General features: G+C 67.6%; 107 protein-coding genes, 3 tRNA genes and 1 pseudogene (2 of these 111 only partly in view). 32 read left to right on the forward strand and 79 right to left on the reverse strand.

Annotated elements, in window-relative coordinates; translation table 11 throughout:
* From F6W70_RS09610 to F6W70_RS09625, 4 genes are all read left to right on the forward strand, one after another.
* On the forward strand, positions 1–840 hold the 3' portion of the coding sequence (locus F6W70_RS09610) for an ABC transporter permease (protein ID WP_055867651.1). The gene continues 90 nt to the left of window position 1, outside the view; only the last 840 of its 930 coding nucleotides appear in the window; the start codon falls outside the window, past its left edge; its stop codon occupies positions 838–840.
* A complete protein-coding gene (locus F6W70_RS09615; RefSeq protein ID WP_127482259.1) occupies positions 837–2,765 on the forward strand; it encodes an ABC transporter ATP-binding protein in 1,929 nt (642 codons plus the stop codon). The genes F6W70_RS09610 and F6W70_RS09615 overlap by 4 nt, the downstream gene beginning before the upstream one ends.
* 116 nt (positions 2,766–2,881) lie before the next feature.
* Positions 2,882–4,591, forward strand: coding sequence for an ABC transporter family substrate-binding protein (locus tag F6W70_RS09620; protein WP_055867645.1), 1,710 nt, complete (start codon positions 2,882–2,884; stop codon positions 4,589–4,591).
* 75 nt (positions 4,592–4,666) lie between these two features.
* Positions 4,667–5,422 carry an alpha/beta fold hydrolase gene (locus tag F6W70_RS09625; protein ID WP_151486481.1) on the forward strand — a complete coding sequence of 252 codons (756 nt, stop codon included), beginning with the start codon at positions 4,667–4,669 and terminating at the stop codon, positions 5,420–5,422.
* Here the strand turns inward: F6W70_RS09625 and F6W70_RS09630 are convergent.
* Together F6W70_RS09630 and F6W70_RS09635 are read right to left on the reverse strand one after the other, a co-directional pair.
* Positions 5,417–6,655, reverse strand: coding sequence for an MFS transporter (locus F6W70_RS09630; protein ID WP_151486482.1), 1,239 nt, complete (start codon positions 6,653–6,655; stop codon positions 5,417–5,419). The genes F6W70_RS09625 and F6W70_RS09630 overlap by 6 nt on opposite strands.
* Positions 6,652–8,034 (reverse strand): glycoside hydrolase family 1 protein, encoded by a 1,383-nt coding sequence (locus F6W70_RS09635; RefSeq protein WP_151486483.1) that lies wholly within the window; start codon positions 8,032–8,034, stop codon positions 6,652–6,654. Before F6W70_RS09635 ends, F6W70_RS09630 begins: the two co-directional genes overlap by 4 nt.
* Before the next feature lie 223 nt (positions 8,035–8,257).
* Here F6W70_RS09635 and rpsT point away from each other — a divergent pair, with 223 nt between their 5' ends.
* The gene (rpsT, locus tag F6W70_RS09640; protein ID WP_017830351.1) at positions 8,258–8,518 is read left to right on the forward strand and encodes a 30S ribosomal protein S20; all 261 of its coding nucleotides are present in this window, start codon (positions 8,258–8,260) and stop codon (positions 8,516–8,518) included.
* 105 nt (positions 8,519–8,623) lie between these two features.
* Here rpsT and holA read toward each other — a convergent pair whose 3' ends face one another.
* From holA to F6W70_RS17970, 3 genes are all read right to left on the reverse strand, one after another.
* The gene (gene holA, locus F6W70_RS09645; protein WP_055867635.1) at positions 8,624–9,661 is read right to left on the reverse strand and encodes a DNA polymerase III subunit delta; all 1,038 of its coding nucleotides are present in this window, start codon (positions 9,659–9,661) and stop codon (positions 8,624–8,626) included.
* Positions 9,662–9,701: 40 nt separating this feature from the next.
* Entirely contained in the window at positions 9,702–12,005 is a 2,304-nt protein-coding gene (locus F6W70_RS09650; RefSeq protein ID WP_151486484.1) for a ComEC/Rec2 family competence protein, read from the reverse strand.
* A gap of 421 nt (positions 12,006–12,426) precedes the next feature.
* Positions 12,427–13,671 carry a hypothetical protein gene (locus F6W70_RS17970; RefSeq protein WP_318278849.1) on the reverse strand — a complete coding sequence of 415 codons (1,245 nt, stop codon included), beginning with the start codon at positions 13,669–13,671 and terminating at the stop codon, positions 12,427–12,429.
* A gap of 503 nt (positions 13,672–14,174) precedes the next feature.
* Between F6W70_RS17970 and F6W70_RS09660 the strand changes: the two genes are divergently transcribed.
* On the forward strand, positions 14,175–14,396 hold the full coding sequence (locus F6W70_RS09660; protein ID WP_151486485.1) for a hypothetical protein: 222 nt from the start codon (positions 14,175–14,177) through the stop codon (positions 14,394–14,396).
* Positions 14,397–14,429: 33 nt separating this feature from the next.
* On the opposite strand, the gene F6W70_RS09665 is transcribed toward F6W70_RS09660, so the two are convergent.
* The 4 genes from F6W70_RS09665 to F6W70_RS09680 form a co-directional block, all read right to left on the reverse strand.
* Positions 14,430–15,008 carry a hypothetical protein gene (locus F6W70_RS09665; protein WP_151486486.1) on the reverse strand — a complete coding sequence of 193 codons (579 nt, stop codon included), beginning with the start codon at positions 15,006–15,008 and terminating at the stop codon, positions 14,430–14,432.
* Between the two features lie 59 nt (positions 15,009–15,067).
* Positions 15,068–15,859 carry a DUF6650 family protein gene (locus F6W70_RS09670; protein WP_151486487.1) on the reverse strand — a complete coding sequence of 264 codons (792 nt, stop codon included), beginning with the start codon at positions 15,857–15,859 and terminating at the stop codon, positions 15,068–15,070.
* Positions 15,860–16,358: 499 nt separating this feature from the next.
* A complete protein-coding gene (locus F6W70_RS09675; protein ID WP_151486488.1) occupies positions 16,359–16,982 on the reverse strand; it encodes a hypothetical protein in 624 nt (207 codons plus the stop codon).
* 9 nt (positions 16,983–16,991) lie between these two features.
* Positions 16,992–18,197: a DUF262 domain-containing protein gene (locus F6W70_RS09680; RefSeq protein WP_151486489.1), complete on the reverse strand. Its 1,206-nt coding sequence runs from the start codon at positions 18,195–18,197 to the stop codon at positions 16,992–16,994.
* 500 nt (positions 18,198–18,697) lie between these two features.
* Between F6W70_RS09680 and F6W70_RS09685 the strand changes: the two genes are divergently transcribed.
* Positions 18,698–19,753: an HNH endonuclease gene (locus F6W70_RS09685; RefSeq protein WP_151486490.1), complete on the forward strand. Its 1,056-nt coding sequence runs from the start codon at positions 18,698–18,700 to the stop codon at positions 19,751–19,753.
* Between the two features lie 71 nt (positions 19,754–19,824).
* Here F6W70_RS09685 and F6W70_RS09690 read toward each other — a convergent pair.
* A pseudogene (locus tag F6W70_RS09690) lies at positions 19,825–20,976 on the reverse strand (IS3 family transposase).
* Between the two features lie 366 nt (positions 20,977–21,342).
* On the opposite strand from F6W70_RS09690, the gene F6W70_RS17795 reads away from it, so the two are divergent.
* On the forward strand, positions 21,343–21,711 hold the full coding sequence (locus F6W70_RS17795) for a hypothetical protein (protein ID WP_170287876.1): 369 nt from the start codon (positions 21,343–21,345) through the stop codon (positions 21,709–21,711).
* A gap of 163 nt (positions 21,712–21,874) precedes the next feature.
* Here the strand turns inward: F6W70_RS17795 and F6W70_RS09700 are convergent, their stop codons facing one another.
* Positions 21,875–22,489, reverse strand: a complete 615-nt coding sequence (locus F6W70_RS09700) for a ComEA family DNA-binding protein (protein WP_151486491.1) — start codon at positions 22,487–22,489, stop codon at positions 21,875–21,877.
* A 185-nt stretch (positions 22,490–22,674) separates the two neighbouring features.
* Between F6W70_RS09700 and F6W70_RS09705 the strand changes: the two genes are divergently transcribed.
* Positions 22,675–23,313, forward strand: a complete 639-nt coding sequence (locus F6W70_RS09705; RefSeq protein ID WP_170287877.1) for a phosphatase PAP2 family protein — start codon at positions 22,675–22,677, stop codon at positions 23,311–23,313.
* A 69-nt stretch (positions 23,314–23,382) separates the two neighbouring features.
* On the opposite strand, the gene leuS is transcribed toward F6W70_RS09705, so the two are convergent.
* Both leuS and F6W70_RS09715 read right to left on the reverse strand, forming a co-directional pair.
* Entirely contained in the window at positions 23,383–25,959 is a 2,577-nt protein-coding gene (gene leuS / locus F6W70_RS09710; protein WP_151486691.1) for a leucine--tRNA ligase, read from the reverse strand.
* 34 nt (positions 25,960–25,993) lie between these two features.
* On the reverse strand, positions 25,994–27,313 hold the full coding sequence (locus tag F6W70_RS09715) for an anthranilate synthase component I family protein (protein WP_151486493.1): 1,320 nt from the start codon (positions 27,311–27,313) through the stop codon (positions 25,994–25,996).
* Between the two features lie 41 nt (positions 27,314–27,354).
* Between F6W70_RS09715 and F6W70_RS09720 the strand changes: the two genes are divergently transcribed.
* From F6W70_RS09720 to F6W70_RS09730, 3 genes are read left to right on the forward strand one after another with little or no spacing between them, the layout of a single operon-like run.
* Positions 27,355–28,026 (forward strand): DedA family protein, encoded by a 672-nt coding sequence (locus tag F6W70_RS09720; protein WP_055867623.1) that lies wholly within the window; start codon positions 27,355–27,357, stop codon positions 28,024–28,026.
* Positions 28,027–28,030: 4 nt separating this feature from the next.
* A complete protein-coding gene (locus F6W70_RS09725; RefSeq protein ID WP_055867622.1) occupies positions 28,031–29,056 on the forward strand; it encodes an App1 family protein phosphatidate phosphatase in 1,026 nt (341 codons plus the stop codon).
* Between the two features lies 1 nt (position 29,057).
* Entirely contained in the window at positions 29,058–29,921 is an 864-nt protein-coding gene (locus F6W70_RS09730) for a 3-methyladenine DNA glycosylase (RefSeq protein ID WP_151486494.1), read from the forward strand.
* A gap of 4 nt (positions 29,922–29,925) precedes the next feature.
* On the opposite strand, the gene F6W70_RS09735 is transcribed toward F6W70_RS09730, so the two are convergent.
* Together F6W70_RS09735 and F6W70_RS09740 are read right to left on the reverse strand one after the other, a co-directional pair.
* Complete coding sequence (locus tag F6W70_RS09735) at positions 29,926–31,137, reverse strand: glycoside hydrolase family 3 N-terminal domain-containing protein (RefSeq protein WP_151486495.1); 1,212 nt, start codon at positions 31,135–31,137, stop codon at positions 29,926–29,928.
* 19 nt (positions 31,138–31,156) lie between these two features.
* Entirely contained in the window at positions 31,157–31,813 is a 657-nt protein-coding gene (locus tag F6W70_RS09740; protein WP_151486496.1) for an SDR family oxidoreductase, read from the reverse strand.
* A 136-nt stretch (positions 31,814–31,949) separates the two neighbouring features.
* Between F6W70_RS09740 and F6W70_RS09745 the strand changes: the two genes are divergently transcribed.
* Positions 31,950–32,972 carry a DUF2804 domain-containing protein gene (locus F6W70_RS09745; protein WP_151486497.1) on the forward strand — a complete coding sequence of 341 codons (1,023 nt, stop codon included), beginning with the start codon at positions 31,950–31,952 and terminating at the stop codon, positions 32,970–32,972.
* Here the strand turns inward: F6W70_RS09745 and F6W70_RS09750 are convergent.
* Positions 32,959–34,029: an NAD(P)-binding domain-containing protein gene (locus F6W70_RS09750; protein WP_055867609.1), complete on the reverse strand. Its 1,071-nt coding sequence runs from the start codon at positions 34,027–34,029 to the stop codon at positions 32,959–32,961. The genes F6W70_RS09745 and F6W70_RS09750 overlap by 14 nt on opposite strands.
* Positions 34,030–34,177: 148 nt before the next feature.
* Here F6W70_RS09750 and F6W70_RS09755 point away from each other — a divergent pair.
* The 6 genes from F6W70_RS09755 to F6W70_RS09780 all read left to right on the forward strand — a co-directional run bounded on the left by F6W70_RS09755 (position 34,178) and on the right by F6W70_RS09780 (position 37,651).
* Positions 34,178–34,250, forward strand: a tRNA-Ala gene (locus F6W70_RS09755).
* Positions 34,251–34,333: 83 nt separating this feature from the next.
* The gene (locus tag F6W70_RS09760) at positions 34,334–34,957 is read left to right on the forward strand and encodes an LbetaH domain-containing protein (protein WP_151486498.1); all 624 of its coding nucleotides are present in this window, start codon (positions 34,334–34,336) and stop codon (positions 34,955–34,957) included.
* 70 nt (positions 34,958–35,027) lie between these two features.
* Positions 35,028–35,612 (forward strand): helix-turn-helix domain-containing protein, encoded by a 585-nt coding sequence (locus F6W70_RS09765; protein WP_151486499.1) that lies wholly within the window; start codon positions 35,028–35,030, stop codon positions 35,610–35,612.
* Positions 35,613–35,745: 133 nt separating this feature from the next.
* A complete protein-coding gene (locus F6W70_RS09770; RefSeq protein WP_318278850.1) occupies positions 35,746–35,979 on the forward strand; it encodes a PLD nuclease N-terminal domain-containing protein in 234 nt (77 codons plus the stop codon).
* Entirely contained in the window at positions 35,976–36,893 is a 918-nt protein-coding gene (locus F6W70_RS09775) for an ABC transporter ATP-binding protein (RefSeq protein ID WP_151486500.1), read from the forward strand. Before F6W70_RS09770 ends, F6W70_RS09775 begins: the two co-directional genes overlap by 4 nt.
* Positions 36,890–37,651: an ABC transporter gene (locus F6W70_RS09780; RefSeq protein WP_151486501.1), complete on the forward strand. Its 762-nt coding sequence runs from the start codon at positions 36,890–36,892 to the stop codon at positions 37,649–37,651. The genes F6W70_RS09775 and F6W70_RS09780 overlap by 4 nt, the downstream gene beginning before the upstream one ends.
* Before the next feature lie 150 nt (positions 37,652–37,801).
* Here F6W70_RS09780 and F6W70_RS09785 read toward each other — a convergent pair whose 3' ends face one another.
* The 11 genes from F6W70_RS09785 to rplU form a co-directional block, all read right to left on the reverse strand.
* Positions 37,802–38,086 (reverse strand): hypothetical protein, encoded by a 285-nt coding sequence (locus tag F6W70_RS09785; RefSeq protein WP_055867594.1) that lies wholly within the window; start codon positions 38,084–38,086, stop codon positions 37,802–37,804.
* Positions 38,087–38,220: 134 nt separating this feature from the next.
* Entirely contained in the window at positions 38,221–38,910 is a 690-nt protein-coding gene (locus F6W70_RS09790) for an SDR family oxidoreductase (protein ID WP_055872381.1), read from the reverse strand.
* A gap of 1 nt (position 38,911) precedes the next feature.
* The gene (rsfS, locus tag F6W70_RS09795; protein ID WP_017830333.1) at positions 38,912–39,292 is read right to left on the reverse strand and encodes a ribosome silencing factor; all 381 of its coding nucleotides are present in this window, start codon (positions 39,290–39,292) and stop codon (positions 38,912–38,914) included.
* Positions 39,292–40,491, reverse strand: coding sequence for a hypothetical protein (locus tag F6W70_RS09800; protein WP_151486502.1), 1,200 nt, complete (start codon positions 40,489–40,491; stop codon positions 39,292–39,294). Before F6W70_RS09800 ends, rsfS begins: the two co-directional genes overlap by 1 nt.
* The gene (nadD, locus tag F6W70_RS09805; protein WP_055867584.1) at positions 40,488–41,093 is read right to left on the reverse strand and encodes a nicotinate-nucleotide adenylyltransferase; all 606 of its coding nucleotides are present in this window, start codon (positions 41,091–41,093) and stop codon (positions 40,488–40,490) included. Before nadD ends, F6W70_RS09800 begins: the two co-directional genes overlap by 4 nt.
* Positions 41,094–41,099: 6 nt before the next feature.
* The gene (locus F6W70_RS09810; RefSeq protein WP_021198522.1) at positions 41,100–41,324 is read right to left on the reverse strand and encodes a hypothetical protein; all 225 of its coding nucleotides are present in this window, start codon (positions 41,322–41,324) and stop codon (positions 41,100–41,102) included.
* A 65-nt stretch (positions 41,325–41,389) separates the two neighbouring features.
* Entirely contained in the window at positions 41,390–42,643 is a 1,254-nt protein-coding gene (locus F6W70_RS09815) for a glutamate-5-semialdehyde dehydrogenase (protein ID WP_151486503.1), read from the reverse strand.
* 9 nt (positions 42,644–42,652) lie between these two features.
* Positions 42,653–43,438, reverse strand: a complete 786-nt coding sequence (gene proB, locus F6W70_RS09820; protein WP_055867577.1) for a glutamate 5-kinase — start codon at positions 43,436–43,438, stop codon at positions 42,653–42,655.
* Positions 43,435–44,934 carry a GTPase ObgE gene (obgE, locus tag F6W70_RS09825; protein ID WP_055867574.1) on the reverse strand — a complete coding sequence of 500 codons (1,500 nt, stop codon included), beginning with the start codon at positions 44,932–44,934 and terminating at the stop codon, positions 43,435–43,437. The genes proB and obgE overlap by 4 nt, the downstream gene beginning before the upstream one ends.
* A gap of 100 nt (positions 44,935–45,034) precedes the next feature.
* Positions 45,035–45,292: a 50S ribosomal protein L27 gene (gene rpmA / locus F6W70_RS09830; RefSeq protein WP_028501603.1), complete on the reverse strand. Its 258-nt coding sequence runs from the start codon at positions 45,290–45,292 to the stop codon at positions 45,035–45,037.
* 18 nt (positions 45,293–45,310) lie between these two features.
* Positions 45,311–45,619 carry a 50S ribosomal protein L21 gene (rplU, locus tag F6W70_RS09835; protein WP_028501602.1) on the reverse strand — a complete coding sequence of 103 codons (309 nt, stop codon included), beginning with the start codon at positions 45,617–45,619 and terminating at the stop codon, positions 45,311–45,313.
* Positions 45,620–45,864: 245 nt separating this feature from the next.
* Between rplU and F6W70_RS09840 the strand changes: the two genes are divergently transcribed.
* Positions 45,865–46,131 (forward strand): DUF4031 domain-containing protein, encoded by a 267-nt coding sequence (locus tag F6W70_RS09840; RefSeq protein WP_055867569.1) that lies wholly within the window; start codon positions 45,865–45,867, stop codon positions 46,129–46,131.
* Here the strand turns inward: F6W70_RS09840 and F6W70_RS09845 are convergent.
* Positions 46,096–48,690, reverse strand: coding sequence for an Rne/Rng family ribonuclease (locus F6W70_RS09845; protein WP_151486504.1), 2,595 nt, complete (start codon positions 48,688–48,690; stop codon positions 46,096–46,098). The two genes, F6W70_RS09840 and F6W70_RS09845, sit on opposite strands and share 36 nt — an antisense overlap.
* Before the next feature lie 282 nt (positions 48,691–48,972).
* Here F6W70_RS09845 and F6W70_RS09850 point away from each other — a divergent pair, with 282 nt between their 5' ends.
* The gene (locus F6W70_RS09850; RefSeq protein WP_017830322.1) at positions 48,973–49,590 is read left to right on the forward strand and encodes a vitamin K epoxide reductase family protein; all 618 of its coding nucleotides are present in this window, start codon (positions 48,973–48,975) and stop codon (positions 49,588–49,590) included.
* An 86-nt stretch (positions 49,591–49,676) separates the two neighbouring features.
* On the opposite strand, the gene ndk is transcribed toward F6W70_RS09850, so the two are convergent.
* Genes ndk through ileS form a run of 4 tightly spaced genes read right to left on the reverse strand, consistent with a single transcriptional unit; the run spans position 49,677 to position 55,243 of the window.
* A complete protein-coding gene (gene ndk, locus F6W70_RS09855) occupies positions 49,677–50,093 on the reverse strand; it encodes a nucleoside-diphosphate kinase (protein WP_017830321.1) in 417 nt (138 codons plus the stop codon).
* A gap of 1 nt (position 50,094) precedes the next feature.
* Complete coding sequence (locus F6W70_RS09860; protein WP_229778863.1) at positions 50,095–50,508, reverse strand: DUF4233 domain-containing protein; 414 nt, start codon at positions 50,506–50,508, stop codon at positions 50,095–50,097.
* Positions 50,505–51,857, reverse strand: coding sequence for a bifunctional folylpolyglutamate synthase/dihydrofolate synthase (locus F6W70_RS09865; protein WP_055867556.1), 1,353 nt, complete (start codon positions 51,855–51,857; stop codon positions 50,505–50,507). The genes F6W70_RS09860 and F6W70_RS09865 overlap by 4 nt, the downstream gene beginning before the upstream one ends.
* Positions 51,854–55,243, reverse strand: coding sequence for an isoleucine--tRNA ligase (gene ileS, locus F6W70_RS09870; protein WP_151486505.1), 3,390 nt, complete (start codon positions 55,241–55,243; stop codon positions 51,854–51,856). Before ileS ends, F6W70_RS09865 begins: the two co-directional genes overlap by 4 nt.
* 312 nt (positions 55,244–55,555) lie before the next feature.
* On the opposite strand from ileS, the gene F6W70_RS09875 reads away from it, so the two are divergent.
* Entirely contained in the window at positions 55,556–56,206 is a 651-nt protein-coding gene (locus F6W70_RS09875; RefSeq protein ID WP_151486506.1) for a pentapeptide repeat-containing protein, read from the forward strand.
* Positions 56,207–56,231: 25 nt separating this feature from the next.
* Here the strand turns inward: F6W70_RS09875 and F6W70_RS09880 are convergent, their stop codons facing one another.
* Genes F6W70_RS09880 through F6W70_RS09895 form a run of 4 tightly spaced genes read right to left on the reverse strand, consistent with a single transcriptional unit; the run spans position 56,232 to position 61,132 of the window.
* Positions 56,232–57,740 (reverse strand): ATP-binding cassette domain-containing protein, encoded by a 1,509-nt coding sequence (locus F6W70_RS09880; RefSeq protein WP_151486507.1) that lies wholly within the window; start codon positions 57,738–57,740, stop codon positions 56,232–56,234.
* Positions 57,737–58,549, reverse strand: a complete 813-nt coding sequence (locus F6W70_RS09885) for an ABC transporter permease (protein WP_151486508.1) — start codon at positions 58,547–58,549, stop codon at positions 57,737–57,739. Before F6W70_RS09885 ends, F6W70_RS09880 begins: the two co-directional genes overlap by 4 nt.
* Entirely contained in the window at positions 58,546–59,493 is a 948-nt protein-coding gene (locus tag F6W70_RS09890) for an ABC transporter permease (protein WP_151486509.1), read from the reverse strand. The genes F6W70_RS09885 and F6W70_RS09890 overlap by 4 nt, the downstream gene beginning before the upstream one ends.
* Positions 59,494–59,518: 25 nt before the next feature.
* Positions 59,519–61,132, reverse strand: coding sequence for an ABC transporter substrate-binding protein (locus F6W70_RS09895; RefSeq protein WP_151486510.1), 1,614 nt, complete (start codon positions 61,130–61,132; stop codon positions 59,519–59,521).
* A 170-nt stretch (positions 61,133–61,302) separates the two neighbouring features.
* On the opposite strand from F6W70_RS09895, the gene valS reads away from it, so the two are divergent.
* Both valS and F6W70_RS09905 read left to right on the forward strand, forming a co-directional pair.
* Positions 61,303–63,918 (forward strand): valine--tRNA ligase, encoded by a 2,616-nt coding sequence (valS, locus tag F6W70_RS09900; RefSeq protein ID WP_151486511.1) that lies wholly within the window; start codon positions 61,303–61,305, stop codon positions 63,916–63,918.
* Positions 63,918–64,133, forward strand: a complete 216-nt coding sequence (locus tag F6W70_RS09905) for a hypothetical protein (protein WP_055867525.1) — start codon at positions 63,918–63,920, stop codon at positions 64,131–64,133. The genes valS and F6W70_RS09905 overlap by 1 nt, the downstream gene beginning before the upstream one ends.
* A gap of 28 nt (positions 64,134–64,161) precedes the next feature.
* Here F6W70_RS09905 and F6W70_RS09910 read toward each other — a convergent pair whose 3' ends face one another.
* The 4 genes from F6W70_RS09910 to tdh are packed head-to-tail and all read right to left on the reverse strand — an operon-like array spanning position 64,162 to position 67,282.
* Entirely contained in the window at positions 64,162–64,380 is a 219-nt protein-coding gene (locus F6W70_RS09910; RefSeq protein WP_017830310.1) for a hypothetical protein, read from the reverse strand.
* Positions 64,377–65,000 carry an ArsR/SmtB family transcription factor gene (locus F6W70_RS09915; protein WP_055872371.1) on the reverse strand — a complete coding sequence of 208 codons (624 nt, stop codon included), beginning with the start codon at positions 64,998–65,000 and terminating at the stop codon, positions 64,377–64,379. The genes F6W70_RS09910 and F6W70_RS09915 overlap by 4 nt, the downstream gene beginning before the upstream one ends.
* Positions 65,001–65,060: 60 nt before the next feature.
* Positions 65,061–66,239, reverse strand: coding sequence for a glycine C-acetyltransferase (locus tag F6W70_RS09920; protein WP_055867518.1), 1,179 nt, complete (start codon positions 66,237–66,239; stop codon positions 65,061–65,063).
* The gene (gene tdh / locus F6W70_RS09925; protein WP_127482230.1) at positions 66,239–67,282 is read right to left on the reverse strand and encodes an L-threonine 3-dehydrogenase; all 1,044 of its coding nucleotides are present in this window, start codon (positions 67,280–67,282) and stop codon (positions 66,239–66,241) included. Before tdh ends, F6W70_RS09920 begins: the two co-directional genes overlap by 1 nt.
* A gap of 82 nt (positions 67,283–67,364) precedes the next feature.
* On the opposite strand from tdh, the gene F6W70_RS09930 reads away from it, so the two are divergent.
* From F6W70_RS09930 to F6W70_RS09940, 3 genes are read left to right on the forward strand one after another with little or no spacing between them, the layout of a single operon-like run.
* Complete coding sequence (locus F6W70_RS09930) at positions 67,365–68,282, forward strand: LysR family transcriptional regulator (RefSeq protein WP_151486512.1); 918 nt, start codon at positions 67,365–67,367, stop codon at positions 68,280–68,282.
* Between the two features lie 33 nt (positions 68,283–68,315).
* Positions 68,316–70,367 (forward strand): M3 family metallopeptidase, encoded by a 2,052-nt coding sequence (locus F6W70_RS09935; RefSeq protein ID WP_151486513.1) that lies wholly within the window; start codon positions 68,316–68,318, stop codon positions 70,365–70,367.
* 19 nt (positions 70,368–70,386) lie between these two features.
* On the forward strand, positions 70,387–70,884 hold the full coding sequence (locus tag F6W70_RS09940) for a GyrI-like domain-containing protein (RefSeq protein ID WP_151486514.1): 498 nt from the start codon (positions 70,387–70,389) through the stop codon (positions 70,882–70,884).
* A 70-nt stretch (positions 70,885–70,954) separates the two neighbouring features.
* On the opposite strand, the gene F6W70_RS09945 is transcribed toward F6W70_RS09940, so the two are convergent.
* The 12 genes from F6W70_RS09945 to F6W70_RS10000 form a co-directional block, all read right to left on the reverse strand.
* A complete protein-coding gene (locus tag F6W70_RS09945) occupies positions 70,955–71,491 on the reverse strand; it encodes an NUDIX hydrolase (protein ID WP_151486515.1) in 537 nt (178 codons plus the stop codon).
* Entirely contained in the window at positions 71,488–72,756 is a 1,269-nt protein-coding gene (gene clpX, locus F6W70_RS09950) for an ATP-dependent Clp protease ATP-binding subunit ClpX (protein ID WP_017830302.1), read from the reverse strand. The genes F6W70_RS09945 and clpX overlap by 4 nt, the downstream gene beginning before the upstream one ends.
* A 130-nt stretch (positions 72,757–72,886) precedes the next feature.
* Entirely contained in the window at positions 72,887–73,174 is a 288-nt protein-coding gene (locus F6W70_RS09955) for a hypothetical protein (protein WP_151486516.1), read from the reverse strand.
* A 333-nt stretch (positions 73,175–73,507) separates the two neighbouring features.
* Complete coding sequence (locus F6W70_RS09960; RefSeq protein WP_151486517.1) at positions 73,508–74,359, reverse strand: aldehyde dehydrogenase family protein; 852 nt, start codon at positions 74,357–74,359, stop codon at positions 73,508–73,510.
* Positions 74,356–75,798, reverse strand: coding sequence for an aldehyde dehydrogenase family protein (locus F6W70_RS09965; protein ID WP_017830299.1), 1,443 nt, complete (start codon positions 75,796–75,798; stop codon positions 74,356–74,358). The genes F6W70_RS09960 and F6W70_RS09965 overlap by 4 nt, the downstream gene beginning before the upstream one ends.
* A 13-nt stretch (positions 75,799–75,811) precedes the next feature.
* A complete protein-coding gene (deoC, locus tag F6W70_RS09970) occupies positions 75,812–76,813 on the reverse strand; it encodes a deoxyribose-phosphate aldolase (RefSeq protein WP_017830298.1) in 1,002 nt (333 codons plus the stop codon).
* Positions 76,810–77,745: a sugar-binding transcriptional regulator gene (locus F6W70_RS09975; RefSeq protein WP_235563064.1), complete on the reverse strand. Its 936-nt coding sequence runs from the start codon at positions 77,743–77,745 to the stop codon at positions 76,810–76,812. Before F6W70_RS09975 ends, deoC begins: the two co-directional genes overlap by 4 nt.
* A gap of 152 nt (positions 77,746–77,897) precedes the next feature.
* Complete coding sequence (locus F6W70_RS09980) at positions 77,898–78,539, reverse strand: ATP-dependent Clp protease proteolytic subunit (RefSeq protein ID WP_017830296.1); 642 nt, start codon at positions 78,537–78,539, stop codon at positions 77,898–77,900.
* A 20-nt stretch (positions 78,540–78,559) separates the two neighbouring features.
* Complete coding sequence (locus F6W70_RS09985; RefSeq protein ID WP_017830295.1) at positions 78,560–79,156, reverse strand: ATP-dependent Clp protease proteolytic subunit; 597 nt, start codon at positions 79,154–79,156, stop codon at positions 78,560–78,562.
* An 81-nt stretch (positions 79,157–79,237) separates the two neighbouring features.
* The gene (locus F6W70_RS09990) at positions 79,238–79,732 is read right to left on the reverse strand and encodes a tetratricopeptide repeat protein (protein WP_151486693.1); all 495 of its coding nucleotides are present in this window, start codon (positions 79,730–79,732) and stop codon (positions 79,238–79,240) included.
* Between the two features lie 72 nt (positions 79,733–79,804).
* Positions 79,805–81,274 (reverse strand): trigger factor, encoded by a 1,470-nt coding sequence (tig, locus tag F6W70_RS09995; protein ID WP_151486518.1) that lies wholly within the window; start codon positions 81,272–81,274, stop codon positions 79,805–79,807.
* A 63-nt stretch (positions 81,275–81,337) separates the two neighbouring features.
* Positions 81,338–81,411 (reverse strand) — tRNA-Pro (locus F6W70_RS10000).
* Between the two features lie 109 nt (positions 81,412–81,520).
* Here F6W70_RS10000 and F6W70_RS10005 point away from each other — a divergent pair.
* Positions 81,521–81,594, forward strand: a tRNA-Gly gene (locus tag F6W70_RS10005).
* A gap of 109 nt (positions 81,595–81,703) precedes the next feature.
* Positions 81,704–82,906, forward strand: coding sequence for a hypothetical protein (locus tag F6W70_RS10010; RefSeq protein WP_151486519.1), 1,203 nt, complete (start codon positions 81,704–81,706; stop codon positions 82,904–82,906).
* A gap of 69 nt (positions 82,907–82,975) precedes the next feature.
* Here F6W70_RS10010 and F6W70_RS10015 read toward each other — a convergent pair whose 3' ends face one another.
* The 16 genes from F6W70_RS10015 to F6W70_RS10090 all read right to left on the reverse strand — a co-directional run bounded on the left by F6W70_RS10015 (position 82,976) and on the right by F6W70_RS10090 (position 98,960).
* Positions 82,976–83,329, reverse strand: a complete 354-nt coding sequence (locus F6W70_RS10015; protein ID WP_017830291.1) for an RNA polymerase-binding protein RbpA — start codon at positions 83,327–83,329, stop codon at positions 82,976–82,978.
* The gene (gene secG, locus F6W70_RS10020; RefSeq protein WP_017202783.1) at positions 83,329–83,577 is read right to left on the reverse strand and encodes a preprotein translocase subunit SecG; all 249 of its coding nucleotides are present in this window, start codon (positions 83,575–83,577) and stop codon (positions 83,329–83,331) included. Before secG ends, F6W70_RS10015 begins: the two co-directional genes overlap by 1 nt.
* Before the next feature lie 81 nt (positions 83,578–83,658).
* On the reverse strand, positions 83,659–84,450 hold the full coding sequence (tpiA, locus tag F6W70_RS10025; protein ID WP_055872362.1) for a triose-phosphate isomerase: 792 nt from the start codon (positions 84,448–84,450) through the stop codon (positions 83,659–83,661).
* The gene (locus tag F6W70_RS10030) at positions 84,441–85,655 is read right to left on the reverse strand and encodes a phosphoglycerate kinase (protein WP_055867482.1); all 1,215 of its coding nucleotides are present in this window, start codon (positions 85,653–85,655) and stop codon (positions 84,441–84,443) included. Before F6W70_RS10030 ends, tpiA begins: the two co-directional genes overlap by 10 nt.
* Before the next feature lie 10 nt (positions 85,656–85,665).
* Entirely contained in the window at positions 85,666–86,676 is a 1,011-nt protein-coding gene (gene gap / locus F6W70_RS10035; protein WP_017830288.1) for a type I glyceraldehyde-3-phosphate dehydrogenase, read from the reverse strand.
* A 115-nt stretch (positions 86,677–86,791) separates the two neighbouring features.
* Entirely contained in the window at positions 86,792–87,418 is a 627-nt protein-coding gene (locus tag F6W70_RS10040; RefSeq protein ID WP_017830287.1) for a superoxide dismutase, read from the reverse strand.
* A 187-nt stretch (positions 87,419–87,605) separates the two neighbouring features.
* Positions 87,606–88,583, reverse strand: coding sequence for a DNA-binding protein WhiA (gene whiA, locus F6W70_RS10045; protein ID WP_017202788.1), 978 nt, complete (start codon positions 88,581–88,583; stop codon positions 87,606–87,608).
* A gap of 67 nt (positions 88,584–88,650) precedes the next feature.
* Positions 88,651–89,523, reverse strand: a complete 873-nt coding sequence (gene rapZ, locus F6W70_RS10050) for an RNase adapter RapZ (RefSeq protein ID WP_151486520.1) — start codon at positions 89,521–89,523, stop codon at positions 88,651–88,653.
* 34 nt (positions 89,524–89,557) lie between these two features.
* Positions 89,558–91,462 (reverse strand): excinuclease ABC subunit UvrC, encoded by a 1,905-nt coding sequence (uvrC, locus tag F6W70_RS10055; protein ID WP_151486521.1) that lies wholly within the window; start codon positions 91,460–91,462, stop codon positions 89,558–89,560.
* A complete protein-coding gene (gene uvrA / locus F6W70_RS10060) occupies positions 91,462–94,350 on the reverse strand; it encodes an excinuclease ABC subunit UvrA (protein WP_055867475.1) in 2,889 nt (962 codons plus the stop codon). The genes uvrC and uvrA overlap by 1 nt, the downstream gene beginning before the upstream one ends.
* Positions 94,351–94,407: 57 nt before the next feature.
* Positions 94,408–94,953 (reverse strand): hypothetical protein, encoded by a 546-nt coding sequence (locus F6W70_RS10065; protein WP_151486522.1) that lies wholly within the window; start codon positions 94,951–94,953, stop codon positions 94,408–94,410.
* Complete coding sequence (locus tag F6W70_RS10070; protein WP_318278852.1) at positions 94,950–96,263, reverse strand: DUF58 domain-containing protein; 1,314 nt, start codon at positions 96,261–96,263, stop codon at positions 94,950–94,952. Before F6W70_RS10070 ends, F6W70_RS10065 begins: the two co-directional genes overlap by 4 nt.
* Positions 96,260–97,231, reverse strand: coding sequence for an AAA family ATPase (locus F6W70_RS10075; protein ID WP_151486523.1), 972 nt, complete (start codon positions 97,229–97,231; stop codon positions 96,260–96,262). Before F6W70_RS10075 ends, F6W70_RS10070 begins: the two co-directional genes overlap by 4 nt.
* Positions 97,228–97,701, reverse strand: a complete 474-nt coding sequence (locus tag F6W70_RS10080; protein WP_270409062.1) for a hypothetical protein — start codon at positions 97,699–97,701, stop codon at positions 97,228–97,230. The genes F6W70_RS10075 and F6W70_RS10080 overlap by 4 nt, the downstream gene beginning before the upstream one ends.
* Positions 97,698–98,456 (reverse strand): DUF4129 domain-containing protein, encoded by a 759-nt coding sequence (locus F6W70_RS10085; RefSeq protein WP_055872357.1) that lies wholly within the window; start codon positions 98,454–98,456, stop codon positions 97,698–97,700. Before F6W70_RS10085 ends, F6W70_RS10080 begins: the two co-directional genes overlap by 4 nt.
* Positions 98,457–98,516: 60 nt before the next feature.
* Positions 98,517–98,960, reverse strand: a complete 444-nt coding sequence (locus tag F6W70_RS10090; RefSeq protein ID WP_017830276.1) for a MarR family winged helix-turn-helix transcriptional regulator — start codon at positions 98,958–98,960, stop codon at positions 98,517–98,519.
* A 45-nt stretch (positions 98,961–99,005) separates the two neighbouring features.
* On the opposite strand from F6W70_RS10090, the gene F6W70_RS10095 reads away from it, so the two are divergent.
* The gene (locus F6W70_RS10095; RefSeq protein WP_017830275.1) at positions 99,006–99,248 is read left to right on the forward strand and encodes a hypothetical protein; all 243 of its coding nucleotides are present in this window, start codon (positions 99,006–99,008) and stop codon (positions 99,246–99,248) included.
* A gap of 2 nt (positions 99,249–99,250) precedes the next feature.
* On the opposite strand, the gene F6W70_RS10100 is transcribed toward F6W70_RS10095, so the two are convergent.
* The 11 genes from F6W70_RS10100 to rpsA form a co-directional block, all read right to left on the reverse strand.
* The gene (locus tag F6W70_RS10100) at positions 99,251–99,601 is read right to left on the reverse strand and encodes a TfoX/Sxy family protein (RefSeq protein ID WP_235562489.1); all 351 of its coding nucleotides are present in this window, start codon (positions 99,599–99,601) and stop codon (positions 99,251–99,253) included.
* A 14-nt stretch (positions 99,602–99,615) separates the two neighbouring features.
* The gene (uvrB, locus tag F6W70_RS10105) at positions 99,616–101,688 is read right to left on the reverse strand and encodes an excinuclease ABC subunit UvrB (RefSeq protein WP_127482217.1); all 2,073 of its coding nucleotides are present in this window, start codon (positions 101,686–101,688) and stop codon (positions 99,616–99,618) included.
* A 58-nt stretch (positions 101,689–101,746) separates the two neighbouring features.
* Positions 101,747–102,964 carry an MFS transporter gene (locus F6W70_RS10110; RefSeq protein ID WP_082524186.1) on the reverse strand — a complete coding sequence of 406 codons (1,218 nt, stop codon included), beginning with the start codon at positions 102,962–102,964 and terminating at the stop codon, positions 101,747–101,749.
* The gene (gene coaE, locus F6W70_RS10115; protein ID WP_151486525.1) at positions 102,961–103,560 is read right to left on the reverse strand and encodes a dephospho-CoA kinase; all 600 of its coding nucleotides are present in this window, start codon (positions 103,558–103,560) and stop codon (positions 102,961–102,963) included. Before coaE ends, F6W70_RS10110 begins: the two co-directional genes overlap by 4 nt.
* 32 nt (positions 103,561–103,592) lie before the next feature.
* On the reverse strand, positions 103,593–104,084 hold the full coding sequence (locus tag F6W70_RS10120; protein WP_055869131.1) for a CoA-binding protein: 492 nt from the start codon (positions 104,082–104,084) through the stop codon (positions 103,593–103,595).
* Positions 104,085–104,170: 86 nt separating this feature from the next.
* Entirely contained in the window at positions 104,171–105,475 is a 1,305-nt protein-coding gene (locus F6W70_RS10125) for an O-acetylhomoserine aminocarboxypropyltransferase/cysteine synthase family protein (RefSeq protein ID WP_055872354.1), read from the reverse strand.
* Complete coding sequence (gene acs / locus F6W70_RS10130; protein WP_055872353.1) at positions 105,472–107,481, reverse strand: acetate--CoA ligase; 2,010 nt, start codon at positions 107,479–107,481, stop codon at positions 105,472–105,474. The genes F6W70_RS10125 and acs overlap by 4 nt, the downstream gene beginning before the upstream one ends.
* Positions 107,472–108,332 (reverse strand): ABC transporter permease, encoded by an 861-nt coding sequence (locus F6W70_RS10135; protein ID WP_055872352.1) that lies wholly within the window; start codon positions 108,330–108,332, stop codon positions 107,472–107,474. Before F6W70_RS10135 ends, acs begins: the two co-directional genes overlap by 10 nt.
* Positions 108,329–109,369, reverse strand: coding sequence for an aliphatic sulfonate ABC transporter substrate-binding protein (locus F6W70_RS10140; RefSeq protein WP_151486527.1), 1,041 nt, complete (start codon positions 109,367–109,369; stop codon positions 108,329–108,331). The genes F6W70_RS10135 and F6W70_RS10140 overlap by 4 nt, the downstream gene beginning before the upstream one ends.
* Positions 109,366–110,214, reverse strand: coding sequence for an ABC transporter ATP-binding protein (locus tag F6W70_RS10145; protein WP_151486528.1), 849 nt, complete (start codon positions 110,212–110,214; stop codon positions 109,366–109,368). The genes F6W70_RS10140 and F6W70_RS10145 overlap by 4 nt, the downstream gene beginning before the upstream one ends.
* A gap of 142 nt (positions 110,215–110,356) precedes the next feature.
* Positions 110,357–111,811, reverse strand: coding sequence for a 30S ribosomal protein S1 (gene rpsA, locus F6W70_RS10150; protein ID WP_017830264.1), 1,455 nt, complete (start codon positions 111,809–111,811; stop codon positions 110,357–110,359).
* Between the two features lie 239 nt (positions 111,812–112,050).
* Between rpsA and F6W70_RS10155 the strand changes: the two genes are divergently transcribed.
* The gene (locus tag F6W70_RS10155) at positions 112,051–112,602 is read left to right on the forward strand and encodes a hypothetical protein (protein WP_318278853.1); all 552 of its coding nucleotides are present in this window, start codon (positions 112,051–112,053) and stop codon (positions 112,600–112,602) included.
* A gap of 14 nt (positions 112,603–112,616) precedes the next feature.
* Positions 112,617–112,977: the beginning of a hypothetical protein gene (locus tag F6W70_RS10160; protein ID WP_318278854.1), read on the forward strand. Its footprint extends 416 nt past the window's final position; only the first 361 of its 777 coding nucleotides appear in the window; the start codon lies at positions 112,617–112,619; its stop codon lies beyond the right edge, outside the window.

Raw genomic sequence — 112,977 nt, forward strand, 5'->3', positions numbered from 1 at the left:
ACGCTCTACACGCGCCGGTTCATGCGCAACAAGCCGGCCGTCGGCGGCGTCGTCGTCCTGCTCGTGCTGGTTCTCTTCTCCACGCTGGGTCCGCTGCTGTCGCCGTACGCCGTCGACAGCATGGACTTCCTCGCGCTGAGCCAGCCGCCGTCCGCGGCGCACTGGTTCGGCACCAACGGTGCCGGCAACGACACCTACACGCAGACGGCCATCGGCCTGCAGCGATCCCTCATGATCGCGATCACGGTCTCGGTGGGAACGACGATCCTCTCCGCGCTCGTCGGTACCGCCGCCGCGTACTTCGGCGGCTGGTTCGAGCGAATCGCGCTGCTCGTCATCCACTTCATGATGGTCGTGCCGACCTTCCTCCTGCTGTCGATCATCTCGAACGACTCCGGCGGCGTGTGGTGGGTCATCGCGTTCGTGATGATCTTCGTCAGCTGGTTCTTCCCCGCTCGCATCATCTGGACGATGACGCTCTCGCTGCGTGAGCGCGAGTACGTGCAAGCCGCGCGCTACATGGGCGTCCGCGGCCTGCGCATCGTGACGCGTCACCTGATCCCGAACATCGGATCCCTGCTGGTCATCAACTTCACCCTCGGCATCGTCGCGGCGGTGACGACCGAGACCGGCCTGTCCTTCATCGGCTTCGGTGTGAAGATCCCCGATGTCTCGCTCGGCTCGCTGATCGGTGAGGGCAGCTCCTCGATCACCAGCTCGCCGTGGCTGTTCTACTTCCCCGCGTTGGTCCTCACCATGCTGACCGTGTCCATGGCGCTCATCGCCGATGGACTGCGCGATGCCCTCGATCCCACTTCGGCTGCAGGAGGCCGCGCATGAGCCCCGTACTCTCCGTCCGCGACCTCAAGGTCAGCTTCGCTTCCGAGGCGGGCCGCGTCGACGCCGTGCGCGGCGTCTCCTTCGACCTCGAAGCGGGAAAGACCCTCGGCATCGTCGGCGAGTCAGGCTCCGGCAAGTCCGTCACCTCTCTCGCGGTGATGGGCCTGCTCGATGAGAACGCCAAGGTCTCAGGGTCGATCGTGTTCGACGGCCAGGAACTCCTGGGCAAGACCGACGCGCAGCTCTCCACCATCCGCGGCAACGGGATCTCGATGATCTTCCAGGACCCGCTGACCTCTCTCACCCCGGTGTACACGATCGGCGCCCAGCTGATCGAGGCGCTGACGGTGCACCGCAACCTCAGCATCAAGGAGGCGACGGCGCGCTCGATCGATCTCCTCAAGCTGGTCGGCATCACCGAGCCCGAGAAGCGGATGAAGTCCTTCCCGCACGAGTTCTCGGGCGGCATGCGGCAGCGCGTCGTCATCGCCATCGCGATGGCCAACGACCCGAAGCTGATCATCGCCGACGAGCCCACCACGGCTCTCGACGTCACGATCCAGGCGCAGATCCTCGACCTGATCGAGAAGGCCCAGGCCGAGACCGGTGCCGCCGTGATGATGATCACCCACGACATGGGAGTCGTCGCCCGCACGGCCGACGATGTGATGGTCATGTACGCCGGCAAGCCGGTCGAGCAGGCGCCGGTGCGCGAGCTGTTCCACCAGACCCGCATGCCCTACTCGATCGGTCTCCTCGGTGCCATCCCTCGTGTGGACAAGGCGGAGAAGGAGCCTCTCACCCCGATCAAGGGCAACCCTCCCCTGCTGATCAACCTGCCGGATGCCTGCCCGTTCGCTGACCGCTGCCCCATCGTCATGGACGCGTGCCGCACCAGCGAGCCCGAGCTCCTGCCGGTCCTCACCGGCGGCGGCGAGGAGCACCGTGCAGCCTGCATCCGCGCGAACGAGATCACCGACGGCGGCCTGCTCGGAGGTCTGCCCGTGTACCCCGTTCGTGAGGCACCCGAGAGCCCGCTGACCCGGCTCCCCCGGGAACAGCGACCGATCACCCTCGAGGTGAAGAACCTCACCAAGACCTTCCCCCTGCTCAAGGGTGCGTTCCTGAAGCGCAAGGTCGGCGAGGTGCACGCGATCAAGGGCATCAGCTTCGACGTGCGCGAGGGAGAGACCCTGGCCATCGTCGGCGAGTCCGGCAGTGGGAAGACCACGACGCTCCTCCAGATCATGGACATGGTCAAGCAGACCGAGGGCGACATCGTGATCGCGGGAACCAGCGTCAACGACATCCGCAGCCACAAGGTGGAGCGGGCGCTGCGCCGCGACATCCAGATCGTGTTCCAGGATCCGATGGGCGCCCTCGACCCCCGCATGACGGTCGCGGACATCATCTCGGAGCCGCTGTCGGCCATCGGTACGCCGAAGGCCGAGGCGCACAGGCGTGTCAAGGAGCTGATGGACCTCGTCGGGCTCAACCCCGCGCACAGCGACCGCTTCCCGCAGGCGTTCTCCGGTGGACAGCGTCAGCGCATCGGCATCGCCAGGGCGCTGTCGACCAACCCGAAGATCCTGGTGCTCGATGAGCCGGTCTCCGCGCTCGACGTGTCGATCCAGGCCGGCGTCATCAACCTGCTGGACGACCTCAAGGTCAAACTCGGACTGTCGTATCTGTTCGTGGCCCACGACCTGTCCGTCGTCCGACACATCGCCGACCGGGTCGCCGTGATGTATCTCGGCGACTTCGTCGAGCACGGCGACGTGGACGATGTCTTCGACAACCCGCAGCACCCGTACACCAAGGCCCTGCTGTCGGCGATCCCTGTGCCGGACCCCGACATCGAGCGCACCCGCGAGCGGATCGTGTTCGATCCGGCGACCATGTCGGCCCGCCCCGCTGCCTCCTGATGAGGAGCGCATCACCGTCCGGTAACGGTTAGCCCATATTCACTCGCCGCCCGGGCAATCGGGGATTCGGCGAACTATTCTCCCCTTATGACACGCCGCAAGGCGAAAGGAGCACCATGAAGCAGTACAAGCTGATGGGAGCGCTGGCACTCACCGGCGCTTTCGCACTCGCGCTCAGCGGGTGCGCTACCGGCACCACCGGTGGTAGCGACAAGGGCGACAGCGGCGAAGCAGCCGGTGTCGAGATGGCGAACTACAACCCGCAGCCGCGCGAGAACCTCAAGGAGGGTGGCACGGTCAACTTCGCCATCCGCGAGGTCCCGCCGCAGCTGAACTCGTTCAACAGCGACGGCAGCGCCGACACCGCGCGCATCGCCGCGTGGTACATGCCGCAGATCATCCTCATGAAGCCGGATGGCACGCAGTACAAGAACGACAACTACCTCTCCGAGTGGAAGAACGAGGTGAAGGACGGCAAGACGGTCCTGACCTTCACGTTCACCGACGAGGCGCACTGGAACGATGGCACCGACATGGACTGGACGGCCATCGACGCCACGTGGAAGGCCAACCGCTCCTACGACGAGGGCTTCAACCCGAACGCGACCGACGGCTACAAGGACATCGAGTCCGTCGAGCAGGGCGACACGGCCAAGACCGCCATCGTCACCTTCAAGGGCGAGTTCGCCTGGCCGCAGATGCCGTTCAACGGCGGCGTCATGCACCCCGCGCTCGCTGACCCGACCACCTTCAACGAGGCGATGATCGAGAACCCGCACCCCGAGTGGGGCGCAGGTCCGTACACGATCAACGAGTTCGACGCCAACAAGGGCTACGTCTCGTTCAAGCCGAACCCCGAGTGGTGGGGCGATGCACCTCTGCTCGACGAGGTCACGATGACCGGCATGGACGCCCAGGCCGGCGTCAACGCCTTCAAGAACGGCGAGGTCGACATGGTCGAGACGGGCTCCCAGGAGCTCATCGATCAGGTCAAGGACGTCGACGGCGCCGTGGTCTACCGCGCGCAGCAGACCGCCAACACCATCCTGCAGGTCGACTCGACCAAGCCGCAGTTCGAGGACGTCAAGGTTCGCGAGGCGTTCTTCAAGGCGATCAACATCGATCAGCAGAAGCAGATCGCTTGGAACGGCCTCGGATACGAAGAGGACCCGGCCGGCTCGCTGACCCTGTTCTCGTTCCAGCCCGGCTACTCCGACTCGATGAAGGCCGCCGGCTGGAAGTTCGATGTCGAGGGTGCCAAGAAGCTCCTCGACGAGGCCGGCTGGACGGAAGGCTCCGACGGCATCCGCGAGAAGGACGGCGTCAAGCTCTCCGTCGTGTACCCGATCTGGGCTGACTCCGCGACGCAGAAGGCCCTCGCGCAGTCGCTGCAGGCTCAGGAGAAGGCGATCGGCATCGACGTCAAGGTCGAGGTCCGCCCGGCCAGCCAGTTCTCCGAGGACTACACCTCGAAGAACTGGGATGTCTCCGGACTCCGCTTCACCTCCTCCGACCCGTTCGGTGCCGCGTGGTTCTGCCAGCTGTACTGCTCGGACTCTGGTCTCAACCTGTCGGGTGTCGGTGACGCCGAACTCGACGCCGAGATCAAGGACAAGGTCGAGTCGCAGAGCGACCCCGAGGCGCAGACCGCTGCCGCGATGAAGCTCGAGCCCGAGATCTACAAGCGCTGGGGCCTCATCCCGCTGTACAACGGCCCGCAGATCTACACCGTCAAGGAAGGCCTGGCGAACCTCACGCCCGAGCCCTACGTCGGTCTCGACCTGTTCGGCATCACCCCGGTCGAGAACGTCGGCTGGGAGAAGTAACACTCTCTGACACACATCGTGTCGAAGCGGGGTCGGTGGTTCATCCACCGGCCCCGCTTTCTTTATGCTGAACCCGTGAGCGCCCAGATCGTCTTCGTGCACGGCATCCGCACCTCGGCCACCATGTGGCGTTCGCAGGCTGCCCACCTCGAAGAGCGCGGCGCCGCGTTCACCGCCTTGGATCTGCCGGGTCACGGCACCCGCATGCAGGAGGACTTCACCCTTCACGAGGCGCTGCACACGATCGACGTCGCGGTGCGCGCCGCAGCCGAGAGGGGTCCGGTGCTCCTGGTGGGGCATTCCATGGGCGGCCTGCTGTGTCTCGCCTATGCCGGCGGGACAGAGCGTCCGCCGGTCGCCGGGCTCATCGCCGCCGCCTGCACGTCGCTCCCCCGCGGCGCCGGTCTTCGCGCCTATCGCCTGTTCGCCCGGGCCGTCGATTCCCTCCCCGACCGCGGGATGTGGCTCACCAGACGGATGCTCGAGGCCACCATCCCCCTCGAGACCCGATCCGACTTCGCCGCAGGCGGGTACGCGCTGGACACCCAGGACGCCGCGCTTCGCAGCCTGGCGGCACTCGACATCGCCGCTGCGATCCCCCGCATCACGATTCCGCTCTGGTTCGTGAACGGGCAGTACGACCAGCTGCGGCTCAACGAATCGCTGTTCCGACGGCTCGCACCGCACGCCGAGCTCATCATCGTGCCGCGGACGACGCACCTCGTCACCGCGATGCGACCGCAGATCTTCAACGCTGTGCTGCAGCTCGCCATCGCCACAGTGGAGCGGGATGTCGAGGGTGACCTGGAGCGGGACTCCTCGACCTCATGACGTCCTGACCGGCTGGCGCGCGAAGGCCGTGAGCAGCCCGCCGACGAGGGACAGCACTGCGGCCGCGACGAACACCAGCCAGAAGCCGCCCACGAGCGCGACCAGCCCCGCCCCCAGCACCGGTCCGATGAGCTGCCCGAGAGCGGCTGTCACGTTCACGATCCCGAGATCCCTCGCATGGTCCTGCTCGTCCGGCAGCAGGTCGGCGGCGAACGCGAGGCCCACCGTGGAGAACGCTCCGTAGCCGAGCCCCATCAGGGCGGCAGCGACCATCGTCATCTCGAAGGTCGGCACGAGCGCTATCGCCACACCCGAGGCCGCCTGGACGACGGTCGCGGCCACCGTGAGCGTCCGCCGATTCCCGGTGCGGTCGGAGACGATTCCCGTCACCACCGAGGCGATGACCACGAACACCGTGTAGACGACGATGAGCAGCAGCAGGTTGTCCTGCGCCACCGCACTCGGCTGGCCGAGGCCGTGCAGCAGGAAGAACAGGAACAGCGCGGTTCCGAGCGCGTTGCCGACATTCGTCACGAGGCGCCCGGAGAGCATCCAGGCGAAGTCCCGATCTCGCAGCGAGGCCAGACGGCGTCGTCCGATCTGCTTCGGTCGCATCGCCTCCGTGGTCGGGGGATCCGGCAACAGCAGAGCGGTGGTCGTGCCGACCACCGCGATGATCCCCGCGAGCAGGAGATACCCCTCGTGGATCCCGAGGCCGAGAAGGACGACGAGCCCCACCCCGACCACGATGCCGACGGCCTGGCTGGAGCCGACGGCAGCAGAAGCGGCCCCACGCTGTGTCGTCGGCAGCTGGTCGGCGATGAGCGCGGTGAAGGCCGCCGACGACACGGCGACGCCGATCGACACTCCCACCCAGCCGGCGCCCACGGTCCACGGGTTTTCGGCGTAGCCCGTGAGCACGAGACAGGCCGCGGTGAACAGTGCGCCGCCCACGGCCCACGGGCGACGACGGTGGCGTCCGGCCGCCGCACGATCCGAGAGCGCACCGGCGGCGGGGCCCGCGATGATCCCTGCGAGCCCGCCGATGCCGAGAACCAGTCCGGAGGAGACGACACCACGGATCCAATCGTCCTCCGGGGTATCGAGCTGCAGCGGCAGCAGCAGCTGGACGGGCGTGAGCTGCACGGTCCAGATCGCCAGCCACGCCAGCGTGAACAGCGACATCCATCGCGCCCCCGCCCGCACCGTGCGAGCGCCGGCGACCTCGGTCACCGCTTCTCCCCCGTCCCGGCCACCTGTGCAGCCGCTGCACGCGAGCTCGCGATGACCTCTCGATACCAGTCGTACGACGCCTTGGGCGTGCGCTCGCCCGTATCGAAATCGACGTGGACGAGACCGAAGCGCTGAGTGTAGCCGTCGGTCCACTCCCAGTTGTCCAGCAGGGACCACACCGTGTACTCCTCCACCGGCACCCCCGCATCGATCGCATCGCCGACGGCCGCGATGTGCTCGGCGAGGTAAGAGATCCGGTCGGCATCGTCGACGCGGGCGGCACGGTCGGGCTCGGGGAACGAGGCCCCGTTCTCACCGATGATCACGGGCGGCAGCTGCGGATGCCGGGCGTGCAGGTCGATCAAAAGATCGTGCAGAGCGCTCGGCATGATCGGCCATTCCGGACCGAACCCGGTCACCGGCACTCCGGGTGTGGGCACGATGTCGAACGGGATCGGGCTCTCCTCCGCTGCTGCGGTCACCGTGGTCGGGTTGTAGAAGTTGATGCCGTAGAAGTCGATCGAGCGGCCGATGGCTTCGAGGTCACCGTCCTGCACAGGCATCGGAGGCAGGCCGAGTGCTTCCAGGTCGGGGTACGAACCGGCGAGGAGCGGCTCGCTGAAGACGCGGTTGTGGATCAGGTCGTAGATCGCCGCCGCTTGGTGGTCCTCGGCGGTGTCGCGCAGCGGCAGGACCCAGGTGTGGTTGTTGACCAATCCGACCGATGCGGCACCATGCTCGCGCAGAGCGGCCGCCGCCCGAGCGTGGGCGAGCAGCTGATGGTGCGCGGTCGGCAGCGCGCCGAAGAGGAGCTGCTTCCCGGGTGCCAGCGCACCGACCGCATAGCCTTGGAGCGTCGTCATGGCGGGCTCGTTCAGGGTGTACCAGTGCTGCACACGGTCGCCGAGACGATCCGCCACGATCGCTGCGTAGTCGGCGAAGCGCTCCGCCGTGTCCCTCTCGAGCCAGCCGCCGCCCGCTTCGATTCTGCTCGGCATCTCCCAGTGGAACAGGGTGGGAAACGGAACGACTCCCGCGTCGAGGAGAAGATCGACCAGACGGGAGTAGTGATCGAGCGCCACCCCGTCGCCGCATCCGAGGCCGTCCGGCTGTACGCGGGCCCAGGGGATCGAGAACCTGTAGCGATCGAGCCCGAGCCCGGCTGCGAGAGCGACGTCGGCCTCGGGGTGTCGATAGCTGTCACAGGCCGGGTCTGCGACCGAACCGTCGAGGATGGCTCCCGGCCTCTCGAGGAAGTCGTCCCAGATCGATCGTCCTGATATCCCGGTGGGGCGCGACCCCTCGATCTGGAAGGCCGAGGTCGCCGCGGACCAGCGGAGCCCTGAGGGCAGGGACGAACGAGAGGACTCGGGCGTCATGTGGGCTCCTTGACATCAGTGTCGGGATAGTGATGATTCTGCACCCGGTACCATCGAAAGCGCGACGGCGTCTCGTGTTCCCGTCGCCGTTTCGCGTCAACAGCCCGTCTGCTGGTAGACTCGACTCTTGGCTTGCGTGTGGGTTCTTCCCTCACGACCGCTGTGCAGCAGCCCTCTTCTGCTGCCGGCATTCCGAACACTCCTGTACAGAAAGCGTCCACACGTGGCAAACATCAAGTCGCAGATCAAGCGCAACAAGACCAACGAGAAGGCGCGCGAGCGCAACAAGGCCGTGAAGAGCGAGCTCAAGACGGTCATCCGCACCACTCGCACGGCCGTCTCCGCCGGCGACAAGGCAGCAGCAGAGGCTGCCCTGAAGAAGGCCGCCGTCAAGCTCGACAAGGCCGTCAGCAAGGGTGTCCTGCACAAGAACCAGGCGTCGAACCGCAAGTCGGCTCTCGCCAAGCAGGTCGCTTCCCTCTGAGCCGAAGCTTCTGAGAAAGGCCCGTCCCGTCATCGGGGCGGGCCTTCTTCATTGCCTCGGAAAGGTCATCGCCTCGGCGAGCCGGACGGATCCGGAGGCGATCGGCTACTCCCCGAACGGCTGACGCGTGGCGATCACGGTGACCATGCGCTCGAGCGCGAAGATCGGGTCACGAGCGGCACCCTTGACCTCACCGTCGGCCCTCGCCGTGGCCTGGATCGCCATCCCGAGCGAGCGCTCGTTCCAGCCTGCGAGGTCGCGGCGGGCACGATCCACCTGCCAGTCCTTCATGCCCAGGCGCTGAGCGAGCTGGCGGCTCGGCTCGCGGTTGCCGGCGACACGCGCCATGGTGCGCAGCTTCATCGCGAACGCCGCGACCATCGGCACGGGGTCGGCGCCCGATGAGAGCGCATGGCGGAGGGCGATGAGGGCCTCACCGTAGCGACCGGCGATCGCCGTGTCTGCGACGACGAAGGCCGAGACCTCGACACGGCCACCGTAGTACTTGGTGACGATCTCTTCGGAGATATCGCCCTCGACGTCGCCGATGAGCTGCTGACAGGCCGCAGCGAGCTCGGTGAGATCGTCGGCGAATGCAGAGACCAGAGCGCGCAGAGCGGGAGGCGCGATGCGCTTCTTCGCCGCACGGAACTCGCCGGCGGCGAAGTCGACCCGGTCGCTGTCGCGCTTGATGGCTGGGCAGGCGATCTCGATACCGCCGCCGTTCCCGGCGCGAAGCGCGTCGAGAAGCTTCTTGCCGCGCACGCTGGCGCCGGTGTGGCGAAGGATGACCGTCGCCCCCTCTTGCGGGTTGTCGAGGTAGGACACCGCCTCCTGGATGAACGCATCGGAGCATTTCTCCACACCCGAGACACGTACCAGGCGGGGTTCTCCGAAAAGCGACGGCGAGGTGAGAGAGAGCAGCGTTCCAGGAGCGTAGTCATCGGCGCGGACGTCGCTCACTTCGAGTGCAGGGTCTTCGGCCCGGAGGTAGTCGCGGACACCGGCGATCGCTCTCTCGGCACAGACCTCTTCCGGGCCCGACACGAGCACGATCGGGGCGGGGTGCGGCTCGCGCCAGGAGACCTGAGGAATCTTGGTGGGCTTCGCGCCGCCGCGGGAGGGGGTTCGCGAAGCTGCCATGGATCCAGCCTACCGGCGGTGGCCGACATGGCTCGGACTGTCACCGCCCCACCTGTTCCGTCCAGACCTGCAGCTCGCCGTCCCGGAGGCCGAGCAGGACGCGTCCCTGCTCGTCGGTGCGCAGCACATGCGCGCCGGTCGCGGCCAGGAGGTCGAGGGTCTCGGAGCGTGGATGGCCGTAGTCGTTGTCCGCTCCGACGCTGAACAGGGCCACCCGCGGCTGGATCATCTCGTACAGGCCTGGCTCCTGATCCGCGCTGCCGTGATGAGCCACCTTGACCACGGCGTACGGCGTCAGCCTCGCTGAACGCTGCAGCATGCGCTGAGGGGCTGCGGAGAGGTCGCCGAGGAAGATCGAACGCGGCACTCCTCCCCCGTCGAACTCCATCACGACACTCGCGTCGTTGCCTTCGGGGAACGCGACGGACTTCCGCAGCGGCCAGAGCACTCGCCATGCCGCCTCGCCGAGCATGCCGTGCTGGCCCGCCGAGGCCTCATCGACGCGCGCGCCTCCCGCGACGAGGTCTTCGAGAAGACGTCGATCCGACTCTTCGGCGACCGGTCCGTGCAGAGCCGCGGAGACTCGCCCCTGGACAGCGCCTATCCCGCCGACGTGATCGAGGTCGAAGTGGGTGAGCACGAGAAGGTCGATGCGCTCGATGCCGAGCGATCGCAGGCACGCGGAGAGAGGCTCAGGATCGGGCCCTACGTCGATGAGCGCGACCTCGGTCGCCGAGCGCACGAGCACTGCGTCTCCCTGTCCGACATCGCATACCGCGATGGCCCACCCCTCCGGAGCGGTCGCCGTGGCCAAGGGACCGTCGAGGAGCACACGGGATCCGGCCAGCGAAAGAACGACCACGAGGATCGCCGCCGCTCCTCGCCTCACCCACACGCTCGCGCGCGCGATGCTCGGTCCCAGGTCACGGGCGGGTGCCCGAATCAGCACGATGGCGACCGCCGCACTCACCACGGCAACCAGAAGAGCACTGCCGGGCCCGGCAGGCACCAGGACCTGCGCGCCCGGCAGTCGCGCGGTCGTGGCGGCAGTCGTCGCGATCCAGGCCGCCGGCAGCCACGCCGAGGACGCGAGCAGATCAGCGAGCGCGGGCAGTGGCGCCGAGACGCACGCGAGGAGTCCGATCACTGTCGCCAACGGAGCCGCCGGAGCGGCGATCAGGTTCGCGGCGACGCCGATCAGCGACTGCTGCGGGGCGAACAGAGCGATGATCGGCCCACACGCGAGCTGCGCCGCCAGCGGCACAGCGACGGCCAGGGCGACGGGATGGGGCATGCCCCGGCTCATGCCCCGCGCAAGCGGTGGAGCGAGGAGGATCAACGCGCCGGAGGCGACCACCGACAGAGCGAACCCGGGTGTCGCCGCCAGCCATGGATCCGCCAGCAGAATCCCGGTCGCGCACAGGGACAGCATGCCGGCGCCGGCGCTCGGCCTGCCCAGGAGCACCGTGAGCATGCCCACAGCCGCCATCACGCCTGCCCTGATCACGCTCGGCTCAGGAGTGACCAGGACGACGAATCCGGCAAGCCCTGCGAGGGAGAGCCCGACGCGCATCCCCCGCCCGCCGCCGCACACTGCCGTGAGCCAGAAGAGTGCCCCGACGACGATCGCGCAGTTCGCACCGCTGACGGCGGTGAGGTGGCTGAGGCCGCTGATGCGCATGTCGTCGTTGAGTTCGGTCGAGACCGCGCGGGTGTCGCCGACTGCCAGTCCGGGCAGCAGGCCGTCGCCGGGCTCGGGAAGCCTCGACGAGCGCTCGATGAACGTGTGCCTGGCTCCGGCGGCGACGCCGAAGACTCCGGCGGCCGGATGCACGACCTCTGCCTCTGTCGCGTAGAGCATGAGGGCCGACCGCTCCCCCGCATCCGTCGCCGCCGCCTCTCCGACGACCCGTACCTCAGCGCCGAGGTCGAACCCGTCAGCGGGCTCCACACCGACCCGCAAGGGGACCGACAGCGACCGTTCCTCCCCACGCGGGCCGATGCTGCTCGCCTGAGCGTCGAACCACAGACGCCCGTCCTGCCCGACCGCTGCGGAGGACGACACGATCGCGGTGATCTCCACCACCCGCCCGGCCGAATCGACCGCTTGCTCGCGCGCCGGCATCGACAGGCCCACGGTCACCGCCATCGCCGCCATCACCGCGAACACCAGCACCACCAGCCCGAGATGCGATCCCGATCGGCCTCGCCGCCGTCGCACCTCGACGCCCCCGAGTGTGAGGAGCCCGCCGAGCGCACACCCGAGACCCACCCACCATGCCGACGACGGCCACAAGACGCAGACCAGCGCCGACGCCCACGCGCTCGCCGCCAGCGTGAGCATCCGTACATCCCGACCACTCACCGACGCGTCATCCCGCCCGCGGCGGTGGCACTCGGGCTCTGCGACGACGGCATCCGGCCACGCTAAGACGTGCCCGTGACGTCACTGCGCTGAGAAGACGATCAATCGGAACAATCTCGTCATCGTGGCTGCCGTGCAGACCGAGTGGCTGCGAGACAGACCCGCATCGCGCATCCGGCGCCGCACAGTGCGGCCAGCAGGAAGACCGCGCCGACGACGATCGCGCAGTTCGCCCCGACTTTTCCGAGCTAACTAAGTACTAGAGGATTCGTTCGAGATCACGCGCAAGGTCGGGGTGCTCACCCCGACACGTCGGGCGACAGGGTCTGGTGTGCTCGCTCAACCTCAGGCGCGGCCGACCCCGATAGCGTGGTCCGAGCTACGGGGTCAGCGAGAGACTTCAGACTGCGACCGCTTGGATCGGCTGGATGCGCCAGCCGCTGACGGAAAGACCAGGCACAAACTCCCACTCGTCCCGGCAGACGTCGCATCGGATCCACACGTCGTGCTCACGGAAGCCGGGGACGTTGTCGTGCTCTTCGACGATCGTTCCGGCTCCGCAGGGGCAGCGGAACGCGTACCTCTCCGTGTCTCCCCCGCCGGCGCCCCAGCCACCGTGGTCGGAACGGCTTGATTCGGAGAGCTCCGTCCGGATTCCGTTCGACAGCGGTGAGGTTTTCGCCCAGTCGATGATGGCGCTGCGGGCCGCGTCGAAGAAGTCGTCGTCAGCACCGACGCCGTAAAGGATGGCGAGCATCTCCTCCGGCTGTCGGGCGACGCCGTGGTCTCCGTCTCGCACACCGGCCGCATAGTCGCCGGCGAGGCGCTCTCTGGAGTCCTGCGCGCCGCGCGCACCGGCGGGGTCAGCTTGTGCAACGAGCCACTCGTGGAAGGGGCTCGTCAGAGGTTCAGCGTGCACGTCGATGCCGTCCCACCGGCCGGGTGCTTCGCCCGCGTCGCGGTAACGCTGCAGAGCGTCCTGCAGGTACAGGTATCCGGGCGGACGGTGGTGGTGTGCGCGGACGTTGTCGCGTGACGACCCGGAGGTGCGTCGCATGCGTCGCGCGTACTCCACCTGTGCGGGGACGAGCCCGAAGTTCGCGTTGAGGGAGAACTCGCCGGGGCTGCTCTCCGCGACGGGGATCCCGAGCGCGGCTGCTGCCAAGATCGCTTGGCCGTTCGCGACGTAGGAGAAGTCGCCCAGGTGTTCGCCGAGGAACTCTTCCGCTGTGTGCTTCAGGTTGTAGGAGTACGCGTCGCTCTGCGGCTCGGCGGTCTGCGTGAACATCCGCAGCACTTCTGCCGTCAGAACCAGCGCGAGGTAGTCGTCCTCGGTCGTCACGGGGAGCGCTCGCTTCTCCGCCGCGTACAGACCGCTGTCACCCAGGTGAGTGACACGCTCGTCGGTCTCGAGCTCCTGTCCGTCGCTGTCGAAGTCCTCCACGGGCTCGGAGAGCATCCGGTGCTGGGTAAGGACCCGGATCATGTCTCGGGCGCAGATCCGCTCGCCGAGGATGCCTTGGGCGAGCGGGTGCTCCATCAGCCGGAGCGCACGGGTGTACTTCATGCCGGAGTAGGTGCTCCAGGCGCGGGCGTCGCGTTCGATCTCGCGCGAGCGCGCGGAAGTAGCGGTTTTGTTGTTCATCTCGATCTCCATCAGATGCCGTTGCTCGCGTCCCACGTCCGCAGAGCCGGCATCAATGAAGAGAGAACTCAACAAGAAGGGCACTGCATCTGGATCCGCCACGGTTGTCCTTCGAGGCCAGGATCACGTGGGGATCCCGACTCGGAGATGAGCAGTCCAGACCGCTCAGGACATCAACCATACAGTGAAGCGGCGCACACGTCACGCCTTCGGCGCGTGCATTCGCTGGCTTCGGTCGTGCACCGCGTACTGAGCCGTTCCTGCCACTGCGTGCCGTGTGGCGCGATCATGCAGGTATTGGGCTTCGTCACCGCACCGCTGCGCAATGCCGTTGCCGGCCCCCTCCGCGCCGGAGCGCGCTCGATCACCACGGGTCTTCGCCGAGCGACATCCCGCCGCGGCCGCGGCTATCCATAGAGTTTCGACCGATCGTTGGACGTTCGTCTTCCTGGGGCGTATCAGAGTTAAGGGCACTTCAACAGCCCGCCCACAGAGGAGAAGACATGACATCAGAAGAAGAGAACGAGGAGATCCAGAGGCTGGTCGAGGAGTACAAAAAGGAGCAAACGCAGGATCTCCTGAGAGACCTGCGGCGGATCGGCTGGCGCGCTCGCGCGATCATCCGCGTTCTTGGGAACCGCGGGGTGGACGCCGGCGTCCTCGAAACTATGGAAACCCACCTCGACATTGGAGGCGAAGCCATCCGGCCCTTGATTGAGGATTGACCCGTCTGCGCACCCGACGCCGCCGGGCGGGTTCTACGCGTCTGGCGGTTCGTCGTGGCGCAGGTAGGCGTCCACGCACAGTTGCAGAAGCAGCGCACGGCCGGAGTGCACCTGCTCGATATCAACGTCGCCGTGTCCGTCGAACGACCCCAAGTCCTTCTCGACGCCTTTCCAGAATCCGTCGATTGCCGCGGCGATCTGAAGAGCGTCAGTGAGGATGGTCGCGTCTGGTTCACGGTTCACGTCGACGATGAACCCGGCGAGGCCGTGGGTGAGGTGATGACGGTGGGCGTAGATCTCGGTGAGCCGGTGACGTTGTTCGGGTGTGATTGCTTCAGCGTGCTGAAGCCACAGCGCCGACGCGTCGAACGGTTTGCCAGGCGCCAGGGACAGAACGGTTGCCTCGTAATTTCGCTTGCTGGCCGCGTCGATCCACTCGCCCTCGCCGAACAGATCACTGAAACCAAAGAAGCCCTTCACGTCCGCGAGTACCGACTGTTTGATCAGCTCATGCACCAGCTGCAGGAGGGCAGAGAACATGAGGGTGTCCCGGATCCGCGCTGGCGCGAGCTTCCGCGTCAAACGTTCGAGCGAGTCATCGTCCACAGGCATGCGCTCTTTCACTCACACAGCAGTAGTGGCTTCCACCCTCAGAGACGGGCTCGCTCCACTCATCGACCGATCCGTTCGAACGCGAAACCCTCAGCCTCCGCCAACGGCGTGACCGCTTCCAGGATCTCGGCTCTGACTTCGCGGAGAGCATCACGGAACCGCTCGAACTCGGGAATCCCGCTCGTCACGGCGATGTCATCGATTTGGATGTCGCGAAGCTTGTGAAAGAAGGCCAGAACGGCATCCTCGGTAGCGCTGATCGCCGTACCCAGTAGCGACGACGTTCCGTGGATTGTGGCTCGCATCTGGGTCAGCTTGTGTCTAAGAGCATCGAGAGCGAGTCGAGCCTCACGGGGAGACTCGTACATGATGTCGACGTACATCACCCGGTGGGAGTCGAGCCACATCAGGAACTCGCGGGCTGTGTCGTGGGAGCGCCGGATGCCGCCCAGTTTCAGCAGGCTCTGTTCCAGGTCTAGGCCCACGAGGCTGGACACGAGTGTCTCGTGTGCACGCTTCCACTCCAGCAACAGACTGCTCGCGTAGGCATCCGAATCTGCGTCGACACGGATGTGACAGGGGACACAAAGCCAAACGGCGTTGCCCTCCGAACCCCGCTCCAGCCTGGTCCCGTCAGGGAGGATGACCTCGTCTTCACGACGCGGCCCCTTGTCTCCGGCAGCGAGAATGTGAGCGGCTTGAGCGATGGCCCGGGGCTTTCCCTTCTCCGTCACAAAGCCCGTCAGACGAAGGCATTCGGGATTCGAGCACACGTACATGGCTTTTCGAGCGACGACAGCGCGGGTGTCATGCGTGAACTCCACGCGTTGAGTTGCCTTCTTGTCAGCCATAGGTCCTTCGTTCATTCTCGATTGGCCATCGGTTGACACTATCGGGGGCCGGTTCGGCCCGCTCGCCGGCGCCCCGCACATCACGAGGCGCGATTGCCGAATAGTTGAGCGTGGCCGCAGCTGCGGCAACGCCACGACCTCGATGCGAGCGGCGATCGCGTGCACGAGGAGAATACACCCCCCTGCGGTTCGCAGCGGGTGTTACGGCGCACTGTTGGACTTGTGCGCGAACTCGCCGCCGCGCAGGTTCCCGCGTGGCTGTCGTGCGTCTGCCTTCATGACAGTGCTCCTTAACCATGCATGGGTGCGGCGCGGAGTCGCCACACCCACACGAGTGCGGCGGAGGTCGAGTCCGCCACGGTTCATCCGCGTGAATCACGCTGAACCGCTCGAAGTGCGTGTCGAGGGATCAGACTGCAGTAGCGCAATGTGACATCAGACCCGCTGCGGATACACCTCGCCGCCTAACGGCTCAAGTCTCTAATACGAACGTGAAGGGCTAGACGTTTGAAGTTGGGAAGGTGTCGCACATCAACTGAAGGTCGGTATCGAGCTGATGAAGCGGTGCCAGAATCTGTTTTAGTAGAGCCACTTCGGTAGCGGGCTCACTTCGGCTGCGCACAACGGCGTGCGACGCAGGATTCCTTTTGTCGGCCAGATTCTCCAACGAACTCATCAGCACCAAGGGCAACTGGCTTTCTCTGACGCCCAATGGGAGCACTAGTGTTCGTAGGTCGTCACTGCTGATTCCGTGGCTTCTCTTCACAGCTTTTGAGTAGAGCGCGAAGGCCGCCGGTGCCTCCGAAAGATCCTTTACCGCGTCGAGTTCGTGAATGTGCACGGGACGTGGTTGCCGCCGATCCTGGAATCTTGCCCAGATTACGAGTGCCCGGCCGGTAGAGGTCGGCCGGCTCTTCGTCAGACGATCGGCACCTGATGAGGCGATCTCAAGGCATCGCTGCTCAACGTAATGCTCGAGCGCGGCACTCGCTAGAAGTCGGTACGCGACTGCGTTGAGGAAGTCGGCCGGCGTATAGAGGTTGTAGTCAGATCGCGTGACGATGAAGTTGGCCTCGAGCTCCGAGAGTCGCTGCTCAAATGACGTAAGCAGGGGCGAAGACATGGCGCCGACTCAGGGGAGAATCGTCCGCGCGCGGTCAACGATCTCGAGATTGTGGCCGAGTATCTTTTCTACCTCAGCGCCGTACGCGACGATCCTGCCGCCCGTTGCTTCTCGCGTCTTCGTCGTCGTCACGAGACTGTCGTTGAACATCCGGTCGTCGACGCAGAGAGTCTGAAACGCATCACGAATCGCGTCCCGGTTGGTCGCGAACTCATCATCCATTATGGACACATCGCCAAGGACAGCCGTCATTAGGTCGAAGACCGCGATGTTGAACCTGCGGATGTAGCCATCCTCGCCGTAGCGGAGGAAGGAATCCTTCTCCGTAAAGACGTCAAATGTCCGCCTAATCGCCAGTTCGCACCGCTCCGCGACAGTTTCGAAGTACGCCTCTCCGTCAGACGTCCAACGGGTCGCGCCCGCGATGCATGCATCGTCAAGGAAACCGCGAAGATTGCCCCGGTACGCCTCGATGTTTTCAAAGAACGCGGTGAATCGAAGAAGCATCTCGGCATCGCGCATGCGGAAGTCTTCCCGCTTGATTCGTCTGGCCCTTTGGATCTCCGTGCTCGCTGCCGAACGCTCGTTGATCCACTTGGTGAAGTCGCTGGGGTAGAGCGCCTGCCGTAGCTCCTGAGGCGACAGAGACAGGCTTCCCTGGTTGAGACGCAGGAACACTTGATAGAGGACCGCAGGGTTCTTCCAGTTGCGCACCACAATCGTGCGGACCGGCTGCGCGAGGAAGTTCTCTGTCTGTGCCTGATGCAGCAAGGACGATGTCATGTCGTCGAAAGAGAGTCCCTCAAGTTCGGTTGCGAACTCGAGCTTCTTCAGGCGGAAGGGCTTGAATGTGTCGTCCGGTGCCGCGAACTGCTTGAGTGTGACAAGCCGCTGCTTCCCGTCGAGGACGATGAAGCGACCCTTCCGTTCCTTGTCCTCCGCCAGCACGATCTGAGGGACGGGCAAGCCAAGGATCAGAGACTCGATGTAAAGGCTCTTGCGGTCGATCGACCATGCATCGCGTCGCTGGAAAGTTGGATCGATGTCAAACGTCGTACCGATCCGCTCTAGGAGCGATTGAACGCTCCAATCCAGTGTGTAGAGGAGAAGGTCGGACAGATCATTGGTGGACAGCTCGTCGCCACCTCGAATCTCGTCTTCGGGTGACTCGTCCGGGATCTCTTCGACCAGGTCTGCAACCGTGGGATCAGTCATGACCCTAGGCTAGCGGCGGCGCAGCCGCGCTTGACTCGAATCTGCAACATAACTCGGAGACGGGAAGCGCCTCCTGGCGGCAAAGGAATCGCGGAGCGATTCCGCGGCAGCCGCGCCGCGTGGGCTGCGCGTGGGCTGCGATGTCCGACGGATCTCGCTAGATGGTGTTTGGCTCGCGGACGGCACGATCCCAGACCTACCCCGATGGTCAGCCCCGCTCTCGCCTTCGCAACAGGCACGTGGCCGCGGCTGCGGTCCCCACACGATAAGGGGCATTGTTGTGTGGGGACCGAGGGTTCGCTCGGCGCGACGGTCCTGCGGCGCGAACGACTTTCATCTGGGCGCCGCGAGTAGTCCCCCGGCGCGATGCCGCTGAATCATGCGCATTCGAATGCTCCTGCACTTAAATCGACGGATGCGGGGCCTGCTCCGCTCCCGCACGGGCGCACGGTGATCATCAACTCGCCTTCGGCGGTGCATTTGACTCATATCCTGAAGCCATGACGCCCTCCCCTATTGTTCCTCCCGCCGCTGAGCAACCGATCACGCATTATGATCCAGCCTCTCGAGATGCAGCTCTCCTTCGTTGGTCGCTGTACATGGCTGACAACGGTCGGTGCTACCTCTGCAGCAAGACGACTCCGTTCGTGAGTGTTCAGGTGGACCATCTGATCCCGAAACGGTTGAAGCCTGCGGATTTCAATGACATCTGGGAGCGGCTGGGCGGCGACCTCCCGAACTTGGGTCCTCATCACATCTCGAACCTGCGAGCTATCTGCTCCGACTGCAACTCGTCGCGGGTGAAGGGAGCCTCGACGCTCGCGGAGGGTTATCTCGCTGCGCAACTCACCAACTCTGCCCGCATCAGCAAGCTTGCGTTCGCCGTGCAGTCGAGAATGCGGCGTGACCGGGCGGTCGGCGAATCTGCCGTGAAAGTCACCAGCGCGGCAGATGACGAGGACTTCCGCGTGCTTTGGGAGGAGGGTCTCAGCCAAGCCCTGATGGGCACGCTTCACATGGCCGCGCAGGCAATCGAGCCCTCCTCGGGCGCAGAGTCCCTCGTTATGGCGGGTGAGACCGCAGTGATCCTACGCACGAGCATGTCTCCGGACGCGGCTCGGTTGATGGGCGCAGTCCAACTCGTAAGTGGCGTCCCGCTCGTCAGGATCACCGAGAGCCTGATCCCTGACGCAGTCGAAGTTGTTGCCGAGCGCCATCGCGAGTTCGCAGAATCGACGTTCCCAGATCTGCGTGGCGCGAACTCCGGCACCACGGACTGGTCCACAGCCACGTTCATCGTGACGTGGGAGTCCGCAACTATCGACGAGCAGATCTGTGTCTGTCGTGCAAGTGTTGCCCTCGATGGCGAAGTAACTGCCCCAGTCTCACTGCAGTCCGAGAACGGAGACGAGCTGATCGACATAAGTGGGCCCGAATGTGTCGTTGACGGATACGCCTTCTTTGAGGTCACAGTCGGAGTAGGTGATGGCGTGTATAACGTTGCCCTTCAGGACGAGAGTCTTGCTCCGTCGAGGAAGGATTCACAGCCCGCCTAGCGCGCCGTCACGCTACAACAAAAGTACTGGGGACTGCTGACGGTTTGGTTGACTCGTCTTGTTTGGGGTTTTCAGGCCGCGTGAGCGGCTTGTGTGTTGATTATCTCGAACTCGATCGGGGTGCGCCTGCCGAGCCGTCGTTGTCGCCTTCGGCGGTGGTAGGTTCGCTCGATCCAGGTCACGATCTCGAGGCGGAGTTCTTGTCTCGAGTGCCACGTCTTCTTGTTGAGGACGTTCTTCTGCAGCAGCGCGAAAAACAACTTCATCGCGGCGTTGTCTGCGCATGCGCCGACGCGGCCCATCGATCCGGTGATCCCGCTCTGGCGCAGCAGCTCGACGAACTTCCGTGACCGAAATTGCGATCCGCGGTCCGAGTGCAGCGTCGTCCCGACCGGGTCGCGGAGCGCAACGGCATTGCGCAGCGCGGCGACGGCGAGTTCCGCGGTCATTCGAGAGTCGAGCGAGTAACCGACGATCCGGTTCGAGTGGACGTCTTTGATCGCGCAGAGATACAGCTTGCCCTCGTCGGTCCAACGTTCGGTGATGTCGGTCAACCACAACTGATCCACCCGGGGTCGCGGTGAAGTCGCGGATCACGAGATCGTCGTGGACGGGAGGTCACGCTCTCCTGTTCAGGCCGCGTTTCTTCGAGAACACGCTCCAGAGTCGCTGCTCTGAGCGCAGTCTCCACACGCGCCGTTCCGACGCTGCCAGCCCGGCCTCGGCTTCGATCTCGTCAGAGATGAACCGATACCCGAACGCGGGATCGTCGCGGTGAAGATCGACCGCGGCGTTGGTGAGGTGAGCGTTATCCCAGTCCCGTTGCGAGACGGGGTTCGCACGCCATCGGAAGAATGCTTGCTTGCTGAAGCCCAGCACCCGGCAGGTCACCGCGACCGGAATTCGGTCAGCGACCAGTTCGCGGACCAGCGGGAACATCATTTGGGGAGTGATGCCTGCGACAGATAGGCGGCCGCTCGGCGGAGGATCTCGTTCTGCTGCCCGAGCAGTCGGATGCGTTTGCGGGCTTCGCGCAGCTCGGTCGCGTCGGTCTGGGTCACGCCGGGCTTGATGCCGTCTTCGGCGTCCGCGATCTTGAGCCATCGTTGCAGGAACGACTCGGAGACACCGAAGTCTTTCGCGATCCGGCTGATCGGGGCTTCGCCTCGACGCGCGACCGCGATGACGTCGTTCCGGAACTCTTTGGGGAGTACTTTCGGCACGGTGACCATCCTTCCGTGAGAACCGAAATCCTCACAGCGTTGGAGTCAACCAAACCGTCAGCAGTCCCCTTTCCTCTTTTCTGCGACCGTCCGGCAAGCCGAAAAGCCTTGTGAACACGACTTGGGACGACTGTTGGCTCACCCTTGCACCCATCCCTATGAGCAACTGTGTCCCCGCTGACGGCGGTGAGGTGGCTGAGGCCGCTGATGCGCATGTCTTCGTTCAAAGCAGGCGTCACCGCACGGGTGTCGCCCACCGCGAGGCCGGGTAGAAGGCCGGATCCTGGCTCCGGCAGGCGCAGCGAGCGTTCGACGAACGCGTGCTTGAGGGCCGCCGCGACTCCGAAGGCACCGGACGCGGGTGAGATGACCTCCGCGTCACTCGCGAAGACGACCAGCGCCGAATGCTCCCCCGCATCGGTCACCGAAGACTCTCCCACCACCCGGATCCGCGCTCCGAGGTCGAAGCCTTCGGCTGGATCGACGCCGAGGCGCACCGGCGCGCTGGACGCGGCCGGATGCCCCGGCAGACCGAGCGCGGTCGTCGCCGCTTCGAACCACAGCCGCCCGTCTCGTCCGACCGAGGCGGAGGATGTCACCTCGGCAGTGATCTCGACGACCCGCCCGTCCCATCGCATGGCCGCCTCCCGCGCGGGGAGGGCGAACCCGACGCAGGCCGCCGCCGCTGCCATCGTGGCCAGCACCACGACCACGAAGCCCCCGTGGTCGCGCTGACCACGCGCGCCGTGCGACCGGCGGCACACGAAGACCAGCACTCCCACCGCGGCTGTCGTGCACGCGCCGGCACACCCCCACGCGACCGCCGGGAGCAGCACGCACAGCAGCACCACACCCCACACCGCCACCGCGAGCGGCACCAGCCGAAGGTCACGCGCCCTCACACTCTGACCCCGTCGCGGAGTCCCGCGAGCAGCTTCTCGCCGATTCCGGGCACGGCGAGAAGATCATCGACCGACGTGAACCTGCCGTTCTCCTCCCGCCAGGCGATAATCCGCTCCGCGAGTGCCGGTCCGATACGCGGCAGCGTCTCCAACGCGGCCTGATCCGCAGCGTTGAGGTCGATGCGGTCATCGCCCGGTGGCGGTGCTGCGCCGCCGGGCGCACCGCCCGCCGCACCGGCTGCCGGCACCACGACCTGCTCCCCGTCTTCGAGCACACGTGCGAGATTGACCGCAGCCAGGTCGGCATCGGTGGTCGTCCCGCCCGCGGCCGCCAGCGCATCGACGAGTCGCGCGTCGAGATCGAGCACGTAGAGCCCCGGCTTCTCGACGGCGCCCAGAACGTGCACGTAGAGATCGCCGGACGGCTCGGCGCCGGATCCGTTCCCCGATCCGGCATCGGTCAGCGGCACCGATTCGACCGGGGCCGCCTGCCCCCGCATGATGCCGAGCCCGACAGCAGCCGACAGCACGACGAGCGCCAGCACCACCGCCGCGCCTATGCTCAGCCGCAGGCGATGACGGGGCGGAAGGGGTGCCTGCGGGGATGCCATCCGGCCACGTTAGGCGGGTCGCGTGTCCCCGATCGGCGCCTCGGACATCAGCCGTGGACAAGTGTCTGAGATGGCGCCCCGTGCAGGAGATCGCCCAACTGCACGCAGCGTCTCCTCCGTCCGACCGATGCGGCTACTTCTCCGGACGGATGCTCTTCGGATGCCCTTTCCGTACGTTCGTAGGCATGCCTTCGACACGTCTGCCCGCGCGCAGTCTCCTGCCCGCGGTCCTCACGATCTGCACCGCGGCCCTCCTGCTGACGATTCCGATGCCCGGCAGCGTGAGCGTGCTCGGCACGCGGTGGCTCCATTCAACCGCCGCCGGAATGCCCGGACTCGAGCTGATCTCCGACGCGGGACTGATGCTGCTCGCAGCCACGACGGCCGTGTCTCTGGGACGCACCTGGTGGAGTCATCCGGAACACCGACCACGAATCGTGATGGCCGCCGCGGGTGTCGCTCTCGCATACGTCCTGAGTGAGGGCGGGAAGCTCGTCTTCGCCCAGGAGCGCCCGTGCACCGTGTGGCTGATCGCCGCCGAATGCCCGCCTCCGGGAGACTGGTCGCTGCCGTCGAATCACGCGACGCTCGCGTTCGGTGCTGCTGCCGCCATCGCTCTGACGGTCGGGCGTTCCTGGCTCACCTGGTCGGCGATGGCGCTCGCCACGGTGGTCGCGGTCGCACGGGTCGCCCAGGGCGTCCACTACCTCCACGACATCGCGCTCGGTGCACTGCTCGGTGTCGCCGTGCCGATCATCGTCGTCGCGTTGTCGGAGAGACTTCGAGAATCTCTGCGCACCGGATCGTCGGCACGCCCCGAATGAGATCAGGGACCTCGCGGCGTACCGCGGGGCCCCTGACCGGATCATCGTCCTCCGTGGAGGAAGAGGTGATCAGCCCTTGACGACGAAGCTCACGATCTTCGGCGCACGCACGACGACCTTCACGATCTCGCGGTCGCCGATCGACCGGATCACGCGCTCGTCCGCGCGTGCCAAAGCCTCGAGCTCCGACTCGCCGATGCGGGCGGAGACCTCGAGCTGGGCGCGCACCTTGCCACCCACCTGCACGACAGCGGTGATCTTGTCCTCGATCAGCAGCGCCGGGTCGGCGGAACGCCACGTCACCAGGCCGACGGAAGGCTCGTGACCGAGGATCTCCCACATCTCCTCTGCGGTGTGCGGAGCGATGAGGTCGAGCATCACGGCGATCGTCTCAGCGGCCTCGCGCACGGCGGGGTCGGCTGCGCCCGCTGCGCCGTCGATCGTCTTGCGGGTGGTGTTCACGAGCTCCATCAGGCGGGCGACCAAGACGTTGAACTTGGTCTGCTCGACCAGGCCCGGCGCTTCGGACAGGAGCTTGTGCGTCGCACGCCGAAGAGCGGCGTCGCCACCGTCGAACACCACATCGACCGGGCTCGATACCTCGCCGGCGATGCGCATCGCGCGCGCCAGGAACTTCTGAGCGCCGGTCGTCGAGACGTCAGCCCAGTCCTTGTCGTCCTCCACAGGACCGGCGAACGCCAGCCCCACGCGCAGGGCATCGGCGCCGTGGGCGTCGAGCTCCTCCTGGAAGAGAACCAGGTTGCCCTTGCTCTTGGACATCTTCTGCCCGTCGAGCAGCACCATGCCCTGGTTGATGAGGTTCGAGAAGGGCTCGGTGAAGTCGATCAGCCCCATGTCGAACAGCACCTTCGTGATGAAGCGCGCGTACAGCAGGTGCAGGATCGCGTGCTCGACGCCGCCGATGTACGAGTCGACCGGCGCCCAGCGGGAAGCCTGGGCCGGATCGAACGCCACGGTGTCGCTGTTCGGCGAGAGGAAGCGCAGGAAGTACCACGAACTGTCGACGAACGTGTCCATCGTGTCGGGGTCACGCAGCACGGGCTCACCCGTGTGCGGGTCGGTCGTGCGCACCCAGCTCTCGGCGCCACCCAGCGGCGACGTGCCCTTGGGCTTGAGGTCGAGTCCCTCGACGCTCGGCAGCTTGACGGGGAGCTTGTCCTCGGAAACCGGGATGATGCTTCCGTCCTCAGCGTGCAGCATCGGGATCGGCGTGCCCCAGAACCGCTGACGCGAGATGAGCCAGTCGCGCAGACGGTAGTTTTTTGCGGCACGACCGGTACCGGTGGCCTCCAGCTGCTCGATCGCCCGCGCGATGGCATTGCGCTTGGAGAGTCCGTTCAGCGCCCCGGAGTTGATCATGCGACCCTCGCCCGTGAGCGCGATGCCGGTGGTCGCGGGGTTCTGCTCCTCGAGCGCGGCACCGGTGTCGATCGGCACGCCCTCCTCGTCGACCTCGATCACCGGCATGGCACCGGTGACGGGGGCCGTCGTGTCGACGACCACCTTGACGGGCAGGTCGAACGCGCGGGCGAAGTCCAAGTCGCGCTGGTCGTGCGCCGGGACGGCCATGACCGCGCCGTGACCGTAGTCGGCCAGCACGTAGTCGGCTGCCCACACGGGCAGCCTCTCGCCGTTGACGGGGTTGATCGCGTAGCGCTCGAGGAAGACGCCGGTCTTCGGACGGTCCGTGGACTGCCGATCGATGTCGGTCTCCTTCTGCACCTGCTCCAGGTACGTCTGGAAGCGCTGGCGTACCTCGTCCGGAGCGTCGGCTGCGAGCTCCGACGCCAGGTCGGAGTCGGGGGCGACCACGAAGAACGTCGCCCCGTGCAGGGTGTCAGGACGCGTCGAGAACACCGTGACCGGCTCCTCGCGACCCTCGATGAGGAAGTCGACGTCGGCACCCACCGAGCGACCGATCCAGTTGCGCTGCATCTGCAGCACCTTGTGCGGCCAGAAGCCCTCGAGCTGGTTCAGGTCATCCAGCAGACGGTCGGCGTAGTCGGTGATGCGGAAGTACCACTGGGTGAGCTTCTTCTTGATCACCTCGGCGCCGCAACGATCGCAGCGTCCGTCGACGACCTGCTCGTTCGCCAGGACCGTCTGGTCGTTGGGGCACCAGTTGACCGGACTCTTCTTGCGATAGGCCAGACCGCGCTCGTACAGCTTCAGGAACAGCCACTGGTTCCAGCGGTAGTACTCGGGGTCGGAGGTGTGCAGCACCCGGCTCCAGTCGAACGAGACGCCGTACGCCTCGAAACCGACCTTCTGCTGCGCGATGTTCTGGTACGTCCACTCCCGCGGGTCGGCACCCTGACGGATCGCCGCGTTCTCGGCGGGCAGACCGAAGGAGTCCCAGCCGATCGGGTTGAGCACGTTGTGCCCGCGGTGGCGCCAGAAACGGGCCACGATGTCGGAGTAGAGATAGTTCTCGGCGTGCCCCATGTGCAGGTCGCCCGAGGGATAGGGGAACATCGCCAGCACGTACCGCCGCGGGCGCGTGTCGTCGTCGCCGCCCGTGAGGAACGTGCCGTTGTCCGCCCAGTACTTCTGCCACTTGTTCTGGATGGCGTGCGCCGACGGGGCCTCATCGTCGGCAGGAGCGGTGGACAGGTTCTCAGACAACGAACGCACGACCAATCTGAAGGAAAAAGCGGGATCAGTTCAGGATATCGGAACGCCAGAGCACAGGCATTCCGGCGCCGAGCGCGGCGAGCGGTGCGCGCGCCTTGGTCGCCACCTCCGCTACCTCGGACGCGGCGACGGAGCCCCAGGTGATGCCTCCCCCGGCGCCGACGACGGCCAGCTCCCCCTCGATCAGGATGCTGCGGATCACCATGGCCAGATCCAGGGTGCCGTCGGCGCCGATGTAGCCGAAGCAGCCCGCGTACACGCCGCGGGGCCCGCCCTCCAACTCGTGGAGCCTGGTCATCGCCGACAGCTTCGGAGCGCCGGTCATGCTGCCGGCGGGGAAGGCCGCCTCCAGCAGAGCACCGACCGTCGTCCCTGCGGCCGCGACGCCGCTCACCGTGCTCACGAGTTGGTGCACGGCCGGATAGCTCTCCACCACCCACAGCCCCTCGACACGGATGCTCCCCGGCTCGCAGACCCGCGAGAGATCGTTGCGCATCAGGTCGACGATCATGACGTTCTCGGCGCGCTCCTTGCGATCCGTCGCGAGCTCTGCGGCGAGCGCGGCGTCTGCGACGGGATCGGAGCTTCTGGGCCTGGTGCCCTTGATGGGACGCGTGCGGATGATGCCTCCGTCCGCATGGAGGAACTGCTCCGGGCTCGCGCTCAGCAGCGTGCGGTCGCCGATCCGCACGAATCCGCCGTGGTGGGCGGGCGTGGCGGTGCGGAGCCGGTGGTAGACGTCCACGGCGTCATGCGCTCCCCTGACGGTGAAGCGCGTGGTCAGGCACAGCTGGTAGGCGATACCCGCGCGGATGAGATCGCGGCAGCGTTCGATGAGCGCCGCATACTCCTGCGGGTCGTGTCGCGCCTGGGCGACGCGTGTCTCGTCTGCCCGCACGGGCATGGGCACGGGTTCCCGCGCCCCGGCCAACGCGGAGACAGCGGCTGCCCAGGCTTCGGCGTCGTGATCCGCACTGAGGGCCCACGCGCGGCCGAGGGAGTGGTCGAAGGCGACGACACGGGTGGCGCGCAGCCAGGAGCCGCCGCTCTCCTCGACGGCGCCGGCCACGGGCGCCCCGGCGACACGGGCGCCGCTCTCATAGTCGAGCCAGCCGACCCACCCCCCGGTGAACGGCGGCAGCGCGGGATCGGCGGCGCCCCTGTCGAGGCGCACTTCGCGCGGAAGTGTCGAGCGCTCCCCCGTACCGACGAAACTCCACCCCGTCGTGGCGGCTGCCCCGGCATCGAGCCAGAACACATCCGCGGCTTCGGCTTCCAGCATCCCGAACACCGACGACGGCTCCACCCAGGCGGGAAGCGGTCGAGCACTCAGCTGTTCTGGCACCTTTCCAGCCTAGGACCGGGCGGCTCCCGTATCCTCATGGGGTGGACGACCTCCTGATCTGGCTCCTCGACACCGTGCAGTCGATCGATCCGGTCGCCCGCACGCTGATCGCCGGGCTCGCCGTGATGCTGGAGACGAGCATCCTGATCGGTCTCGTCGTTCCCGGTGACACGATCGTGATCATCGCCTCGATGGGGGTCGCCACTCCGCTGGAGGGCGTCGCGATGGGCGTCGCGGTCGTGATCGGGGCCCTGATCGGCGAGAGCATCGGCTTCTGGCTGGGGCGCTGGCTGGGCCCGCACATCCGGGTGTCGTGGTTGGGGCGCAGAATCGGTGAGCACAACTGGGTTCGCGCCGAGAACTATCTCGAGCGCCGCGGCGGCATCGCGATCTTCCTGTCCCGCTTCCTCCCGGTGCTGCATTCCCTCGTGCCGCTCACCGTGGGCATGAGCGAGTACCCGTACCGCAGGTTCCTGGCGTGGACGGCTCCCGCGTGCGTCCTCTGGGCCACCGCCTACGTGAGCGTGACCTCGCTCGCTGCGGGCAGCTTCCGCGAACTGGTCGATCGCGTGCACTTCGCGGGATACATCTTCGTCGGCGTGATCGCGCTCTTCCTGCTCCTGGCGTTCCTCGGCAAGAAGCTCCTTCAGCGCGTCGAGGCCCGTCATCTGGAGGGCCCGGAGGCAGAGGCCGACGCCGACGTGAAAGACTGAGGCAATGGCATCGGCTCCCCCGGCCCCCCGGATCCACTGGTTCGCCCGACTCGAACATCGCCTCCACGTCTGGCGAGAGGGTCGCGCGCGCCGTCGAGGCCGCGTCGCGACGATCCTTCCCTTCCCCGGCTACGGCGGTCCCGGCTGGGTCCGCGTCGTCGGCCGTGTTCTGATCGTGCCGCCGCAGCGTCGTACCCGCGACGGTGAACCCGCGAGCGTTCGTGGCTGGCGCAGCTTCGTCGGCATCCCTGTGGGCTTCGCCGCCGTGAGCGTGCATTTCGGCGGCACCACGCATCAGGTCGCCGCCGACCGCGGCGGTGTGGTCGACGCCATGATCCGCGTCGATCTGGAGCCCGGCTGGCAGACGTTCACGTTCTCCGTCGAGGGACAGCCTCCGGTGGAGGCACGAGCGTTCATCGTCGCTGAGGGCACGTCGTTCGGTGTGGTGTCGGATGTCGACGACACCGTGATGGTCACGGCTCTCCCTCGTCCCTTCATCGCCTTCTGGAACTCCTTCGTGCTCGACGAGCATGCACGTCTTCCCGTACCGGGGATGGCCGTGCTCCTCGACCAGCTGCTGCGGCAGCACCCCGGCGCGCCGATGGTCTACCTCTCCACGGGGGCGTGGAACGTCGCCCCCACCCTGTGGCGCTTCCTCGGCCGTCATCTGTTCCCCGCCGGTTCCATGCTCCTGACCGACTGGGGGCCCACGCATGAGCGCTGGTTCCGCAGCGGGCGCGAGCACAAGCTGACGAACCTGCGGCGACTCGCGACTGAGTTCCCCGATGTGAAGTGGCTGCTGATCGGTGACGACGGCCAGCACGACGAGTCGATCTACAGTCAGTTCATGGAGGAGTACCCCGACTCCGTCGCGGGCGTCGCGATCCGTCGTCTCCTCCCTGCCGAGGCCGTCCTCGCGGGTGGTCGGGCAGGCCATGAGCCGCACTCCGAGGATGTCGCCCCGTGGGTGAGCGCCGAAGACGGTGCCGGCCTTCGCGATCTGCTGGGCGAAGCCGGCATACTGCACTGACATGCCCCTCTCCCGCCAGGACTGGCTGGTCCTCGAAGAAGCGCATCGTGAACGTGCCGATGCTCTCACTGCTGCGCACCGTGACCGGGCGACCCGGGCGGAGAAGCACCCGGTGTGGGATTTCCTCTTCACGTACTACTCGTACAAGCCCGCACAGCTGCGCCGCTGGCACCCGGGCGCCGGCGTCGAGCTCGCCGATGCCGGCGAACGCCTCGACTGGCGCTGGTACCGCGCAGGACGATCCGCTGACAGCGCGGTTCCCGATGCGGCAGCTTTCGGCCGGGAGAAGGCGGAGCTGGCATCGCTCATCGAGAAGATGCTCCGCCGCACGGCATCGCGGCCAGGGCAGTTCGGCTGCTTCGGTCTGCACGAGTGGGCGATGGTGTACCGCGCCGACGAGCACCGACATGCGGTTCCGCTGCGACTGGGGCAGGCGGGCACGGATGCCGTCGTCGAGAATCACGACCTGCGCTGCACTCATTTCGACGCCTTCCGCTTCTTCACCCCCGAGGCGGTCCCCCGCAACCGCACCTCGTTGAGTCGCGACGAGCAGCCGCTGTTCGAGCAGCCGGGGTGCCTGCACGCGGGCATGGACCTGTACAAGTGGGCGACGAAGCTCGGGCCCCTCATCCCGGGCGACCTCCTCCTGGATTCGTTCGAACTCGCTCGCGACATACGCCTTCTCGACATGCAGGCGGCACCGTACGACCTCTCGGCGTGGGACGTGGTTCCCGTGCCCATCGAGACGCCCGAGGGCAAAGCCGAGTACGTGCGTCGGCAGCGAGGGTTCGCGGACCGCGGGGCCGCCCTGCGCACCGCACTGCTGAACGCCTGGCTCGGCGCCGGGGCCCGCGACGCGGCCTGAGCGCTCAGTCCACCCGGTCGCAGTCTTCGCAGACCGCCCAGGAGGCCGTCGCGGCGGAGAGCTGCAACCGCAGCGCGACCACGCGCGTCGCCGCTTCTTCGAGGCGCTCGGGCGACAGCGTGCCCGTCTCGACCGCCGCGGTGATGCCGTGCACCATCGATCCCGCCGTCTGCGCATCGGAGCCCGCGACCATCAGCACCAGGTCGTTCCCCGCGGCGATCGCCGCCACCCCGTTCGCGACCGGGTCCGCATAGGCCGGGTCTCCCGACGAGAGCAGCATCCCGAGGTCGTCGGTGACCGCGACACCCGTGAAGCCGAGCTCGTCCCTGGCGATCTCATGCCAGGTCGGCGAGAGGGATGCCGGCAGGGTGTCGACGGCCGTGTAGGCCAGATGCCCGTACATCAGCAGCGAGGCCCCCGCGTCGATCCCTGCAGCGAACGGAACAGCGGCGGTGGCACGCCACTCCTCGAGCCCCATCGTCGTGCTCGGGATCGCATGATGCGAGTCGCCGGGCGCCGCACCGTGCCCGGGGAAGTGCTTGAGCGTCGAAGCGAGGAACTGCTCCTGCGCACCGGTCGCAGCCGCCACGCGCTCCGCCGCACCGGCCGGATCGGTGCCGAGTGCACGGCCATGGATGAACGAGCCGGGATCGGCCGTGTAGTCGGCCACGGTGCCGAAGTTCACGGTGATCCCCGCGCGTGCCACCAACGAGCCCCGCGCGGCGAACGCCGCGGAAGTCTCAGACACCGGAAGACCCTTCAGCGAGGTGGAAGCGGCATGGTCGTCGCCGTTCAGACGCGAGACCAGACCGCCCTCCTGATCGACGGCGATGAGCGGCGGCAGCGTCGGATCCACCGTGAGCGCGGCGGTGAGCGCCTGCAGCTCGTCTTCGGATGCCGGGATGTTGGCTCCCATCAGGATGAATCCGCCCAGGCCCGATTCCATGTACGCCCGGAGCGCGCCCGGATCGGTCCCCGCCACGTGTCCCATCACCACGGTCGACGCCTGTTCCCCGACAGGCATCGCCTTCACCAGAGCTGTCGCGCGGTCGACGAACTTCTCGGCTCCGGTGCTCGGCACCGTGGCCGCGGGAGTGCGCGGAGCCGCGGTCGCCATGATCGAGGCAGACGCCGCCGACGAGGCGCAGAGCCCCACCGCTGCGGCGAGCGCGAGTGCGGCTGCCGCCCGTCCCCGGTGTCGAGAGTTCACGCGCATCGGTGCGGTGCAGGGATCGTCAGCAGGAGAGGGCCTCGGCGATCGGCACCGCGGCGTCGGTGTCGCCGTTCCCGAAGCGGATCGTCCGGCCGACCGTGCACGGCTCGTGGAGGGTGGCTGCGATCACGGCCGCGACGTCGGCGCGTGATACCGCTCCTCGACCGTCGGGGTCGATCTGGATCCGGCCGGTGGGCTCGTCGAAGGTGAGCGTTCCCGGTGCGAGGATCGTGCCCTCGAGGCCGGTTCCTCGCAGGTGCTCGTCAGCGGCCCACTTCGCGTCCGCGTATGGGAAGAAGGAATCGTCCTGCGGCACGCCATGATCGGCGGTGGAGCCGAGCCAGGACACCATCACGTACCGTCGGACGGCGGCGCGTTCGGCCGCGTCCATGGAGCGCTGCGCCGCGTCGCGGTCGACCGCGTAGGTGCGCTCGGCAGACCCGCCGCCGGCACCTGCCGACCAGACGACGGCGTCGTGACCTCGGATGATCTCGGCGAGCGCCTCGACGTCCATGCTCTCGACGTCGGCGACCAGCGCTTTCGCTCCGCCAGCTTCCACATCGGAGGAATGATCCGGGTTGCGGATCACTCCCGTCACCTCATCCCCTCGAGCGACCAGGAGCGGCGCGAGCAGGAGGGCGATGCGGCCGTGGCCGCCGAAGACGATGATTCGCGACATGTCTTCACCCTACGCTCCCCTCCCCGAGCGCGGCGGGGGTCTGGTCGCTGTCGATCCCGAACCCGGCACTCGGTCCTCTACACTCGGGTCAACGACGCCGACCCGAGACGGTGTCCCTCCCGACAGCAGGACGACGATGCCCACACCGCTGATCGAGCGCGAGATCACCGCGCACGTGTCACTCACCACCCCCGACGGGGCCTTGAACCACGATGCGCTGGGCTGGTCGCGCGTACCGGTGCACGACACCTCGGGGATCCCGGGCCGCGGTCATTGGGGGCGCAACAAGCGCTGGGAGTATTGGAACGTGATGACGGCGTCGCACATCATCGCCTTCACGGTGTCGTGCGTCGACTACATGTCGCTGCATGAGGTGTGGGTGCTCGACCGAGCGACCGGTGACGACATCGGCACGACGGTGATATCGCCGGGAGGCCGCAGCGCGACGCTACCGGCGTCTCTCGGCGCAGGGCCCGTCCGAGCGCGCACCCGTCGCATCACCATCGACGTCGAGGAGACGTTCGACGGGACCCGTCTGCGTGGCACCGCTCCACGGGTGTCCTTCGACCTGCTGGCGGGCCGTCCTCCCGGTCACGAGTCCCTCGGTGTCGTCGTCCCCTGGCGCCGGGGAGAGGATATCTCCCGTTTCCAGTACACGGTGAAGGATGTGGCACGCCCGACGACCGGGACGGTGACGGTGGACGGCGTCACCCACGACGTGTCCGCGAGCAGCTGGGCGGTGCTCGACCACGGACGCGGACGCTGGCCCTACCGCGTGCGTTGGAACTGGGCGGCGGGGAGCGGTACCGTCGACGGCCGCGTCATAGGGCTGCAGCTGGGCTCGAAATGGACCGACGGCTCCGGGGCGACCGAGAACGCGCTGCTGGTCGACGGACGCCTGTCGAAGATCAGCGAGGAGCTCGTCTGGGACTACGACCCCGAGCAGTTCCTGCGCCCGTGGCGTGTGCACGGGACGAGCGCCGACCTCACCTTCACCCCGTTCTATGACAAGCACTCGCGCACGAATGCCCTGGTGATCTCGAGCAGGACGGATCAGCTCTTCGGCGTGTGGTCGGGCTGGGTACGGGACGACACAGGTAGGCAGGTGCACGTCGACGGCATCGAAGGATTCGCGGAAGAGGTGCTCAACCGCTGGTGACGCGCGCGTTCGTGGACTGCAGCGCCCGCTGCACTCCCTTCGCCGCCGAGCGACCGGCACGATTGGCACCGATCGTGCTCGCCGACGGACCGTAGCCGACCAGCTGCACGCGGGGGTCTGCGACAGCCGTCGTACCGCGGCCGTTCCGGTCCAACTGGATGCCCCCGGCCGCACTGCGCAGGTGAAGAGGAGCCAGGTGCGTGACCGCAGGGCGGAACCCGGTGGCCCACAGGATCACGTCGACCTGCTCGAAACTGCCGTCGGCCCAGCGCACCCCGTCGGGTTCGATCCGCTCGAACAGGGGACGCCGGTCGGCGTAGGCGCCCAGACGCTCGGCCTCCCGCTCCTGCGGGCGGAGCATGAGCCCGGTGACGCTGACCACGCTCTCAGGGGGGAGACCGGCGGCGACGCGCTGCTCCACAAGCGCGACGGCTGCAGCTCCTGCCTCCGGTGTGAAGTCGTCGTTGCGCCACACCGGTTCTCGACGGGTGACCCACAGCGTGTCGGTGATCGGCGCGAGTGCGCCGAGGAACTGCACGGCGGACGCTCCCCCGCCCACGACGAGCACCCGCTTGCCGATGAAGTGCTCCGGCCCCGGGTAGTCGACGGTGTGCAGCTGTTCGCCGACGAAGGTCTCCATACCGGGGAAGTGCGGCAGGAAGGGATGCGACCAGGTGCCGGTCGCATTCACGAGGGTGCGGGTCGTCCATTCCCCCTCGCGGGCGCGCACGACGAGCACGCCATCCCGGTCGTCCACCCGCTCCACGTGCACGGGACGGAGCACCGGGAGGGCATGCCTGTGCTCGTAGGCGGCGAAATAGGCGGGCACTGCCTCGTTCGCGCGTGTGCCGTCGCGTGGTGGAGGCGTGTCTCCCGGCAGCTCTGCGACCCCGTGCACGTCACGCATGGTCAGCGCGTCCCACCGGTGCTGCCAGGCACCCCCGGGACGCGTATCCGCGTCGAGGACCACGTGCGAGATGCCCAGCCGCGCGAGGTGGAAGGATGCCGAGAGGCCGGCCTGCCCTGCGCCGATCACCAGACTGTCGAGGATGCTCACGCCGGGTTCAACGCCCCGCTCCACGCGCTTGTTCCTCTCCGCCGTCGTCCACGCCGTGACGCGCCCGGGATACCCACCCCGATTGGTGCTCGTGTCGATTCGTGTAGTACTCTTTTCAAGTTGCTCCGGCTGGTCCGGAACAGCGTCTGGGCCTGTGGCGCAGCTGGTAGCGCACCTGCATGGCATGCAGGGGGTCAGGGGTTCGAGTCCCCTCAGGTCCACAGAAAAAGCCCCCGGTTCTCCGGGGGCTTTCTTCGTCTCATGGGGGTCGCTCCAGTGGACGAGGACGCGATCAAGAGGCGCCATGACGGAGACACCCCTCGCCTACGCGGACCGCGTGCGCACGCTCCTGGGTTATCGGACGGTGAGCGAGCTCATCGCGGACGATCACAACGTCTTCATCGACCCCTACTCCGCCCTCCTCTCCGTGCACGCTCGGATCGGGACAGGAAACGTGTTCTCACCGAACGTCCGTATCGACGCTGAATCCGACGCTCTCCGTATCGGAGACGGCAACAGGTTCTTCGAGGGCACCCGCATCGAGGCGACCGACGGCGGGCGCGTGAGCATCGGTGCCGACAACGAGTTCGGCCCGCACGCCGTTGCCCTCCTCGCGAATCGTCACGATGCCGTGATCACCGTCGGCAGTCGAGTGCGTCTCATCGGGAGGATCGACCTCGCGGGCGCTTCTACGCTGGGCGATGGATCGCAGATCCTCGGCGACGTCACCGCGGTGAACGTCTCGCTCGTCGGCGGCGGGAGCCACCGCGACCCCGACCCTGACCTGCGCGGCGCCGTGCTCAAGGGACGGGGCCGCGCCACCGGACTCACGCTGGCTCGCGGCCACGTCATCAATGCAGACGGTGATTTCGCCACCGCAGCCGTAGAGGCTCAATCGGTCTATCACCCCCGCCCCGCCGTCGACTGACCTGTCGACCGTGAGGCGGCGAGGCCACGCTGTTGACCATTATCACTATCAATACTGATAGCGTTGCGATGTGGCTACTTCTTCGGCACTTCTGCATCCGGTTCGCCTTCGTATCGTCCAGACGCTGCTGGGCGAGGAGGAACTCACGACGCACCAGCTTCATGAGCGCTTGGCCGACATCCCGATCGCCACCCTCTACCGGCACGTCGGCCACTTGGTCACGCACGAGCTGATCGAGGTGGCAGATGAGCAGCAGGTTCGAGGAGCGAGCGAGAGGACCTATCGCCTCTCCCCGAGTTTCGCCAACCCCTCAGCGGAGGAACTGAACTCCCTGAGCAACGAGGAGCTGCTGACGGCGTTCACGGTCTTCACCTCCGGACTGATCCGCGACTTCAGCGACTATCTGCACGCCGGAGACCCGGACCTGCACGCCGATCGGGTCAGTTTCGCTCAGGCGTCCTTCTGGGCCAGCGACGAGGAGGTCGATGAGTTCGGGCGCACCCTCATGACGGCACTCGAAGGCGTGCTGACCAACGAACCGTCCACGGGTCGCCGCCGTCGCACTCTCAGCACGGTTCTGATGCCGCGCGAAACCGCCCCCGGCGGCGATGCGCGTCGGGGCAGCACTCCGAAGAGCGCGGAGCCGAACGGCTGAGCGATATCGACGTCGCGAAGGCGGCGAGTCAGTGGTGGGTTGCCGCCCACCGCTGATTCAGCTCGCCCGGCGTGGCTCGTGCAGCACCCGCGCACCCGGCCACGGCCATCCTCTGAAAGAAAGGGAAGTCCTTGTGAACCCCGTGAACTTCGACACGTCGATGCTCCTCCCCCTCATGCCTGTTCTCGTCCTCGTGGCCGTGCTCATCGGATGGTCACTCGTCGACATCATCCGCAGGCCCGTCGAGCATCTCCCCAAGTGGGCGTGGGTATTGATCGTGCTGTTCGCCGTCCCGGTCGGCGCGGTCATCTACATCATCATCGGCCGAGCCCAGGACGAGAGACTCAGAGACGAGGACCTGCGGTGACCGCGGCGCTGAAGGTCGGAGACCTCACCCGTATCTACCCGGGCGGTGGCGGCATCCGTGGCATCGACTTCACCGCTGACGAACGCGCCGTGACGGCCGTCATCGGGCCCAACGGAGCCGGAAAGACGGTCCTGTTCAGCATCATCGCAGGCCTCGCCCGGCCCGAGTCGGGCACCGTCGAGTTCGCCTCGCCGAACGCACGTGTGGCGTATTGCCCTGACGTGCCCCAGTTCGAGTCCTGGCTCACCGCACTCGAAGTGGTGGAGATCTCCCTCGCGATGTCACGCAGACGCGAAGACCGAGCGCGAATCGTTCGTGAGACCGCACGGGAGGCCCTCGAGGCGTGCGGCCTCGGATCGGTGAAGGATCGTCGTGTCGCAGACTTCTCGCGCGGCATGCTCCAACGCCTCGGCATCGCGGCAGCGCTGGTCACGGATCCGGAGATCCTGATCCTCGATGAGCCGAACAGCGCGCTCGACCCCATCGGCCGCGCCGACGTGCGCGGGATCATCACCGCGCAGAAGCGCCACCGCTGCATCCTGCTCTCCAGCCACATGCTCAGCGAAGTCGAACAGCTTGCCGACCACATCGTCGTCATCGACCAAGGGCGCGTCATCACCCAGGGAACGACGGCGTCGATCCTCACTGAGGGCATCGCGCCCGTCTGGACGATCCGCCTCGGCGCCCCCGCACAGATCAGCGCTGCCGACCTTGCGGTTGCTGTCCCTGAAGCGCGCTTCGAGTTCGACGCGGACATGCTGTGCACGGTCCGCTTCCCCCGCTTCGAATCAGCCGCCGAACACCTGGTGACCGCCCTGCAGACCCTCCGCACGCCCATCATCGAGGTCACTCTGCGCGATCGCGACCTCGACGCGTCATTCGCCCGCATCGTCCAGAACCAGGAACACCGATGACCCTCATCCTCGCCTCGGCCCGCGTCGAGACGCGACGCCTCATCCGTTCCGGAGCGCTGATCGGTCTGCTTGCCGTGTTCGCGTTCTTCGGACTCTCCGGCCCCGCCCTCGCGCTCTACATGCCCGAGTTGCTGGCCGCTGCCGCCGGCACCGAGCAACTCACCATCGAAGCTGCCGACGCCACCCCGGTGGACGGGATCGCATTGTTCAACCAGAGCGCCATGCAACTCGGTCTCATTCTGGCTGTCGCCCTCGCGATCACCTCCATGAGTTGGGACACCCGCCCCGGCTCTTCGATCTTCTACCGCACCCGGGTCAGACACCTCGCCCCGCTGATGCTGCCCCGCCTCGTCATCAACTGGATCGCGGCCGTCGGGAGCTACGCCGGGGCCCTGCTGCTCGCTGCCGCACTCACCACGGTGTTCCTCGGTCCGATCGACAGCGGGCTGATCATCACTGTCGGCGTGGCGTCGGCGCTCTACCTCGTCATGGCGATGAGCATCGGATACCTCATCATGGCGCTGACCAGGCGCACCGCCCCCGCGATCGCCGCCGCGACCCTGCTGATGCTGGTACTGCCGCTGCTGAGCAGCGTCGACGCACTGGCTACCTGGGCTCCGACGACGCTGCTCACTGCATCAGGCGTCGGACTCGCGGACCTCGCGGCGCCGCTGCTCTCGGCGGCAGCCGTCTCCGTCGGATGCGTGATCACTGCCGGTCTCATCTCGAACCGGCAGAGCCTTCGACGCGACGCATAGGTCGCGTGTGAGCGTGTCCGTGCGGCCCGTCGCACGCGGTTTCCCCGAGCGCCTCGGTCGATGGAGCACTCCACAGGCGAACGACGAAGCGCACCCCTCGTTGATCGAGGGGTGCGCTTCTCCGCGGCGGCCAGCGCCTCGTGCGGTCGACTACGTCGCCAGCAGCGGCGGCCGATGGGGAATGGAGATCGGACGTGTGGCCCTGCTCGAACCACGCATCCGCTCGACGTCCTCGAGCACCTCGAAAACGGTCCCGTATCGGGTGGCGAGAGGCAGGTCGCGCAACCAGGTCACTTCGACTTCTGTTTCGGCGAGCTCGTACACGCACGCGACCACGTGGCGTGGATCGTTGGGCGAGTAACGAAGGTCGTTGATCACCCACTCCGATGCCGTGATGCGATTCAGCATGAAACGCGGATCCGGAAGTTCAGACATGTGGGGGCCCTCCAGGACTCTCTCTCCCTAGAGAGTGCGCCACGAACCGTTGCCGGGGAAGCCCCTTGACACCACGCGAGGACGGTGCCGTCGGTGGATTCGGTCGCGGCACGGGCGCGGAGAACCGCGACGATTCAGCGGCCCGGTCGCACCGTGAGGTCGGTGATCTCCGCGTCGCGAGGGAGGTCGAGCGCAGTGAGGATCGTCGTGACGACGGCCTCCGGGGTGATGAAGCGGCCGGCGTCGTACTCCTGCCCCTCCTGCTGATGCACGCGCTCCTGCATCGGAGTGGCGGTGCGCCCGGGGTAGATCGAGGTCACCCGCACGCCGTGCTGGGCCTCTTCCGCCCGCAGCGCATCGGCGAGGGCCCTGAGCCCGTGCTTCGATGCCGCATACGCCGACCATCCGGCGTTGGCACGGAGCCCGGCGCCCGAGTTCACGAACACGACCTGACCCTGAGACACGCGCAACACCGGCAGCAGGAGGCGCGTGAGCTCCGCGGGCGCGATGAGGTTGACCGCGAGCTGCTGCTCCCAGAGTGAGGGGGCGAGGTCGGCGACGTCACCGAGATCGACGACGCCGGCGACGTGCACCAGCGAGTCGATGCGGTCTGGCAGATGCTGCTTCGACAGCGCCCACGACAGACGGCCGGGCTGCGCGAGGTCGCCGACGAGGACGGATGCGCCGGGGAGCTCTTCCGCGATCTGCCGGGCACGCCCAGCGTCACGGACCAGCGCCACCACGCCGTCGCCACGGGACAGCAGTCGACGGGCGAGAACCGCGCCGATGCCGGAGCCCGCACCCGTGATCAGGTGCGTCGACATGTCAGCTGGGGTCTGCGGCGGGCTCGGCCACGTCGATCGGAACGACGGGGCAGTCCTTCCAGAGACGCTCAAGACCGTAGTAGACGCGCTCCTCCTGGTGGAAGACGTGCACGATCAGGTCGCCGAAATCGAGCAGCACCCACCGGGCTTCTGCACGTCCCTCGCGTCGTACCCGCTTGTGGCCCGACTCGATCAGTCGGTCCTCGATCTCATCGGCGATCGCGGCGACGTTGCGCTCGCTGTTTCCGGTGACGAGCAGGAAGATGTCCACGAGCGGAAGCGGCTCGGAGACGTTGAGCGCAACGAGATCCTCTCCACCCTTGTCGATGGCGGCTTGTGCTGCGAGGCGCAGCATCTCTTCGGCGGTTTCAGGTGATTGCATCAGAACACATTCGTGGTGATGGCGATGATGACGACGACACCGACAGCGAGGGCGAGGCCTCCGGCGACGATCGCCAGGGTGATCATCAGCCGGTTGCCCTTCTCAGGCGCCGGCGGACGGATCACCTCGCCGGCGGGCTTGATGGTGCTGACCGCCGAGCTGGCGGCGATCGGCGTGGGGGACGACGCGGGAGGAAGCTCGCCGTCGATGAGAACAGCGTCGACGTCCTTGCCGTCGGTGGTTCCGAGAGCATGGCCCTGCGAGCCCATGCCCTGCGGCAGTTCGTATGACCCGGTGACGAGGATCTCGCCGGTGGAGGCGACGGGGCCGGAGAGCGATCCTTCGCCCGGAGACGGGGTGAAGATCAGGGCGTTCGGCGCGGAGTGCTGCGAACCGGTCGAGTCGCCCACGGTGAGCAGTTCGTCGAACGACGGGCGGAACGGCGCATGCGGGTCCGGAGCATCGGCGAGGAGCCCCTCACCGAAGGCGGGGTTGACCGTGGGGCGAACCTCGGCGTCATCGTCGTCGTCGTCATCGGCATCGTCGACGTCGGCGAGCACGTCGTCGGCATCTTCGTCGGAACCGTCGGCGTCCTCCGTCACGAGGCCGAGAGCCGAAGCCACGTCCTCGTCGTGCGCCGACTCCTCAGCTTGCTCATCAGCGACCTCGAGCGGAACTTCGCCCACCGACTCCGCGGCGACGGATGCGCTCACGGGTGCGATGGCGGCCTCGTCGTCGATGTCGTCGTCGTCGCCGGGCTCTTCGTTCCTGGTGAAGTCCGGGACACCCGACACGATCTCCGCAGGAGCGTCAGCATCGTCCGCGATGGCGGCGGTCGACTCGACGGGGTTCTCCTCCGGCGCGTGGTCGGCAGGCTGCTCCGACTCCGTGTCGTCGGAATCCTCTGCAGCATCGTCGTCGGCGATGACCGGAACCGAGGCGGTGCGGACCTTCTCCAGCTCACGTGCCTGACGACGCGTCAGGGGTGCATCGCCGTTCGCCTCGTCGGCGTTCGACGTCGGTGCCGGCGCGACCTCGACGGGTTCGACAGCACGGGGCAGCGGCGGCACGGGGGGTGCCGCCTCAGCCGCCGCAGCGGCCTCTTCGTTGGAGATGACCGGGGTCGATCCCGTCAGCCGGATCTCCCGCAGCTGCTTTCGCGTCAGCGGACCCTGCTCCTGCTGATCCGATGTACTCATGCCTTGCTCCGATACAGATGATGCTTCGCGATGTACTGAACGACCCCATCAGGGACCAGATACCAGACCGGCTGATCGTCGCGAACGCGTTCACGGCAGTCCGTCGACGAGATCGACAGCGCCGGCACTTCGAGTTGGCTGACGTTGTCGCTCGGGAGGCCGTCGGTGCTCAGGACATGTCCGGGGCGTGAGACCGCGACGAAGTGGGCCAACTCCCACAACTCATCATGGTCCCTCCAACTGAGAATTTGCGCCACGGCGTCGGCACCGGTGATGAAGAAGAGCTCCGCATCCGGACGATCGCGCTTCAGATCGCGCAGCGTATCGATCGTGTAGGTGGGGCCCTCGCGGTCGATGTCGACGCGGCTGACCGTGAACTGCGGGTTCGAGGCGGTGGCGATCACCGTCATGAGATAGCGATGCTCGCTCGGCGAGACGCCCGACTTCTGCCACGGGTGTCCGGTCGGCACGAATACGACCTCGTCGAGACCGAGGGAGTTCGCGACTTCGCTGGCTGCGACCAGGTGGCCGTGATGGATGGGGTCGAACGTGCCGCCCATCACGCCGATGCGCGGGGTGCGCGTGGTCGCAGCGTCGTTCATGGGGGCCTAGTGGCCGTGTCCCGCCTCGTGACCGTCCTTGCCGTGCTGCGCAGCCCAGGCCTCGGCCTTCGCCGAGTGACGGTTGGCGACGTTCTTGTAGGAGAAGGTCACCAGTCCGAGGAAGGCGAACACGACCGCAGCGATGGCTCCGAAGATCACCGTTTCGAGCGCGACGTTGCCGTGGTGCTCGGTTTCGGCAGCGGCCATCGCGATCTGTGCGACGAGGTTCATCCTGACTCCGTTTCGTGGCGTGCTGTTCGGGATCCTGTGATGTACAGCGTCCCCCAGTCTAGCCCTCAGCCGCGGGTCTGCCCCGCCCCACGCGCGAGCCATTTCGTGCTGGTCAGCTCCGACAGGCCCATCGGCCCCCGCGCATGCAGCTTCTGGGTGGAGATGCCGACCTCCGCGCCGAAGCCGAACTCGGCGCCGTCGGTGAAGCGGGTCGAGGTGTTCACCATCACGACGGCCGAGTCCACCTCGGCGAGGAAGCGCTCCGCATTGCGCGAGTCGGTCGTGATGATCGATTCCGTGTGACCCGTGCTGTATCGGCGGATGTGATCGAGCGCCTCATCGAGGGAGTCGACGACCTTCATCGCGATGTCGAGGCTCAGGTACTCGGTCTCCCAGTCGTCCTCGACCGCGGGGATCACGTTGGAGACGAGACCGGCGACCATGTCGTCGCCGTGGATCGCGACCCCTTCGCTCTGCAGCGCGCTGGCCACCAGGGGGATCAGACGCGGAGCCGCCTGACGATGCACCAGAACGGTCTCCACCGCGTTGCACACGCTCGGGCGCTGGACCTTGGCGTTCACGACGATGTCACTCGCCCAGTCGTCCGGCGCCGTCTCGTCGAGGAAGATGTGGACGTTGCCCGCTCCGGTCTCGATGACGGGCACGGTCGACTCCGTGACGACCGCCTCGATGAGGCCGGCACTCCCCCGCGGGATCAGGACATCGATGAAGCCACGACCGTGCATGAGCGCCTTCGCGCCGTCACGACCGAAGTCGTCCACGGTCTGGATCGCCTCGGGCGTGAGTCCAGCGTTCTGCACGGCGCTGCGCATGACGTCGACGAGGACGGTGTTGGAGTCGCGGGCGGCACTCCCGCCGCGCAGCACCACGGCGTTGCCGGAACGCAGCGCGAGCGCGGCGATGTCGACCGTCACGTTGGGGCGGGCCTCGTAGATCGCGCCGACCACACCGAACGGCACGCGCACCTGCTCGAGAGCTACGCCGTTGGGCATCCGGTGTCCGCCGACCACGCGGCCGACGGGATCTGCGAGAGCGGCCACCTCGCGCACAGCCGCGGCGAGGGCCGCCACGCGCTTGTCGTCGAGACGCAGCCGGTCGATGAGCGACTCCCCGATGCCGTCCTCGCGTCCGCGGGCGATGTCGCGACCGTTCGCCTCGATGATGCGCGGCGCCGCATCCAGAAGCGACACGGCGATGGATTCGAGCACACGGGCCTTGTCATCGCTCGTGAGCGCTGCCGTGGCGCGGGAGGCCTCTTTGGCGCGCTCGAGGCGTGCCTGCGGGGTCTGGTCGGTCATCCGCCTAGTTTATGAGGTGGCCGGCTCGAACCAGGTCCCTATTTCGGCGCCGGCGAGAGCCTGCTCGACGAGGTCGGCACTGGTGACCAGCACCCCGATCCCCGACGCCGCCGCGAGGCGCGCCGCCGAGACCTTGGTGGCCGCTCCCCCGGTGCCGACGCTGTTGACGACCGTCGCTCCGAACTCGAGGCCGGTCAGGTCGGCGTCCGGGGCCACGATGTCGATCGGCTCGGCGTCGGGATCGGTCGGAGGCTTCGTGTAGAGCGACTCGATGTCGCTGAGCAGGATGAGCGCATCGGCTTCGATCAGCTGGGCGACGAGCGCACCGAGCCTGTCGTTGTCGCCGAAGCGGATCTCCTGAGTTGCGACCGTGTCGTTCTCGTTCACGATCGGCAGGGTGCGCAGCCCGAGCAGTCGCTCCATGGCGCGACGGGCGTTGGAGCGCGACGTCGGGTTCTCGAGGTCACCGGTGGTGAGGAGCACCTGCCCTGCGACGATGTCGAACGGACGCAGGGACTCCTGGTAGCGATACATGAGGATGTTCTGACCAACGGCCGCCGCGGCCTGCTGGGTCGCGAGGTCGGTCGGGCGGGCGTCCAACCGCAGGAACGGGATGCCCGACGCGATCGCACCCGATGACACCAGCACGACCTCGGCTCCGCGTGCATGCGCGGCAGCGAGGGCCTCGACGATGACGGGGATGCGCCAGGACGACTCACCGCTGATCGAGGAGGATCCGACCTTGACGACGATGCGGGACGCAGTGGCGAGTTCTGCGCGGGTTCGTGCTGTCACTCGCCGTCCTCGCGGTACGCGGCGAGACGCTGCGTCTCGACCTCGGCGCGGGCTTCGGCCTTGGCATCCATGCGCTCGTAGTACTGCTCGCGTCGCTCCGACGTCGTCCGTCGCGCGTTCGGGGCCAGACGGGGGTCGGTTCCACGCGGCGCACTCATCAGCTCCGCGGCCGATGTCATGGTGGGCTCCCAGTCGAAGACGATGCTGTCGCCCTCGCCGATGACGACGGTCGAGCCCTGAACGGCGCCGAGACGGAAGAGCTCGTCCTCGACACCGAGCTTCTCGAGTCGATCGGCGAGATAGCCGACGGCCTCTTCGTTCTGGAAGTCGGTCTGCTGCACCCATCGAACCGGCTTCTCACCCAGGATGCGGTACACGTTGCCGTAGGTGCCGCCCTCGACACGGATGGTGAATTCCTTCTTGGAGCCGCGAGGACGGATGATGACGCGCTCCGGCGGCGTCTCGAGCGCGGCTTCGGCACGCGCCTTCTCGACGAGCTCGCCCAACGCGAAGGTGAGCGGACGCAGCCCCTCGTGGGAGACCGTGGAGATCTCGAACACGCGGAACCCGCGAGCCTCGAGATCGGGGCGCACGAGCTCGGCGAGGTCGCGCGCCTCGGGGACGTCGATCTTGTTCAGAGCGATGAACTGCGGGCGCTCGAGGAGCGGCGTCTGTCCCTCGGGGACCTCGTAGGCACCGAGCTCGGCGAGGATGACGTCGAGGTCGGAGATCGGGTCACGACCGGGCTCCAGAGTCGCGCAGTCGAGCACGTGCAGCAGCGCCGAGCAGCGCTCGACGTGGCGGAGGAACTCGAGACCGAGTCCTCGGCCCTCGCTGGCGCCCTCGATCAGGCCGGGCACATCGGCGACCGTGTAGCGGAAGTCACCGACCTGCACCACGCCGAGGTTCGGGTGGAGGGTCGTGAACGGGTAATCGGCGATCTTGGGCCGGGCGGCGGAGATCGCACCGATCAGGCTCGACTTGCCGGCGGACGGGTAGCCCACGAGGGCGATGTCGGCGACCGTCTTCAGCTCGAGGATGATGTCACCCTCGTGCCCAGGGGTGCCCAGGAGAGCGAACCCGGGGGCCTTGCGCTTCGGGGTGGCGAGGGCGGCGTTGCCGAGCCCACCCATCCCGCCCTTGGCGACGACGAACCGCTCACCGGGGATGATCATGTCGATGAGGACTTCGCCGGCGGTGTTCTTCACCACGGTGCCGACCGGGACCGGCAGCTCGAGCGTCTCACCGAGGAACCCGGAGCGGTGGTCGCCCATGCCCGGACCGCCGTTGCCGGAGGAACGGTGCGGCGAGTGGTGATACGACAGCAACGTGCCGGTCTGAGGATCGGCGACGAGCACGACGTCGCCGCCGTCACCGCCGTTGCCTCCGTCCGGGCCGCCGAGCGGCTTGAACTTCTCGCGGTGCACGGAGACGCAGCCGTTGCCGCCCTTACCCGCACGCAGGTGCAGTGTGACGGTGTCGACGAACGTGACCATTTGCTAGTCCTCTGGGTTGCTGTGCGTTTTCGGAGGGCAGATACACGGACGGGGCGAGCCGAAGCCCGCCCCGAACCGGATATCTAGTGTCGCGCTGTGATCACTCAGCTGCGGCGACGATGTTGACGACCTTGCGGCCGCCCTTCGCGCCGAACTGGACCGCACCGGCGGCCAGAGCGAACAGCGTGTCGTCGCCGCCACGGCCGACGTTGACGCCGGGGTGGAAGTGCGTGCCGCGCTGGCGGACGATGATCTCGCCGGCGAGGACCTGCTGACCGCCGAAGCGCTTCACGCCGAGGCGCTGAGCGTTGGAGTCACGACCGTTACGGGTTGAGCTTGCGCCCTTTTTATGTGCCATGTCCTAATCCCCTCGGGCTTACTTGATGCCGGTGATCTTGACGCGCGTGAGCTCCTGGCGGTGGCCCTGACGCTTCTTGTAGCCGGTCTTGTTCTTGTACTTCTGGATGATGATCTTCGGGCCGCGGAGGTTGCCGATGACCTCAGCCGTGACCTTGACCTTCGCGAGCGAGTCAGCGTCGGTGGTCACCGTGGCGCCGTCGACGAGCAGCACTGCAGCCAGCTCGATCTTCTCGCCCTGGGCAGCCTTGACACGGTCGAGCTGAACGATCGTGCCGACCTCGACCTTCTCCTGCCGCCCACCGGCGCGCACTACTGCGTAAACCACTTCATACCTGTTTCGTTGGGGAGCTCGCGGCTCCGAGATCTCACGGGAAGACTGTTGCTTGCATGCACCGCAGAACGGCGGGTGCGAACGCAAGACTCTCCGCTTCGGCCGACGAGGACGACGCGGCATACGCACCAAGGGACTACTTTACCGGATGCGGGTCTGTGTCGCAAAGCGGGCCGCCTCCGATCTGTCTGGGCGCACGCTCGAGCCCCACCCCATCGCTGCGGACGTAGGCTGACGAGGTGACCGTACTCGTCGACGACCCGCTCTGGCCCGCCCACGGACGCCTGTGGGCACACCTGGTCAGCGACGAGAGCCTCGATGAGCTGCACGCGTTCGCGCGGGCGAACGGCATCGCTCCGCGCGCGTTCGACCTCGACCACTACGACGTGCCGGAGGAGATCATCCCCCGGCTCGTCGCCGCCGGCGCTCAGCATGTGAAAGGCAAAGAGTTGGTGCGTCGCCTGATCGCCTCAGGACTCCGAGTCCGCAGCCGCGACCGGCGCTGACGGCTCGTTGTTCACCGAGACGGGAGTGCCGGTGAGCGCTGCCGTGCTCACCCGACGACGCCCTCGCCCCTGACCGGGTGCCTTCGGCTCCGGAAGGGCATCGAGAACCGAGTCGAGCAGCTGCTCAGCGGGAGTCTTCGGGCCCTTGCGGTCGCCGCCGCGCTTCTTGCGGGCCTTCTTCGGACGCTCGGCAGCTGCGGGCGCCTCCGCCGCGACGTCGACCGTCTCGGCTTCGTGCGCCGCCCCCTCGGCCGTCGGAGCGATGGTCGAGGCCGCGATCTGCGCGAGAGCCGACTTGGCGCCCTCTGTGATGCTGTGGGTGACGGCCGGCGCCGCAGGAGCGCTCTGGCTCTGCCCGTTGCCGTTGCTGTTGCCGTTGCCGCCGTTGCCGCGCTGGCGACGACCGCTCTGCCCGTTGCCGTTGCTGTTGCCGCCCCCATTGCTGTTGCTGGAGCGGTGCTTCACGACCGGGTCGTGGTGCACGATCACGCCACGACCGGCACACACCTCGCACGCCTCGCTGAAGGTCTCCAGCAGGCCGAGGCCGAGCTTCTTTCTCGTCATCTGCACGAGGCCGAGTGAGGTGACCTCGGCGACCTGGTGCTTCGTGCGGTCGCGGCTCAGGCATTCGATCAGTCGACGCAGCACGAGGTCGCGGTTGGATTCGAGCACCATGTCGATGAAGTCGACGACGATGATGCCGCCGATGTCACGCAGACGCAGCTGGCGGACGATCTCCTCCGCAGCCTCGAGGTTGTTCTTGGTGACCGTCTCCTCGAGGTTTCCGCCGGAGCCGACGAACTTGCCGGTGTTCACATCGACGACCGTCATGGCCTCGGTGCGGTCGATCACGAGCGAGCCGCCGGAGGGCAGCCACACCTTGCGGTCGAGCGCCTTCTCGATCTGCTCCGTGATGCGGAAAGCATCGAAGGGGTCGGTCTCGTCCTCGTAGGCTTCGACGCGCTCCAGCAGGTCGGGGGCGACGCTCTCCAGGTACGCACGGATGGTCTGCTGCGCATCTTCGCCCTGGATCAGCATCTTCGTGAAGTCCTCGTTGAAGACGTCGCGGACGATCTTCACGAGAAGGTCGGGCTCAGCGTGCAGGAGCGCGGGCGCCTGCTGGTTCTCGACCTGCTTCTGGATGTGCTCCCACTGCGAGGTGAGTCGCTGTACGTCACGGGTCAGCTGGTCTTCGGTGGCACCCTCGGCCGCAGTGCGGACGATCACGCCGGAGGACTCCGGCAGCACCTCCTTGAGGATGCGCTTGAGGCGCGCACGCTCGTTGTCGGGGAGCTTGCGGCTGATGCCGTTCATCGACCCGCCCGGCACGTAGACCAGGTAGCGGCCGGGGAGCGAGATCTGGCTCGTGAGACGCGCGCCCTTGTGTCCGACCGGGTCCTTCGTCACCTGCACGAGAACGCGGTCGCCGGGCTTGAGCGCCAGCTCGATGCGACGCGGCTGGTTGCCGGTCTCGACACCGTCCCAGTCGACCTCACCGGAGTACAGCACGGCGTTGCGCCCGCGACCGATGTCGACGAAGGCGGCCTCCATGCTGGGGAGGACGTTCTGGACGCGGCCCAGGTAGACGTTCCCGATGAGCGACGCGTCCTGGTTGCGGGCGACATAGTGCTCGACGAGCACGCCGTCCTCGAGGACGCCGATCTGGGTACGGCCGTTCTTGGACCGGACGACCATCTTGCGGTCGACCGACTCACGGCGCGCGAGGAACTCTGCTTCGGTCACGACGGGGCGACGGCGTCCGGCATCGCGGCCGTCGCGGCGACGCTGCTTCTTCGCCTCGAGACGCGTCGACCCCTTGATCGCCTTCGGCTCGGTGATGTACTCCACGACGCGCTGACGCTGACGCGGCTCTTCACGCTGATCCTCGCCCTCGGAGCCACCGCGGCGACGACGGCCACGACCACGGCCCGCCGCGTCTTCCTGGGGCTGCTCGCGCTCGGCGATGCGGTCGAAGATGCGCTCGCGACCCGGGCGTGCGGGAAGAGGGACGACCTCCGGCGCGTAGAAGTGCAGCTGCGTGGAGACCTGGGAGACGAACACCTCGGGAAGCAGGCCGAGCGACACGGCGGTCACCGGAGCCGGAGCCTCCGGAGCAGCCGGAGCCTCCTCGACGGTGGTCTCCGCGGCGGTGGTCTCCGAGGCGGTGGTCTCCTCGACGACCGGCTCGGCCACGGGCTCTGCGTCTGCCTCTGAAAAGGCAGCCGGCAGCGTCTCGGTGGTCCCCTCTGCCTCAGCGCTCGCTCCTGCAGCGGCTTCCGCGTCAGCTTCTGCTTCCGCCTGTGCATCCGCGACCGACTCGGCGGCAGCAGCAGCGTCGTCGGCAGCGGCCGCGGCGTCATCCGCAGCGGCATAGCCGGCGGCGACGTCATCGGCGGCGGCGTCCTCTGCCACCTCTGCCGCTTCGGAGAGCTCATCGCCCTCGTCCGACGACCCTGTGAGGTCGTCCGCCTCGGGAGCAGTGGGCTCCGTCAGCTCTCCCGCGGCGTCAGCCGGGAAGTCGAGGGTAGGGGCGTTGTTGTCATTGTTGTCATCGGCCATCTCTGGCTTACTCCCTGCACGGGACACTCGGTGTCCTGTGAAATCTCATGCGGTACCCGCGGGTTCCGCGAACTCACTCGGTTTGCGACCGGCTCATGGCTCTGATCGCGTGGGGCATTGGACCCCGAAGTCTGCTTGATGCGTGTCGCGGCAACGCCGTTCATCGCATCACAGGCCATTATCGCACCAAGTGGCTCCGTTCGCGGCATCCCATCACGCGCAGCGAGTTTTCTCCGGCCTGTTCTCGCCGCATCCATAGCAGTCGCTGGGATAATCCCCAGTATGAGCGAGCAGCGCACCCGCCCCGTCATCTATGCCGTCTGGCTGATCATCGCGAGTGTGGTGGGCTGGTTCGCCGCCTTCCAGCTCACGATCGAGAAGTTCGTGCTGGCGGCGAATCCGGACGCCGTGCTGAGCTGCAACGTCAGCGTCATGATCCAGTGCGGCAAGAATCTCGACTCGTGGCAGGGCGAGGTGTTCGGCTTCCCCAACCCCCTGCTCGGCATCGCCGGTTGGATGGCTCCCCTGTTCATCGGCGTCGCACTGCTCGCAGGCTCGCGCTTCCCGCGATGGTTCTGGATGACGTTCGGTGCGGGCGTCACGTTCGCCTTCGGCCTCGTGTGCTGGCTGATCTGGCAGAGCATCTACGCGCCCAACCTCGGCGTGCTCTGCCCCTGGTGCATGCTGACCTGGTCGGTCACCATCCCCACCTTCTTCGCGACGATGCTGCATCTGACCCGCAACGGCACGTTCACGAGCAACGAGAAGCTGAAGGACCGGGCGAACCGGCTGATGGTCTGGGTCCCCCTTGCGACGATCCTCGCCTACGCCGTGGTCATCCTGCTCGCGCAGCTGCGCGGCCTCGACCTCCTCGGAGAGGTCATCGGCATGGTCTTCTGACCCTCGGCTGATATCGGACGGATACGGAAGAAGCCCGCCCGTCGATCCTCGGATCGACGGGCGGGCTTCTTCGGCGTGACGGGCGCTCAGTCGAACCAGATGCCGAGCTCGCGAGCTGCCGACTCGGGGCTGTCCGAGCCGTGCACGAGGTTCTGCTGCACCTTGAGTCCCCAGTCGCGACCGAAGTCGCCACGGATCGTGCCGGGGGCCGCGGTCGTCGGGTCGGTGGTGCCCGCGAGCGAGCGGAAGCCCTCGATCACGCGGTTGCCCGCGAGACGGATGGCGACCGAGGGGCCGGAGAGCATGAACTCGAGCAGCGGCTCATAGAACGGCTTGCCCTCGTGCTCTGCGTAGTGCTCGGCGAGCAGGTCGCGGTCGGGCTCGACCAGGCGGATGTCGACGAGGGCGTAGCCCTTCGCCTCGATGCGGGCGAGGATCGCGCCGGTGAGGCCGCGAGCGACACCATCGGGCTTGACGAGGACGAGGGTTTCTTCGGTGGCCATGTCATTCACTCTCTGTCTGAGTCTCGGTCGTGGGCTCGGCGGGGCGTCGTGCGTCCAATCGGGCCCCTCCGATGGTCGCATACGCCCACATGCCGCCGAAAATCAGGACGACGAGCAGGATCGACGGGACGAAGAACGCCGACAGGGCGACGACGGCCTGGATGACCCATCCTGCGGTGAGCGCCCAGGGCTTCGTGATCATCCCGGCGATCACGATGCAGGCGAGCGCGAGCACGGCGCCGGCGACGATCGCCCACCACTGCTCGATCCCCTCGGGAAGCTGGCGCAGCCCGAAGATCGTGAGGCCGACGAGGAAGACCACGATGGCCTCGAAGCCCAGCACGACCGGTGCGAGCTTCTGCACGAGGGTGCGCGGCGGACGTGGCCGGCGAGCAGGTGTCGCCTCGGCACTCATGCGCGCCACCCCGCCTTCCAATCCTCGTCCTGCGCCAGCGCGATCGCCTCACCGGCGAGCACGACCGACCCCGCGATGATCACCGCACGCCGGTCGGAGGATGCGGCCCACTCACGCGCGGCGTCGGCGGCATCGGCGAGCGAGTGGTGCACGGTCGCGCGCTGTCCGTTCTGCTCGACGAGGTCGGCGATCGCATCTGCATCGCTCGCGCGGTCGGAATCCGGAGCGGTGGCGAACACGTGAGCCGCGGTGGGAGCCAGCTCAGCGACGATACCGGCGGCGTCCTTGTCGGCGAGCACACCGAGCACCAGACCCCACTCGTCGAAGTCGAAGCTGTCGTCCAGCGCCTGAGCGAGCGCCTTGGCGCCGTGCGGGTTGTGCGCGGCGTCGACGATCACGGTCGGGGCGATGCCGAGTAGCTGCAGCCTTCCGGGCGAGGTGCTCTCCTGCAGGCCTGCCGTGACGATGTCCGCGGCGATGCGCTGGGTGGCCCCGCCGATGAGCGACTCGACGGCGGCGACGGCGAGAGCGGCGTTGTGCCCCTGGTGCGCACCGTAGAGCGGGAGGTACTCCTCGGCGTACTCCCCCGCCAGGCCGCGGATCGTGAGCAGCTGCCCACCGACCGCGAGCTTCTGCTCCGTGAGACCGAACTCCTCGCCCTCGAAGGCGATGGTCGCGTTGCGCTCTGCCGCCACCCGACGCAGCACCTCGGCCGCCTCTGCGGGCTGCTGGGCCGACACCACCGCCGCGCCCTCCTTGATGATGCCGGCCTTGACCTCGGCGATCTCGGCGATCGTGCTGCCGAGACGGTCGGCGTGGTCGATGTCGATCGGGGCGAACACCGCCACGTCACCATCGGCCGTGTTCGTGGAATCCCACTCGCCGCCCATGCCGACCTCGAGCACCAGCACGTCGATCGGCGCGTCGGCCACTGCGACGAACGCCAGCACGGTCAGCAGCTCGAAGAACGTCAGCGGAGCGTCGCCGGCTGCCTCGAGCTCGGCGTCGACGATGTCGACGAACGGCTCGATCTCGTCCCACGCGTCCGCCACCGCCTCGTCGGCGATCGGCTCGCCGTCGATCATGATGCGCTCGGTGAAGCGCTCGAGGTGGGGACTCGTGAACAGTCCGGTGCGCAGATCGTGCGCCCGCAACAGGCTCTCGATCATCCGCGCGGTCGACGTCTTGCCGTTCGTGCCCGTGATGTGCACGACGCGGTAGGTGCGCTGCGGGTCGTCGAGGAAGGCGAGGATGCGGGCGGTGCGCTCCTTGCGGGGCTGGACCCAGCGCTCTCCCGCGCGGCTCAGAAGGGCTTCGTAGACGGCATCGGCCCGGTCGGCGGCGCTCATGCTGCTGCTCCCATCCTGGTGACGGCGATCGTGAAGTCACCGGCGTTCGCATAGGTACCGGCGGGGATGACGGCGGAGAACTCGGGCGTCACTGCCGCGGCGGCGGCGAGCACCGTCCCGTGTCCGAAGATCGAGTCGCCCTGCGCGTCGATCACGAAGTACTCCTCGGCCAGGGTCTCCGCCGCGATCCCGGCGAGGTCGAAGGCGGAGACGACAGCTGTGGTGTCCACGTCGTCCTGGAACCGGAGCACCAGCTGGATGCGATCGCTGACGTCGAAGTCGGCGTTCTTGCGGGTCTCCTGCACGGCGCGGATCACATCGCGGGCGAGCCCCTCGGCTTCCAGCTCCGGGGTCGTCGTCGTGTCGAGCAGCACGAAGCCGCCGGTGGGGACGATGGCGAGAGCCTCTCCCTCCGGGCGGCCCGTGGTCTCGAGCACGAGCTCGTACTCCGAGGGTTCGAGCACGATGCCGCCCGCGGTCACGACGCCAGAGACCTCGCTCCAGTCTCCCGAACGCGCAGCCTGGATGGCCTTCTGCACCTCCTTGCCCAGACGCGGCCCCGCCGCGCGGGCGTTGACGCTGAGGCGGTGGGCGATGCCGTACTCCGTCGCCGTGTCATCGGCGAGCGGAACGAGCTCCACCGACTTCACGTTCAGCTCCTCGCGGAGGATGTCCTCGAACTGGCCGAGCGACGCCGCCAGCGGCGAGACCACGGTGAAGCGGGCGAGCGGGAGGCGCACGCGCAGCTTCTCCTTCTTGCGCAGAGCATTGCCGACGCTCGACAGCTCGCGTACCGCGTCCATCGCGTCGCGGATCTCGTCCGCCGCCGGGAACTGCGCCGCGTCGGGCCAGTCGGTCAGGTGCACGCTGCGTCCGCCGGTGAGGCCCTGCCACACGCGCTCGCTGACGAGCGGTACGAGAGGCGCCGCGACACGGGTGAGCGTCTCGAGCACGGTGTAGAGCGTGTCGAAGGCCTCGCGGCTCTTCGGGTCTTCCGTCACGCCGGTCCAGAAGCGGTCGCGCGAGCGCCGGATGTACCAGTTGGTGAGCACCTCGGCGAAGTCACGCAGACGCGCGGACGCGGTGGTGGAGTCGAGGCCCTCGAGGTCGGCGCGCACCTCGCGGACGAGGTCGCCCAGACGCGCCAGGATGTAGCGGTCGAGCACATCGGTGGAGTCGGTGCGCCAGGAGGCCTCGTATCCGTCGGCGCCGGATGCATTGGCGTAGGTCGCGAAGAAGTACCACGAGTTCCACAGCGGCAGCAGGAATTCGCGGACGCCCGAGCGGATGCCCTCCTCGGTGACGGCGAGGTTGCCTCCGCGCAGCACCGAGCTCGACATCAGGAACCAGCGCATCGCGTCGGAGCCGTCGCGGTCGAGCACCTCGGACACGTCGGGGTAGTTGCGCAGCGACTTCGACATCTTGTAGCCGTCGCTGCCGAGCACGATGCCGTGGCAGCTGACACCCGTGAACGCGGGGCGATCGAACAGCGCGGTCGACAGCACGTGCATGACGTAGAACCATCCGCGGGTCTGCCCGATGTACTCGACGATGAAGTCGGCCGGCGAGTGCGAGTCGAACCACTCCTGGTTCTCGAACGGGTAGTGCACCTGCGCATAGGGCATCGAGCCCGAGTCGAACCACACGTCGAAGACGTCTTCGATGCGGCGCATCGTGCTCTTGCCGGTGGGGTCGTCGGGGTTCGGGCGCGTGAGGTCGTCGATGTACGGCCGGTGCAGGTCGATCTCGCCCTCGGGGTTGCGCGGCAACGTGCCGAAGTCGCGCTCGAGCTCCTCCAGCGAGCCGTAGGCGTCGACACGCGGGTACTCCGGGTCGTCGCTCTTCCAGATCGGGATCGGCGAACCCCAGTAGCGGTTGCGGCTGATCGACCAGTCGCGCGCGCCTTCGAGCCACTTGCCGAACTGCCCGTGCTTGACGTTCTCCGGCACCCACGTGATCTGCTCGTTGTTCGCGAGCAGGTCGTCCTTGATGTCCGTCACGCGGATGAACCAGCTCGAGACGGCCTTGTAGATCAGGGGGTTCCGGCAGCGCCAGCAGTGCGGGTACGAGTGCTCGTAGCTCTGCAGGCGGATCAGACGACCGTTGTCGCGGATCAGGCGCACGAGCGGCGTGTTCGCCTCCATCCACAGCTCGCCCGCCACATCGGTGACGTTCGGGAGGAAGCGTCCACCGTCGTCGAGGGACAGGATCGTGGGGATCCCAGCGGCGCCGGCGACACGCTGGTCGTCCTCACCGTAGGCCGGGGCCTGGTGGACGATGCCGGTGCCGTCGCTGACGGTGACGTAGTCGTCGACCAGGATGCGCCAGGCGTTCTCGGTCCCGTAGGTCTCGGTGTCGGCGTAGTAGTCGAACAGCCGGTCGTACGTCACATCCTGCAGCTCGGCGCCGCGGACCGTGGCGTCGACGGCCGCGAGAGCCTCTTCGGTGCTCTCGTAGCCGAGGTCCTTGGCGTATCCGCCGACGAGCTGACGGGCGAGCAGGTAGCGGTGCGCGGAGGACTCGATAGCGGCATCCGTGGTCCCTGCGGCCTGGTGCACGTCGGCCGCACCGTTCGGACCGGCGGGGAGCACGACGTACTCGATCTCCGGGCCCACGGCGAGCGCGAGGTTGGTCGGCAGGGTCCAGGGCGTGGTCGTCCAGGCGAGGGCGCGGACGCCGGTGAGACCGAGCGCTTCCGCCTTGGCTCCCGTCAGCGGGAAGGTGACCGTGACGGACGGGTCCTGACGCATCTGGTAGACGTCGTCGTCCATGCGCAGCTCGTGGGCGCTGAGCGGAGTCTCATCGCGCCAGCAGTACGGCAGCACGCGGTATCCCTCGTAGGCGAGGCCCTTGTCGTAGAGGGTCTTGAACGCCCACAGCACGCTCTCCATGTAGCCGAGGTCGAGCGTCTTGTACCCGCGCTCGAAGTCGACCCAGCGCGCCTGACGGGTGACGTAGTCCTGCCACTCGTGCGTGTAGGTCAGGACCGAGCTCTTCGCCTTCGCGTTGAAGACGTCGATGCCCATCTCCTCGATCTCGGCCTTCTCGGTGATCCCGAGCTGCTTCATGGCCTCGAGCTCGGCCGGCAGCCCGTGCGTGTCCCACCCGAAGACACGATCGACCTTGTGGCCGGTCATGGTCTGGAAGCGCGGGAACACGTCCTTCGCGTACCCGGTGAGCAGGTGACCGTAGTGCGGCAGGCCGTTCGCGAACGGAGGCCCGTCGTAGAACACCCATTCGGGTGAGCCCTCACGCTGCGCGATCGAGGCGCGGAAGGTGTCGTCCGTCTTCCAGAACGCGAGCACCTCCTCCTCGATCTGCGGGAAGCGGGGGCTGGGCGCGACGGAATCGGCGGCGGGGCCGAAGGAGGAACGGGGGTAGGTCATCGTGTCTCGCAGTGGTCGTCGTGGCGGATGCTCCTGCGAGGACGATCCTCGCGGACCGCGGTACCACCTCGCGTGCCACGCCTTACGACGCGACCACTCTCACTGCGGCTGTGACGGGCCTGCCCCGCTCGGTTCTACTGAGCGCTTCCCGAAGGCGACGCCGTTCTTCCGAGAGCTCCCCGGTGATGGCCGGATCGACGCTCGTGTGTCCAGTGTACGCGTGCGTACACCCTCAGGACGCTCCTCTGCTCTCCTGGCCCCGGCCTCCCGCGCGCCGGGAGCGATGTCGCCGGCGCACCCTACGCTCGAAGCATGGCCCGCACCCCCGAGTCCCCCGCCCCTCCCCGCATCACCGCTCCCGACCTGCCGCCCGTGCTCGAGCCTGCATTTCCCGCGCGCAGCGCCGACCTCATCGCCGCCAGGCTCGACCTGAACGGCACCGTCGATCTCGCCTACTCGACGCTGGAGCAGTGCATCCTGAGCGCCGACGCGGACGCCATCGACCTCACCGGCGCGACGGTCGTCGACGTCGACATGTCCGGTGTGCGCATCGCCTCGCTCCGCATGCGCGATGCCGGTGTGCGGCGGGTGCGGATCAGCGGCGGGCGTATCGGCACTCTCGACCTCAGCGAGGCGCTCATCTCGGAGCTCGACCTGCGGGATGTGCGCATCGACTATCTGAATCTGGGGGCGGCCAAGATCACCGATCTCGAGATCTCGGGGTGCAGCATCCGCACCATCGACATGCCGCAGGCCGAGCTCTCCCGTGTGCGCTTCACAGCCACATCGAGCGACGAGGTCGACCCACGGGGCATGCGTGCGAAAGACGTGGATCTGCGTGGGCTCGACGCCGTCGCCTATCTCGACGCCCACAGCCTCCGCGGGGCCACCCTCACCTCGTTCCAGGTGCAGCAGCTCGCCCCGGCGCTGGCGGCGGGCATCGGCATCCAGATCAAGGACTGACGGCAGATCAAGGACTGACGGCAGATCAGAAGCCGGCGGGGCCACTCGCGTCGAGCAGCTCCCGCGTGAACGGATGCTGGGGCGAGGCGAACACGTCGACGGTCGCCCCCTGCTCGACGATCCGTCCCTCCTGCATCACGAGCACCTCGTCGGCGACCGCGCCGACCACGTCGAGATCGTGGGAGACGAGGATCATCGTCAGCTGCCGCTCCTGCTGCAACCGGCCGAGCAACCGCAGCACCCGCTCCCGCACCGAGGGGTCGAGCGCCGAGACGGGTTCGTCCAGCACCAGCACCTCCGGGTCGGCGGCGAGCGCGCGGGCGATCGCAGCCCGCTGTCGCTGACCCCCGGAGAGGGCGCTCGGACGCCTGTCGGCGATCTCCGGCGAAAGACCGACCTCGGCGAGGAGCTCCCCGACGCGGGCGACACGTCGCGCGCGAGGCACGCCGCCCGCCTCCAGTCCCTCCCGCAGCGATCGGCCGATCGTCCACCGTGGATCGAAGGCGCCGAGCGGGTTCTGGTGCACGAGTTGCACCCGTCGCTCCGCCGTCCACCGCAGGGTGCCGCTGTCCGGCGTGTCGACCCCGACGATCATGCGCGCGAGTGTCGTCTTGCCCGACCCTGACTCCCCCACGATGCCGAGCGTCTGTCCGTCCTTCACCGTGAACGTCGCGTCGATGACGGCGGGCACCGTGGCGAAGCTGCGCGAGAGGCCGCGGGCGATCAGCACCGGCGAGGACTCCGTGGGGGCCGCAGCTCTGGGATCGTGCATCGTCGCGGCGATGAGCTGCTTCGTGTACTCGTGCCGGGGGTTCTCGAGCACCTCGGAGACCGTGCCGGATTCGACCACGATGCCATCCTTCATCACGAGGACTCGGTCGGCGATCCGGCGAACCGCGGCGAAGTCATGACTGATGAAGACGAGCGCGGTACCTGCATCGGTGATCTCGCGCAGCAGTCCGAGGATCCGGGCCTGCACGGTGGCATCGAGTGCGGTCGTCGGCTCGTCCGCGATCAGCACGGCGGGGCCCGCGGCGAGTGCGGAGGCGATGAGCGCCCGCTGTCGGAGGCCTCCGGAGAGCTCGTGCGGGTGCTGTCGGGAGCGACGTTCGGGGTCGGGCATCCATACCCGCGCCAGAAGCTCCTGCACCCGCCCCGCCAGCGCCGCACGTCCGCGGACTAGCCGATGCAGCAGCAGCGGCTCGGCGACCTCCGCCCCGACCCGGCGAAGGGGGTCGAGCGAGACCAGAGCGTCCTGGGAGACGAGCGCGATCCCGGCTCCGCGAAGGTCGCGCCACGCACGTTCGGAGAGCCCGGCGGCATCCCTTTCGTCGATGAGGAGGCCCTCCAGGGAGACGGCGGCCTCTGCCGGCGTCAACCCCAGCAGTGCGCGGGCCGTGAGCGACTTCCCCGCGCCGGACTCCCCGACGATCGCGACGCACTCCCCGCGTTCGACCGTGAAGGAGACGTCGTCCACCACGCGCTTCCCGTCGAAGGCGATCCGCAGCCCCCGCACCTGCAGTGCAGCGTTCATGCCGCCCTCCCGTCTGCGCGCGCCCGCAGGATCCGTCCGACGACCGTCGCCGACACCACGGTGAGCGTGATCGCGATGCCGGGGAAGAGCGAGATCCACCACGCCTGTCCCAGCACGTTGCGACCACCGGCGAGCATGAGCCCCCACTCCGGTGTCGGCTCCGAGGGGCCGAGACCCAGGAAGCTGAGCCCGGCCGCGGCCAGGATGCTCGAACCGATGCCGATGGTCGCGAGCACGCTCAGTGCGCCGAGGACGCCGGGCACCACGTGCCGGGTGAACGCGCGCACCCGCGGGACGCCGAGGATGCGGGCCGCCTCGACGTGCTCGGCGACGCGCAGCGTCTGCGTCTGCACGCGCGCCAGCCGGATGTAGACGGGCACAGCGGCCAGGGTCACCGCGATCGCGATGTTCACCGGCCCCGGACCCAGGACCGCGACCACGACCAGCGCGACGAGGAACTCGGGGAAGGCCATCAGCACGTCGTTCACCCGCATCACGGTGGTATCGATGCCCTTCGGCGCGACTCCGGCGAGCACGCCGATGACGAGCCCGACGACGAGCGCCACCCCCGTGGCGAGGAGTCCGATGCCCAGCGAACGCCCTGCGCCGTAGATGACTCGCGAGTACACGTCGCGCCCGCTCTGGTCGGTGCCGAACAGGTGCTCGGCACTCGGCGGAAGCAGGGCGGAGCGAACGGCGGTCTGCAGCGGATCGTGAGTGGCGAGCACGCCGGGCCAGAGCGCCGCGAACACGATCACCGCGAGCACCACGATCGCGACCCACAGCAGCACCCGCTGCGCGCGCCTCATCGGATGTCTCCGGCTCGCGAGGCCCTGACACGCGGATCGATCAGGGGATGCACGAGTTCGACCACGAGGTTCACCGCGACGAAGACCAGGGCGCTCAGCAGGATGATCCCGGTGATCACCGGCAGGTCGCGGTCGCTGATCGCGGCGAGGGTCACGCGGCCCAGGCCCGGACGCGCGAACACGGTCTCCACCAGCACCGCACCACCGAGCACCGATCCGGTCAGGTAGGCCGCGAGCGTCACGGCCGATGCGGCGCCGTGCCGCAGTCCGTGCCGCAGGGTGAACCACGAGGGGCTCGCACCCCGGGCACGCACCGTCTCGGCGAACGGCATGCGCTCCGCCTGCATCAGCCCGTCACGCAGCACCTGGCTGAGCAGCGCGGCGACGGGGAGCGCGAGAGTGAGCGCCGGCAGGATGAGCGTGGCGGGGTTGCGGGCTCCCGACACCGGGAACCAGCCCAGTCCGAACGCGAAGACGCTGAGCAGGACGAGCCCGATCCAGAACACCGGGGAGGAGAGCACCACGAGCTCCACAGCGGCCGCGATCGTGCGCGCTGCCCTGCCCCGCACGAGGACCGCCACCGCGAGCGCGAGCACGAGGGCGATCACGAGCGCGAGCACCGAGAGCTGCACCGTCGCTCCGAGCTGACGTCCGATCACCTCCGTCACCGGCATCCGCAGCTGGTACGACTCCCCCAGATCTCCCCGAGCGAGCTGGCCGATGAAGCCGAGGTACTGCTCGAACGGTGGACGGTCCAGTCCCAGGTCGGCGCGGATCCCGTCCTTGACGGCCTCACTCACCTGCGCCTGGGGCCCCAGCATCACCGAGACGGGGTCACCGGGGATCACCCGGAACGCGAGGAAGGCGACGGTCGCCGCGCCCCACAGGACGATGACGACGGATGCGACCAGACCGGCGATACGGGCGAGAGCAGCCTTCACCACCCGTGCCCTCCGCTCCGTCGACGGTTCAGCCGACGGTCACATCGTAGAACAGCGGCCGACCGTACAGGTCGTACTCGAGTCCCTCGACGCGGTCGCCGACGGCCGTGATCGCCGATGGGCTGTACAGCGGCACGATGGCCGTGTACGTGGCGTTCCACTGCTGCAGCTGGGTGTACAGCTCGTTGCGCTTGTCCTGGTCGCTGGAGGCGACGGCCTGTTCGAGCAAGGCGTCGATCTGCGGGTCGCTCACCTGCGAGGCGTTCTGGAATCCGTCGGTGTGCAGGTGACTGCGCAGCAGATCGGGATCGACGCCCGAGAAGCCCCAGTCGGTCAGATCGAAGGTCTTCGGCTCGTACTGCTCGTTGTAGGCGCCGGGCTCGAGCTCCTCACGCTGAACCTCGAAGCCGATGCTCTTCAGGTCCGACTGGATGGCGTTGCCCAGCGCGGCGCGGTCGTCGGGAACCGGCGTCCAGGCGATCCAGCGCACGGAGAGTCGCTTGCCGTCCTTCATGCGGATGCCGTCGGCGTCGCGATCCGTCCATCCGGCCTCGTCGAGCAGCGCATCGGCCGCATCCTGATCGAACGGCCAGCTGCCCTCGAGCGACGCGTCGTAGCCCGGAGTCGTCGAGCCGAGGATGCTCCATGCCCGCGGGAACTGTCCGAAGTAGATCTCCTCGACAGCGGCGTCGATGTCGATGCCGCGGGCGAAGGCCTGGCGCACCTTCTCGTCGGCGAACACCCCGTACTTCTCGTTCAGGTACAGCGAGTACGGCAGCCCCGGGTACTCGATCGAGTCAACTGTGACGCCGTCGCCGAGGTCCTTCGCGAGGTTCGGCGGGATGTTGCTGGCGAGGTCGGCCTCGCCGCTGGTGACGACACCGGTGCGGACCGAGGCCTCCGGCTGGATCTCGACGCGCAGGGTCTCGAACTTCGGAGCCTCGGTGTCGTGCGGACCCCACGCGTAGTCGTCGTTGCGGGTGTAGACGATCTCCTGGTCTGGCGTGTACTCGGTGAGCTCGAACGGCCCGGTGCCCACGGTGATGTCGGGTCCGCCGGCCTTGAGCTTGTCTGCGGACTTCGCGAGCACGGCCGGCGAGTAGAAGCCCAGCTGCGGCGTGCTCGCCGCCTGCAGGAACGGGGCGTACGGCTGGGTGAAGGTCACCGTGACCGTGTAGTCGTCGACGACCTCCGTGCCCTTGTAGAAATCGGCGCCGAGCATGCTGGCAGCCTGAGCGGAAGCCGTCTCGGGGTCGACGATGCGGTCGAAGTTCGCCTTGACCGCGGCGGCGTCGAACTTCTCGCCATCGGTGAAGGTCACGTCGTCCCGGAGCACGAAGGTGTACTCCGTGCTGTCCGGCGAGACTTCCCAGCTCTTCGCAAGCCACGGGCTGAACGTTCCGTCCGCCTCCTGGAAAACCAGCGAGTCGAGCACGGCCCGCTGCACCATGCCGGAGACGTCGAGCTGGCTCACCTGCGGGTCCATGTGCCCGGCCGAGAGGTTCGCGCCCTCGATGGACCACACCAGCTCTCCTCCGCCTTCTCCCTCGGAACCGGGGGCCGCGCAGGCGCTGAGCACCAGCGCGGTGGCAGCGGCGAGCGCCGCGAAGGGCAGGAGACGACGCACTGATTTTGCGGGCATGACGATTCCTCTGGACGAGCGGGTCGGGATCCCTCCATCCTACGGCGGATTGTTGGACCGGGTCGATCTGCGGCGACCTGCCGGCCCCGCGATGCTCGGTAGACTGTTCGGCACCACCCACACTCAGGCACGCTCACACAGTGCCGCATACATCGCTCGAGGAGACCTTCATGCCTGCTTCCGAATCGTCGCAGAACCAGATTCCCGACAAGCCCGTACTCGAAGGCCTCGAAGCGAAGTGGGATGCCGCATGGGCCGAGCAGGGCACCTACCTGTTCGATCGTCTGCGCGCGGCACAGGCCGGCCGTGACGGCGTGTATTCGATCGACACCCCTCCTCCCACGGCATCGGGCAGCCTGCACATCGGACACGTGTTCTCGTACACGCACACCGACGTGAAGGCGCGCTTCGAGCGTATGCGCGGCAAGACCGTGTTCTACCCGATGGGATGGGACGACAACGGCCTGCCCACCGAGCGCCGCGTGCAGAACTACTACGGTGTGCGGTGCGACCCCTCGCTCCCCTACACGCCCGACTTCACACCCCCGTTCGAGGGTGGCGACAACAAGTCCAGCCGTGCAGCCGATCAGCAGCCGATCAGCCGCCGCAACTTCATCGAACTCTGCGAGCGCCTCACGATCGAGGACGAGAAGCAGTTCGAAGCACTGTTCCGCCAGCTCGGACTGAGCGTGGACTGGACGCAGACCTACCGCACGATCTCCGACGACACCATCCGTCAGAGCCAGCTCGCGTTCCTGCGCAACATCGAGCGCGGTGAGGCGTATCAGGCGCTGGCCCCGACGCTGTGGGACATCGACTTCCGCTCCGCCATCGCGCAGGCCGAGCTCGAGGACCGCGACCAGCAGGCGGCCTATCACACGATCGAGTTCCCCTTCGCGGACGGCTCGGGATCGATTGCGATCGACACCACCCGCCCGGAGCTGCTCCCCGCGTGCATCGCGATCGTGACGCACCCTGAGGGCCCGCACAAGCACCTCATCGGCACCAAGGTGAAGACCCCCTTCTTCGGCGCCGAGATCGAGATCCACGGGCACCACCTCGCCCAGCCCGACAAGGGCACCGGCGCTGCCATGGTCTGCACCTTCGGCGATGTGACCGACATCATCTGGTGGCGCGAGCTGCGCACCACCGACAACGAGTCGCTGCCGAACATGACCACGATCGGCCTGGACGGGCGATTCCTGCCTGATGCCCCCGCCTCCGTCGCGAACCCCGAGGCGGCGACCTGGTACGGCGAGGAGATCGCGGGCAAGACCGTCTTCAGCGCGCGCAAGGCGATCGTGGAGAAGCTGCAGGCGACGGGCGACATGACCGCTGTCGGCAAGCCGTTCAACCACGCGGTGAAGTTCTTCGAGAAGGGCGACCGTCCGCTCGAGATCGTCTCCACGCGGCAGTGGTACATCCGCAACGGCGCCCGCGACGGCGAGCTGCGCGACAAGCTCATCGCCCACGGCGAGGAGCTCGCCTGGCACCCCGAGTTCATGCGTGTGCGCTACGAGAACTGGGTCGGCGGCCTGACCGGCGACTGGCTGGTGTCGCGTCAGCGCTTCTTCGGTGTGCCGATCCCCCTCTGGTACGCCCTGGACGAGAACGGCGAGCGCGACTACGACCGCGTGCTCACCCCGGATGCGGCGACGCTCCCGATCGACCCGACCACCGACGTGCCCGCCGGATACACCGAGGACCAGCGCGGCGTGGCGGGCGGCTTCGACGCCGAGGCCGACATCCTCGACACCTGGGCGACCTCGTCCCTCACCCCGCAGCTCGCGGGTGGCTGGCAGCGCGACGAGGAGCTCTGGCAGCTCACCGCTCCGTTCGACCTGCGCCCCCAGGGTCAGGACATCATCCGCACCTGGCTGTTCTCGACGATGCTGCGCTCGACGCTCGAAGACGGCAGGACGCCGTGGCGCAACGCCGCGATCTCCGGATTCATCGTCGACCCCGACCGCAAGAAGATGTCGAAGTCGAAGGGCAACGTGGTCACCCCGGCCGACGTGCTCGAGGCCCACGGCTCCGACGCGGTGCGCTATTGGGCCGCCTCGAGCCGCCTCGGCATGGACGCGGCGTTCGACCCGCAGAACCCGACGCAGGTGAAGATCGGTCGCCGTCTGGCCATCAAGGTACTGAACGCGGCGAAGTTCGTGCTGTCGTTCCCCGTGCCCGAGGGTGCGCAGGTGACTCACGCCCTCGACGCGTCGATGCTGACCGCGCTCGACAGCGTCGTCGTCGAGGCCACCAAGGCGTTCGAGCGGTACGACGCCGCTCGTGCGCTGGAGCTCACCGAGGCCTTCTTCTGGACGTTCTGCGACGACTACCTCGAGCTCGTGAAGGAGCGCGCCTACAACCAGGCCGACGTGGGACAGGCCTCCGCGGCGCTCTCGCTGCGTCTGGCCCTGTCGACGCTGCTCCGCCTGCTGGCTCCGGTGCTGTCCTTCGCGGCAGAGGAGTCGTGGTCCTGGTTCGAAGAGGGCTCCGTGCACACGGCCGCGTGGCCGACGCCGCTCGGCATCGACGGCGACCCGGCGGTGCTGGCTGCAGCCAGTGAAGCGCTGATCGGCATCCGCCGCGCGAAGACCGAGGCGAAGGCCTCGCAGAAGACTCCGGTCTCGCGCGCGGCGATCGCCGCCCCCGCCGCGAAGCTCGACGCCCTCCGCGATGCGGCCGACGACCTCCGCGCCGTCGGCCGCATCGCCGAGCTCGAGTTCACCGAGGCGGAGGCGTTCGCGGTCACCGCGATCGAGCTCGCTCCGGTCGAGGCGTCCTGATGCAGCTGGGCACGCGCTGGGCGGCGGGGTCCGAGGCTCCGGCCTCCGTCCCCGCCTCCCTGCGACCGGCGATCGCCGAGGTCGAGGCCAAGGGGCTGACCGGTCACTGGACGCTCACCTGGCTGGAAGGCCGCGCGATCGCTGAGCTCGACGCGGGGTGGGAGGTCTTCCAGACCGCCTCCGGCGAGATCGTCGCCCGCCCCTTCGAAGACTGAACCTCCCCGCCAGGATGAGGCGGGGGTGTCAGCGCCGGGTCAGCCCGAGCTGGGCGAGAGCGTGATCGACGGCACGCGGGTCCTGCCTGCGGGTCTGCTGTTCGCGCAGCAGATCCAGGGAGAGCTCACGCCGTTCGGCGCGCCGCGAGATGCGGTGCTCGACGTAGGCGGTGAGATGGCCTGCGAGTCTCAGCAGCCCGCGTTCGGTCTGGGTCGGCGCCACCAGGTGAAGAGTCGCGCTGGTCATGATTCCTCCACGGTGTCGTCGCTGGATCCGCGCGTCGCCTGCTGCGGCGTCGGAAGGTCGAAGAGTTCTGTGCGGAGCGAGACGCGTCGAACATCGGGGCCGGTCTGACCCCGGTAGCGCTCGATGGCGCTCTCCACGATGCTCTCGAGCTCCTCCCGGAGCGACATGGCCTGCTCCGGCGTCATATCGAGGTGGGTGGTGATCGTGATCCCCACATCGCGCCAGGCCTCGGGCACCTCGGACTGCGGCCGGTTGAGGTACGACATCAGCGTCTCGTGCCGCAACCGGAAGAACTCCGACGTGACGATCTGCGCAGCGGCACGGTTCGCCGGCGAGGTCATCTCGTCGGGCCCCGGCACGTCGATGCGCCCCTTGGGCCGCTCCCACCATCGCTCGCGTGCCGTGCCCCGCCCCTCGACCTCGCGGATGAGGTCGTGCGCGGCGAGGGCGCGGAGGTGGTAGCTGGTCGACCCCGAGGTCTCCCCCACGAGGGCGGCGAGCGAGCTCGCCGTCTGCGGACCACGAGCGGCGAGAAGGTCGAAGATCTTCACCCGGAGCGGGTGCGCCAGGGCCTTCAGCGCACTGGCGTCCAAAGTCCTGACCTGGGTCTCGTTCGTCATGCTTGCAAAGATACCGTTGCAAAGACGTCTTTGCAAGTGTTTCTTTGCAAGTTGTGCGGATCAGTCGATCGCCGCCCGTGCAGCGACGAAGGCCGCGACGCAGCGCTCGATCTGATCCGGCGTATGCGCCGCCGAGAGCTGCACCCGGATCCGTGCCAGGTCGCGGGGCACGACGGGGAAGCTGAAGGCGGTCACGTAGACACCGCGCTCCTGCATCTCGCGAGCGATCCGCGCCGTCTTCGCGGCGTCGCCGAACATGACCGGGACTATGGGGTGCTCCCCGGGCAGCAGGTCGAACCCCTCGGCGGTCATGCGCTCGCGGAAGAGCGCGGCATTGCTGCGCAGACGCGCACGAAGATCGGCCGACCCCTCGACGAGGTCGAGCGCGGTCAGGGTGCCCGCCACGATCGCCGGGGCGAGCGTGTTCGAGAAGAGGTACGGACGGGATCGCTGGCGCAACAGAGCCACGATCTCCGCGTGCGAGGCGACGTAGCCCCCGGATGCGCCGCCGAGCGCCTTGCCGAATGTGCCGGTGTAGATGTCGACGCGGTCGGCGACTCCGCAGAGCTCCGGCGTCCCCCGGCCGTTCTCGCCCACGAAGCCGACGGCGTGCGAGTCGTCGACGAAGACGAGGGCGTCATAACGCTCTGCCAGGTCGCAGATCTCGGCGAGCGGTGCGATGTAGCCGTCCATCGAGAACACGCCGTCCGTCACCACCACGCGGAAACGGGCGTCCGAGGCGGCCTGCAGCTGCGCTTCGAGATCGGCCATGTCGCGGTTGCGGTAGCGGAGCCTGCGCGCTTTCGAGAGCCGGATACCGTCGATGATCGACGCATGGTTGAGCTCGTCCGAGATGATCGCATCCTCGGCGGAGAAGAGCGTCTCGAACACGCCCCCGTTCGCGTCGAAGCACGACGAGTACAGGATGGCCTCGTCCGTGCCGAGGAAGTCGGCGAGCCGACGCTCGAGCTCGAGGTGCTGCTCCTGGGTACCGCAGATGAAGCGCACACTGGCCAGACCGTAGCCCCATTCCTGCAGGGCCGTGGTCGCGGCGTCGAGGATGCGCGGGTCGTCGGCGAGGCCGAGGTAGTTGTTGGCGCAGAAGTTCAGCACCTCCGTGCCGTCTGCGGTGATCGAGGCGTTCTGCGGTCCGCGGATGCCGCGCTCATGCTTGGTGAGTCCGGCCTCCTCGATCCCCGCCAGCTCTCCCGCCACATGCTTCTGAAAAGTCCCGTACATCACAACTCCGTCCAGTCGAGGATGATCTTGCCCGTTCCCGCAGACTCGGCCGCAGCGAAGCCGCGCTCCCAGTCGCGAGCGGGGACGACCTCGGCGATCACCCGGCCGATGGCGTCCCGCAGGGTCGCGCTGGTCTGCAACATCGCCCCCATCGCGTTCCATGTCTCGAACATCTCGCGTCCGTAGATGCCCTTGATCGTGAGCATGTGGGTGACGAGCTTGCCCCAGTCGACTCCGAACCCCGCGCTCGGCAGACCCAGCATCGCAATGCGGCCGCCGTGGTTCATGTTGTCGATCATGGCCGGGAGAGCCGAGGGCGCACCGCTCATCTCGAATCCGATGTCGAACCCCTCCCGCATTCCGAGCGCCTGCTGCGCATCGCGGATGTCGCGGACCGAGACGTCGACCACCTCGTCCGCGCCCATCCGGCGGGCCATCTCCAGGCGGGGTGCGCTGACGTCGGTCGCCGTGATGAACCGTGCACCCGCGTGCCGGGCCACCGCGATCGCCATCAGCCCGATGGGTCCGCAGCCGGTGACGAGCACGTCCTCACCGACGAGCGGGTACGTGAGGGCGGTGTGGACGGCGTTGCCGAGGGGATCGAAGATCGCACCGAGTTCGGGCGTCACCTCGGAGTGGTGCACCCACACATTCGTCGCGGGAAGAGCGAGGTACTCCGCGAAGGCGCCGTCGCGCTGCAGACCGAGGCCGATCGTGCGGATGCACATCTGGCGGCGACCCGCCCGGCAGTTGCGACACGTGCCGCACACGATGTGTCCTTCGCCGGACACTCGGTCGCCGACGGCGATGTCGTGCACACCGGGGCCGACCTCGACGACCTCCCCGTAGAACTCGTGGCCGGGGATGAGCGGAGCGGCGATCGCGGACGCCGCCCAGTCATCCCAACGGAGGATGTGCAGATCGGTGCCGCAGATCCCCGTGCGCAACACCCGGATGACGACGTCGTCGGTGCCGGCAATCGGATCAGGACGCTCGACGAGCTCGAGTCCGGCGCCGGGTGCGCCTTTGTACAGTGCCTTCATGTGTTCGATCCCATCGCATCAGACGATGTAGAACAATCGGCATCGTCTGCATCATCGATGTAGCCGCACCTACACTGAGAACGTGGAACTTCATCAGCTGCAGATCCTGCGAGAGCTCGGTGCTCTCGGGAGCGTGACGGCGGTGGCCGATGCGCTCCGGGTCACCCCCTCCGCCGTATCCCAACAGCTCGCCGCCCTGCAGAGAGGCGTTCCGACCCCGCTGACCCGCAGGCTCGGTCGCACACTCGCTCTCACACCTGCCGGCGAGGTGCTGGCAGCGGCGGGTGCCGAGGTCATCGACGCGATGGCCTCGGCGCGGCACGCCCTCGACGACTTCGAAGGTGCGGCCACGGGGGTCGTGAGTGTCAGCGGATTCCACAGCGTCGGACAGGCCCTGTTCGGCCCCTTGGTGAGGGAGCTGTCGTCCTCCGCGAGCGCGCCGACGGTGCAGCTCACCGACGAGGACGTCGCCCAGAGCGAGTTCCCCGCGCTCACCGCACGCTACGACCTCGTGCTCGCGCACCGCATGGAGCATTCCGAGCCCTGGCCCGATCAGGGCGTGCGCAGCCTCACGCTGATCCGCGAGCCGCTCGACGTCGCCGTCTCGACGGCCCATCGCCTCGCCGAGCGCGCGAACCTCACACCGGCCGACGTCGCGGGCGAGAGGTGGGTCACCAGTCGCATCGGATACTCCCCCGATGACGTGCTCCGTGCCGTGTCGGCGGTTGCTCGTCACCCCGTCGACATCCAGCACCGCATCAACGACTACGGCGCGGTGTCCGCGGTCGTGGCCGCGGGCGGGGTGATCGGGATGCTGCCCCGATTCACGTCACGCAGCGTCGACGACCGCGACATCGTGCGCATCCCGCTCGAGGGGGTGAGCACTCATCGGATGATCGACCTGCTCGCCCGTCCTGAGACTCTGCGTCGCCGATCGGTCCGCGTGGTCGTCGAAGCCCTCCGCGGGGTGATGACGCGCCTGAGCGAGGACGGATCCTGAGCACGCCGGGCCACGGTGGATAGGCTCGTGGGCATGACCGACGCCACGAATCCGCTGATGCAGCCGTCGACGCTCCCCTACGGGCTCCCCGACTACGGCGCGATCCGGCCCGAGCACTATCTCCCCGCGTTCCAGGCGGGTTTCCAGGAGCAGCTTCGCGAGATCGCCCGCATCACGATGGTGCGCTCGATGCCGACGTTCGAGAACACGATCGAGGCGCTGGAGAGATCAGGCGAACTGCTCGACCGCGTCGCGCACACCTTCTACACGGTGAGCTCGGCCGATGCGACGCCCGAGATCCAGGAGATCGATGAGCAGCTCGCACCGCTCATGGCCGCACACCAGGACGCGATCACGCTCGACGGTCAGCTCTACTGGCGGGTGCAGCGGGTGTACGAGCAGCGCGATGCCCTGGACCTCGACCCCGAGCAGCGCTACCTCGTGGAGCGCCATCACCGCGAGATGACGCACGCGGGTGCGAGTCTCGACGACGAGGACAAGGCGCAGCTGACGGCGCTGAACCAGAAGCTGTCGACGCTGACCAACACCTTCGAGCGCAACCTGCTGAACGACACCAACGCCCTCGCCGTGGTGTTCGATGCCGCCGATGAACTCGACGGGCTGAGCGCGGGCGAGCTGTCCGCTGCCGCGCGCGCGGCGGCGGATCGGGGGCTCGACGGCAAGTACCTCATCACGCTGCCGCTGTTCAGCGGGCATCCCGCACTGGCGCAGCTGCGCGTTCGGGAGTCGAGGCGGCGCATCATGGCGGCGTCGCTGGTGCGGGCCTCTCGGGACAACGCCAACGACAACCGACCGGTACTGCGGGAGATCGTGCGGTTGCGCGCCGAACGCGCGAAGCTGCTCGGCTACGACTCGCACGCGGCCTATGTCACCGCCGATGAGACCGCGGGGACGCCGGGTGCCGTGGAGAAGATGCTCCGCCGCCTCGCCGCCCCGTCCGCGCGCAACGCCCGCGCCGAGCGTGCCGCACTCCAGGCGATCGTCGACGAGACCGAAGCGTCGCCCTTCCCGGTCGAGGCACATGACTGGGCCTTCTACACGGAACGCGTGCGCACAGCCAGGTACGACATCGACTCCAGTGCGCTGCGCCCCTGGTTCGAGGCAGAGCGCGTCCTGCAGGACGGTGTCTTCTTCGCGGCGAACCGGCTCTACGGGGTGACCTTCTCCGAGCGCGAAGACCTCGCCGCGTACCACCCCGGCGCACGCGTCTTCGAGGTGCGCGACGCCGACGGAACCGCAGTCGGTCTCTACGTGCTCGACCTGTACACCCGCGACTCGAAGCGCGGTGGCGCCTGGATGAACGCCATCGTGAGCCAGTCCCGACTGCGCGGCACGGCACCCGTCGTCGTCAACAACCTGAACGTGCCCCTCCCCGGAGACGGCGAGCCGACGCTGCTGACCCTCGACGAGGTGACCACGCTGTTCCATGAGTTCGGGCATGCTCTGCACGGACTCTTCGCGACCGTGACCTACCCGCACTTCGCCGGGACGAACGTGTTCCGCGACTTCGTCGAGTTCCCGAGCCAGGTGAACGAGATGTGGATCCTGTGGCCCGAGGTGCTCGACAACTACGCCCGGCACCACGAGACCGGTGCACCGCTCGACTCCGCGATCGTGGAGCGCCTGCGCGCGACCGAGACCTTCGACCAGGGGCATGCCACCAGCGAGTATCTGGCGGCGGCATGGCTGGATCAGGCATGGCATCGGCTGGGCACAGACGCACACGTCGACGACGTCGCCGCTTTCGAGGCTGCAGCGCTGACCGACATCGGACTCGACGATCCGGCCGTCCCGACCCGATACTCATCCACCTACTTCGCCCATGTGTTCTCCGGCGGCTACAGTGCCGGCTACTACTCGTACATCTGGAGCGAAGTGCTCGACGCCGACACGGTCGAGTGGTTCCGTGAGAGCGGCGGTCTGACGCGAGGCAACGGCGACCGATTCCGCCAGCGCCTGCTCGGAGTGGGCGGCTCGAAGGATCCGCTCGAGGCCTACCGCGACTTCCGCGGCCGCGATGCCGACATCGAACCGCTCCTGAAGCGCCGTGGACTGGACTCGTGAGTCGTGAGACCCTGAGCGCATGAGTGCATTCCCCGACGCCCCCTTTGGTCCTGCCGACCGGCTCGACCTCGACGCCGTCCCCCTCGCCGTCATCCGACACAAAGGCATCCGCATCGCCGACCTCCCGGCCGCGTTCGACGCGAGCTACTCGGCGATCGCACTGACGTTCGCGGGCGACGTCCTGATCCCGACCGGCCCTGCGCTGGCGATCTACCACGGTGATCCGATGGGCGTGTTCGACCTCGAGATCGGTTACCCCGTGCAGTCGCCGCCCGATCATCCCATCCCGACCGCCAGCGGGAGTGTCATCGTCGCCTCGACCCTGCCCGAAGGCCCAGCGGTCGCGACGACCCTATTGGGTTCCTACGAAGAGCTCGGCGCCGCGTGGGCAGGGCTGGTCGAGCGCGCAGCGGCAGAAGGCCTCCGTCCCGGAGGCATCTGGATCGAGGTCTACGTCTCCGACCCGAGCACTGCCCCGGCGGAGCTGCGCACCGATCTGCTCATGCAGACCGCCTGACCCGCGACGAGGCAGCGCCGCCTACTGCGGCGGTGCGGAGTGGCGATCTCCGTCCCGTGCCGCGGCTCGGTCATCGTCCGAGCCAGTCCATCGCCTTGTACCAGGTGAGCTGGTGGTAACTCTGCGCGAGGCGGTCACCGAGCCCGTCGAGCGACAGCACGTGCACGGCGATCGACTCGCCGTCGTCGAGCGACTGCTCCGCGACGCGCCGGCATCCTCGCGCGAGGAAGTGGTGCACGCGGTTGGTGTGGTTGCCGAAGTTGGCCCACGTCGCACCGAGCCCGATGAGGTCGTCGGACTCGAAGCCCGTTTCCTCGAGGAGTTCCCGGGCGGCCGCGTCCTCCGGCGACTCCCCGGGCTCCACTCCCCCGCCGATCGTGCCGATGGCCACGATGGCGGCGCCGTGACTGTACTCCTCGACGACGATCGCGTCGTCGTTCCCGTCGAGGGCCAGTACCGAGATCCAGTCGCCGTACTCCAGCACGTAGTACGGCGCTATCGACCGGCCGCTGATGTCTTCGCAGTCGTCCGCGCGCAGACGGATCCACCGGTCTTCGACAACCGTCCTGCGGGCGATCGTCGTCCAGGCGGCCGGCTCAGCACTCACGCGCTCTTGCGCTTGCGCTCCATCACAATGGTGGGCGGTGCGCCTTCGTCGACGGCCGCGCGCGTGACGATGACCTTGGCGACATCTTCCGCCGACGGGATCTCGAACATGATCGGTCCCAGCACGTCTTCCAGGATCGCGCGGAGTCCGCGGGCACCGGTCTTGCGCTCCACAGCGAGGTCCGCGATCGATCGGAGTGCATCCTCTTCGAACTCGAGCTGCACGCCGTCGATCTCGAACATGCGCTGGTACTGCTTCACGAGCGCGTTGCGCGGGCCGGTGAGGATGTCGATGAGCGCGGACTGGTCGAGAGGCGACACCGAGGTGACGACCGGAAGACGCCCGATGAACTCGGGGATGAGTCCGAACTTGTGCAGGTCTTCGGGGAGCACCTCGCTGAAGAGATCGAGGTCTTTGCCCTTGTCGTGCAGCGGGGCGCCGAAGCCGATGCCGTGCTTGCCGACACGCGCCGACACGATGTCTTCCAGGCCCGCGAAGGCTCCGGCGACGATGAACAGCACGTTCGAGGTGTCGATCTGCAGGAACTCCTGATGCGGGTGCTTGCGGCCGCCCTGCGGCGGAACCGAGGCGACCGTGCCCTCGATGATCTTCAGGAGAGCCTGCTGCACGCCCTCCCCCGAGACGTCGCGGGTGATCGACGGGTTCTCGGCCTTACGGGCGATCTTGTCGACCTCGTCGATGTAGATGATGCCCTGCTCCGCGCGCTTGACGTCGTAGTCCGCAGCCTGGATGAGCTTGAGGAGGATGTTCTCGACGTCTTCGCCGACGTAGCCGGCCTCGGTCAGCGCGGTGGCATCGGCCACGGCGAACGGGACGTTGAGGCGCTTCGCGAGTGTCTGTGCGAGGTAGGTCTTGCCGCATCCGGTCGGGCCGATGAGCAGGATGTTGCTCTTGGCGATCTCGACCTCTTCCGCCTTCTGCTCGGCGGTCTGCAGGGTGCCGTGCGCACGCACGCGCTTGTAGTGGTTGTAGACGGCGACGGCGAGGGCACGCTTCGCAGGCTCCTGGCCGACGACGTACTCCTCGAGGAACGCGAAGATCTCACGCGGCTTGGGGAGCTCGAACTCGGCGACCCCGTCGGCGGACGACTCGGCCATGCGCTCTTCGATGATCTCGTTGCACAGCTCGACGCACTCGTCGCAGATGTACACGCCGGGGCCCGCGATGAGCTGCTGGACCTGCTTCTGACTCTTTCCGCAGAAAGAGCATTTGAACAGGTCAGCGCTTTCACCGATGCGTGCCATGCGCGTCCTCCTAGGGGGGATCAGAGATCGTCCTTCGAGCCTAACCGCTGCATACGACACCGGGCCGCATTGGCGCGTAGTGCTTTGCGCATACCGGCGAGCTCTGGTCTGCGGCGAGTCGGATCCGGACTCACTGCGCGGGCAGGCACCCTCCGTCCATGATGTATCCGCCCGCCTCGACGCGGACCGCGTCCTGACGCACCTCGCCGAACACGCACCCGCCCTCCGGCGCGCCGGCTCCGAACTCCACGGCAGCCTCGTCACCGCGGACCACGGCGTCCGGGAGACCGATCTCCTGCAACGCCTGCTCGACGGCCCGGATCGAGATCTCGCCTTCCGTCCGCAGTGCTTCCAGACGCACACGCAGGTCGGCCACCGGCTGCACCGCTGCTGCCGCAGCCTCGTCAGAGAGCTCCATGCGATCCCGATATCGATCGTTCTGCGCCATGGCGTGATCTGGATCGTACGGCGCGCATTCCGGGGGAAGCACCGCACCGTCGTTCTGGGGGCACGCCACGGTGGGCGTGGGCGGGGCCGGACTCCCCGCACCGCCCGTCTCGGCCGGCACCAGGGCGCATCCCCCGAGCAAGAGTGTCCCGGCGAGCAGGAGCGACAAGACCGCGGAGGGATTCCGACGTGGCGTGATCGTCATGCCGTCATGAAACCACAGTGATGCTCCCGCAACGCCCTTTCGAGAGAGAAGGCCCTGCGGCGCGATGCGCGGCAGGGCCCTCCGTCGTTCCGACGTCCGTCAGACCATGCTTTTGGTGTGCCAGACGGTCTTGATCTCCGTGAACGCGCCGATCCGCTCCGGAGAGGCGACGACCTCACCCGGAGTCAGCACGCGCTTGAGCGTCTCGGCCGCAGCGATCTGCATGTCGACCCAGTCGAGAGCACCCGCACCCGCCAGGTCGAGCGCGTTCACGTCCTGGTGCGAGGCCAACCACGGGGCGATCTCCGCCGGCGAGCCCGTCAGCACGTTGACGACGCCACCGGGGACGTCGCTGGTGGCCAGCACCTCGGCGAGGCTGATGGCCGAGAGCGGGTGCTGCTCGCTCGCGACGACGACCACCGTGTTCCCGGCGACCAGAGCCGGAGCCACGACCGACACCAGACCGAGCAGCGCCGAGTCCTGGGGTGCGACGATCGCGACGACCCCGGTCGGCTCCGGCACGGAGATGTTGAAGTACGGACCCGAGACGGGGTTCGCGTTACCCGCCACCTGGGCGTACTTGTCGCACCATCCGGCGTACCAGACCCAGAGATCGATGGCTTCGTCGACCTGCGAGGCCGCGGCCGCCGCCGAGACGCCCTCCTGCGCCGAGATCTCCTCGACGAACTGCGCACGACGGCCTTCGAGCACCTCCGCGACGCGGTACAGGACCTGTCCGCGGTTGTAGGCGGTCGCACCGGACCAGCCCTTGACCGCAGCACGAGCGGCCACGACGGCGTCGCGAGCGTCCTTGCGGGAACCCTTCGCCGCGTTCGCGAGGAAGGCGCCCTTGGGGGTGAGCACCTCGTACGTGCGGCCGGACTCGCTCCGCGGGAAGGTCCCGCCGATCGCCAGCTTGTACGTCTTGGGCACGGTCAGTCGCTTGCTCATGCTGCGGCTCCCTTGAGGTAGGCGGTGAGACCCTGGCGGCCGCCCTCGCGGCCGAACCCGGACTCCTTGTAGCCGCCGAACGGGCTCGACGGGTCGAAGCGGTTGAAGGTGTTGGCCCAGATGACACCGGCACGCAGGCGGTCGGCCACCGCGAGGATGCGCGATCCCTTGTCGGACCAGATGCCTGCGGACAGGCCGTAAGGCGTGTTGTTCGCCTTCGCGATGGCCTCGGCGGGTGTGCGGAAGGTGAGCACCGAGAGCACGGGGCCGAAGACCTCATCACGGGCGATGCGATGCGACGCCTCGACACCGGTGAAGATCGTCGGGGCGAACCAGAAGCCCTGCTCCGGGATCGCGCAGTCCGCACTCCAGCGCTCTGCGCCCTCGGCTTCCCCGATGTCGCTGAGCTCACGGATGCGCGCCAGCTGGGCTGCGGAGTTGATCGCACCGATGTCGGTGTTCTTGTCGAGCGGGTCGCCGAGGCGCAGCGTCGACAGGCGCGTCTTGAGCCGGTCGACGACCTCATCGTGGATCGACTCCTGCACCAGCAGGCGGCTTCCCGCGCAGCACACGTGACCCTGGTTGAAGAAGATCCCGTTCACGATGCCTTCGATGGCCTGATCGATGGGGGCGTCGTCGAACACGATGTTCGCGGCCTTGCCGCCGAGCTCCAGCGTCAGCTTCTTGTGAGTGCCCGCCACGGCCCGTGCGATGTCGCGGCCGACACCGGTCGAACCGGTGAAGGCCACCTTGTCCACATCCGGGTGGCGGACGAGAGTGGAGCCGGTGGCACCGGCACCCGTCACGATGTTCACGACACCGGCCGGAAGGTCGGCCTGCTGAAGGATCTCCGCGAAGATCAGCGCCGTGAGCGGCGTGGTCTCCGCAGGCTTGAGCACGACCGTGTTGCCGGCGGCGAGTGCAGGCGCGATCTTCCAGGCGAGCATCAACAGCGGGAAGTTCCACGGGATGATCTGCCCGGCGACGCCGAGAGCGCGGGGGTTCGCGCCGAGTCCGGCGTGATCGAGCTTGTCCGCCCAGCCCGCGTAGTAGAAGAACCACGAGGCGACCAGCGGCACGTCGACGTCGCGACTCTCCTTGATCGGCTTGCCGTTGTCGAGGCTCTCGGCGACGGCGAGCTCGCGGGCGCGCTCCTGCACGAGGCGCGCGATGCGGAAGAGGTACTTGCCGCGATCACGGCCGCTCATCTTCGACCAGGTCTTCTCGTAGGCGCGACGAGCGGCGGCGACCGCGCGGTCGACATCCTCGTCACTGGCCGAGGCGATCTCGGCGATGTGCTTCTCCGTCGCCGGCGAGATGGTGTGGAACGGGGTACCCGAGCCGTCGACGAACTCGCCGTCGATGAACAGGCCGTAGCTGTCCTTGAGGTTCAGGATCGCGGTGGACTCCGGTGCGGGAGCGTATTCCAGAAATGACATGTTCGTCTTCCCGTCAGTCGATCGTGACGTAGTCGGGGCCCGAGTAGTGGCCGGAGCTGAGCTTCTGACGCTGCAGGAGCACATCGTTGAGGAGGCTGGATGCGCCGAAGCGGAAGAGGTGCGGCTGGAGCCACTCCTCGCCCACGGTCTCGGCGACGGTCACGAGATACTTCACCGCGTCCTTCGAGGAACGGATGCCACCGGCCGGCTTCACGCCGATCTTCTCTCCGGTGCCGCGGTGCCAGTCGCGCACGGTCTCCAGCATCAGCAGGGTGGTCGGGAGCGTCGCGGCGGGCTGGACCTTGCCGGTCGAGGTCTTGATGAAGTCGCCTCCGGCCAGGATGCCGAGCCACGAGGCGCGCTTGATGTTGTCGTAGGTGTTCAGCTCACCGGTCTCCAGGATCACCTTGAGCGAGGCGTAGGAGCCGTCTTCGCGACGGCACGCTTCCTTGACCTGGGCGATCTGGTCGAACACGAGGCCGTAGCGGCCCGACAGGAACGCCCCACGGTCGATGACCATGTCGATCTCGTCGGCTCCGGCGGCGACCGCCTCAGCGGTGTCGGCGAGCTTGATCGCGAGCGACGAGCGCCCGCTCGGGAATGCCGTGGCCACCGCCGCGACGGAGATCAGACCGTCGTCGGGGTCGCCGTGCAGGCTCCCCAGCGCCGTGACCGCGTCGGCGACCATGTCGCCGTAGACGCAGACGGCGGCAACCCGCGGGGTCGACGCATCGGCGGCATCCGGGTTCTTCGCCTTGGCGACCAGGGAGCGCACCTTGCCGGGGGTGTCCGCACCCTCGAGCGTCGTCAGGTCGATCAGCTTGATGATCGTGTCGAGCGCCCACGCCTTCGAGGTGGTCTTGATCGAGCGGGTGCCGAGCCCGGCAGCGCGCTGCTCCAGACCGACGGCGTCCACTCCGGGAAGTCCGTGCAGGAAACGCCGGAGCGTGGCGTCGTCGGGCTCTCCGCCCAGAACGTCCACCGCCGTCCTGCGGTTGAGTTCTTTGGTCGTCACTGTTCCTCCAACAATGCTCGTGCTGTGGTCTCATCGGTCACCAGAACGCCGCACAGGCCGCTGGTCACGACAGTGCGCGCGATGTCGTGCTTGGCGGGTCCCGCCGTGACGAAGATCGCGCGGGTGGCTCCGCGCAGGCGGTCGAGCGAGACGCCGACCGTTCGCGCATCGAGCTGCGAGTCGACGATGTTGCCCTCGGCGTCGACATAGCGCCCGAGAACGTCTCCGACCGCGCCACGACGCGCGAGCTCTTCCACGTCCTCGGCGCTGAGGTATCCGTTCTCGACGTGAGCGGAAGAGGCATCGCAGGGTCCGGCGGTGAACAGGAACGCCTGCGCCTCCGCGGCTTCTTCGAGCACCGCGGCGACCGTGCGGTCGGACTCGATCGCCTGCTTCGTCTCCACGCGCTCGAGGATCGCGGGGCTCGGAAGCAGGGAGACCTGTCCCGAGGCGCGCTGCGCGATCGTGACAGCGAGGCCGGCAGCACCGCCGGAGCGCCGGTTCAGGCTCACTCCCCCGTTGAGCTGCACGACGGTCACGCCGTTCGCCCACCCGTCGGGGAGCGCTTCGGCGACTGCGCGGAGCGTGCGTCCCCAGCTCACCCCGAGAGTGCGGGGCACCGGCCGGAGGGCGGTCAGGAAGTCTGCGGCGGCCTGCGCGACGCGCTCGAGTGTGCCGTCATCGCCGTCGGGCGCCGGCACGACGACGGCATCCGTCAGTCCGAACCGGTCGACCAGAAGCCGCTCGAGGCCGAGCCTGCGGGCGCGCGGGTGCACGATCTCGATGCGCACGATGCCACGTTCACGGGCCTGCGTGAGCAGCCGACCGACCTTCCACCGGGAGATCTTGAGGAGTCCGCCGATCTCGTCCTGGGTCTTGTCCTCGTCGTAGTACAGCTCGGCGACGCGAACCATGAGCAGATCTTCTTCCACGGCTTCCTCCTTCCTCCTCCAGAGTAGGCCTTTGACAGCGTTCGCGCACCATCTTGCTCATATGCGCATCCTCCGCCAGGGCGAGTGCACATCCGCCGGAACGACGAAAGGGCGCCTGTCGTGATGACGGACGCCCTTCGAGTCGATCGGGATCAGACGCGCTTGCGCGTCGTGAGCACCTGGTCGACGATGCCGTACTCCAGCGCCTGCGATGCGGAGAGGATGTTGTCGCGGTCGATGTCGCGGTTCACCTGCTCCGGGGTGCGCTTGGTGTGCCCGGCGAGGGTCTCCTCGAGCCACGTGCGCATGCGGAGGATCTCCGCGGCCTGGATCTCGATGTCGGAGGCCTGGCCGTGCCCGGCCTCCCCCATCGCGGGCTGGTGGATGAGCACCCGGGCGTTCGGGAGCGCGAGGCGCTTGCCCGGCGCACCGGCCGCGAGCAGCACGGCCGCAGCAGAGGCTGCCTGGCCGAGCACCACGGTCTGGATCTGCGGCGCGACGTACTGCATCGTGTCGTAGATCGCCGTCATCGCGGTGAACGAGCCACCGGGCGAGTTGATGTACATCGTGATGTCACGCTCGGCATCCTGGCTCTCCAGGACGAGGAGCTGCGCCATCACGTCGTCGGCCGAGGCGTCGTCGACCTGCACGCCGAGGAAGATCACGCGGTCTTCGAACAGCTTGTTGTACGGGTCCTGACGCTTGAAGCCGTAGGCCGTGCGCTCCTCGAACTGCGGGAGCACGTAGCGGCTGGAGGGCAGGTCACCGGCTGAGCGGAAGGTGGGTGTGTACATGAGCGTCCTTTCGCTTTCCGTTACTCGGTGTCCTGGTCGGTTCCGCCGCCGCCGATGACGTCGGAGGCCGATTCGCGGATGTGGTCGACGAAGCCGTACTCGAGCGCTTCCTCGGCCGTGAACCAGCGGTCGCGGTCACCGTCGGCGTTGATCTGCTCGACGGACTTCCCGGTCTGGGCCGCCGTGATCTCGGCAAGGCGGTTCTTCATCGACATGATGAGCTGCGCCTGGGTCTGGATGTCGCTCGACGTTCCGCCGAAGCCACCGTGCGGCTGGTGCAGCAGCACTCGCGCGTTGGGCGTGATGTACCGCTTGCCCTTGGTGCCCGCGGTGAGCAGCAGCTGGCCCATCGAGGCGGCCATACCGATGCCGACCGTGACGATGTCGTTCGGCACGAACTGCATCGTGTCGTAGATCGCCATGCCGGCGGTGATGGAGCCACCGGGCGAGTTCACGTAGAGGTAGATGTCTCGCTCGGAGTCCTCTGCGGCGAGAAGAAGGATCTTCGCGCAGATCTCGTTCGCGTTCTCGTCGCGCACCTCCGACCCCAGCCAGATGATGCGGTCCTTCAGCAACCTGTCGAAGACGCTCGTTGCGAGGAGGGGTTCTGCAGCCATGTCAGCTCCTGATTCCGTGTTTCAGTGATTCGAATCTACCGGCGTCAACGCAGCACCCAGGCCGTGTTCGCCGTCGGCATATCAGGTGTCGGCGTCCGCGATCTCGCGGGCATATGCCGTCATCGACCGGTGGTAGCGCGGCAGATGCGGCACCAGGGCGAGCAGAGCCACCGAGAGACCCTGCGCCGGCCGTCCCGCGCTCGCGAGGATGAGGGCATGGACGCACGCGATGGCGTCGCGATACGGACCGTCCGCCGACAGCTCCTCCTCGGTGCGGATCACGGCGAGGGCGTCGTCGTACTCGCCGAGGTTCCGCAGAGAGCTGGCCATCTGGATCACGCACTGCGGGCGATGCTCCTCGTCCAAGCCCAGCGCCAGGGCGCGCCGATACAGCACGACGGCCTCCGCCGGTCTCCCCGCGGAATCCCGCGCACCACCGCGCTCGAACTCCGCACGCGCGTCATCCGGTCCGCGTTCGGCGGCGAGGGCGTCGATGCGGGCGATCGTGTCGTCGCCGACCTCTTCGCCTGTCGCGTCACCCCACACCTCGTCGATGCGCTCATCCCACGTCTTCATCACTGTCCGCTCCCTGTATGGAAAAGAGGGCGGATGCCGCAGCATCCGCCCTCTTCACTGGATCGTGTCCGATCACTCGGCCTTGTCGGCCGCCTTCTTGGCCGGAGCCTTCTTGGCGGCGGGCTTCTTGGCAGCCGTCTTCTCGGCCTCGTCAGCCGCATCGGCCTTCTTGGCCGGAGCCTTCTTGGCAGCAGGCTTCTTGGCAGGAGCCTTCTTGGCCGGCTTCTCCTCGACCTCGGCGGACTCGGCCTCGGCGGCCTCGTCGTCGGTGACGATGAAGTCGGACAGATCGACGGGCTTGCCGTTGCTGTCGACGACCTTCACCTTGCCCAGGGCGATCGCGAGGGCCTTGTTGCGGGCGACCTCACCGACGAGCGCCGGCAGCTGGTTCGAGGACTCCAGCGCCTCGACGAACTCCTGCGGAGCCATGCCGTACTGCGCAGCCGACTGGATGAGGTACTGGCTGAGCTCTTCCTGCGACACCTGAACATCGGCCTGCTCGGCGATCGTGTCGAGGAGAACCTGCGTGCGGAACTGCTTCTCGCTGGCCTCGGTGACCTCGGCGCGGTGCACCTCGTCCTCGAGACGGCCCTCGCCCTCGAGGTGGTTGTGCACCTCGTCTTCGATGAGCTGCGGCGGGACCGGGATCTCGATCTGCTCGAGCAGCACCTCGACGAGCTTGTCGCGCGCGGCGGAGCCCTGCGTGAAGACGCCCTGCTGAGCGACGCGCTCGGCGAGGCTCTCGCGGAGCTCGGCGATCGTGTCGAACTCGCTCGCGATCTGTGCGAAGTCGTCGTCGGCCTCGGGGAGCTCGCGCTCCTTGACCGCCTTGACCGTCACGGAGACCTCGGCCTCGGAACCGGCGTGGTCGCCGCCGACCAGAGCCGAGCGGAACGTGGTGTCCTCACCGGCGGTGAGCGACTCGATCGCGTCGTCGATGCCCTCGAGCAGCTCGCCGGAGCCGACCTCGTAGGAGACGCCCTCGGCGCGGTCGATCTCGGCGCCGTCGATCGTGGCGACGAGGTCGAGCTCGACGAAGTCACCCTTCGCGGCGGGACGGTCGACCGGGACGAGCGTGCCGAAGCGGGCGCGCATGTTGTCGAGCTCTGCGTCGAGCGCGGCGTCATCGGCCTCGACGGCGTCGACCGTCACCGTGATGCCGTCGTAGGAGGGCAGCTCGATCTCGGGGCGGACGTCCACCTCGATGTCGACGAGCAGGTCGCCCGAGAAGTCCTTCTCGTTCGGCCACTGCGTGATGTCGGCGGCCGGGCGGCCGACGACGCGCAGCTTGTGCTCGACCGTCGCGTCGCGGAAGAACTTGTCCAGGCCCTCGTTGACGGCGTGCTCGATGACGGCGCCACGACCGATGCGCTGGTCGATGATCGGAGCCGGGACCTTGCCCTTGCGGAAGCCGGGGATCTGCACGTCCTGAGCGATGTGCTCGTACGCGTGAGCGATGCTGGGCTTGAGGTCGTCCGGGGTGACCGTGATGGTGAGCTTGACCCGGGTCGGGGTCAGCTTCTCGACGGTGCTGTTCGCCATGCTGGTGTGTTCTCCTTGTGATTTCCGCTTCGAATCGCGGCTGTAAGGTCCGTGGGGGCCGTGTCGGGGCGACAGGAGTTGAACCTGCGACCTCCCGCTCCCAAAGCGGGCGCTCTACCAAACTGAGCTACGCCCCGGGGAATCCGCACGCGGATTCAGCCCCACCGAGTCTAACGGACAGGAGCATGCGTCAGAGTCCGGTATAGTCGATGAGTCGGTACCGAACCTTTCCGAAGGTGCGGATCCGGGGCTGTAGCTTAGTGGTAAAGCCTCTGTCTTCCAAACAGATGATGCGAGTTCGATTCTCGTCAGCCCCTCCACTCGAGAAGGCCCCCACCATCGGTGGGGGCCTTCTCGCATTCCTGTCCCTCCCGTCGAATACGCTGACAGCACCGCTGCACGCAGTCTCCGACCGGAAGGCACCATCGAATGGGTCAGACGCTTCGCGACGGCGGGCACCAGCTGCCCGTCCAGTTCTCCGCGGCATCCTCCGCCCCTGTACCGACGCCGCCACGCCGAAGCACGCGCACCGGACTCCTTCTCGGCCTGCTCGGTGGAGCCGCCGTGATCGCGGCGTTGGCCATCACTCAGGTGACATCGAATCTCGGATACGACAGCGCCGCGTCGCAGTACGAGAGCGCCGCCGAGACGACGTCGAGCGCGAAGGCGCAGGTGCGCGACGAGATCGCCGACCTGCGTGCAGCAACCGATGCGGCCGGACGGGTCATCTCGGGAGGGAACCAGCCGATCGCCGTGCCCGACGATGTGCATGCCGGGCTCGCCTCGGCGGTCGAAGACAGCACCGCCACGGCCTCGGACGCGGATGGCGTCGTCGCGACGGACATCCCTGCCGTTGGCACGAAGCCCGGCTGGTTCTGGGAGCTGTTCGGCGCCACGTCGGAACTGGACGAGCGACTCCGCGACGTCGATGCCCTCGCCGACGAGCTCGTGGACGCCTCGACCGATATCGAAGACGCACGGGCGACGGTGACCGAGAGCGGTCTGGCTGTGATCACCACTGCGGGCGAGGCCGCGCCCGGGTTCGAAGGCGCTCATCTCTCGGCACGCACCGAAACCGTGATCGCCCTGCGCGACGCGGCCGCGGAGGCGACGACTGCGACGGCGGTGGATGAAGATGCGGCCACGGCCTACCTCGCCCTGCAGGCCGCGGCTGCGCAGGTCATCGCAACCGAGAACGAAGAGCTGGCGGAGAAGGCAGGGCCGCTTCTGGACACCCGGCTCGAGATCGAGGCGTTCGCGAGGTCCCTCGCTCCCGGCGTGCTTCTCGACTTCGACTGGGCGCCGGTGGTCAGCGGCGCCGGCTACAACGGCAGCATGGGCGGCTATACGACCTGGTGGTGGGGAGAGAAGGGGCGGGCGACCATCGCACTCTCGAACTCGGTTGCCGAGCAGTGGCCGGGCGTCCGGAGCAAGGCGCTCGTCGCACACGAGGTCGGGCATGCGATCAGTGTCAAGTGTCAGAGCATGTACGACTCCTCCACGCAGGACAGCATCGAGAAGTGGGCGACCGCCTGGGCCATCAGCATGGGCTACACCGACGATGCCAACGGGGTCTGGGCATACGGATACCCTCCGCAGAACTACATCGACGCGGCGGCGGGCTGCCGCTGAGCACGGTCTCCGGATACGGAAGAAGCCGCCGCGATCACTCGCGGCGGCTTCTTCTAGGTCAGACCGAGGTCACTGTCCCCGGCGCTCACGCAACTGCGTGAGAGCATCGTCGAGAAGCTGGACGGCTTCCTCGTCGGTACGACGCTCCTTCACGTAGGCGAGGTGAGTCTTGTACGGCTCCGCCTTCGCGAGCGCAGGAGGATTCTCCTTGTCGCGACCGGCGGGAAGACCGGACTGCGGGTGATCGATCGTCTCCGGGATCTCCTCTTCCGGGAGACCGGCGGCGAAGTACCGCACGGTCTCGTTGCCGAGGCCGTCCCAGTACGAGACCGCGATGCGGTCGGCGTGATAGCCGTGGTCCTGCTCGCCCATGGGGCCGGAGCCCACTCGGGTTCCGCGGATCGCGTTTCCACCGGTTGCCATCAGATGACCTCGAATTTCGTGATGAGGCCCAGCGCGACGATGGAGACGAACCACGTCAGAGCCAGGACGACGGTGAAGCGGTTCAGGTTCCGCTCCGCGAGTCCGGAAGAGCCGACCGCGGAGGTCATGCCTCCACCGAACATGTCGGACAGGCCACCGCCGCGACCTTTGTGCAAGAGGATGAGGAGGGTCAGCAGAACGCTGGTGATACCCAGCACGACCTGCAGGACGAACTCGAGAATTGCCACGAGAAAGAGCCTTTCGATGGGGCCGGAGCGCCCCCGTAACGGTCAAGTATACGGTGCAGCGGGGCCGAAGCCCCGCTGCACTCACACGCCGACGTGCTTCTCGAAGCGGATGATCGCGGCGAACTCGTCCACGACGAGGCTCGCCCCGCCGACCAGAGCGCCGTCCACATCGGGTTCGCGCATGAAGCTGGCGATGTTGCCCGACTTCACCGAACCGCCGTAGAGGATGCGCGTGCGCGCGGCCGCTTCGTCGCCCAGAACCTTCGCGATGACGGCGCGCAGTGCGGCGCAGACATCCTGCGCCTGCTGCGGGGTCGCCGCCTGGCCGGAGCCGATCGCCCATACGGGCTCGTAGGCCACGACGATGTCCGCCTTCGGCGAGACGCCATCGAGCGCGGCTTCGAGCTGCGACACCGGAACCGCACTGGCGCCGAACTTCTCGAGGTCGCCAGCGGTCTCACCGACGCAGATCACGGGCACGAGGCCGTGCTTGAGCGACGCCTTCACCTTGGCGGCCACGATGTCGTCGCCTTCGGAGTGGTACTCACGACGCTCGGAGTGTCCGATGATGACGTACTTCGCGTCGAGCTTCGCCAGGAACGCCCCGGAGACCTCGCCGGTGTACGCACCGGAGTCGTGCGCCGACACATCCTGCGCACCGAGCGCGAACGGGATCTTGTCCGCATCGATGAGCGTCTGCACGCTGCGGATGTCGGTGAAGGGCGGGAAGACCGCCACCTCGACGGACCCGTCCTCGTGCTTGGCATCCTTCAACGTCCAGTGCAGCTTCTGCACGAACGCGACCGCCTGAAGGTGGTCGAGATTCATCTTCCAGTTTCCCGCGATCAGCGGGGTACGGGAGTTCACGCCCATCCGAGGACCTCCAGCCCAGGTAGTTTCTTGCCCTCGAGGAATTCGAGGCTCGCGCCGCCGCCGGTCGAGATATGACCGAACTGGTCGTCGGAGAATCCGAGCTGACGCACGGCCGCCGCGGAGTCACCGCCGCCCACCACGCTGAGGCCGTCGACCTCGGTGAGCGCCTGCGCCACGGTCTTGGTGCCGGCCGCGAACGCGGGGAACTCGAACACGCCCATCGGGCCGTTCCAGAACACCGTCTTCGACTCGCGGATGACCTCCGCGAAACGCTCCGCCGTCGCAGGGCCGATGTCCAGTCCGATGCCGGAGGCACCGAACGGCGTCGACTCGATCGCGTCGGCGGCGGCGACTTCGTGCGCGGCGTCCGCGCCGAAGGATGCGGCGACCACGACATCGGTGGGGAGCACGAGCTCCACGCCACGCTCGGCGGCCTCCGCGATGTAGCCGCGAACCGTCTCGAGCTGGTCCTCTTCCAGCAGGCTCGACGCCACGGCGTGGCCCTGTGCCTTCAGGAAGGTGAACAGCATGCCGCCGCCGACGAGGATCCTGTCCACCCGCGGAAGCAGATGCGAGATGACGCCCAGCTTGTCGCTGACCTTCGATCCGCCGAGGACGACCGCGTACGGGCGCTCCGGGTTCTCGGTCAGACGATCGAGCACATCGAGCTCGGCGGCGATCAGCAGGCCTGCCGCCGACGGGAGCAGCTCGGCGAGCTCGTAGACGCTCGCCTGCTTGCGGTGAACGACCCCGAACCCGTCGGAGACGAGAACGTCCCCGAGCGTTGCCAGCTCCGCGGCGAACGCGGCGCGGGTGGCGTCATCCTTCGACGTCTCCCCCGCGTTGAACCGCAGGTTCTCGATGACGACGACCCCGCCGTCCTCGAGCGAGGCGACGGCCTCCTGAGCCGACTCGCCGACGGTGTCGCGTGCGAAGGCGACAGGAGCGCCGAGCAGCTCGGACAGCCGCTGGGCCACCGGCTCCAGGCTGTACTGCGGATCGGGCGCGCCATCCGGGCGGCCGAGGTGGGAGCACACGACCACGCGGGCACCCGCGTTGATCAGTGCATTGAGGGTCGGCAACGAGGCGCGGACACGGCCATCGTCCGTGATGATCCCATCCCGCAGGGGGACGTTGAGATCACAACGGACGATGACGCGCTTGCCCTCGAGCGACCCCAGTGTGTCCAGGGTGCGCAGAGTCATGTGTCTGAGCTTAGAGGCGCTCGGCCACGTACTCGGTCAGGTCGACGAGACGGTTGGAGTAGCCCCACTCGTTGTCGTACCAGCTGGAGACCTTGATCAGGTTGCCGCTGACGTTGGTGAGCGTCGAGTCGAAGATCGACGAGTGCGGGTTGTGCACGATGTCGCTCGAGACGATCGGGTCCTCGTTGTACTGGAGGAAACCGGCGAGGCGCCCCTCGGCAGCAGCCTTCTTGTACGCCTCGTTGACCTCGTCGACCGTCAGGTTCTCGCGGTCCGTGATGAGGGTGAGGTCGACGATCGAGCCGGTGGGAACCGGGACGCGGTACGAGGAGCCGCTCAGCTTGCCCTGGAGCTCCGGCAGCACCTCGCCGATGGCCTTGGCGGCACCGGTGGAGGCGGGAGTGATGTTGATCGCGGCGGCGCGTGCACGGCGGAGGTCGCTGTGCGGGCCGTCCTGCAGGTTCTGGTCGGCGGTGTACGCGTGCGCGGTCATCATGAAGCCGCGGTCGATACCGAAGGCGTCGTTGAAGACCTGTGCCAGCGGTGCGAGGCAGTTCGTGGTGCAGGACGCGTTGGAGATGATGTGATCCGTCTCCGGGTTGTACGTGTCCTCGTTCACGCCCATGACGAACGTGCCATCGACGCCGGTGCCCGGTGCCGAGATGAGGACCTTCTTCGCGCCGGCCTCGATGTGCTTCTTGGCGAGCTCGGCCTTGGTGAAGAAGCCGGTCGACTCGATCACGATGTCGACACCCAGCTCGCCCCACGGGAGGCCTGCGGGGTCGCGCTCGGCGAACGCCTTGATCGTCTTGCCGTTGACGGTGATGCTGTCCTCGTCGTAGCTGATCTCGGCGTCGAGGACGCCGCCCACCGAGTCGTACTTCAGCAGGTGCGCCAGGGTCTTGTTGTCGGTGAGGTCGTTGACGGCGACGATCTCAAGGTCCGCTCCCTGCGCGAGAGCCGCGCGGAAGTAGTTGCGTCCGATGCGGCCGAAGCCGTTGATACCGATCTTGACAGACACTCAGGTCTCCCTGTTTCTCGTGCGCTGCACGCAGCTTTCCAGCAAGCGTGAAGCGCGGGGTTTTTTGGCTGAGAGGGCGTCCCGACGAGCCGTGGCCCGTCGGGACGCGACCCGATTACGACAGTACCAGCAGGCCGTTCGTCTGCTTACGGGCGACCTCGAGGCGCTGGGCGACGTTCTCCCAGTTCGCGATGTTCCACGCGGCCTTGACGTAGTCGGCCTTGACGTTGAGGTAGTCGAGGTAGAAGGCGTGCTCCCACATGTCGAGCTGGAACAGCGGGATCGTGCCCTGCGCGGTGTTCGACTGCTGGTCGAACAGCTGCTGGATGATCAGGCGCGAGCCGATCGAGTCCCAGCTGAGCACCGCCCAGCCGGAGCCCTGGATGCCGGTCGCTGCAGCCGTGAAGTGGGCCTGGAACTTCTCGAACGAGCCGAAGTACTCATCGATCGCCGCCTTCAGCTCACCCTCGGGCTGGCCTCCGCCGTTCGGCGAGAGGTTCGTCCAGAAGATCGAGTGGTTGACGTGACCGCCGAGGTTGAAGGCGAGGTCCTTCTCGAGCTTGTTGACGTTCGCGAGGTTGCCGCTCTCGCGGGCCTCGGCGAGCTGGTCGAGCGCGGTGTTCGCGCCGGCGACGTAGGCCGCGTGGTGCTTGTCATGGTGCAGTTCCATGATCTTGCCGCTGATGTGCGGCTCGAGAGCTGCGAAGTCGTAGGGAAGGTCGGGGAGCGTGTAGGTCGCCATATCGCTTTCATCCAATCCGCGCCGCGCCGCGGCGCTTGCCGATCCTCCGCGCCGCCGATGTGCGGCGTAGAGCGAACGTGAATCATCCTACTGACGACAACACGGCTGCGTCCCCGATCCTTCCGTCGTATGACGAAGACCCGCCGCCCTCATGTCGGGCGGCGGGTCTTCGTAGAAGGGTGCGGGGTCAGACGTCGAGTCCGACGGGGACCGCGGCTTCCGTTCCGGGGATGCCCTCCTGCTGGGCGCGCTTGTCGGCCATCGCGAGCAGGCGGCGGATGCGGCCGGCGACGGCGTCCTTCGTCAGCGGCGGGTCGGCGTGGTGGCCGAGCTCGTCGAGGCTGGCATCGCGGTGCGCGAGACGCAGCTCGCCGGCCACCTTCAGATGATCGGGCACCTCGTCGGCCAGAATCTCCAGCGCACGCTCGACGCGCGCGCACGCGGCGACGGCAGCCTGCGCGGAACGGCGCAGGTTCGCGTCGTCGAAGTTCACCAGACGGTTGACGCCGGCCCTCACCTCACGGCGCTGACGGAGCTCTTCCCACGCGATCGCGGTCTTCTGGGCGCCCATCTCGTTGAGGATGGTGCGGATGGCCTCCCCCTCGCGCACGACCACGCGCGGCATGCCCCGCACCTCGCGCGCCTTGGCGGCGACGCCGAGTCGGTGAGCGGCGCCGACGAGTGCCATCGCCGCCTCCGAGGACGGGCAGACGACTTCCAGCATCGCCGAGCGTCCGGGCTCGCTCAGAGTGCCCGCGGCGAGGAACGCACCGCGCCAGAGACCCGCGACCTCGGCGCGCGAGCCGGTGGTGAGCCGGTTGGGCAGCCCCCGCACAGGACGCCGACGCTGGTCGAGCAAGCCGGTCTGACGGGCGAGGGTCTCCCCCTGCGCGATCACACGCACCGCCCAGCGGGCGCCGTCGTTCGCTGTGCTCGACTGCACCTGGGCGATCTCGGGTCGCACACCGTAGATCTCGGCGAGGTCACGCGCGACGCGGCGCGCGAGAGTCTCGGCATCCACCTCGGCCTCCACGGCCACACGACCGGCGATCGAATGCAGACCGCCGGCGAACCGGAGGATGGCGGTCACTTCCGCGACTCGCACCGTCGGGGGTGCATTGCGGATGCTGACCAGCTCGGCCTTGACGTCGGTGGTTAGTGCCACGACACTCCTTCACGTTCACGCGCCGGATCGCGACGCAAACGTCCAGCTTACTCGGCCGGGCGGCCCACTACTCTCGGCCGAGGTCCCGGTGACGGACGTTCACGGCGACGCCGGGGATCGCGGCCAGACGGCGGCCCAACTCCTCCGACATCGCCACGGAGCGGTGCTTTCCCCCCGTGCAGCCGATCGCGATCGTCGAGTGGCTCTTGTTCTCGCGCTGATATCCCTCGAGCACCGGTACCAAGGCCGCGGAGTACGCATCCAGGAATTCCATCGCGCCGTCGCGGGAGAGCACGTAGTCCCGGACCTCCTCGTCCTGGCCCGTCAAGCCTCGAAGCTCCTCGTTCCAGAACGGGTTCGGCAGGAACCGCATGTCGGCGACGATGTCGACATCGGTCGGCAGCCCGTACTTGAACCCGAAGCTCAGCAGGGTGACGCGATGGCGCGCCTGGCCCTCCTCCGAGAAGATGTCGGAGACCTGGGTCGCGAGCTGGTGGATGTTGAGGGTCGAGGTGTCGATGACGAGGTCGGCCGCTTCGCGGATCGGCGCGAGCCGGGCACGCTCGATGCGGATGCCGTCCAGCAGGGTTCCTTCGCCCTGCAGCGGATGCGGTCTGCGCACGGACTCGAACCGACGCACCAGCACGTCGTCGGACGCGTCGAGGAAGAGCACCCGCACGGAACCCCGTGAACGCAGCGCACGCGCCACCCCGGGGAAGTCGTCGAAGAGATTGCGGCCGCGCACATCGACCACGGCCGCGACCTTCGGAAGGGCGGTGCCGCCCATGTCGGTCAGATCCAGCAGCGGACGCAGGATCTGCGGGGGCAGGTTGTCGACCACGTACCAGCCGAGATCCTCGAGTGCGTTCGCCACCGTCGTCCGACCCGCGCCGGACATTCCCGTGACGATGAGGAACTCGCCCTTTTCCCCGTCAGCCATTGCTCAGTGCTCCCTCTCCCCCTCGGCCTCCAGCCTAGCGAGTGGACAGGTGCGTGTGGATGTTCTGAGCGAGCACGGGACCGATTCCCTGGACTTCTTCGATCTGTCCCGGCTCGGCCGCACGCAGAGCGGTGACCGAGCCGAAGTGCTTGAGCAGCACCTTGATGCGCGCGGCGCCGAGCCCCGGCACCTCGGCGAGCACCGAACTGATGTCGTTTCGCCGCTTCTTGCGCTGATGTGTGATCGCGAACCGGTGCGCCTCGTCGCGCAGACGCTGCAGCAGGTAGAGCGCCTCACTCGTGCGGGGCAGGATCACGGGGAAGTCGTCTCCGGGGAGCCAGACCTCTTCGAGTCGCTTGGCGATGCCGCAGACCGCGATCTCGGTGTGTCCGGCATCGCGCAGCGCTCGCGCCGCAGCTTCGACCTGCGGTTGGCCGCCGTCGACCAGGAGCAGCTGAGGCGGGTAGGCGAAACGGGGCTTGCGGCGCACCGTCGCCTCGCCTACGTCTTCCGCGACGACCTCGTCGGTCGTCGGGTCGATCGTCTCCGACTCGTCAGGACGATCGAGGTAGGCGAGCCGTCGACGGAGCACCTGGTACATCGAGTCCGTGTCGTCCGTGGTCTCGGCGATGTTGAACGATCGGTACTGATCTTTGCGGGGCAGCCCGTCTTCGAAGACCACCATCGACGCCACGACATTCGTGCCGCCCAGGTGCGAGATGTCGAAGCACTCGATGCGCAAGGGCGCCTCGTCCATGCCGAGGGCCTCCTGCAGGTCTGTGAGTGCCTGGGTGCGCGCGACATAGTCGGTGGTGCGACGGGTCTTGTGACGGATGAGCGCCTGCTGCGCGTTCAGAGTCGCGGTGCGCATGAGGTCGGCACGCTGACCGCGCTGTGCGACCGCGATCTCGACCTTCTTGCCCCGACGCTCGCGCAGCCACTCCTCGAGCTCCGCGGCGTCGTCGGGCAGGGTGGGGACCAGGATGCGCCGCGGAACGTCCTGTGCCTCGCCGTAGGCCTGCTGCAGCACCTGCTCAACGAGCTCGCCGCTGGAGATGTCGATCTCCTTCTCGATCGTCAGCGCGCGCACACCGCGCACTCTGCCACCGCGGATCACGAAGTGCTGCACCGCAGCGGCCAGCTCGTCCTCGGCGATGCCGAACAGGTCGGCGTCCTCGTCACTGGGGAGCACGAGTGCGCTCTTGCCGAGTACCGCCTCGATCGCGGAGAGCTTGTCGCGATACTTCGCCGCCGCTTCGTAGTCCATCGCCGCGGAGGCCGCCAGCATCCGCTTGGTGAGTTCACGGGTGAAGCGCTCGTCGCCACCGGCCATGAACGCGACGAAGTCGTCGACCATGGCGCGGTGCTCCTCGATGCTCACCGTCATCGAGCACGGACCACCGCACTTGCCGATCTGTCCGGGGAAGCACGGCCTGCCCGTCTGCATGGCGCGCCGGTAGCTGGAGTCGCTGCACGTACGGATCGGGAACGCCTTGACCATCAGGTCGATGGTCTCGTGCACCGCCCACACCTTCGGGAACGGACCGAAGTACCGCGCCCCCGGGATCTTCCGGTTGCGGGTCACGATCACGCGGGGCGCTTCGTCCGCGAGCGTCACCGCCATGAACGGGTACGACTTGTCGTCTTTGTAGCGCACGTTGAAGGGCGGATCGAACTCCTTGATCCACATGTACTCGAGCTGCAGCGAATCGACGTCGGTCGGCACGACGGTCCACTCGACGGAGGCCGCGGTTGTCACCATGCGCCGCGTGCGCTCGTGCAGCGTGCGTAGCGGCGCGAAGTAGTTCGAGAGGCGCTGACGAAGGTTCTTCGCCTTGCCGACGTAGAGCACCCGACCGGCGGCGTCGCGGAAGCGGTACACGCCGGGGTCGGTGGGGATCTCCCCCGGCCTCGGCTTGTACGACAGGACGTCGGCCATCAGCTGGCCTTCCGCGCGGAGCGCCCCTCACCCAGGATCTCGGAGAGGAACAGACCGGTGTGACTCTCCTCGACGCGCGCGATCTGCTCCGGTGTGCCCGTGGCGATGATCTGTCCGCCGCCGGAACCGCCCTCGGGTCCGAGGTCGATCACCCAGTCGGCCGACTTGATCACATCGAGGTTGTGCTCGATGACGATGACCGTGTTGCCCTTGTCGACCAGACCGCCCAGCACCTCGAGGAGCTTGCGGACGTCTTCGAAGTGCAGACCCGTCGTCGGCTCGTCGAGCACGTAGATGCTGCGCCCGTTGCTGCGGCGCTGAAGCTCGGTCGCCAGCTTGACGCGCTGCGCCTCACCGCCCGAGAGCGTCGTCGCCGACTGGCCGAGCCGCACGTAGCCGAGCCCGACGTCGACGAGCGTCTTCATGTAGCGGTGGATCGCCTGGATGGGCTCGAAGAAGTCGGCTGCCTCCTCGATCGGCATCTCGAGCACCTCGGCGATGTTCTTGCCCTTGTAGTGCACGGCGAGCGTGTCGCGGTTGTAGCGCTTGCCGTGGCAGACCTCGCAGTCGACGTACACGTCGGGCAGGAAGTTCATCTCGATCTTGATGGTGCCGTCGCCGGAGCAGGCCTCGCAGCGGCCGCCCTTGACGTTGAAGCTGAACCGGCCGGGCTGGTAGCCACGGACCTTCGCCTCCGGCGTCTCGCTGAAGAGTGTGCGGATGCGGTCGAACACACCCGTGTAGGTGGCCGGGTTCGACCTCGGCGTACGGCCGATCGGCGCCTGGTCGACATGCACGACCTTGTCGAGGTTGTCGAGTCCGGTCACCCGTGTGTGCTTGCCGGGAACGGTGCGCGCACCGTTCAGCCGCGACGCCAGCACCTGGTAGAGGATGTCGTTGACGAGCGAGGACTTGCCGGAGCCGCTGACCCCGGTGACGGCGGTGAGCACGCCGAGCGGGAAGTCGGCCGTGACGTTGCGCAGGTTGTTCGCACGAGCGCCCACGACGCTCAGCATCCGCTTCTTGTCGATCTTGCGCCGCTTCGCCGGCATGGGGATCTCGCGGCGACCGGAGAGGTACTCCCCCGTCATCGACGCACGGTCCTCGAGCAGGGCCGAATAGGGCCCGGAGTGCACGACCTCGCCGCCGTTGACGCCGGCGCCGGGGCCGATGTCGACGACCCAGTCCGCCGCTTCGATGGTCTCTTCGTCGTGCTCGACCACGATCAGCGTGTTGCCGAGGTCGCGCAGCGCGAGCAGCGTCTCGATCAGACGGCGGTTGTCACGCTGATGCAGACCGATCGACGGTTCGTCGAGCACGTAGAGCACCCCGGTCAGGCCGGAGCCGATCTGCGTCGCCAGGCGGATGCGCTGGGCCTCTCCGCCCGAGAGCGAGCCCGCCGAGCGACTGAGGTTGAGGTAGGACAGACCGACCTGCAGCAGGAAGTCGAGACGGAGACGGATCTCGCGAAGCACCTGCGCGGCGATCTTCGCCTCACGGTCGGTGAGCGTGAGGGTCTCCATGAAGGCGCGCGCGTCGGCCAGGCTGAGATGCGAGACCTCGGCGATCGAGTGACCGTGCACCTGCACGGCGAGGACCTCCGGCTTGAGACGGTTGCCGTCGCACACCGGGCACGGCACCTCGCGGAGGTACTCGCCCCAGCGATTGCGCTGGTTGTCGGACTCGGCCTGCAGGTACTGCCGCTCGATGTACGGCACCACGCCCTCGAACCCGGATGTGTACCGCATCTCTCGGCCGTAGCGGTTCTTCCACTTGACGGAGACCTTGTAGTTCTCGCCGCGCAGCACCGCGTTCTGCACATCGGAGTGGAGTTTGCGCCAGGGGGTGTCCAGCGAGAAGTCGAGGTCGTTCGAGAGCCCCTCCAGCAGGCGTTCGTAGTACTGGAACAGTCCCTTGCCCTGAGTGGTCCACGGGATGATGACACCTTCGCGGATCGAGAGGTCTTCATCGCCGAGCATCAGGTCGACGTCGACAGACATGCGCGTGCCGAGTCCGGAGCAGGCGGGGCAGGCGCCGAAAGGCGCGTTGAACGAGAACGTGCGCGGTTCGATCTCGGTGAGCGTGAGCGCGTGCCCGTTCGGGCACGCCAGCTTCTCGGAGAAGGTCTGCCACGCGTCGTCGCCTTCGCCGTCGACGTAGTTGATCTGCACCACGCCGCCGGCGAGGCCCAGAGCGGTCTCGACCGAGTCGGTGACGCGTCCGAGGATGTCGTCGGAGGCGACGAGACGGTCGACGACCACCGCGATGTCGTGCTTGTAGCTCTTCTTCAGCGTGGGCGGCTCGGCCAGCTGGATGAGCTCGCCGTCGACGATCGCGCGGGAGTATCCCTTCGCTCCGAGTTCACGGAAGAGGTCGACGAACTCGCCCTTCTTCTGCGACACGATCGGCGCGACGACCTGGTAGCGGGTGCGCTCGGGAAGCTCCATGAGCTGATCGGCGATCTGCTGCACGGTCTGACGCTGGATCCGCTCACCGCATTCGGGGCAGTGCGGGATGCCGATTCGCGCCCAGAGCAGACGCATGTAGTCGTAGATCTCGGTGATCGTGCCGACGGTCGACCGCGGGTTGCGGTTCGTCGACTTCTGATCGATCGAGACGGCGGGGCTCAGGCCCTCGATGAAATCGACGTCCGGTCGATCGACCTGACCGAGGAACTGGCGCGCGTACGCGCTCAGCGATTCGACGTAGCGACGCTGCCCCTCGGCGAAGATCGTGTCGAACGCCAGGCTGGACTTCCCCGATCCGGACAAGCCGGTGAACACGACGAGCGAGTCGCGCGGGATATCGATGTCGACGTTCTTGAGGTTGTGGACGCGGGCACCGCGGACACTGAGTTTTCCGGAGGAGGCAACGGGGACGATGGGCACCGAACAAGTCTACGAGGGGCCACGGACATTGGCTCCGCGAGGACGCTGACCCACACCTCAGTCCTGTACCTGAGGCACCTTCCGCGGAGCATCCGACCTCCGCACGGCTCGAACCGCGAGCAGCACCCCGAACACGAGCGCCACGGCGGCGAGCGGGGCGAGCACTGCGATCCCATGGTCGACGTTCGAGGGCGCGAGCACCCACACGCCGAAGACGACAGGTTGCGCCAGCAGCTGCACGACGAGGAAGCGCGCAAGGCTCGGCCACAGCACGGCGAGGGCGACGCGCGAGGAGATCGGGATCTCGAGACTCACCGATGCGAGGACGTGGATCGCGGGAACGAGCAGCACGGCGAGGGCTGTGCGTCCCGGATCCGATTCGGTCAGGAGGACGCCCAGAACGAGGCAGGCGGCCCCGAACCACGCCGCCAGTGATCGCGGGAGCGCCACCGCGACGAGAGCGGCGACGACCGCCACCCCCTGCCACAGGGGGAAGGGAACGAGCACGACAGCGCCGCCCCACACGATCGCGAGGATCAGGAGGCGGACGGTGATCCCGGGAACAGCGGCACGCACCCGGAACGAACGGAGACCGCGCGTCATCGCCGCACCGTCCGCATCCGTCGCTGGCGAAGGGCAGCGAGCCGCATCGCGACGTCGATGTCGGGATCCGTCCATGCGACGACCTCGACCCCGGCATGTCGGAGCTCGACGAGGATGTCGGAGCGTTCAGCGAGCAGCGTGCGCAGTGCGATGCGCTGCTCACGAGTGAGCCGACTCCGGTCGGGAATCGGGAGCACATCGACCGCGACCACGACATGACCCGCCGCCCGCCACCGGGTGGCCAGCTGAGCGGCGACGCCGTCGAAGAACGTCGAGAGCACGAAGACGATGGATCCCGACGGCACGACCGGCGACCGCCGGTAACGGGACACCTCCGCGCTCTGTCCGGTCGCCGCGATCATGTCCCGCACGCGTGCGAGGTGGCGCGGGCCGCCACCTGAGGGAAGGCTGCGGCCTCCGGGCGACAACGCGTGGTACGCGACCCGATCACCGACACCCACCGCCGCTGTGGCGATGGAGAGGGCAGCCTCACGCGCGAGATCCAGCGAGGTGACCCCTGACCGGTCGGCGTCGTCCGCTCCCCAGGAGGCGACCACGGTCCCCAGATCCTCCGCGGTGTCCACGGCGATCACCACCGAGGAATCGCTGAGGGTCGTGCTGCGTCGAACGAGGAGTTCGCCCGGTCGACGAGCCGCGCGAGCCGTCGCCCGCCAGTCGACGCGGCGCAGCTCGTCGCCGGGGACGAACGGATGGATATCGCGGAAGTCACCGCCCTGACCGGGGCGGACACCTTCGTGGGCGCCGTGCAGACCCGTCAGCCGGGGAGCGACCGGAAGCTGCCCGATCCGGACCTGCCTGGGCGGGGTGTTCCACTCCAGCACGACGCGGGGGCCGGCTTCCGAGACCCATGCGCCGTCGAGTGCGATGCCGCGCACGGTCACTCCGAGGAGCTCCACAGGACCGGAGTGCTGCAGGCGGTTGCGGGTGAGGAGGATGGAGTGCCCCGGTCGCGCATCGGCGAGCCCGGACCGCCGCGCCTCCTGATCGATCGCCACCTGGACCCAGTCGCTGTCGAGGATCGCATCGACTTCCGCCAGTACCTCCGACGAGTCTCCCGAACCCTCGACGTGCGCACGCAGTTCGATCGACATCGTGGAATCCCGAGGCCGACGCATCAGCATCCATGCTGTCCCGAGGGCGAGCGGAAGTCCGATGCCGACGACATCGGGCCGCGAGAACACGAGCCCCACGGCAGCCAGGAGCGCCGAGCCGGCAACGCCGATCGCGATCACGGGCGTCCGGCTCCAGCGCGCAGAGGAGCGCGCCGTGACGCGGACCGGCTCGGTCACCGCACCGCGGCCACGGTCGGCGGCACGGGCGTGCTCTCGACCACCGCGGCCACGACAGTCCGGGGGTCGATTCCCTGTGCCCACGCCTGAGGTGTGAGCGTGAGGCGGTGCGCGAGCACCGCCTCCGCGATGCGTTTGATGTCGTCTGGACGGACGAAGTCTCGTCCGTCCAGCGCCGCGAGTGCGCGACCGAGCAGCACGAGAGACTGCGATCCGCGCGGCGAGGCTCCGACGGCGACATGCGTCGCCTCCCGCGTGGACTTCGTCAGCTCCACACAGTACCTGGCGACATCGGCGTCGACATGGATCCTCTCGACGGCTGCTTGGATAGCGAGGAGACCTGCCGCGTCGACGACGGAATCGACGGACGCATCGGGACTCTGTCGGCGGACGCGGTCGAGGATGATGCGCGTCTCGTCCTCCTGTGCGGGGTAGCCGACGGCGAGGCGCACCATGAAGCGGTCGAGTTGCGCCTCGGGAAGCGCGTACGTCCCCTCGTACTCGATGGGGTTCGAGGTCGCGATCACGTGGAACGGCAGTGGGAGCGGGAAGCTGTTCCCCTCGACGGTGACCTGATGCTCCGCCATGGCCTCCAGCATCGCCGACTGGGTCCTGGGTGTCGTGCGGTTCACCTCGTCGGCGAGGAGCAGCCCGGTGAAGATCGGCCCGGGCCGGAACACGAAGTCGCCGGTGGCCGGCGCGTAGACGTAGGAGCCGGTGACATCCCCGGGGAGCATGTCCGGAGTGCACTGCAGGCGACGGAAGTCGAGGCCGAGCGCCGACGCCAGACTCCGTGCGGCGAGCGTCTTCCCCAAACCCGGAACATCCTCGAAGAGCACATGGCCACCCGCGAGGATCGCAGCGAGGGCGATCGTGAGGGGCTCGTCCATCCCGACGACGGCGCCGCGGACGCTGTCGAGCACTCGACGCCCGGTCTCGGCGATCTGGGTGGTCTCCTGGCTGCTCATCCGGTCTCCTCCGTGTCGTTCGGGATTCGTTCGATCGCGTCGAGCACGATCTCGATGTCGGTGCGCTGCACTTCGCGACGGTGCAGGGCGTCGCGCACCCCCTCACCGAGGAGGGCGTCGATGCGAGCGTGCTGCGTGGGGTCATCGAGGTCGAGTCCACGCAGGGCGAGGCGTCTTCTCAGCACGCCCTGCACCCGGCGCACGACGACGTGGCCGGCCACACCCGTACGCGTGTTGATCGCCCAGGCCATGCGTGACACCTCGGAGCCGCGCGAGTCGCGGCCGGGCTTCTCGGGAGGCCACGCAGGCCCGACCTCGATGAACTCCTGGCGGCAGGCGACGACCACTGCGACGACGAGGATCATCCACGCGAGCACGAACGGCACGGGGAAGCCCAGCTGCGCGAGCAGCAGGAGCACGGCCAGGGCGAGAACGCCGCCGATCCCCAGGATCAGCATCCGTCGCTTCATCGCCACCCCTCCTGGATGCCTCGGAGGCACTGGGAGGCGCGGGCTCGATCGCTCTCGTCGGCGTCATGACCGCCGAAGCGGACCTGCTCGTAGAGGGCGAGCAGGGTGACCACGTCGGCGGCGATTCCGGCGCGCCGACCGATGATACGCGCAGTGAACTCCGACGGGGTCTCATTGCGTCCTCGCCCGGCACCGGCGTCCGCCGCCGACTCCTCCAGGCCCACCCACGCTGCCACGATGCTGTCGCCGGGCACGGGGCGGTCGTCGATCGTCCGCAGGGCTTCCTCGATTCCTCGTCGGATCGTCGCCTCGTCAGGCTCGACATCCGTCACGGGCGCGGCCACGACCTGGATGGCGACCTGCGCCGCCTCTCGGCGCGCGAGCGGGCGGTCACGCCACAGCCCCACGAGGTAGCGGATCAGGAGCCGCATACCGAGGTAGGCCATCGCGAGCACAGCGGCGACGACGACCGCGGCGAGGATGGTGCCGATGATCGCGAGCAGCGGCGAATCCTCCGGAGGCTCCAACGGCGTGGGTGCGGTCTCCGTCGGCGCGGTCGGCAGGACATCCTCGCCAGTGCGCCCCTCGGTGTCGTCCAACCCTCCGCCGAACTGCGGAATCCCCTGCGTGGCCGCCGCGAACATGATCGTCGCGAAGAAACCTGTTATCGCGAGCAGCGGGAGCAGAAGCCTCGTTCGAGGCCGTTCTTCACCGGCACGCTGCCGCTCCGGGACCGAGGGCTCGGAGCGCGACATGCCTCCACCCTAGGGGGCTGCTCCCACGCCACGGGCCCGACCGCGCCGTGAGACGACTCGTCAGGCGAGGTCAGGGCGACGACCGGCGAAAGGGCCGAGACCGTCCCGAAGGGCCGCGATCTCGTCAACGCCCATGCCCACCGCCGCCATGACCTGGTGCGGAACGTCGATCGCCCGATCACGGAGGGCCGACCCCGCTGCGGTGAGCGTGATCTCCAGACGTCGTTCGTCCTCGCTGCTGCGCTGACGTGCGACCAGCCCCTCGGCTTCGAGCCGTTTCACCAGCGGCGATGCGGTCGCCGGCTCCATGGCGAGGTCGACCGCCAGATCGTTGAGCGTGCGCGGGGCCCTCTCCCACAGCGCCAGCATGACGAGGTACTGCGGATGCGTGAGGCCCAGCGGCTCGAGGATCGGGCGATACAGGGCGACGACGTTGCGCGCCGCTGTCACCAGGGCGAAGCAGAGCTGGTTCTCGAGCCGGAGCAGGTCGTCGGATGCCGTCACAAGGGAGACTATACATCTGCACTAATAGTTAGTACACTAACGAACATGGCAAAGGATTCCGACCGCCCACCCCTCCGCACTCGCATCCGCGACGCAGGAGGGTTGTACTCCTGGGTGAACACGAACCTCATCCGGTTCGCGGGGCCCGCATCCGTCGGCCCGTACGAGAAGACCCCGCCGCCCAGCGCTGCCGAACGCGCAGAGCGCGCCTGCCCGCTCTGCGGCGCCCCGATGACGAAGCACGAGATCGACCGCACCGGGCCCAAGACCCTGGTGCACTGCCCATAGCGTCAGTCCTGCTCCGGCGTCTCGACCGCCGAGCCCGTCGACTCGCGGGCGACATCGAGCCAGAACATGAGCTCCGTGTCGTCTTCGATGGCACCCGGCACCACGTCGATCCACCCCGAACCCATCGTGCGCGAACCCATCACCGCACGTGCGGCTCCGGGGTGCGTGAGCAGCGCCGCGCCGTTCTCGTCGTCGACGCGCACCAGGAGGACTCCACCGGGACGCGCTCCGACGAGGATGTGGCCGTCATCGAGGAACGCCCTGGTGCCGAACATGCGCCGCTCTTCGATCCAGGTGTCGGCCCCCAACAAGGCACGCACCCGGTCGGCCAGCTCGTTCCCCGCAGCGTCCATCGACCAGCCCCCGTCTACGCGTGTCCAGCGCGCTCCATGGCGCGGAGCTCCTTCTTGAGATCCTGCACCTCGTCACGCAGACGCCCGGCGAGTTCGAACTTCAGCTCGGCGGCCGCGGCGAGCATCTGGTCGGACAGGTCCTGGATCGTGGCCTCGAGCTGCTGCGCCCCCTCAGCTGCGATACCCGTGCGCCGCAGGTTGGGCGTCGGCGATTTGCCCTTGCCCGTCGCGCGGCCTCGACCCGACAGCATCTCCGCCGTGTCTGCACCCTCACGGGCGAGCACCTCGGTGATGTCGGCGATGCGCTTGCGGAGCGGCTGCGGGTCGATGCCGTGCTCCTTGTTGTACGCGACCTGCTTCTCGCGTCGCCGGTCGGTCTCCTCGATGGCCTTCGTCATCGAGTCGGTCATCTTGTCGGCGTACATGTGCACCTCGCCGGACACGTTTCGAGCGGCACGACCGATGGTCTGGATGAGGGAGGTGCCCGAACGCAGGAAGCCCTCCTTGTCGGCGTCGAGGATCGCGACGAGGGACACCTCTGGCAGGTCGAGACCCTCACGCAGGAGGTTGATGCCCACGAGGACGTCGTACACCCCGGCGCGCAGCTCGCTGAGCAGCTCGACGCGACGCAACGTGTCGACATCGGAATGCAGGTAACGCACCCGCACCCCGTGCTCGCCGAGGAAGTCGGTGAGCTCTTCTGCCATCTTCTTCGTGAGAGTCGTGACGAGCACGCGCTCGTCACGCTCGACTCGCAGGCGGATCTCCTCGAGCAGGTCGTCGATCTGACCCTTCGACGGCTTCACCACGATCTCCGGATCGACAAGGCCCGTCGGGCGGATGATCTGCTCCACGATGCCGTCGGCGATCCCCATCTCGTACTTCCCGGGGGTGGCCGAGAGGTAGACCGTCTGCCCGATGCGGTTCTTGAACTCGTCCCATCGCAGCGGCCGGTTGTCCATCGCGCTCGGCAGACGGAAGCCGTGGTCGACGAGCGTGCGCTTGCGAGAAGCATCGCCCTCGTACATGGCGCCGATCTGCGGCACAGTCACGTGCGACTCGTCGATCACCAGCAGGAAGTCATCCGGGAAGAAGTCGAGCAGGGTGTGCGGCGGCTCGCCGGGCGCGCGCCCATCCATATGCCGCGAGTAGTTCTCGATACCGGAGCAGAAGCCCAGCTGCTGAAGCATCTCGAGGTCGAAGGTGGTGCGCATACGCAGACGCTGCGCCTCGAGGAGCTTGCCCTGCCGCTCGAACTCGGCCAGACGCTCTTCCAGCTCCGCCTCGATCGTGCCGATCGAACGCTGGATGACGTCGGTGCCGGCCACGTAGTGCGAAGCCGGGAAGATCGGTACGGCGTCGAGCTTCTCGATCACCTCTCCGGTCAGCGGGTGGAGCGAGTACAGCGCCTCGATCTCGTCGCCGAACAGCTCGATGCGGATGGCGTGCTCTTCGTAGACGGGGATGATCTCGATGGTGTCGCCGCGCACACGGAAGTTGCCGCGCGAGAAGTCGACGTCGTTGCGGTTGTACTGCATCGCGATGAACTGCCGGATGAGCGCGTCACGGTCATACCGCTCCCCCACCTGCAGCGCGACCATGGCACGCAGGTACTCCTCCGGCGCCCCGAGCCCGTAGATGCACGACACTGTCGAGACGACGATGACGTCGCGGCGGCTCAGCAGAGAGTTCGTCGTGGAGTGGCGCAGTCGCTCGACCTCGGAGTTGATCGACGAGTCCTTCTCGATGAAGGTGTCGGTCTGGGGCACGTAGGCCTCGGGCTGGTAGTAGTCGTAGTACGACACGAAGTACTCGACCGCGTTGTTCGGCATGAGTTCGCGGAACTCGTTCGCGAGCTGAGCGGCCAGCGTCTTGTTGTGCGCGAGCACGAGCGTCGGGCGCTGGACCTGCTCGACCAGCCAGGCCGTCGTCGCGGACTTTCCGGTACCGGTCGCGCCGAGCAGGACGACGTCGGTCTCGCCCGCGTTGATGCGTGCCGCCAGGTCGGCGATGGCCTTGGGCTGGTCGCCTGCAGGCTCGTACTCGCTGATGACCTCGAAGGGTCGGACACTGCGCGTGGGTTGCATACCTCCAGCGTATGCCGCCCCTCCGACATCGAGGCCGTCGCCCGATGACGAGATGTGCTCAGGCAGATGACTGGCCGCTCGACGCACCACGCAGTGCCGAGAAGGCCGCGAGAGCGGCGGCCGCGCACATCCCGACGATGACGGCGACGAACCACCCCCAGCTCGCGGCCCCGAACACGAGACCGAGCATCCAGCCGAACAGACTCGATCCCGCGTAGTAGGCGAAGTAGTAGAGGGACGAAGCCTGCGCCCTGCTGGCAGGACCGGCAGCGACAGGTGTCCATCCGGAGGCGATGGCATGGGCTCCGAAGAATCCAGCGGTGAAGAGCACGAGCCCCGGCAGCACGATCGCCACCATCGGCACCAGCAGCAGAACCGCGCCCGCGGCCATCACACCGATCGAGGAGAGGAGTACAGGGAAGCGTCCGATCCGCGAGGCGAGCGCGCCGGCCCACGGAGAGGAGGCGGTGCCTGCCAGATAGGCCAGGAAGAGCAGCGGCACCAACCAGGCCGGCAGGGCGAACGGCTCGGCCGAGAGATGGAAGCCGAGGTAGTTGTACACCGCGACGAAGGCCCCCATGAGCAGGAAGCCCTGTGCATACAGCGCCCATTGCAGCGACGAGCGCAACGGCGCGCGGAGCTTCTCCAGGATGCCGGGACCGCGGTCCACCCGCAGGCGTCCGGGGACGAACCCTCTGGCGCGGGGCGTGAGCCAGAGGAACAGTGCAGCAGCCAGCGCGCACATCAGCGCGACGGAGAGGATTCCGGCACGCCATCCGCCCACTTCCCCGACGATCCCCGACGCGATGCGGCCGAGGAGTCCGCCCACTGTGGTTCCGGCGATGTAGCTCCCTGCGGCTGCGGCGGCGTGGCGTGCCTCGACCTCCTCGCTGAGGTAGGCCAGGGCCACAGCCGGCACAGCGCCCAGTGCCACTCCCTCCGCGAATCGGAGGGACAGCAGCGTGATGATCTCGCCGCTCAACGGCGCGGAGAGCCCCAGCACCGTCGCCGTGAGAACGCCCGTGGCCATCGCCGGCACCCGACCGATGCGATCGGCCACGACCGACCAGGGGATGACGGCCAGTGCCAGACCGAGGGTGGCCGCCGACACGCTCAGGGCCGCCGTGGCCGGGCTGACGGAGAGGTCGGACGAGATCTGCGGCAGGACGGCCTGGGCGGAGTACAGCTGCGCGAACGTCGCGATACCTGCGAAGAAGAGGCCGACGATCAGACGCCGATACTCGCGCGAACCCGGCGCGTGACCGGAGAAGGTCACTGTTCGCTGATCCGCTCCCAGAGGGCGTCCGTCTGCTCGAGCGTGCGCTCCAGGGTGTCGGAGGTATCGATCACGACATCGGCGATCGCGAGGCGGCGGTCATCGGAGACCTGGGCGTCGATCCGGTCCTGCGCCGCGTTCTCATCCATCCCGCGCAGGTCGACGAGCCGCTGCCGACGCACCGCTGCAGGCGCATGCGCGACCACGATGAGATCCCACGGGTCGTCCACTCGCGCCTCGACGAGAAGGGGCACGTCGTAGATGACGACGGCTTCCGCGTCGTCGGCGAGGGCGGCATCGAAACGTCGCTGCGATTCCTCGCGCACCGCAGGATGCACGATCGCGTTCAGCTGCGCGAGGAGGTCGGCATCGCCGAACACCTTCGCCCCCAGCGCGGCTCTGTCGAGGGCGCCGTCCGGTGCGATGACGGCAGTGCCGAAGGCCTCCGAGATCCTCGCGAGGACCGGCGATCCGGGCGACTGCACGTCCCGCACGATCTGATCTGCATCGATGATCACGGCACCGTGCTCTGCCAGGCGCCGGGCTATGGTCGACTTCCCGGAGGCGATGCCGCCGGTGAGGGCGATGAGGGGCATGTCGCCAGTCTAGGCGTCGTCGAGATCGTGTCTCATCGGGCGAGCAGCTGACGGCGCGAGCTGATCACGCCGGTGTCGAAGCCAGCCAGATGCAGTCCGCCGTGGAATCGCGCGTGCTCGATCTTGATGCAGCGGTCCATGACCACCGAGAGACCGGCACCCTCGGCGATCGCTGCCGCGTCCTCGTTCCACGACCCGAGCTGCAGCCACAGCGTCTGCGCCCCCACCTCGATGGCTTCCTGGGCGACGCCGGGAAGGTCGTCATGACGACGGAACACGTCGACGATGTCGGGCACCACTGGCAGGTCGCGCAAGGTCGCGTAGACGGGCTGTCCGAGGATCTCGGTCTCGCGCGGGTTCACCAGGTACACGTCGTAGGCCGTGCTGGAGAGCAGATACGTCGCCACGAAGTACGACGCGCGTGCGGGGTTGTTGGACGCTCCGACGATCGCGATCGACTTCGCGCGTCGCAGCAGTCCGAAGCGCTCCTGCTGGGTCGGCCCGATCCAGGTCCGCCCCGGCATCGTCGGCACCGCACCGGGGAGGGCGCAGGCCGCAGCATCATCCGTCACGGAGGGCAGCGCGCACGCATCGCCCGAGGTGGTCGCGCTCATCGGTTCGCTCCTGTCGCCGCGGTGAGGGCCTGATCGAGGTCCCAGACGATGTCCTCGGCATCTTCCAGTCCGACCGAGATGCGGATCAGGTCCGGACGCACACCCGCGGCGACGAGCTGCTCCTCGGTGAGCTGGCGGTGCGTCGTCGAGGCCGGGTGGATCACCAGGGTGCGGGCATCGCCGATGTTCGCGAGGTGTGAGGCGAGCTGCAGGTTCTCGATCAGGCTCTCCCCCGCCGCTCGACCCTCCGGCGACGCGACTCCGAAGGCGAAGACGGAACCGGGTCCGAGCGGCAGGTACTTGGCCGCGCGGTCATGATGCGGATGCCCTTCGAGCCCTGCCCAGGTCACGTACGCCACGCGCGGGTCGGAGGCGAGCCAATCGGCGACGATGCGAGCGTTCGCGAGGTGCGCGTCGATGCGCTGCGGAAGGGTCTCGATCCCCTGGAGCAGATTGAACGCCGACTGCGGACTGAGCGCGGGACCGATGTCACGCAGCTGTTCGGAGCGGAGCTTGGTGAGGAACCCGTACTCGCCGAAGTTGTCCCACCATTTGATGCCGCCGTACGAGTCGACGGGTTCGGTCATCTGCGGGAACTTGCCGTTGCCCCAGTCGAACGTGCCCTTCTCGATGACGACGCCGCCGAGCGTGGTGCCGTGCCCGCCGAGGAACTTCGTCACGGAATGGATGACGATGTCGGCGCCGTGTTCGAGAGGACGCGCGAGGTAGGGGGTCGCCAGCGTCGCATCGACCACGAGCGGCACACCCGCCGCGTGGGCGACGGCGGCGAGCCCCTCGATGTCGGCGATCTCACCCGACGGATTGCCGATCATCTCGACGTAGACGACCTTCGTCTCCGGGCGGATCGCGGCGGCGAAATCGGCCGGGTCCGTCGAGGCGACGAACGTGGTCTCCACGCCGAAGCGGCGCAGCGTGACATCCAGCTGAGTGATCGTTCCGCCGTACAGCTGCGCAGCGGCGACGACGTGATCGCCCGCGCCGACCAGAGCGGCGAACGTGATGAATTCCGCGCTCATGCCCGAGGCCGTGGCGACGGCGCCGATGCCGCCTTCGAGCGACGCGAGGCGCTCCTCCAGAGCGGCGACCGTGGGGTTCCCGATCCGGGAGTAGATGTTGCCGTACTTCTGCAGGGCGAAGAGGTTGCCGGCGTCCGCCGCGTCGTCGAAGACGAACGACGTCGTCTGGTAGATCGGCACGGCCCTCGCACCGGTGGAGGCGTCGGGGGTTCCACCGGCGTGAAGTGCTCTGGTGCGAAATCCGAAGCGATGTTCTTCCGTCATGATGTCCTCAGTTCAGCGGCGGCGAGCACGTCGGCGATCTCATCGACGGCCCAGGGGTTCTGCAGCGACGTCGTGTCTCCCAGCGGCTGGGCTTCGCGACCGGCCCGTCGATCCTGCTCGGCTTCCCACAACTGCGCCAGGAGTCGTCGCATGATCTTGCCCGACCGGGTCTTGGGCAGATCGGGCACGACCACGATGTGCTGGGGCTTTGCAACGGGACCGATCGACTGCGCGACCTGAGCGCGAAGGTCGGCCGGATTCACGTCGGCACGACCGGAAGGCGTCACGAAAGCCACGACGGCCTGACCGGTGACGGGGTCGGAGACCCCGGCGGAGCCCGCCTCGCCGACCGTGTCGTGTGCGACGAGGGCCGACTCGATCTCGATCGTGGAGAGCCGGTGTCCCGAGACGTTGACGACGTCGTCGAGGCGACCGAGGATCCAGATGTACCCGTCAGCGTCCCTGGTCGCGCCATCACCGGCGACGTAGAAGCCGCCGAAGCGTCCGTGACCGGAGAATGCCGACCAGTACGCGTCGCGATAGCGCACCGGGTCGCCCCAGACGGTGCGGGCCATCCCGGGCCACGGGCGGCGGATGACGAGTGTCCCCGAGCGACCGGGTGCCACCTCGATCCCGTCGGCGTCGACCACCGCGGCGTCGATCCCCGGCAGCGGCACCGAGGCCGAACCGGGCTTGAGCCGCGTGACGCCCGGCAGCGGGGCGATCATCGCGGCGCCGGTCTCCGACTGCCACCACGTATCGATCACCGGCAGCTCGTCACGGCCGAAGTTCTGCCGGAACCAGATCCAGGCCTCGGGGTTGATGGCCTCGCCGACCGTTCCGAGCAGTCGAAGGGTCGACAGGTCGTGGCCGCCCGGCAGCTCGGCGCCGAACCACGTCATGAAGGTGCGGATCAGCGTGGGTGCCGTGTAATACACGGTGACCCCGTACCGTTCGATGATCTCGAGATGGCGCTCCCGATGCGGCGAATCCGGCGTCCCCTCGTAGATGACCTGGGTGAGCCCGTTCGAGAGCGGGCCGTAGATCTCGTAGGTGTGCGCGGTGACCCAGGCGAGGTCTGCCGTGCACCAGTGCACGTCGTCCGGCTTCGCGTCGAAGTGCGCCCAGTGCGCCCAGCTCGCCTGCGTGAGATACCCTCCCGCGGTGTGCACGAGCCCCTTCGGCTTCCCGGTGGTGCCGGAGGTGTAGATGATGAAGAGGGGATGCTCGGCGTCGAACGCCTGGGCCTCGTGGGTAGACGGCGCGGTGTCGACCACGTCGTGCCACCAGAGATCGCGCCCGTCGGTCCACGGCACGTCCTGACCGGTGCGCCGAAGCACGAGCACGTGCTCGAGGTCGGGAAGACCGGCCGCCGCGACGTCGGCCGTGGTCTTGACCACGGTGGCGACGCCGCGACGATACTGCCCGTCGCTCGTCACCAGCAGCTTCGCGCCGGTGTCTTCGAGGCGGAAGCGTACGGCCTCGGCCGAGAATCCGCCGAACACCAGCGAATGCACGGCACCGATCCGGGCGCAGGCGAGCGTGATGACGATCGTCTCCACGAGAACGGGGAGATAGATCACGACGCGGTCGCCCGGTTCGATGCCGAGCGCGACGAGGGCGTTGGCGGCGCGGGAGACCCGCTGCTGCAGGTCGGAATAGGTCACCGCGACGCGGTCGCCCGGCTCGCCCTCGAAGTGCAGGGCCACCCTGTCTCCGTGGCCGGCATCGACGTGTCGATCGATGCAGTTCGCGGCTACGTTGAGCCTGCCGCCGACGAACCAGCGGGCTGCAGGAACCGCGTCGCCGATCGGCGGCTCCCACTCATGGGCGGTATGCCACGGCTCCGACCAGTCGAGGCGGCGGGCAGCATCCTCCCAGAACGCGACGGGATCTGCTGCCGCGCGCGCATAGGCTTCCCCCGTGACGTTCGCGTGCGGGAACTCGTTCGAGGGCTCGTAGACGCGTGTCTCGTGCAGCCGGGCCTCCGTCACGCTCACACCCATCGTCGGAGCAGGTACTTCTCCACCAGCACGAGGAGGCCGTTGGTGAGGGTGCCCAGCAGTGCCAGCAGAACGATCGAGAGCAGGATGCGGTCGACCCGGCCGCTGTTCTGGGAATCGGTCAGCAGGAAGCCGAGGCCCATGGACGACGCGATGAGCTCGGCGGCGACGAGGAACAGCCACGCCTGGGCGAGCGCGAGGCGAAGGCCGGAGATGACGGAGGGCACGACGGCGGGCAGTTGCACGATGCGGAACAGCGACCATCCGCGCAGGCTGAACGATCGTCCGGCCTCGACGAGCTGCGGATCGACATGACGCAGCGCCGAGGCGACCGTGGTGTAGACGGGGAAGAACGCCCCGATCACGATGAGCGTGACCTTGGACTCCTCGCCGATCTGCATCCAGAGGATCAGCAGCGGCACCCAGGCGAGCGAGGGCACCGCACGGACGGCGGCGAGCGTCGGGCTGAGCAGCACGTCTCCCAGCCGCGACAGCCCCACCACGCCGGCCACGGCGAGCCCGATCACGGATCCGATCGCGAATCCGAGCAGCACGCGCTGCACGGAGATGGCGATGTGCGTCCAGAGCTGCCCGCTCTGCGCCAGCTCGACACCGGCCTGGAAGACAGAGGCGGGTGTGGGAAGACGGTACGACGGAATCGCTCCGTTCGTCGTCACGACCTGCCAGACGATCACGATGATCGCCGGCAGTACGAGCCCGGCGATGATCCGCGCCGCGGGTCGATCCCACGTGCGCCGAACGACGGGGTCAGGGCGCCGGAGCTCTCCCCTGGCGAAGTCGAGGGCGTCTTGCGAGTCCGCAGGGACGATCACCCGCTGGTCGAGATCGCTCACTCGCCGTCGACCGCCTTCTTGGCGAACGTGTCGTTCACGATCGACGACAGTGCCTTGTCGACGGATTCCTTGCCGCCCTGCACGTCGCCGGACTCCACGAGCACGGGAGCGATCTTCTCGAGCACGGCGACCTGGTCGTCTCCGGGGATCCCGCTCACGTCGAGATTCGAGCGCTCCTCGATCACGGTGGTGGCGACCCCGATGTCGATGCCGGCGACCTCGGCGAGAAGCGCCGCGGTCTTGTCGGGGTTCTTGAGCGCCCACTCACGGGCCTGCTCGTACGCGTCGACGACGGCCTGCGCCAGGTCGGGGTGGTTCGTGATGAACTCCTCGGTCGCATTGAGGAAGCCGTACGTGTTGAAGTCGACGTTGCGGTAGATGAGCTTGTCGCCGGACTCCGCCTCGGCCGCGGCCATGATCGGATCGAGACCCGACCACGCGTCGACCGAACCACCGTCGAGAGCGGCACGGCCGTCGGCGTGCTGAAGGTTCTGCACCTCGACGTCGGACAGAGACAGACCGCCCTCTTCGAGCGCCTGCAGCAGGAAGAAGTACGGGTCGGTGCCCTTGGTGGCCGCGACGGAGGCGCCCTTGAGGTCTTCGATCGAGGTGATGTCGCTGTCGGGTCCGACGACGATCGCCGCCCACTCCGGCTGCGAGAAGATGTCGATGACCTGGATCGGCGAGCCGTTCGCCCGGGCCAGGAGCGCAGCCGATCCCGCCGTCGATCCGACATCGACCGACCCGGAGCGCAGCAGCTCGTTGGCCTTGTTCGAACCGGCGGACTGCACCCACTCGACGGTGACGTCGTCGCCGAGGATGTCTTCGAGGATGCCCTGGTCGCGGATCACGAGGCTCAGCGGGTTGTAGGTGGCGAAGTCGATCGAGAGCGTGTCGGATGACCATTCGGTTGCGCCGGACGTGGGCTTCGTGTCGGTGGCTGCGGCGTTCTCTCCGGCGACGCAGCCGGTGGCGACGAGCATCATCGTCCCGGCGATCGCGATCGCGGGGATGATTCGGCGGGTGGTGATGCTCATCGGTTCTCCTCGGCGGTGCTGTGGTGGGTGTCGACGCCGAGGCCTTCGAGGAGGTCGGCGCGCAGGTCGGCTAGGCCGCGATCGGCACGGTCTCGGGGGCGGAGGCCCGGCACGGTGATCGTGCGGGCGATGGAGGACTCGTCGGTGCCGGTTCCGTCCAGCGTGCGCAGCAGCAGCACACGGTCGGCGAGGTAGAGGGCCTCTTCCACGTCGTGGGTGACGAGGAGAACCGTGGTCGGCTCCGCGGCATGGATCTTCAGCAGCAGGTCGTGCATGCGCAGGCGGGTGAGTGCGTCGAGCGCTCCGAACGGCTCGTCGAGCAGGAGGACGCCGGGGTTGCGGGCGAGGGCTCTCGCGAGGGACGCGCGCTGCGCCATGCCGCCGGACACCTCGCGCGGGCGCTGGTCGGCCGCGTGGTCGAGGCCGACCAGGTGCAGCAGCTCGCGCACGCGTTCACGACCGGCACGACGGGCGGTGCCGCGTGGCAGGCCGAGCTCGACGTTCTGGGCGATCGTGCGCCACGGGAGCAGTCGGGGCTCCTGGAACGCGACGGCCGTGCGTTCGTCGACGTCGGCGACGAGCGTGTCATCGAGGCGGATGCTGCCCCGTGTCGGTGCGTCCAGGCCGCCGACGAGGCGAAGCAGGGTCGACTTTCCGCACCCGGAGGGTCCGACCACGGCGACGATCTCGCCCGCGGAGATGTCGAGATCTACAGTGCGCAGCACGTCGCGGCGTCCGCTCGCCAGCGGAAACGATCGTTCGATTCCGTCGAGCCGGACCGCCTGCGCGGTCCCCCACGCCGTCGGGACGGCTGTGGTGCGCGGCGCGGGGAGCAAGGCGGTCATGTGCCCATGCTGGCCGAGTGGATCGATTGCTACGAATACCGGCGTAATGCTGCGTCACGCAAGGGAGTCCGCCTCGCGGACATGCGAAACGGGCCGCCACACCCGCCCGAAGGCGAGGTGACGACCCGTTTCAGAATGCTGCTTACGCGTTGCCGCCCGAGAGCTTCTCGCGCAGAGCGGCGAGAGCCTCGTCGTCCGCGAGGGTGCCGGCGCCGGCAGCCTCGCTGGTGAAGGACTGGCCACCGAAGTCGTCTCCGGCCGCAGCCTCGGCCTCGGCCGCCTTGACGACCTGAGCCTTGTGCGCCTCCCAGCGAGCCTGGGCTGCAGCGTACTCCTGCTCCCATGCCTCGCGCTGGGCGTCGAAGCCTTCCTTCCACGCACCGGTCTCGGCGTCGAAGCCCTCCGGGTACTTGTACTCGCCGTTCTCGTCGTACTCGGCGAGCATGCCGTACAGGGCCGGGTCGAACTCGGTGCCGTTGGGGTCGACCGACTCGTTGGCCTGCTTCAGCGACAGCGAGATGCGACGACGCTCGAGGTCGATGTCGATGACCTTGACGAAGACCTCTTCGCCGACCGACACGACCTGCTCAGCCAGCTCGACGTGCTTGCTGGAGAGCTCGGAGATGTGGACGAGGCCCTCGATGCCGTCTGCGACGCGAACGAACGCACCGAACGGAACGAGCTTGGTGACCTTACCCGGCGTGACCTGACCGATCGCGTGGGTACGGGCGAAGACCTGCCACGGGTCCTCCTGCGTCGCCTTCAGCGACAGGGAGACGCGCTCGCGGTCGAGGTCGACCTCGAGGATCTCGACGGTGACCTCCTGGCCAACCTCGACGACCTCGGAGGCGTGCTCGATGTGCTTCCAGGACAGCTCGGAGACGTGCACGAGGCCGTCCACGCCACCCAGGTCGACGAACGCACCGAAGTTGACGATCGACGAGACGACACCCTTGCGGACCTGACCCTTGTGCAGGTTGTTCAGGAACGTGGTGCGCGACTCCGACTGCGTCTGCTCGAGCAGCGCGCGGCGGCTCAGGACGACGTTGTTGCGGTTCTTGTCGAGCTCGAGGATCTTCGCCTCGATCTCCTGGCCGAGGTACGGCGTGAGGTCGCGGACGCGGCGCAGCTCGATGAGCGAAGCCGGGAGGAAGCCACGGAGGCCGATGTCGACGATGAGTCCACCCTTGACGACCTCGATGACCGTACCGGTGACGACGCCGTCGTTCTCCTTGATCTTCTCGACGTCTCCCCAGGCACGCTCGTACTGTGCGCGCTTCTTGGAGAGGATCAGACGGCCTTCCTTGTCCTCCTTCTGGAGAACGAGGGCCTCGACCAGATCGCCGACAGCGACGACCTCGTTGGGGTCGACGTCGTGCTTGATCGAGAGCTCACGCGAGGGGATGACACCCTCGGTCTTGTAGCCGACATCGAGGAGGACCTCATCGCGGTCGATCTTGACGATCGTGCCTTCGATGATGTCGCCGTCGTTGAAGAACTTCAGGGTCTTCTCGACCGCGGCCAGGAAGTCCTCAGCAGATCCGATGTCGTTGATGGCGACCTGCTTGGTGGCCGGGGCGGTCGTTGCGGTAGTCATGTAGTGGGTTGTCCTTGTTGAATGGAGACTCGGGCTGGGAGGCAACGGCCGCGCACGGCCGACTGCATGCTTCACAGCAGTTGGATTTTGGTTTTCTCGCCACGAGGGCACGCGTATGCGCGCCACGAGTGACAGTTAACGCTATCAGAAGTTCCGACACTGCAGGAGTCGGATTCCCCCGAGCATCGCGCTGTGGATAACTCACACGGGCCGTCGACCCTCCGGGTTACCGTGACTGGGTGATCCCGCCGACAGCTTCCTCCGCCATTCCCCGTCGTTCCGGTGCGCTCATGATGGTCTCGATCGTCGTGATGCTCGCGGGCTGCGCGCCGACGCCCGAGCCGACGCCCACCCCCACCGCAGTCTTCGCCTCGGAGGAAGAAGCCTTCGCCGCCGCAGAAGAGACGTATCGGGCCTATACAGATGCTCTCAATGCCGTTGACCTCGACGACCCGGCCACTTTTGAGCCTGTGTTCGATCTCACAAGTGGTGACTTTGAGGCGGCGGATCGTCAGACGCTGTCCGAGCTCCATGCCGAGAAGTATGCGTTCACGGGACAGATGACCGTAGTCCGGTTCGACGGAATCAGCAGTCATTCATCATTTGAGCAGGTAGAGGCATCGGTCTGCGTTGATGTGAGTGGCTCCGACGTTGTCGATGAATCCGGCAACTCGGTAACTTCCCCCGACCGTCCCGACATGAACCCGCTCCGCGTCACGTTCGTCTTGTCAGACGGACGCCTGCGAGTGGACCGTGCGGACCGAGACCCTGGAACCGCATGCTCCGGATGAGAACAGCCGCCGTGATGGCTATTCTTGCCTCGCTGGCGGCTGGTAGCGATTGCGGGGGTGTTGGAGGAGCGGACGTTGCAGTCGGCAATGACGACCACGCAGTCGTCATCTCCGGCACGCAGACCCAGACCTCGTCCGACGGCCCCCGCGACAGCGCGCCGCGCCCCGACTCCCCGTCCTTTCCCGCCTTCCCCGTGCACGAGTTCGACTTCGACTCATGTCTCGACGACTGGAACAGCTCCCGCGGCTGCTTCCGCACCGTCATCGATGAGGAACCGTCGTCACCGGGCACCGACTCTCCTGCAGCCCCGGCGATCACGATCGACGACCTGGCGCAGTTCGCTCCGGATCCGGTCGCGAACGAGGGCGAGCCCG

The sequence above is a fragment of the Microbacterium maritypicum genome (assembly GCF_008868125.1).
Taxonomy (GTDB): domain Bacteria; phylum Actinomycetota; class Actinomycetes; order Actinomycetales; family Microbacteriaceae; genus Microbacterium; species Microbacterium maritypicum.

What these genes read in the sequence shown, in the direction of transcription:
- F6W70_RS09615 (WP_127482259.1), top strand. Translation starts at nt 837, where the DNA reads ATGAGCCCCGTACTCTCCGTCCGCGACCTCAAGGTCAGCTTCGCTTCC.
- F6W70_RS09620 (WP_055867645.1), top strand. Translation starts at nt 2,882, where the DNA reads ATGAAGCAGTACAAGCTGATGGGAGCGCTGGCACTCACCGGCGCTTTC.
- F6W70_RS09635 (WP_151486483.1), bottom strand. Translation starts at nt 8,034, where the DNA reads ATGACGCCCGAGTCCTCTCGTTCGTCCCTGCCCTCAGGGCTCCGCTGG.
- holA (WP_055867635.1), bottom strand. Translation starts at nt 9,661, where the DNA reads ATGGCAGCTTCGCGAACCCCCTCCCGCGGCGGCGCGAAGCCCACCAAG.
- F6W70_RS09650 (WP_151486484.1), bottom strand. Translation starts at nt 12,005, where the DNA reads ATGCTCACGCTGGCGGCGAGCGCGTGGGCGTCGGCGCTGGTCTGCGTC.
- F6W70_RS17970 (WP_318278849.1), bottom strand. Translation starts at nt 13,671, where the DNA reads ATGAACAACAAAACCGCTACTTCCGCGCGCTCGCGCGAGATCGAACGC.
- F6W70_RS09660 (WP_151486485.1), top strand. Translation starts at nt 14,175, where the DNA reads ATGACATCAGAAGAAGAGAACGAGGAGATCCAGAGGCTGGTCGAGGAG.
- F6W70_RS09665 (WP_151486486.1), bottom strand. Translation starts at nt 15,008, where the DNA reads ATGCCTGTGGACGATGACTCGCTCGAACGTTTGACGCGGAAGCTCGCG.
- F6W70_RS09670 (WP_151486487.1), bottom strand. Translation starts at nt 15,859, where the DNA reads ATGGCTGACAAGAAGGCAACTCAACGCGTGGAGTTCACGCATGACACC.
- F6W70_RS09675 (WP_151486488.1), bottom strand. Translation starts at nt 16,982, where the DNA reads ATGTCTTCGCCCCTGCTTACGTCATTTGAGCAGCGACTCTCGGAGCTC.
- F6W70_RS09680 (WP_151486489.1), bottom strand. Translation starts at nt 18,197, where the DNA reads ATGACTGATCCCACGGTTGCAGACCTGGTCGAAGAGATCCCGGACGAG.
- F6W70_RS09685 (WP_151486490.1), top strand. Translation starts at nt 18,698, where the DNA reads ATGACGCCCTCCCCTATTGTTCCTCCCGCCGCTGAGCAACCGATCACG.
- F6W70_RS17795 (WP_170287876.1), top strand. Translation starts at nt 21,343, where the DNA reads ATGACCTCCGCGTCACTCGCGAAGACGACCAGCGCCGAATGCTCCCCC.
- F6W70_RS09700 (WP_151486491.1), bottom strand. Translation starts at nt 22,489, where the DNA reads ATGGCATCCCCGCAGGCACCCCTTCCGCCCCGTCATCGCCTGCGGCTG.
- F6W70_RS09705 (WP_170287877.1), top strand. Translation starts at nt 22,675, where the DNA reads ATGCCTTCGACACGTCTGCCCGCGCGCAGTCTCCTGCCCGCGGTCCTC.
- F6W70_RS09725 (WP_055867622.1), top strand. Translation starts at nt 28,031, where the DNA reads ATGGCATCGGCTCCCCCGGCCCCCCGGATCCACTGGTTCGCCCGACTC.
- F6W70_RS09730 (WP_151486494.1), top strand. Translation starts at nt 29,058, where the DNA reads ATGCCCCTCTCCCGCCAGGACTGGCTGGTCCTCGAAGAAGCGCATCGT.
- F6W70_RS09735 (WP_151486495.1), bottom strand. Translation starts at nt 31,137, where the DNA reads ATGCGCGTGAACTCTCGACACCGGGGACGGGCGGCAGCCGCACTCGCG.
- F6W70_RS09740 (WP_151486496.1), bottom strand. Translation starts at nt 31,813, where the DNA reads ATGTCGCGAATCATCGTCTTCGGCGGCCACGGCCGCATCGCCCTCCTG.
- F6W70_RS09745 (WP_151486497.1), top strand. Translation starts at nt 31,950, where the DNA reads ATGCCCACACCGCTGATCGAGCGCGAGATCACCGCGCACGTGTCACTC.
- F6W70_RS09760 (WP_151486498.1), top strand. Translation starts at nt 34,334, where the DNA reads ATGACGGAGACACCCCTCGCCTACGCGGACCGCGTGCGCACGCTCCTG.
- F6W70_RS09780 (WP_151486501.1), top strand. Translation starts at nt 36,890, where the DNA reads ATGACCCTCATCCTCGCCTCGGCCCGCGTCGAGACGCGACGCCTCATC.
- F6W70_RS09785 (WP_055867594.1), bottom strand. Translation starts at nt 38,086, where the DNA reads ATGTCTGAACTTCCGGATCCGCGTTTCATGCTGAATCGCATCACGGCA.
- F6W70_RS09790 (WP_055872381.1), bottom strand. Translation starts at nt 38,910, where the DNA reads ATGTCGACGCACCTGATCACGGGTGCGGGCTCCGGCATCGGCGCGGTT.
- rsfS (WP_017830333.1), bottom strand. Translation starts at nt 39,292, where the DNA reads ATGCAATCACCTGAAACCGCCGAAGAGATGCTGCGCCTCGCAGCACAA.
- F6W70_RS09800 (WP_151486502.1), bottom strand. Translation starts at nt 40,491, where the DNA reads ATGAGTACATCGGATCAGCAGGAGCAGGGTCCGCTGACGCGAAAGCAG.
- nadD (WP_055867584.1), bottom strand. Translation starts at nt 41,093, where the DNA reads ATGAACGACGCTGCGACCACGCGCACCCCGCGCATCGGCGTGATGGGC.
- F6W70_RS09810 (WP_021198522.1), bottom strand. Translation starts at nt 41,324, where the DNA reads ATGAACCTCGTCGCACAGATCGCGATGGCCGCTGCCGAAACCGAGCAC.
- F6W70_RS09815 (WP_151486503.1), bottom strand. Translation starts at nt 42,643, where the DNA reads ATGACCGACCAGACCCCGCAGGCACGCCTCGAGCGCGCCAAAGAGGCC.
- obgE (WP_055867574.1), bottom strand. Translation starts at nt 44,934, where the DNA reads ATGGTCACGTTCGTCGACACCGTCACACTGCACCTGCGTGCGGGTAAG.
- rpmA (WP_028501603.1), bottom strand. Translation starts at nt 45,292, where the DNA reads ATGGCACATAAAAAGGGCGCAAGCTCAACCCGTAACGGTCGTGACTCC.
- F6W70_RS09845 (WP_151486504.1), bottom strand. Translation starts at nt 48,690, where the DNA reads ATGGCCGATGACAACAATGACAACAACGCCCCTACCCTCGACTTCCCG.
- F6W70_RS09850 (WP_017830322.1), top strand. Translation starts at nt 48,973, where the DNA reads ATGAGCGAGCAGCGCACCCGCCCCGTCATCTATGCCGTCTGGCTGATC.
- ndk (WP_017830321.1), bottom strand. Translation starts at nt 50,093, where the DNA reads ATGGCCACCGAAGAAACCCTCGTCCTCGTCAAGCCCGATGGTGTCGCT.
- F6W70_RS09860 (WP_229778863.1), bottom strand. Translation starts at nt 50,508, where the DNA reads ATGAGTGCCGAGGCGACACCTGCTCGCCGGCCACGTCCGCCGCGCACC.
- F6W70_RS09865 (WP_055867556.1), bottom strand. Translation starts at nt 51,857, where the DNA reads ATGAGCGCCGCCGACCGGGCCGATGCCGTCTACGAAGCCCTTCTGAGC.
- ileS (WP_151486505.1), bottom strand. Translation starts at nt 55,243, where the DNA reads ATGACCTACCCCCGTTCCTCCTTCGGCCCCGCCGCCGATTCCGTCGCG.
- F6W70_RS09875 (WP_151486506.1), top strand. Translation starts at nt 55,556, where the DNA reads ATGGCCCGCACCCCCGAGTCCCCCGCCCCTCCCCGCATCACCGCTCCC.
- F6W70_RS09880 (WP_151486507.1), bottom strand. Translation starts at nt 57,740, where the DNA reads ATGAACGCTGCACTGCAGGTGCGGGGGCTGCGGATCGCCTTCGACGGG.
- F6W70_RS09885 (WP_151486508.1), bottom strand. Translation starts at nt 58,549, where the DNA reads ATGAGGCGCGCGCAGCGGGTGCTGCTGTGGGTCGCGATCGTGGTGCTC.
- F6W70_RS09895 (WP_151486510.1), bottom strand. Translation starts at nt 61,132, where the DNA reads ATGCCCGCAAAATCAGTGCGTCGTCTCCTGCCCTTCGCGGCGCTCGCC.
- valS (WP_151486511.1), top strand. Translation starts at nt 61,303, where the DNA reads ATGCCTGCTTCCGAATCGTCGCAGAACCAGATTCCCGACAAGCCCGTA.
- F6W70_RS09905 (WP_055867525.1), top strand. Translation starts at nt 63,918, where the DNA reads ATGCAGCTGGGCACGCGCTGGGCGGCGGGGTCCGAGGCTCCGGCCTCC.
- F6W70_RS09910 (WP_017830310.1), bottom strand. Translation starts at nt 64,380, where the DNA reads ATGACCAGCGCGACTCTTCACCTGGTGGCGCCGACCCAGACCGAACGC.
- F6W70_RS09915 (WP_055872371.1), bottom strand. Translation starts at nt 65,000, where the DNA reads ATGACGAACGAGACCCAGGTCAGGACTTTGGACGCCAGTGCGCTGAAG.
- F6W70_RS09920 (WP_055867518.1), bottom strand. Translation starts at nt 66,239, where the DNA reads ATGTACGGGACTTTTCAGAAGCATGTGGCGGGAGAGCTGGCGGGGATC.
- tdh (WP_127482230.1), bottom strand. Translation starts at nt 67,282, where the DNA reads ATGAAGGCACTGTACAAAGGCGCACCCGGCGCCGGACTCGAGCTCGTC.
- F6W70_RS09935 (WP_151486513.1), top strand. Translation starts at nt 68,316, where the DNA reads ATGACCGACGCCACGAATCCGCTGATGCAGCCGTCGACGCTCCCCTAC.
- F6W70_RS09940 (WP_151486514.1), top strand. Translation starts at nt 70,387, where the DNA reads ATGAGTGCATTCCCCGACGCCCCCTTTGGTCCTGCCGACCGGCTCGAC.
- clpX (WP_017830302.1), bottom strand. Translation starts at nt 72,756, where the DNA reads ATGGCACGCATCGGTGAAAGCGCTGACCTGTTCAAATGCTCTTTCTGC.
- F6W70_RS09955 (WP_151486516.1), bottom strand. Translation starts at nt 73,174, where the DNA reads ATGGAGCTCTCTGACGAGGCTGCGGCAGCAGCGGTGCAGCCGGTGGCC.
- F6W70_RS09960 (WP_151486517.1), bottom strand. Translation starts at nt 74,359, where the DNA reads ATGAGCAAGCGACTGACCGTGCCCAAGACGTACAAGCTGGCGATCGGC.
- F6W70_RS09965 (WP_017830299.1), bottom strand. Translation starts at nt 75,798, where the DNA reads ATGTCATTTCTGGAATACGCTCCCGCACCGGAGTCCACCGCGATCCTG.
- F6W70_RS09980 (WP_017830296.1), bottom strand. Translation starts at nt 78,539, where the DNA reads ATGTACACACCCACCTTCCGCTCAGCCGGTGACCTGCCCTCCAGCCGC.
- F6W70_RS09985 (WP_017830295.1), bottom strand. Translation starts at nt 79,156, where the DNA reads ATGGCTGCAGAACCCCTCCTCGCAACGAGCGTCTTCGACAGGTTGCTG.
- F6W70_RS09990 (WP_151486693.1), bottom strand. Translation starts at nt 79,732, where the DNA reads ATGAAGACGTGGGATGAGCGCATCGACGAGGTGTGGGGTGACGCGACA.
- tig (WP_151486518.1), bottom strand. Translation starts at nt 81,274, where the DNA reads ATGGCGAACAGCACCGTCGAGAAGCTGACCCCGACCCGGGTCAAGCTC.
- F6W70_RS10010 (WP_151486519.1), top strand. Translation starts at nt 81,704, where the DNA reads ATGGGTCAGACGCTTCGCGACGGCGGGCACCAGCTGCCCGTCCAGTTC.
- F6W70_RS10015 (WP_017830291.1), bottom strand. Translation starts at nt 83,329, where the DNA reads ATGGCAACCGGTGGAAACGCGATCCGCGGAACCCGAGTGGGCTCCGGC.
- tpiA (WP_055872362.1), bottom strand. Translation starts at nt 84,450, where the DNA reads ATGGGCGTGAACTCCCGTACCCCGCTGATCGCGGGAAACTGGAAGATG.
- F6W70_RS10030 (WP_055867482.1), bottom strand. Translation starts at nt 85,655, where the DNA reads ATGACTCTGCGCACCCTGGACACACTGGGGTCGCTCGAGGGCAAGCGC.
- F6W70_RS10040 (WP_017830287.1), bottom strand. Translation starts at nt 87,418, where the DNA reads ATGGCGACCTACACGCTCCCCGACCTTCCCTACGACTTCGCAGCTCTC.
- rapZ (WP_151486520.1), bottom strand. Translation starts at nt 89,523, where the DNA reads ATGGCTGACGGGGAAAAGGGCGAGTTCCTCATCGTCACGGGAATGTCC.
- uvrC (WP_151486521.1), bottom strand. Translation starts at nt 91,462, where the DNA reads ATGGCCGACGTCCTGTCGTACAAGCCGAGGCCGGGGGAGATCCCCACC.
- F6W70_RS10065 (WP_151486522.1), bottom strand. Translation starts at nt 94,953, where the DNA reads ATGACGCGCGGTCTCCGTTCGTTCCGGGTGCGTGCCGCTGTTCCCGGG.
- F6W70_RS10075 (WP_151486523.1), bottom strand. Translation starts at nt 97,231, where the DNA reads ATGAGCAGCCAGGAGACCACCCAGATCGCCGAGACCGGGCGTCGAGTG.
- F6W70_RS10080 (WP_270409062.1), bottom strand. Translation starts at nt 97,701, where the DNA reads ATGAAGCGACGGATGCTGATCCTGGGGATCGGCGGCGTTCTCGCCCTG.
- F6W70_RS10085 (WP_055872357.1), bottom strand. Translation starts at nt 98,456, where the DNA reads ATGTCGCGCTCCGAGCCCTCGGTCCCGGAGCGGCAGCGTGCCGGTGAA.
- F6W70_RS10095 (WP_017830275.1), top strand. Translation starts at nt 99,006, where the DNA reads ATGGCAAAGGATTCCGACCGCCCACCCCTCCGCACTCGCATCCGCGAC.
- F6W70_RS10100 (WP_235562489.1), bottom strand. Translation starts at nt 99,601, where the DNA reads ATGGACGCTGCGGGGAACGAGCTGGCCGACCGGGTGCGTGCCTTGTTG.
- uvrB (WP_127482217.1), bottom strand. Translation starts at nt 101,688, where the DNA reads ATGCAACCCACGCGCAGTGTCCGACCCTTCGAGGTCATCAGCGAGTAC.
- coaE (WP_151486525.1), bottom strand. Translation starts at nt 103,560, where the DNA reads ATGCCCCTCATCGCCCTCACCGGCGGCATCGCCTCCGGGAAGTCGACC.
- F6W70_RS10120 (WP_055869131.1), bottom strand. Translation starts at nt 104,084, where the DNA reads ATGCCGGGGCGGACCTGGATCGGGCCGACCCAGCAGGAGCGCTTCGGA.
- F6W70_RS10125 (WP_055872354.1), bottom strand. Translation starts at nt 105,475, where the DNA reads ATGACGGAAGAACATCGCTTCGGATTTCGCACCAGAGCACTTCACGCC.
- acs (WP_055872353.1), bottom strand. Translation starts at nt 107,481, where the DNA reads ATGGGTGTGAGCGTGACGGAGGCCCGGCTGCACGAGACACGCGTCTAC.
- F6W70_RS10140 (WP_151486527.1), bottom strand. Translation starts at nt 109,369, where the DNA reads ATGAGCATCACCACCCGCCGAATCATCCCCGCGATCGCGATCGCCGGG.
- F6W70_RS10145 (WP_151486528.1), bottom strand. Translation starts at nt 110,214, where the DNA reads ATGACCGCCTTGCTCCCCGCGCCGCGCACCACAGCCGTCCCGACGGCG.
- rpsA (WP_017830264.1), bottom strand. Translation starts at nt 111,811, where the DNA reads ATGACTACCGCAACGACCGCCCCGGCCACCAAGCAGGTCGCCATCAAC.